This is a genomic window from Hyphomicrobium sp. CS1GBMeth3 (genome assembly GCF_900117455.1).
In the GTDB taxonomy this organism is placed as follows: Bacteria; Pseudomonadota; Alphaproteobacteria; order Rhizobiales; family Hyphomicrobiaceae; genus Hyphomicrobium_C.
Genome location: NZ_FPHO01000002.1, coordinates 897,925 through 1,008,292, shown reverse-complemented (window position 1 = coordinate 1,008,292; position 110,368 = coordinate 897,925). Strand labels below are relative to the sequence as shown.

Annotated in this window: 110 protein-coding genes and 1 pseudogene (2 of these 111 running past the window's edge); 66 read left to right on the top strand and 45 right to left on the bottom strand. The window is 64.7% G+C overall.

What is annotated here, in order from left to right:
* A protein-coding gene (locus CS1GBM3_RS04885) for a VWA domain-containing protein (RefSeq protein WP_072392154.1) crosses the window boundary here: on the bottom strand, positions 1-1,292 show its 5' portion. It extends 667 nt beyond the left edge of the window; the window shows 1,292 of its 1,959 coding nt (coding positions 1-1,292); it begins with the start codon at positions 1,290-1,292; the stop codon falls past the left edge of the window.
* A gap of 159 nt (positions 1,293-1,451) precedes the next feature.
* Between CS1GBM3_RS04885 and CS1GBM3_RS04880 the strand changes: the two genes are divergently transcribed.
* Positions 1,452-2,024: a nitroreductase family protein gene (locus tag CS1GBM3_RS04880; protein WP_072393689.1), complete on the top strand. Its 573-nt coding sequence runs from the start codon at positions 1,452-1,454 to the stop codon at positions 2,022-2,024.
* A 113-nt stretch (positions 2,025-2,137) separates the two neighbouring features.
* Here the strand turns inward: CS1GBM3_RS04880 and CS1GBM3_RS04875 are convergent, their stop codons facing one another.
* Together CS1GBM3_RS04875 and CS1GBM3_RS04870 are read right to left on the bottom strand one after the other, a co-directional pair.
* The gene (locus tag CS1GBM3_RS04875; protein ID WP_083567069.1) at positions 2,138-3,493 is read right to left on the bottom strand and encodes a metal-dependent hydrolase family protein; all 1,356 of its coding nucleotides are present in this window, start codon (positions 3,491-3,493) and stop codon (positions 2,138-2,140) included.
* 120 nt (positions 3,494-3,613) lie between these two features.
* Positions 3,614-4,396 (bottom strand): NAD kinase, encoded by a 783-nt coding sequence (locus CS1GBM3_RS04870; protein ID WP_072392151.1) that lies wholly within the window; start codon positions 4,394-4,396, stop codon positions 3,614-3,616.
* A gap of 133 nt (positions 4,397-4,529) precedes the next feature.
* Here CS1GBM3_RS04870 and cutA point away from each other — a divergent pair, with 133 nt between their 5' ends.
* Complete coding sequence (cutA, locus tag CS1GBM3_RS04865; RefSeq protein WP_072392148.1) at positions 4,530-4,880, top strand: divalent-cation tolerance protein CutA; 351 nt, start codon at positions 4,530-4,532, stop codon at positions 4,878-4,880.
* A gap of 45 nt (positions 4,881-4,925) precedes the next feature.
* Here cutA and CS1GBM3_RS04860 read toward each other — a convergent pair whose 3' ends face one another.
* Positions 4,926-5,984: a peptidoglycan-binding domain-containing protein gene (locus CS1GBM3_RS04860; RefSeq protein ID WP_072392145.1), complete on the bottom strand. Its 1,059-nt coding sequence runs from the start codon at positions 5,982-5,984 to the stop codon at positions 4,926-4,928.
* 758 nt (positions 5,985-6,742) lie between these two features.
* Here CS1GBM3_RS04860 and CS1GBM3_RS04855 point away from each other — a divergent pair.
* From CS1GBM3_RS04855 to CS1GBM3_RS04840, 4 genes are all read left to right on the top strand, one after another.
* Entirely contained in the window at positions 6,743-7,954 is a 1,212-nt protein-coding gene (locus tag CS1GBM3_RS04855) for a primase-like DNA-binding domain-containing protein (RefSeq protein ID WP_244534553.1), read from the top strand.
* A gap of 192 nt (positions 7,955-8,146) precedes the next feature.
* Positions 8,147-9,130, top strand: coding sequence for a catalase family peroxidase (locus tag CS1GBM3_RS04850; RefSeq protein WP_072392143.1), 984 nt, complete (start codon positions 8,147-8,149; stop codon positions 9,128-9,130).
* A gap of 249 nt (positions 9,131-9,379) precedes the next feature.
* Positions 9,380-9,889 (top strand): hypothetical protein, encoded by a 510-nt coding sequence (locus tag CS1GBM3_RS04845; RefSeq protein WP_139247792.1) that lies wholly within the window; start codon positions 9,380-9,382, stop codon positions 9,887-9,889.
* Positions 9,890-10,013: 124 nt separating this feature from the next.
* Positions 10,014-10,715 carry an NAD-dependent deacylase gene (locus tag CS1GBM3_RS04840; protein WP_072392137.1) on the top strand — a complete coding sequence of 234 codons (702 nt, stop codon included), beginning with the start codon at positions 10,014-10,016 and terminating at the stop codon, positions 10,713-10,715.
* 4 nt (positions 10,716-10,719) lie between these two features.
* Here CS1GBM3_RS04840 and CS1GBM3_RS04835 read toward each other — a convergent pair whose 3' ends face one another.
* The 3 genes from CS1GBM3_RS04835 to CS1GBM3_RS04825 all read right to left on the bottom strand — a co-directional run bounded on the left by CS1GBM3_RS04835 (position 10,720) and on the right by CS1GBM3_RS04825 (position 12,441).
* Positions 10,720-11,334 carry a DUF6456 domain-containing protein gene (locus tag CS1GBM3_RS04835; protein WP_072392134.1) on the bottom strand — a complete coding sequence of 205 codons (615 nt, stop codon included), beginning with the start codon at positions 11,332-11,334 and terminating at the stop codon, positions 10,720-10,722.
* 17 nt (positions 11,335-11,351) lie between these two features.
* Positions 11,352-11,810, bottom strand: a complete 459-nt coding sequence (locus CS1GBM3_RS04830) for a helix-turn-helix domain-containing protein (protein WP_083567067.1) — start codon at positions 11,808-11,810, stop codon at positions 11,352-11,354.
* A gap of 223 nt (positions 11,811-12,033) precedes the next feature.
* Positions 12,034-12,441, bottom strand: coding sequence for a Ros/MucR family transcriptional regulator (locus CS1GBM3_RS04825; RefSeq protein WP_072392131.1), 408 nt, complete (start codon positions 12,439-12,441; stop codon positions 12,034-12,036).
* 604 nt (positions 12,442-13,045) lie between these two features.
* On the opposite strand from CS1GBM3_RS04825, the gene CS1GBM3_RS04820 reads away from it, so the two are divergent.
* Complete coding sequence (locus tag CS1GBM3_RS04820; RefSeq protein ID WP_072392128.1) at positions 13,046-15,184, top strand: S9 family peptidase; 2,139 nt, start codon at positions 13,046-13,048, stop codon at positions 15,182-15,184.
* Between the two features lie 114 nt (positions 15,185-15,298).
* On the top strand, positions 15,299-16,582 hold the full coding sequence (locus CS1GBM3_RS04815; protein ID WP_072392125.1) for a pentapeptide repeat-containing protein: 1,284 nt from the start codon (positions 15,299-15,301) through the stop codon (positions 16,580-16,582).
* Positions 16,583-16,602: 20 nt separating this feature from the next.
* On the opposite strand, the gene CS1GBM3_RS04810 is transcribed toward CS1GBM3_RS04815, so the two are convergent.
* Positions 16,603-17,025, bottom strand: coding sequence for a SufE family protein (locus tag CS1GBM3_RS04810; RefSeq protein WP_072392122.1), 423 nt, complete (start codon positions 17,023-17,025; stop codon positions 16,603-16,605).
* 112 nt (positions 17,026-17,137) lie between these two features.
* Positions 17,138-17,494: a hypothetical protein gene (locus CS1GBM3_RS04805; RefSeq protein ID WP_072392119.1), complete on the bottom strand. Its 357-nt coding sequence runs from the start codon at positions 17,492-17,494 to the stop codon at positions 17,138-17,140.
* Positions 17,495-17,737: 243 nt separating this feature from the next.
* Between CS1GBM3_RS04805 and CS1GBM3_RS04800 the strand changes: the two genes are divergently transcribed.
* From CS1GBM3_RS04800 to CS1GBM3_RS04790, 3 genes are all read left to right on the top strand, one after another.
* On the top strand, positions 17,738-18,433 hold the full coding sequence (locus CS1GBM3_RS04800; RefSeq protein WP_072392116.1) for a peptidoglycan-binding domain-containing protein: 696 nt from the start codon (positions 17,738-17,740) through the stop codon (positions 18,431-18,433).
* A gap of 69 nt (positions 18,434-18,502) precedes the next feature.
* Positions 18,503-18,850: a DUF1491 family protein gene (locus CS1GBM3_RS04795; RefSeq protein ID WP_072392113.1), complete on the top strand. Its 348-nt coding sequence runs from the start codon at positions 18,503-18,505 to the stop codon at positions 18,848-18,850.
* A 165-nt stretch (positions 18,851-19,015) separates the two neighbouring features.
* Complete coding sequence (locus CS1GBM3_RS04790; protein ID WP_072392110.1) at positions 19,016-19,210, top strand: hypothetical protein; 195 nt, start codon at positions 19,016-19,018, stop codon at positions 19,208-19,210.
* A 32-nt stretch (positions 19,211-19,242) separates the two neighbouring features.
* On the opposite strand, the gene CS1GBM3_RS04785 is transcribed toward CS1GBM3_RS04790, so the two are convergent.
* The 3 genes from CS1GBM3_RS04785 to CS1GBM3_RS04775 are packed head-to-tail and all read right to left on the bottom strand — an operon-like array spanning position 19,243 to position 22,813.
* Entirely contained in the window at positions 19,243-19,809 is a 567-nt protein-coding gene (locus tag CS1GBM3_RS04785; protein WP_210186197.1) for a hypothetical protein, read from the bottom strand.
* Positions 19,810-19,837: 28 nt separating this feature from the next.
* Positions 19,838-20,506 (bottom strand): DUF1214 domain-containing protein, encoded by a 669-nt coding sequence (locus tag CS1GBM3_RS04780; protein ID WP_072392104.1) that lies wholly within the window; start codon positions 20,504-20,506, stop codon positions 19,838-19,840.
* Between the two features lie 3 nt (positions 20,507-20,509).
* Positions 20,510-22,813, bottom strand: a complete 2,304-nt coding sequence (locus CS1GBM3_RS04775; RefSeq protein WP_171946423.1) for a transglycosylase domain-containing protein — start codon at positions 22,811-22,813, stop codon at positions 20,510-20,512.
* Between the two features lie 449 nt (positions 22,814-23,262).
* Here CS1GBM3_RS04775 and CS1GBM3_RS04770 point away from each other — a divergent pair, with 449 nt between their 5' ends.
* The 9 genes from CS1GBM3_RS04770 (at position 23,263) to CS1GBM3_RS04730 (ending at position 30,721) form a co-directional block, all read left to right on the top strand.
* Positions 23,263-23,814, top strand: a complete 552-nt coding sequence (locus CS1GBM3_RS04770) for a hypothetical protein (protein ID WP_072392101.1) — start codon at positions 23,263-23,265, stop codon at positions 23,812-23,814.
* Positions 23,756-25,072 (top strand): DNA-packaging protein, encoded by a 1,317-nt coding sequence (locus CS1GBM3_RS04765; protein WP_072392098.1) that lies wholly within the window; start codon positions 23,756-23,758, stop codon positions 25,070-25,072. Before CS1GBM3_RS04770 ends, CS1GBM3_RS04765 begins: the two co-directional genes overlap by 59 nt.
* Before the next feature lie 159 nt (positions 25,073-25,231).
* A complete protein-coding gene (locus CS1GBM3_RS04760; protein WP_083567063.1) occupies positions 25,232-26,500 on the top strand; it encodes a phage portal protein in 1,269 nt (422 codons plus the stop codon).
* 49 nt (positions 26,501-26,549) lie between these two features.
* A complete protein-coding gene (locus tag CS1GBM3_RS04755; protein WP_083567061.1) occupies positions 26,550-27,278 on the top strand; it encodes an HK97 family phage prohead protease in 729 nt (242 codons plus the stop codon).
* A gap of 23 nt (positions 27,279-27,301) precedes the next feature.
* Positions 27,302-28,561: a phage major capsid protein gene (locus tag CS1GBM3_RS04750; RefSeq protein ID WP_072392095.1), complete on the top strand. Its 1,260-nt coding sequence runs from the start codon at positions 27,302-27,304 to the stop codon at positions 28,559-28,561.
* Positions 28,562-28,806: 245 nt separating this feature from the next.
* On the top strand, positions 28,807-29,382 hold the full coding sequence (locus tag CS1GBM3_RS04745) for a head-tail connector protein (RefSeq protein WP_072392092.1): 576 nt from the start codon (positions 28,807-28,809) through the stop codon (positions 29,380-29,382).
* Positions 29,379-29,705, top strand: a complete 327-nt coding sequence (locus CS1GBM3_RS04740) for a phage head closure protein (protein ID WP_083567059.1) — start codon at positions 29,379-29,381, stop codon at positions 29,703-29,705. Before CS1GBM3_RS04745 ends, CS1GBM3_RS04740 begins: the two co-directional genes overlap by 4 nt.
* Before the next feature lie 173 nt (positions 29,706-29,878).
* On the top strand, positions 29,879-30,289 hold the full coding sequence (locus CS1GBM3_RS04735; protein WP_072392089.1) for a DUF3168 domain-containing protein: 411 nt from the start codon (positions 29,879-29,881) through the stop codon (positions 30,287-30,289).
* Between the two features lie 18 nt (positions 30,290-30,307).
* Complete coding sequence (locus CS1GBM3_RS04730) at positions 30,308-30,721, top strand: phage major tail protein, TP901-1 family (protein WP_072392086.1); 414 nt, start codon at positions 30,308-30,310, stop codon at positions 30,719-30,721.
* A gap of 5 nt (positions 30,722-30,726) precedes the next feature.
* Here the strand turns inward: CS1GBM3_RS04730 and CS1GBM3_RS04725 are convergent, their stop codons facing one another.
* Positions 30,727-31,059, bottom strand: a complete 333-nt coding sequence (locus CS1GBM3_RS04725) for an AsnC family protein (protein WP_072392083.1) — start codon at positions 31,057-31,059, stop codon at positions 30,727-30,729.
* An 88-nt stretch (positions 31,060-31,147) separates the two neighbouring features.
* Here CS1GBM3_RS04725 and CS1GBM3_RS04720 point away from each other — a divergent pair, with 88 nt between their 5' ends.
* The 16 genes from CS1GBM3_RS04720 (at position 31,148) to CS1GBM3_RS04650 (ending at position 46,874) form a co-directional block, all read left to right on the top strand.
* Positions 31,148-31,522 (top strand): gene transfer agent family protein, encoded by a 375-nt coding sequence (locus CS1GBM3_RS04720; protein ID WP_072392080.1) that lies wholly within the window; start codon positions 31,148-31,150, stop codon positions 31,520-31,522.
* Complete coding sequence (locus tag CS1GBM3_RS04715; protein WP_072392077.1) at positions 31,522-31,689, top strand: phage tail assembly chaperone; 168 nt, start codon at positions 31,522-31,524, stop codon at positions 31,687-31,689. The genes CS1GBM3_RS04720 and CS1GBM3_RS04715 overlap by 1 nt, the downstream gene beginning before the upstream one ends.
* A 12-nt stretch (positions 31,690-31,701) precedes the next feature.
* Positions 31,702-32,292 (top strand): phage tail tape measure protein, encoded by a 591-nt coding sequence (locus CS1GBM3_RS04710; RefSeq protein WP_072392074.1) that lies wholly within the window; start codon positions 31,702-31,704, stop codon positions 32,290-32,292.
* Between the two features lie 30 nt (positions 32,293-32,322).
* A complete protein-coding gene (locus CS1GBM3_RS04705; protein WP_072392071.1) occupies positions 32,323-32,961 on the top strand; it encodes a DUF2460 domain-containing protein in 639 nt (212 codons plus the stop codon).
* A complete protein-coding gene (locus tag CS1GBM3_RS04700; protein ID WP_072392068.1) occupies positions 32,958-33,830 on the top strand; it encodes a DUF2163 domain-containing protein in 873 nt (290 codons plus the stop codon). The genes CS1GBM3_RS04705 and CS1GBM3_RS04700 overlap by 4 nt, the downstream gene beginning before the upstream one ends.
* 11 nt (positions 33,831-33,841) lie before the next feature.
* A complete protein-coding gene (locus CS1GBM3_RS04695; RefSeq protein WP_072392066.1) occupies positions 33,842-34,288 on the top strand; it encodes an NlpC/P60 family protein in 447 nt (148 codons plus the stop codon).
* Positions 34,288-36,444 (top strand): baseplate multidomain protein megatron, encoded by a 2,157-nt coding sequence (locus CS1GBM3_RS20300; RefSeq protein WP_348533600.1) that lies wholly within the window; start codon positions 34,288-34,290, stop codon positions 36,442-36,444. Before CS1GBM3_RS04695 ends, CS1GBM3_RS20300 begins: the two co-directional genes overlap by 1 nt.
* Positions 36,377-38,245, top strand: a complete 1,869-nt coding sequence (locus CS1GBM3_RS20295; RefSeq protein ID WP_348533599.1) for a phage tail protein — start codon at positions 36,377-36,379, stop codon at positions 38,243-38,245. The genes CS1GBM3_RS20300 and CS1GBM3_RS20295 overlap by 68 nt, the downstream gene beginning before the upstream one ends.
* A 72-nt stretch (positions 38,246-38,317) precedes the next feature.
* Positions 38,318-39,622: a TIGR02594 family protein gene (locus CS1GBM3_RS04685; protein ID WP_072392063.1), complete on the top strand. Its 1,305-nt coding sequence runs from the start codon at positions 38,318-38,320 to the stop codon at positions 39,620-39,622.
* Between the two features lie 133 nt (positions 39,623-39,755).
* Positions 39,756-40,427 carry a response regulator transcription factor gene (locus CS1GBM3_RS04680; RefSeq protein WP_072392060.1) on the top strand — a complete coding sequence of 224 codons (672 nt, stop codon included), beginning with the start codon at positions 39,756-39,758 and terminating at the stop codon, positions 40,425-40,427.
* Complete coding sequence (locus tag CS1GBM3_RS04675) at positions 40,417-41,793, top strand: ATP-binding protein (protein WP_072392057.1); 1,377 nt, start codon at positions 40,417-40,419, stop codon at positions 41,791-41,793. The genes CS1GBM3_RS04680 and CS1GBM3_RS04675 overlap by 11 nt, the downstream gene beginning before the upstream one ends.
* A 195-nt stretch (positions 41,794-41,988) precedes the next feature.
* On the top strand, positions 41,989-42,459 hold the full coding sequence (locus CS1GBM3_RS04670; protein WP_072392054.1) for a glycine zipper 2TM domain-containing protein: 471 nt from the start codon (positions 41,989-41,991) through the stop codon (positions 42,457-42,459).
* A 192-nt stretch (positions 42,460-42,651) separates the two neighbouring features.
* Entirely contained in the window at positions 42,652-43,872 is a 1,221-nt protein-coding gene (gene ccmI, locus CS1GBM3_RS04665; protein ID WP_072392051.1) for a c-type cytochrome biogenesis protein CcmI, read from the top strand.
* Complete coding sequence (gene ccmE, locus CS1GBM3_RS04660; RefSeq protein ID WP_072392048.1) at positions 43,869-44,333, top strand: cytochrome c maturation protein CcmE; 465 nt, start codon at positions 43,869-43,871, stop codon at positions 44,331-44,333. Before ccmI ends, ccmE begins: the two co-directional genes overlap by 4 nt.
* A gap of 37 nt (positions 44,334-44,370) precedes the next feature.
* Positions 44,371-46,353 carry a heme lyase CcmF/NrfE family subunit gene (locus tag CS1GBM3_RS04655; RefSeq protein WP_072392045.1) on the top strand — a complete coding sequence of 661 codons (1,983 nt, stop codon included), beginning with the start codon at positions 44,371-44,373 and terminating at the stop codon, positions 46,351-46,353.
* Positions 46,354-46,361: 8 nt separating this feature from the next.
* On the top strand, positions 46,362-46,874 hold the full coding sequence (locus CS1GBM3_RS04650; protein WP_072392042.1) for a cytochrome c-type biogenesis protein: 513 nt from the start codon (positions 46,362-46,364) through the stop codon (positions 46,872-46,874).
* 12 nt (positions 46,875-46,886) lie between these two features.
* Here the strand turns inward: CS1GBM3_RS04650 and CS1GBM3_RS04645 are convergent, their stop codons facing one another.
* A complete protein-coding gene (locus CS1GBM3_RS04645; RefSeq protein ID WP_072392039.1) occupies positions 46,887-48,113 on the bottom strand; it encodes a peptidoglycan-binding protein in 1,227 nt (408 codons plus the stop codon).
* A gap of 151 nt (positions 48,114-48,264) precedes the next feature.
* Between CS1GBM3_RS04645 and CS1GBM3_RS04640 the strand changes: the two genes are divergently transcribed.
* From CS1GBM3_RS04640 to CS1GBM3_RS04610, 7 genes are all read left to right on the top strand, one after another.
* Entirely contained in the window at positions 48,265-49,803 is a 1,539-nt protein-coding gene (locus tag CS1GBM3_RS04640; RefSeq protein WP_083567055.1) for a Do family serine endopeptidase, read from the top strand.
* A gap of 153 nt (positions 49,804-49,956) precedes the next feature.
* The gene (locus tag CS1GBM3_RS04635; RefSeq protein ID WP_072392035.1) at positions 49,957-50,637 is read left to right on the top strand and encodes a response regulator transcription factor; all 681 of its coding nucleotides are present in this window, start codon (positions 49,957-49,959) and stop codon (positions 50,635-50,637) included.
* Positions 50,621-52,042, top strand: a complete 1,422-nt coding sequence (locus tag CS1GBM3_RS04630; RefSeq protein WP_072392033.1) for a sensor histidine kinase — start codon at positions 50,621-50,623, stop codon at positions 52,040-52,042. The genes CS1GBM3_RS04635 and CS1GBM3_RS04630 overlap by 17 nt, the downstream gene beginning before the upstream one ends.
* A 109-nt stretch (positions 52,043-52,151) precedes the next feature.
* Positions 52,152-55,103 (top strand): bifunctional [glutamine synthetase] adenylyltransferase/[glutamine synthetase]-adenylyl-L-tyrosine phosphorylase, encoded by a 2,952-nt coding sequence (locus CS1GBM3_RS04625; RefSeq protein ID WP_072392031.1) that lies wholly within the window; start codon positions 52,152-52,154, stop codon positions 55,101-55,103.
* A gap of 131 nt (positions 55,104-55,234) precedes the next feature.
* Positions 55,235-55,840 (top strand): sigma-70 family RNA polymerase sigma factor, encoded by a 606-nt coding sequence (locus tag CS1GBM3_RS04620; RefSeq protein WP_244534552.1) that lies wholly within the window; start codon positions 55,235-55,237, stop codon positions 55,838-55,840.
* Positions 55,841-55,864: 24 nt separating this feature from the next.
* Positions 55,865-56,389, top strand: coding sequence for a hypothetical protein (locus CS1GBM3_RS04615; RefSeq protein ID WP_072392028.1), 525 nt, complete (start codon positions 55,865-55,867; stop codon positions 56,387-56,389).
* On the top strand, positions 56,386-56,928 hold the full coding sequence (locus CS1GBM3_RS04610) for a periplasmic heavy metal sensor (RefSeq protein ID WP_072392025.1): 543 nt from the start codon (positions 56,386-56,388) through the stop codon (positions 56,926-56,928). Before CS1GBM3_RS04615 ends, CS1GBM3_RS04610 begins: the two co-directional genes overlap by 4 nt.
* A 30-nt stretch (positions 56,929-56,958) precedes the next feature.
* Here CS1GBM3_RS04610 and CS1GBM3_RS20225 read toward each other — a convergent pair whose 3' ends face one another.
* The 4 genes from CS1GBM3_RS20225 to CS1GBM3_RS04590 all read right to left on the bottom strand — a co-directional run bounded on the left by CS1GBM3_RS20225 (position 56,959) and on the right by CS1GBM3_RS04590 (position 62,478).
* Positions 56,959-58,143, bottom strand: a complete 1,185-nt coding sequence (locus CS1GBM3_RS20225; protein WP_072392022.1) for a sensor histidine kinase — start codon at positions 58,141-58,143, stop codon at positions 56,959-56,961.
* A gap of 142 nt (positions 58,144-58,285) precedes the next feature.
* Positions 58,286-60,937 (bottom strand): aminopeptidase N, encoded by a 2,652-nt coding sequence (pepN, locus tag CS1GBM3_RS04600; protein ID WP_072392019.1) that lies wholly within the window; start codon positions 60,935-60,937, stop codon positions 58,286-58,288.
* Between the two features lie 173 nt (positions 60,938-61,110).
* Complete coding sequence (locus tag CS1GBM3_RS04595; protein ID WP_072392016.1) at positions 61,111-61,713, bottom strand: ABC transporter substrate-binding protein; 603 nt, start codon at positions 61,711-61,713, stop codon at positions 61,111-61,113.
* 120 nt (positions 61,714-61,833) lie between these two features.
* The gene (locus CS1GBM3_RS04590; RefSeq protein WP_072392013.1) at positions 61,834-62,478 is read right to left on the bottom strand and encodes a hypothetical protein; all 645 of its coding nucleotides are present in this window, start codon (positions 62,476-62,478) and stop codon (positions 61,834-61,836) included.
* A gap of 623 nt (positions 62,479-63,101) precedes the next feature.
* On the opposite strand from CS1GBM3_RS04590, the gene dcd reads away from it, so the two are divergent.
* Positions 63,102-63,671 carry a dCTP deaminase gene (dcd, locus tag CS1GBM3_RS04585; RefSeq protein WP_072392011.1) on the top strand — a complete coding sequence of 190 codons (570 nt, stop codon included), beginning with the start codon at positions 63,102-63,104 and terminating at the stop codon, positions 63,669-63,671.
* On the opposite strand, the gene dinD is transcribed toward dcd, so the two are convergent.
* Positions 63,668-64,654, bottom strand: a complete 987-nt coding sequence (gene dinD / locus CS1GBM3_RS04580) for a DNA damage-inducible protein D (protein WP_083567054.1) — start codon at positions 64,652-64,654, stop codon at positions 63,668-63,670. The two genes, dcd and dinD, sit on opposite strands and share 4 nt — an antisense overlap.
* Positions 64,605-65,561 (bottom strand): IS1595 family transposase, encoded by a 957-nt coding sequence (locus CS1GBM3_RS04575; RefSeq protein WP_072392008.1) that lies wholly within the window; start codon positions 65,559-65,561, stop codon positions 64,605-64,607. Before CS1GBM3_RS04575 ends, dinD begins: the two co-directional genes overlap by 50 nt.
* Positions 65,562-65,697: 136 nt before the next feature.
* Here CS1GBM3_RS04575 and CS1GBM3_RS04570 point away from each other — a divergent pair, with 136 nt between their 5' ends.
* The 5 genes and pseudogenes from CS1GBM3_RS04570 (at position 65,698) to CS1GBM3_RS04550 (ending at position 72,436) form a co-directional block, all read left to right on the top strand.
* Positions 65,698-66,711 carry an ArsR/SmtB family transcription factor gene (locus CS1GBM3_RS04570; RefSeq protein WP_244534551.1) on the top strand — a complete coding sequence of 338 codons (1,014 nt, stop codon included), beginning with the start codon at positions 65,698-65,700 and terminating at the stop codon, positions 66,709-66,711.
* The gene (gene metF / locus CS1GBM3_RS04565; RefSeq protein ID WP_072392003.1) at positions 66,708-67,637 is read left to right on the top strand and encodes a methylenetetrahydrofolate reductase [NAD(P)H]; all 930 of its coding nucleotides are present in this window, start codon (positions 66,708-66,710) and stop codon (positions 67,635-67,637) included. The genes CS1GBM3_RS04570 and metF overlap by 4 nt, the downstream gene beginning before the upstream one ends.
* Before the next feature lie 74 nt (positions 67,638-67,711).
* Positions 67,712-71,519: pseudogene (gene metH, locus CS1GBM3_RS04560) on the top strand (methionine synthase).
* Between the two features lie 47 nt (positions 71,520-71,566).
* Positions 71,567-71,926 (top strand): hypothetical protein, encoded by a 360-nt coding sequence (locus CS1GBM3_RS04555; protein ID WP_072392000.1) that lies wholly within the window; start codon positions 71,567-71,569, stop codon positions 71,924-71,926.
* 162 nt (positions 71,927-72,088) lie between these two features.
* Positions 72,089-72,436 carry a hypothetical protein gene (locus CS1GBM3_RS04550; RefSeq protein ID WP_072391997.1) on the top strand — a complete coding sequence of 116 codons (348 nt, stop codon included), beginning with the start codon at positions 72,089-72,091 and terminating at the stop codon, positions 72,434-72,436.
* Positions 72,437-72,957: 521 nt separating this feature from the next.
* Here the strand turns inward: CS1GBM3_RS04550 and CS1GBM3_RS04545 are convergent.
* Positions 72,958-73,761 (bottom strand): enoyl-CoA hydratase, encoded by an 804-nt coding sequence (locus CS1GBM3_RS04545; protein WP_072391994.1) that lies wholly within the window; start codon positions 73,759-73,761, stop codon positions 72,958-72,960.
* A 277-nt stretch (positions 73,762-74,038) separates the two neighbouring features.
* Here CS1GBM3_RS04545 and cysE point away from each other — a divergent pair, with 277 nt between their 5' ends.
* The 3 genes from cysE to CS1GBM3_RS04530 all read left to right on the top strand — a co-directional run bounded on the left by cysE (position 74,039) and on the right by CS1GBM3_RS04530 (position 75,735).
* Positions 74,039-74,908: a serine O-acetyltransferase gene (gene cysE / locus CS1GBM3_RS04540; RefSeq protein ID WP_072391991.1), complete on the top strand. Its 870-nt coding sequence runs from the start codon at positions 74,039-74,041 to the stop codon at positions 74,906-74,908.
* Between the two features lie 66 nt (positions 74,909-74,974).
* On the top strand, positions 74,975-75,190 hold the full coding sequence (locus CS1GBM3_RS04535) for a DUF3126 family protein (RefSeq protein WP_072391988.1): 216 nt from the start codon (positions 74,975-74,977) through the stop codon (positions 75,188-75,190).
* 14 nt (positions 75,191-75,204) lie between these two features.
* Positions 75,205-75,735: a gamma carbonic anhydrase family protein gene (locus tag CS1GBM3_RS04530; protein ID WP_072391986.1), complete on the top strand. Its 531-nt coding sequence runs from the start codon at positions 75,205-75,207 to the stop codon at positions 75,733-75,735.
* Between the two features lie 161 nt (positions 75,736-75,896).
* Here the strand turns inward: CS1GBM3_RS04530 and CS1GBM3_RS04525 are convergent, their stop codons facing one another.
* The 3 genes from CS1GBM3_RS04525 to CS1GBM3_RS04515 all read right to left on the bottom strand — a co-directional run bounded on the left by CS1GBM3_RS04525 (position 75,897) and on the right by CS1GBM3_RS04515 (position 78,200).
* The gene (locus CS1GBM3_RS04525; RefSeq protein WP_083567261.1) at positions 75,897-76,481 is read right to left on the bottom strand and encodes a transglutaminase-like cysteine peptidase; all 585 of its coding nucleotides are present in this window, start codon (positions 76,479-76,481) and stop codon (positions 75,897-75,899) included.
* Between the two features lie 201 nt (positions 76,482-76,682).
* Complete coding sequence (locus CS1GBM3_RS04520) at positions 76,683-77,315, bottom strand: PilZ domain-containing protein (protein ID WP_083567048.1); 633 nt, start codon at positions 77,313-77,315, stop codon at positions 76,683-76,685.
* Positions 77,316-77,549: 234 nt separating this feature from the next.
* Positions 77,550-78,200, bottom strand: a complete 651-nt coding sequence (locus CS1GBM3_RS04515) for a PAS domain-containing protein (RefSeq protein WP_072391984.1) — start codon at positions 78,198-78,200, stop codon at positions 77,550-77,552.
* Between the two features lie 276 nt (positions 78,201-78,476).
* Here CS1GBM3_RS04515 and CS1GBM3_RS04510 point away from each other — a divergent pair, with 276 nt between their 5' ends.
* Positions 78,477-79,166 carry a rhomboid family intramembrane serine protease gene (locus CS1GBM3_RS04510; RefSeq protein WP_244534550.1) on the top strand — a complete coding sequence of 230 codons (690 nt, stop codon included), beginning with the start codon at positions 78,477-78,479 and terminating at the stop codon, positions 79,164-79,166.
* Positions 79,167-79,357: 191 nt separating this feature from the next.
* The gene (locus CS1GBM3_RS04505; RefSeq protein ID WP_072391979.1) at positions 79,358-79,789 is read left to right on the top strand and encodes a CBS domain-containing protein; all 432 of its coding nucleotides are present in this window, start codon (positions 79,358-79,360) and stop codon (positions 79,787-79,789) included.
* A gap of 94 nt (positions 79,790-79,883) precedes the next feature.
* On the opposite strand, the gene CS1GBM3_RS04500 is transcribed toward CS1GBM3_RS04505, so the two are convergent.
* Together CS1GBM3_RS04500 and hisI are read right to left on the bottom strand one after the other, a co-directional pair.
* Positions 79,884-80,855 carry a patatin-like phospholipase family protein gene (locus tag CS1GBM3_RS04500; protein WP_072391977.1) on the bottom strand — a complete coding sequence of 324 codons (972 nt, stop codon included), beginning with the start codon at positions 80,853-80,855 and terminating at the stop codon, positions 79,884-79,886.
* A 255-nt stretch (positions 80,856-81,110) separates the two neighbouring features.
* Positions 81,111-81,536 (bottom strand): phosphoribosyl-AMP cyclohydrolase, encoded by a 426-nt coding sequence (gene hisI, locus CS1GBM3_RS04495; protein ID WP_072391975.1) that lies wholly within the window; start codon positions 81,534-81,536, stop codon positions 81,111-81,113.
* Positions 81,537-81,652: 116 nt separating this feature from the next.
* On the opposite strand from hisI, the gene CS1GBM3_RS04490 reads away from it, so the two are divergent.
* From CS1GBM3_RS04490 to CS1GBM3_RS04480, 3 genes are all read left to right on the top strand, one after another.
* Complete coding sequence (locus CS1GBM3_RS04490; RefSeq protein ID WP_072391973.1) at positions 81,653-82,114, top strand: iron-sulfur cluster assembly scaffold protein; 462 nt, start codon at positions 81,653-81,655, stop codon at positions 82,112-82,114.
* Positions 82,023-82,445, top strand: a complete 423-nt coding sequence (gene yidD / locus CS1GBM3_RS04485; RefSeq protein WP_348533598.1) for a membrane protein insertion efficiency factor YidD — start codon at positions 82,023-82,025, stop codon at positions 82,443-82,445. Before CS1GBM3_RS04490 ends, yidD begins: the two co-directional genes overlap by 92 nt.
* A 134-nt stretch (positions 82,446-82,579) precedes the next feature.
* The gene (locus tag CS1GBM3_RS04480) at positions 82,580-82,858 is read left to right on the top strand and encodes a hypothetical protein (protein ID WP_072391968.1); all 279 of its coding nucleotides are present in this window, start codon (positions 82,580-82,582) and stop codon (positions 82,856-82,858) included.
* A gap of 8 nt (positions 82,859-82,866) precedes the next feature.
* Here the strand turns inward: CS1GBM3_RS04480 and CS1GBM3_RS04475 are convergent, their stop codons facing one another.
* Positions 82,867-83,721: an Lpg1974 family pore-forming outer membrane protein gene (locus CS1GBM3_RS04475; RefSeq protein ID WP_139247791.1), complete on the bottom strand. Its 855-nt coding sequence runs from the start codon at positions 83,719-83,721 to the stop codon at positions 82,867-82,869.
* Between the two features lie 320 nt (positions 83,722-84,041).
* Here CS1GBM3_RS04475 and thrS point away from each other — a divergent pair, with 320 nt between their 5' ends.
* From thrS to CS1GBM3_RS04455, 4 genes are all read left to right on the top strand, one after another.
* Positions 84,042-85,997 carry a threonine--tRNA ligase gene (gene thrS, locus CS1GBM3_RS04470; RefSeq protein WP_072391962.1) on the top strand — a complete coding sequence of 652 codons (1,956 nt, stop codon included), beginning with the start codon at positions 84,042-84,044 and terminating at the stop codon, positions 85,995-85,997.
* A gap of 15 nt (positions 85,998-86,012) precedes the next feature.
* Complete coding sequence (locus CS1GBM3_RS04465; RefSeq protein WP_072391959.1) at positions 86,013-86,726, top strand: DUF8168 domain-containing protein; 714 nt, start codon at positions 86,013-86,015, stop codon at positions 86,724-86,726.
* 307 nt (positions 86,727-87,033) lie between these two features.
* Positions 87,034-87,285: a GcrA family cell cycle regulator gene (locus CS1GBM3_RS04460; protein ID WP_072391956.1), complete on the top strand. Its 252-nt coding sequence runs from the start codon at positions 87,034-87,036 to the stop codon at positions 87,283-87,285.
* Between the two features lie 108 nt (positions 87,286-87,393).
* A complete protein-coding gene (locus CS1GBM3_RS04455) occupies positions 87,394-87,738 on the top strand; it encodes a DUF6481 family protein (protein WP_072391953.1) in 345 nt (114 codons plus the stop codon).
* Positions 87,739-87,833: 95 nt separating this feature from the next.
* Here the strand turns inward: CS1GBM3_RS04455 and CS1GBM3_RS04450 are convergent, their stop codons facing one another.
* The 4 genes from CS1GBM3_RS04450 to mtnB form a co-directional block, all read right to left on the bottom strand.
* On the bottom strand, positions 87,834-88,256 hold the full coding sequence (locus CS1GBM3_RS04450; RefSeq protein WP_072391950.1) for a DUF3597 domain-containing protein: 423 nt from the start codon (positions 88,254-88,256) through the stop codon (positions 87,834-87,836).
* Between the two features lie 258 nt (positions 88,257-88,514).
* Positions 88,515-89,243: an acireductone synthase gene (gene mtnC, locus CS1GBM3_RS04445; RefSeq protein WP_083567044.1), complete on the bottom strand. Its 729-nt coding sequence runs from the start codon at positions 89,241-89,243 to the stop codon at positions 88,515-88,517.
* The gene (locus CS1GBM3_RS04440; RefSeq protein WP_072391948.1) at positions 89,243-89,791 is read right to left on the bottom strand and encodes a 1,2-dihydroxy-3-keto-5-methylthiopentene dioxygenase; all 549 of its coding nucleotides are present in this window, start codon (positions 89,789-89,791) and stop codon (positions 89,243-89,245) included. Before CS1GBM3_RS04440 ends, mtnC begins: the two co-directional genes overlap by 1 nt.
* Positions 89,788-90,438 (bottom strand): methylthioribulose 1-phosphate dehydratase, encoded by a 651-nt coding sequence (mtnB, locus tag CS1GBM3_RS04435; RefSeq protein WP_083567259.1) that lies wholly within the window; start codon positions 90,436-90,438, stop codon positions 89,788-89,790. The genes CS1GBM3_RS04440 and mtnB overlap by 4 nt, the downstream gene beginning before the upstream one ends.
* A gap of 118 nt (positions 90,439-90,556) precedes the next feature.
* Here mtnB and CS1GBM3_RS04430 point away from each other — a divergent pair, with 118 nt between their 5' ends.
* Entirely contained in the window at positions 90,557-92,179 is a 1,623-nt protein-coding gene (locus CS1GBM3_RS04430) for an ABC-F family ATP-binding cassette domain-containing protein (protein ID WP_072391945.1), read from the top strand.
* Between the two features lie 47 nt (positions 92,180-92,226).
* Here the strand turns inward: CS1GBM3_RS04430 and CS1GBM3_RS20220 are convergent, their stop codons facing one another.
* Positions 92,227-92,622 (bottom strand): HIG1 domain-containing protein, encoded by a 396-nt coding sequence (locus CS1GBM3_RS20220; protein ID WP_072391942.1) that lies wholly within the window; start codon positions 92,620-92,622, stop codon positions 92,227-92,229.
* A 189-nt stretch (positions 92,623-92,811) separates the two neighbouring features.
* Positions 92,812-93,267: a hypothetical protein gene (locus tag CS1GBM3_RS04420; protein WP_072391939.1), complete on the bottom strand. Its 456-nt coding sequence runs from the start codon at positions 93,265-93,267 to the stop codon at positions 92,812-92,814.
* A gap of 262 nt (positions 93,268-93,529) precedes the next feature.
* On the opposite strand from CS1GBM3_RS04420, the gene CS1GBM3_RS04415 reads away from it, so the two are divergent.
* Together CS1GBM3_RS04415 and CS1GBM3_RS04410 are read left to right on the top strand one after the other, a co-directional pair.
* Entirely contained in the window at positions 93,530-93,829 is a 300-nt protein-coding gene (locus CS1GBM3_RS04415) for a hypothetical protein (protein ID WP_139247790.1), read from the top strand.
* Positions 93,830-94,025: 196 nt separating this feature from the next.
* Positions 94,026-94,283, top strand: coding sequence for a hypothetical protein (locus tag CS1GBM3_RS04410; RefSeq protein ID WP_072391933.1), 258 nt, complete (start codon positions 94,026-94,028; stop codon positions 94,281-94,283).
* Between the two features lie 81 nt (positions 94,284-94,364).
* On the opposite strand, the gene CS1GBM3_RS04405 is transcribed toward CS1GBM3_RS04410, so the two are convergent.
* Entirely contained in the window at positions 94,365-94,622 is a 258-nt protein-coding gene (locus CS1GBM3_RS04405; protein WP_139247789.1) for a hypothetical protein, read from the bottom strand.
* Positions 94,623-94,809: 187 nt separating this feature from the next.
* On the opposite strand from CS1GBM3_RS04405, the gene CS1GBM3_RS04400 reads away from it, so the two are divergent.
* Positions 94,810-96,063 (top strand): BaiN/RdsA family NAD(P)/FAD-dependent oxidoreductase, encoded by a 1,254-nt coding sequence (locus CS1GBM3_RS04400; protein ID WP_139247788.1) that lies wholly within the window; start codon positions 94,810-94,812, stop codon positions 96,061-96,063.
* Between the two features lie 18 nt (positions 96,064-96,081).
* Here the strand turns inward: CS1GBM3_RS04400 and CS1GBM3_RS04395 are convergent, their stop codons facing one another.
* From CS1GBM3_RS04395 to CS1GBM3_RS04385, 3 genes are all read right to left on the bottom strand, one after another.
* Entirely contained in the window at positions 96,082-97,899 is a 1,818-nt protein-coding gene (locus tag CS1GBM3_RS04395) for an ABC-F family ATP-binding cassette domain-containing protein (protein WP_072391924.1), read from the bottom strand.
* 90 nt (positions 97,900-97,989) lie between these two features.
* Positions 97,990-99,444, bottom strand: a complete 1,455-nt coding sequence (locus CS1GBM3_RS04390; protein ID WP_072391922.1) for a PDZ domain-containing protein — start codon at positions 99,442-99,444, stop codon at positions 97,990-97,992.
* 96 nt (positions 99,445-99,540) lie between these two features.
* On the bottom strand, positions 99,541-100,287 hold the full coding sequence (locus CS1GBM3_RS04385) for a hypothetical protein (protein ID WP_072391919.1): 747 nt from the start codon (positions 100,285-100,287) through the stop codon (positions 99,541-99,543).
* Positions 100,288-100,593: 306 nt separating this feature from the next.
* Between CS1GBM3_RS04385 and CS1GBM3_RS04380 the strand changes: the two genes are divergently transcribed.
* Complete coding sequence (locus tag CS1GBM3_RS04380) at positions 100,594-102,204, top strand: FHA domain-containing protein (RefSeq protein ID WP_072391916.1); 1,611 nt, start codon at positions 100,594-100,596, stop codon at positions 102,202-102,204.
* A gap of 14 nt (positions 102,205-102,218) precedes the next feature.
* Here the strand turns inward: CS1GBM3_RS04380 and CS1GBM3_RS04375 are convergent, their stop codons facing one another.
* The 8 genes from CS1GBM3_RS04375 to CS1GBM3_RS04340 form a co-directional block, all read right to left on the bottom strand.
* Positions 102,219-103,442: a GNAT family N-acetyltransferase gene (locus tag CS1GBM3_RS04375; RefSeq protein WP_072391913.1), complete on the bottom strand. Its 1,224-nt coding sequence runs from the start codon at positions 103,440-103,442 to the stop codon at positions 102,219-102,221.
* A gap of 154 nt (positions 103,443-103,596) precedes the next feature.
* On the bottom strand, positions 103,597-103,959 hold the full coding sequence (locus CS1GBM3_RS04370; protein WP_072391910.1) for a hypothetical protein: 363 nt from the start codon (positions 103,957-103,959) through the stop codon (positions 103,597-103,599).
* Positions 103,960-104,035: 76 nt separating this feature from the next.
* Positions 104,036-104,554 carry a hypothetical protein gene (locus tag CS1GBM3_RS04365; RefSeq protein ID WP_139247787.1) on the bottom strand — a complete coding sequence of 173 codons (519 nt, stop codon included), beginning with the start codon at positions 104,552-104,554 and terminating at the stop codon, positions 104,036-104,038.
* Between the two features lie 221 nt (positions 104,555-104,775).
* Positions 104,776-105,951 carry a vWA domain-containing protein gene (locus tag CS1GBM3_RS04360; RefSeq protein WP_072391904.1) on the bottom strand — a complete coding sequence of 392 codons (1,176 nt, stop codon included), beginning with the start codon at positions 105,949-105,951 and terminating at the stop codon, positions 104,776-104,778.
* Positions 105,952-106,055: 104 nt separating this feature from the next.
* Positions 106,056-107,288: a porin gene (locus tag CS1GBM3_RS04355; protein WP_072391902.1), complete on the bottom strand. Its 1,233-nt coding sequence runs from the start codon at positions 107,286-107,288 to the stop codon at positions 106,056-106,058.
* A 533-nt stretch (positions 107,289-107,821) separates the two neighbouring features.
* Positions 107,822-109,042 (bottom strand): porin, encoded by a 1,221-nt coding sequence (locus tag CS1GBM3_RS04350; RefSeq protein ID WP_072391899.1) that lies wholly within the window; start codon positions 109,040-109,042, stop codon positions 107,822-107,824.
* A gap of 528 nt (positions 109,043-109,570) precedes the next feature.
* Positions 109,571-110,275 carry a phosphoribosylformylglycinamidine synthase subunit PurQ gene (gene purQ / locus CS1GBM3_RS04345; RefSeq protein ID WP_072391896.1) on the bottom strand — a complete coding sequence of 235 codons (705 nt, stop codon included), beginning with the start codon at positions 110,273-110,275 and terminating at the stop codon, positions 109,571-109,573.
* Between the two features lie 29 nt (positions 110,276-110,304).
* Positions 110,305-110,368: the end of a hypothetical protein gene (locus CS1GBM3_RS04340; RefSeq protein WP_072391893.1), read on the bottom strand. The gene runs 386 nt beyond the window's last position; the window shows 64 of its 450 coding nt (coding positions 387-450); the start codon falls outside the window, past its right edge; the stop codon is at positions 110,305-110,307.

Here is a 110,368-nt window from a genome sequence, read left to right as displayed (position 1 = left end):
TCCTCGATCGCGTAGGTGACGTCCTGCAGGGGCGCGCCTCCCGCGGAAGAGACCGCCGACAGCGCGAGCGTGCCCGCGCCGAGCACGGGGCTAACGTCGACGCCGGAGCCGGCCGCGAGCGTGATCTCCGACGTTTCCGCCGCCAGGCCATCGACGACGCGCACGGTGTAGGCTCCGGCAGGAAGCACGACCTGCGTCGTCGCCTCGCGGCCGATCCAGACCGGGCGGCCTGCGCCCGGCGCGGCGCTGTCCTTGGCCGAGATGGTGATGAGCGGGTGCGCCAGCGCAGTCCCCTGCTGATCGGCGCGGGCCTTGAGATTGATGAGGCCGGCATCGAGAGACACCTTGACCGAGGTCGGGCCCTTTTCCGCGACGTCGACCGTCTGCTTGCGCGTGACCTCGCCGAGACGCGCTTCGACCACGTAGGAACCGGGCTCGAGATCGAGGTCGAGGTTGCGTGCTTTCGCGCTCTTCAGCGGCGCATCCGGCGTATCAGCCTTCGCCACGCTCCAGGCCACGGCGGCCGCGAGCGGCTTGCCATCATCCGTGAGCGAAGCCGTGAGGCGCAGACCCGGCGGACCGGCGGGCTCCGGCGGGGTCGCGGCCTGGGGTGCCGGCACGGCGACACCCGTGTTCGGGTCCACACGCTCGAGATTTGCGAGTGTCAGCGCCTCGGAGATCGCTCCAGCAAGCTCGGTCGAGCTTTGCGTGTCGAACACCTTGCCGCCGGTCGCGACGGCGACACACGCATGACGCTCGCTTTGCACCGGCTCGAGACCAAAGCCGATCAGGAAGATGCGCAGTTTCGGATTGGCAGCGGCGATGTCGGCCGCCGCGGCGCAGGGATCCTGCGAGCAGTTGTCCGGTCCGTCGTGAATGGCGATGATCGAGCCGGCGTCGCCCGCCGGCACCTGCTTGGCCGCCTCGCGCAGCGTCAGCGACAGGGGGCCTTTTCCGGTGGGGCTTAGCTCGTCGACGATCGAGAGGATGCGGTCCGGCGGCCCGGCCTCGGGCTGTGCCAGCAACTCGACATCGCTGCAATCGCCGCGGCGGCGCTGGCCGAAGGTCATGAGCCCCAACCGGACCTTGGGTGACAGCGTGGTGAGAGCCTGGCGGAGTGCGCCCCGCGCCAGCTCGAACTTGGCCGGCTTCTCAGTTCCGATGGTGCCCCACATGGAGCCCGACCCGTCCAGCACGATCACCGCAGGACCGTGCGTGCCCGGATCGGCCGCCTGCGTGGGTGCGGCGAGCAGGAGGAGCGGAAGCAAAGCGAGATAACCGCGGTGCGACATCGGGCGCAGGATCCGTTTGGCATGGCGACGACGGGGAGATTGTATCCCGCAGTCACATACGTTAGCGAGGCCGGCAGCATCCCCGCCGGCGAGGCCGGCGACATCAACGCTGGCGAAGCCGACAAGATCACAAGATCACATGTCATGGAAAGTTGCGCAATGAATGACGCCCTGCTGCAAGCCCTCGAGACCCGCCGCTCCGTAAAGGCGGACCGCCTTCAGGAGCCGGCCCCATCGGGAGCCGAGCTGGACCGCATTCTGGCCATTGCCGCCCGCGTCCCCGACCACAAGAAGCTCGTACCCTGGCGCTTTATCGTGTTCGAAGGCGAGGCGCGGGCCAAGGCGGGCGAGCTGTTCGCGGCCGCCTGCCAGGCCGAGGAGAAAGAGCCGTCGCACGTGCGCCTCGAGACCGAGCGCGCCCGCTTCCTGCGCGCTCCGCTCGTCGTCGCCGTGGTCTCTCGCGTCGCAAAGCGCCCCGGCGCGCCCGAGTGGGAGCAGATCCTCTCAGCGGGTGCCGCCACCTTCAACCTGTGCCTCGCCGCCAACGCCATGGGCTATGGCACCTCGTGGCTGACCGAGTGGGTGGCCTACAGCCCGACCGTTCGCGAAGGCCTCGCCCTCGCGGAGAACGAGCGCATCGTCGGCTTTGTGTACATCGGCACGCCGATGGAGAAGCCCGAGGATCGCGACCGCCCGAAGCTCGCCGACATCGTCAGCCGCTGGGCGCCGTAAGCCCCGCGATCCGCAGCGGGATCATGGGCCCGCAATCTCCGCTTTGCGGGCGCCCTGAAGCCCACTTCGATCGCCGTCCACGCAACGGCGAACGTTGCGTCCAGCAACAGGCCCTACAACCCGTTTTTGTAAATTCTTCCATCCTTCATGATCACCACGAAGTTCCTGTCCGGATCCGCGATGAGATCGATAGTCTCCAACGGGTTTCCATCGACCAGCAACAAGTCTGCAAGCGCGCCCTGCTCCACGACCCCAAGCTTTCCGGGATAAGGATTGCGCTTGCCGGACATCGCCAACAGCTCGGCGTTGGTCCCGGTCGCCATGGCAAGAGCCTCGGCGGGCGTGTACCAGCGGACGAGCGAGGCCAGGATTGCCCCTTGGCGCTTGGCCAGCGCGCGCGAGAACAGGACGTCGGTGCCCCACGCCGTCTTGATCTTGTGTTTCTTCACCAACTCGTAGGCACTGCTGATGCCGGGCCAGACCTGATCGGCCTTGATCCGCTGGATGGAGCCGACCGGAAAGCCCTGGCGCAATTCCTCTGGAAGCGGCTGCAAGCTCAACCAAATGCCTTTCTCCGCGATCAGTTTGGCCGTTGCCTCGTCCATCAGGAACCCGTGCTCGATGCACGTCACGCCGACAGCAATGGCCCGCTGGATCGCTGCCGGTGTGAAAGCGTGCGCGGTGACATAGGTGCCCCAGTTCTCCGCGGCTTCGACGGCCGCGCGAAGCTCAGCCTCCGTAAACGTCGACACGTCGATCGGGCTAAAGGGCGATGACACGCCGCCGCCGGCCGTCAGCTTGATCTGAGAGGCGCCCTGCATGAGTTGCTCGCGGACGCGCAAGCGAACCTCGTCCGGGCCGTCGGCAAGCATGCTGCCGCCGATCTGCTCCATGCGGCTAAGAGGGCCGCCGACCGTCCGCGGCAGATCGGACAGTTGGCGGAAATCTCCATGTCCGCTAGTGACGGTAATGACTGCGCCGGAAGGAAAGATGCGCGGACCGTTGACGACACCCTCGTCGATGGCGCGCTTGAGACCGAACACCGCTCCGCCTACGTCGCGGACAGTCGTGAAACCGCGCATGAGCGTGTCGTTTGCTTCCGCTCCAGCGACGAGTGCGTTGTATCCCACGTCGCCGGTAATTGCCTGAGCGGGGTCCGGCCGTATCAGCATCGCATGCCAATGCGCATCGATGAGGCCGGGCATAAGCGTGCGTCCACCGCCGGCTATGATCGTTGTCGAGGCGCTGCGATCGACCGCGATAGGCTCCGCCGAGATCTTGTCGATGACGTTGCCGCGAACGAGCACGTTCATGGTGGCGCTGAGCGTATCGCTCTTGCCGTCGAAGATGCGGACGTTCTCGAACAGTGTGAGAGGAACGGGCGGCTCAGCGGCAGCGTGCTGTTGCGCAAAGGCGGCCGTGTGGACGAGGCCCGCGAGGAAGAGCGCATAAAACGTGCGAGACAGCATTTTGAAACCTCCTTTGGCGCCCCTCCCAATTGCGCCCGAGAATACCTGGCCCCCGCCGTCACAGGTGCGAGTTGAATGCCTTGCTTAATTCAAAGTGACGAAGCAGCATGCTGCTCCGGCTCAATACCGGAACTGCTCGGCGAGAATACGCTCGTCGAGATTATGGCCGGGATCGAACATCATAAAGAGGTCGATCGAGCGCGCCTGCTCGATCTCGACGCGTTCCACGTGGCGCATCTCGACCGCGTCCGCCACCGCGCTGACCGGCCGCTTGTCGATCTCAAGCGCGGAGATGCTGATGCGCGCCTTGTTCGGCAGCAGCGCCCCGCGCCAGCGACGCGGACGGAACGGGCTGATCGGCGTAAGCGCCAGCAGCGGCGCGTTGATCGGCAGGATCGGCCCGTGCGCCGATAGATTGTAGGCCGTGGAGCCGGCGGGTGTCGCCACCAGCACGCCGTCGCAGACCAATTCCTCCATGCGCACCTTGCCGTCGATGGAGATCCTGAGCTTCGCCGCCTGGAAGCTTTCGCGGAACAACGACACCTCGTTGATGGCCAGCGCCTTGCTGGCCTTGCCGTGAATGTCGTAGGCGACCATCGAAAGAGGATGCACGCGGCTGATCTCGGCTTCGCTGAGCCGCTCGATCAAGCCGTCCTCGCGATATTCGTTCATCAGGAAGCCCACCGACCCGCGGTTCATGCCGTAGATCGGGATGCGGTCGTTCATGTAGCGGTGCAGCGTCTGCAGCATGAGCCCGTCGCCGCCGAGCGCCACGATGGCGTCCGCTTCGCGCACCTCGACCGAGCCATAGCGCCCGCTGAGACGCGCCAGAGCTTGACGCGCCTCCGGCACCTCGCTGGCCACGAACGCGATCTTCTCGAATGTCTGTTTGGGTTTGGCCATTGGCGACGGTTGCTGTGAGGCTGGCGACGGGCGGCGGTTGGGGATCTGCCGGGGTGGGGCTATTGTGCCCGGATTGTCTGAACGGGACCTTCCAATCCCGTTCTTAGGATACGGAAACCGGAGGCTCGCCTACTTGCAGGAAAACGACAAGGCCGTTCTCGTTTATGCAACCTTTCCGGATGTTGCCGCCGCCGAGACGGAGGGCGCGGCGCTGGTCGAGGCGGGCTTGGCCGCCTGCGTTAACATTCTCCCTGGCATGATTTCGATCTACACCTGGAACGGCGAGCGCCATCGCGACGCCGAGGCGGTGATGATCATCAAGACCCGCCGTGGGCTCGCCGAGCGGGTGATCGCCGAGGTCAAGAGCCGCCACGCCTACGACAACCCGGCGCTCGTCATCCTGCCCGTGGACGGCGGATCGGAGCAATTCCTGGGCTGGATCCGCGCGCAGACCGCGAACCCCACCGCGCCGCACGCTGGTTGAGGCGAGCCGCAGTGCCGCGCAACCCACGGCAGCGGAGCGGATCGCTTACATCCGCCCCAGCGGGTGCGTGAAGAGGTGCTGCACGTGCCGGGATGGGCTTGAGCGCTTCGCCGGCCGCACCTTGGCCTTCGCCGCGGATGGCTTGCTGCGCCGCGTCTCGATTGGTGCGTCGGTGTCGAACGACGAAGAGGCGGCGTCGACGACCGGCAAGTCGGGAGGCGTCACGGTACCATCGGAATAGCCGGCATCGAGGGCAGCGGTGCGCGCGGGCGGATCAGGCTGACGCGCTGCTGCACCGGTAAGGCTGGTCGTGCCCGACGCAACATCTCGCGCGTCGTCCGGGCGTGGCCCGCCGATGCCCATGCGTCCATAAGGCAGCGGCGGCCGATCAGGTACGGCGCGCGCCATCGTCGGCTCGAAACGGCTGCCGCTGTCGCCGGTCGCCGGCGCGTAGCCGCCATCAGCTACGATCGTCTCCGAGGTGGTGCCGCACACGGCCGACGACTGCCCGCGGATAAGCGACAGCATGAACACGTCGGGCTCCTGCGTCGGCAACGTCGCGTTGACGCTCTCCATGAACGACAGGACCGCGCGGCGCGATCCGCCGCCCCAGACGCCGTCGATCTTGCCGAAATAGCAACCGAGGCGCTGCAGTTCGATCTGGATGTCGCGGGCGAGCGCGGCGCGTGTCACGGCGGTCTGTTGGGGAGCGGTCGCGGGCGTGACAGTCAGCTCCTGATCGCGGACGATCGCGCTCTTCCACTCGGCGACCGTGACCGGCGCAGTCGGCGCGACCACGTCATCGGGCTCGCTGCGGCTCGGCAGGAGCGCATCGGCGAGATAGCCGAGCACGGAGGGCGAAGGCTGGCTCGGCAGCTCGGCGTCGAGCAGAACCGCGCCAGGTGAGAACCGGGCGATGCGCGCCGTTGGCTCATCCATGATCTCGGACGCCGCGATGACGACGGGCCCCGGCTCGATGTCGGGAGCAGCGTCGCGTCGCACTTCGATCGTGGGAGGAGAGACCGCAGGTGCGCTCGGAAAGAACGTATCTGCCGCGAATATGAGGCCCGCACCAAGGACGGGATAGCTGATGTACCACCGCATGACAGCACACTCCGAAACACATGCGCGTGCTCATCTCGTCCGCAGACGCACCGAGATCGAACGCGGTGTGATGCGGCGGAGCCCCCAGCGGAAAGACCATAGCAAACCGGGCGCCGCAGGGCCATTCGGAATGAAGTCTAATAAACTCCTAACCCTCAGATTTCTGGAGCAATGCAGGAGGTGGGCGGAGCACTGGCGCGGGCGCGTCATGCACCCTCGCAAACCCGGGGCGGCGGTTGTGGATTTTGCCGTGATGGCTGCGGACAACCGGTGCACAAATTGCCGATTGCGTGTGGATGACTTTGCTTTGCAGCAACGCCACAGATGATGCAGTTTTGCCAGACTCTGCGCGTCAATTTTCTTAGCAAACTGATTCTCTTAACAAAAGGTGGCGACCCGCGAACAGAATCACATAGCCTCCCCCGCTGAGGGATGTGTCTCGCGTGAATTCGCTCATGTACGCCTCGGTTTTGCACACAGGGATCAAGCGGCGATACCGCCTGTGCACAAGTCGAGACGGGGGCATGAGCAAGGTCCAGCTCAGCGTGTCCGCCGGGGGGCGGCGCCGAAGCGTCCGATGGGATTTGCCTTGGGGGGCGGATTCCTAGCTCAACGGACGGGGGTGCGCAGTTTTCCTCAAGACACAAGTCCGTGGTCGGAGCTGGCCCGGTCTGATCCTCCCTTGCAGACCCAATCGACACGAGGTCCGTCACGGCCGCCATCCGGGCTGCCCGCGCGGACCCGCAATGGAGAGGGCAATGAAGATACGACATGCTCTAGGCGTGTTCGGTATCATGGCTGCAGGCGTGCTACTCGCCGTCTCGGCAGCTATGAACTGGCGTTTCGGGTACAGTTTGGGACGAACCGAGTTCGACGGCATGATCTACGGATCGGCCAGCGTCGCCGCGGACTGTCTCAAGGCGCTAGTCCCGTTTTTCCTTTTCGCCGCAATTCGAAACAGGATGTGGTCGCAGGCCGCCGCCGCCGCAGTCGTCGGCGTCGTGGTCACGGTCTACTCGCTGACCTCCGCTCTCGGCCACGCAGCGCTGAACCGGTTCGATAGCACCGGTCACCGTGCGGTTGAGGCGCAGGCCTATCAGGACCTGCGTGCTGACTTGAAGCGTGCGCAGGATCAGCTGTCGTGGATTCCGCAGCATCGCCCCGCCGCAGCAGTGCAGGGTGAGATCGAGGCTCTGAAGAGCCAGCGCGCCTGGACCACGACCAAGGGCTGCACCGACGCAACCCGCCCGCAGAGCCGTGCCTACTGTCAGCAGTTCCACGGACTCAACGCGGAGATGGCCTCGGGCCAGCAGGCCGAGGCGCTTGAAGCGCGCATCGCCGAGATTCAAGAGAAGCTCGGCAAGACGAACGCCAGCACGGTGATGGCCGAGGCCGATCCGCAGGCAGCTGTTCTTTCCAAGCTGTCCGGCGTTAGCGTCGACCAGGTGCAGATGGCGATGACGATCTTTATCGCGCTGCTCCTCGAGGTGGGTTCTGGTTTCGGCATGTACATTGCCTTCAGCCAGTGGCGCCTCTACGACCGTGAAGCCCCTGCCGCGCCGAAGATGGCGACGGTACAGAGCACCGCTGCGGCAGCGGTGGCGGCCCCTCAAGAGGCGGCCGTGGCGATCAAGAAGCCGCGTTTGGGTGCCAACGACAATCGGTCGTTGCCGCCGGCAAAGCTGTTGGTTCCCGAGACGGACGTGCAGCGCTTCTACAAGGAGAGCGTCGAAAGCCAGGATGGCCATACGGTCTCCGCAACATCACTTTACGAAGCGTACTGTGTGTGGTGTGAGGAACGACAGAAGGAGCCTCTAGCACTACCGACCTTTGGTCGAGAGATTGCCGAGTTCGGAATTCAGAAAGTCAAGAAAAAGGACGGTGTGAGATACGTAGGAATCGCACTCAAATCTGATCTCGAACTCGAGGAGGATAAGAAGCTGCCGGCCTTACGCGCCGAGGCTGCCTAGAGATAGGCAACAGAAACAGGAGGGCTCCCGAACGGGAGCCCTTTCTTTTTTGGGGCTGCTCCAAACCGGGGCGGCCCCTTTGTCGTAAGAGGGCCTGGGGCAGGATCTTAGAAAGGCCATCCTGGGCCCGCCCTTTTCTTGCACCCGGAATTTGTCGTACCACAGACTAAATCCTCGGAAGGGAGTTCTTGTATGTCTTTAGGTCGTCGCGCGGCGCTCGCCGCGGTTCCTCTCGTGCTCGCGCTGATTTCGCCGCTGACGCCGGCTCATGCCGACGACACGGACCCCGAGGCGCTCGTCAACGCGCTCAATGCCATCTTCGGCGCCAACCCCGGCAAGCGTGCCGCCCACACCCACGGTTTCTGCGTCAAAGGCTCGTTCGTGCCGACGGATGAGGCAGCGAAATTCTCGAAGGCCCCGCACCTCACGGGCAGAGGGCCATGGCCGGTCGTCGGCCGCTTTTCCATGGGCGGCGGCAACCCGCTGGCACCCAACGGCCAGAAGGACAACGTGCGTGCCCTCGCGATCCATATCGATCTCGGCGACGGCAACCAGACCGACATGGTGCTGATCTCGGCCCCGATCTTCGCAGCCAAGACGCCCGCCAAGTTCCTCGAGCTGCTCCAGACGGTCGCGACCAAGGACAAGGATAAGATCGGTGACTTCTTCGCCGCCAACCCGGAATCGACACGCCAGAAGGCATGGCTTGAGGCGCGACCCGTCCCTGCGAGCTATGCCACGGTGAGCTACCATGGCGTTCACACGTTCACCCTCACCAACGCCGAAGGCCAAAACCAGATCATCAAATGGAAGCTCGTGCCGAAGGCGGGCGAGATCGGTATCTCGGACGAAGAGGCGAAGGGAAAGGATCCCGATTTCTACAAGCCCGAGCTGACCGAGCGGCTCGCCAAGGGGCCGGTGGAGTTCGAGATGACGGCCATCCTGGGCGAGCCGGGCGACGCTCTTGACGACCCCACCGTGCTCTGGCCCGAGGAGCGCAAGTCCGCCGCCATCGGCACGCTCACCATTGGCGCGCTCGAGGACGACAAGGTCTGCGACACTAACATGTTCGATCCAACGAATGTTGTGGACGGCATTGCCGGCCCGGAGAACGATGGCATCTTCCTGATCCGCTCGCCGGCCTACGCGGTCTCCTTCTCACGCCGAAACCAATGAATGGCTTCAGTAATATGATTATTGCGTCTGCTTCCGCTCGCTGAGGGTCGATGGAACGTCCCGGCCGCGTCCTGTCACAGTTGAGCAACGGCAGTCTACGGATAAGCAGCGGCGGGTATCTACCCCCGCTGCGATACGGAGGGCATCGCTGCTAGAATCCCCCTCGCAAGCCGGAGGTCTGCGGAAATGCAGAAGCCGCGCGCACTGGCCCGGCTGTTCGGCTGTCTTTGCCAAGGGGAGTACAAACGCATGTTGAGAGATTATTTTAAGCCGATGTCCGGCTCGGTTCTGGCCGCCGGTGTAGCAATTTGCACGTTCACGAGTGGCTTGGCGCTGGCCACGACGGGCGCCGCCGCAGAAGAGATCACAATCACCGTCACGAAGTTCCAGGCTCTCGACAAGGCCGACGAGTTATCAAACGGCGATTTCTTTGCCCGCATGAGGGTCGCTGGCAAGGCCGCGTTTTCTCCGGTCTTGAGCGGCCAGCAGGAGTTTACGCCTAACTGGAAGCTCACGCTTCCCATCGCGCCCGGCAAGCAGACGGTCAATCTCGCGCTCATCGACAAGGATGTCAGCGTCGATGACCCGATCGATATCAATCGGCTGCCCGGCAAGCGCGATCTCGACTTCACGGTCGATACCAAGACGGGTCGGATCGAAGGCTTCGCCGAAAGCTACAAGGTCGGCCAGACCATCACTCGCGCCGGCGCGGAGAACAAGAAGGCCAGCATCTCCTTCAAGGTCGACGTAAAGAAGTAAAGCAGAGCGGAAAGCTCAGCGGAGTGCTACGGCAAGCGGTCGCCTTCGCGGGCGGCCGCTTGCAGGTTTATGGTGCCGGCGCTTAAGACCGGCGCATACCAAGCGGCACCACGACGAGAGGACAATGGCCGAGCGGATCGTGATCCTGACCGGAGCCGGGCTTTCGGCCGAATCCGGTGTGCCGACGTTCCGCGACAAGGACGGCGTCTGGGCGAAATACGATTATCGCGACGTCGCAACGCCCGAAGGCTTCGCCCGCGATCCGGCCCTCGTGCACGCCTTCTACAATATGCGCCGCCGCGCCCACGCTGGCATTCAGCCGAACGCAGCCCACGCGGCGCTGGCGCGTCTCGAGCGCGCCTATCCGGGCGAGGTGTGGGTGGTGACGCAGAACGTCGATGCACTGCACGAGGCGGCCGGAACGAAAAATCTGATCCACATGCATGGTGAGCTGTTCGGCGCACTCTGCACGCACTGCGGCGCGCGCTTTCCCTGGAGCGGGGACATGTCGCTCGAGACGCGCTGCCCGGGATGCGGAAAGGCGGGTGGCATGCGCCCCGACGTCGTCTGGTTCGGGGAGATGCCATATCAGATGGAGCGCATTGGAGAGCTGCTTGCGGCGGCCGATCTATTCATCTCGATCGGAACCAGCGGCAACGTCTATCCCGCGGCGGGTTTCGTCGCCGAGGCGCGCGCCGCGGGCGCCCACACCGTCGAGCTCAACCTCGAGCCCTCCGAAGGACGCCTGATGTTCGCGGAGGCGATGCACGGCGCCGCAACCGTCATCGTGCCGGCCTACGTCAATCGCTTGCTGCAGTGGGTTTGACCGCTCACGCATCGTCACGCCTCTCGTCGTCATCGCCGTCGAGCGACGGGCGGTAGCCGTCGGAACCCCAATGCCGCACACGCGCGACGCGCGGCTCCGAAGCGGCCCGCGACGTAAATCCATAGTGGCGCGCCAGCGCCGAGAGCGCCACGCCAAGCACGATCTTGCCCGAGCGTTGCGGCCATCCGGCGCGCCGCTCCGCATCCTCGAGCCCCCGCAAGTGACAGCAGACGTCGATCAGGATGCCGGCCAGCTCCGGCCCGACCGCCGAGAGCGCACGGCGCACACGCTCGGCAGCCGCGATCACGTTGTCGGCAATCTCGACTCCCGCGCCGGGCGCGCTGCGGCGCCCCGAACCGGTCGTTGCGGCGAGCCCCCAGGCTTGCGTTACATTGGGCGACATCTGCGCGAACCAGAAATCAGCCCGCAGCTTCTCACCGGCATTGAACTGCGCCTCGCTGATCAGCGGATTGCCCGCGCTGTCGCGACGATGAAACAGCCACGCGATCGGGCTTTCCGCAGGGTTGCGCCCGGGCCGCGCGCGTCCGCTTTCTTCGCGGACCGCTTTGCGCGGGCGTGCGGGATCGTGCGGCGTGCGGGCGCGCGCGGGACGTCTCATCGAAGGCTCCGGAAGATTCAGCAGTCGCGGTGAGGGTGGTGAGCGTTGCGGCCGATCAGCGTCGGCACGATCCACTCCATGAGTTCGAGCGCCCGGTCGAAGACGGGATCGTCGCGGCGATCCTCGATCACCGCGCAGGCGTGCGCGACCGTCGTGCGATCGCGGGCGAAAATGCGGCCCACGTCGGTGAGATTGAGGCCGCAGCTGACGTGCGCGAGGTACATCGCGGCCTGTCGTGCCAGCGCCACCGGCGCCTTGCCGCGGGATTGCTTGCAGAGATCGGCGTGCGCCACGCCGAACACTTCGCCGATGGTGGTTTCGATCAGGCGCCGCAGATGCTCGGCATTATCGTCGCGCGCCGAGGCGAGGGGCGGAGCACATGCCGAGGCATCCGGCTGCGGCTGGTCGAGGAACCACGCGATGAGCTGTCCCTGTTCGGGGGGAGTGTCACACGCAACAGCGGATCTCACGCTCATCTGGCGAGGCCTCCCGTCTTGGTCCGTCAGCGACACGGCAGATCCTACACGCCGCGCTGGTGTCGCCCAGATCGAAACTACGGGAGCGGTGAACGGCGAGGATAAATGGAAGGCCTCGCGCCTTCTCAGCGCGGCATGGCAAAGCCGAACGCAGAAACGGCAAAATAAAAGGGCACCGCCCGTCGCCGAGCCGCGCCCTCAAAGCTGGTACTGAAACCGCTCGTTATTTCTCGCGCCGCGTGCCGAGGCCCATCTTCTTGGCGAGATCCGAGCGTGCCCGCGCATAGTTGGGCGCGACCATCGGATAGTCATGGGGGAGACCCCACTTCTCGCGGTACTCCTCGGGCGAGAGATTGTAGTGCGTGCGCAGGTGGCGCTTGAGCGACTTGAACTTTTTTCCGTCCTCGAGACAGACGATGTACTCTGGCATCACGGACTTCTTGACCGGAACTTTGGGGCGAAGCTCCTCGCGTTCAGGCAAGGCAACGGTCCCGGTGGCGCGACTCAATGCAGCATGAGTTTCGTTAATGAGTTGCGGCAAGTTCTCCGCGCCGATCGTATTATTGCTCACAAATGCCGAAACGATCCGCGCTGTCAGCTCGACCAGCTCGGGTTGGGACTCATCGGCCATCGCATCACCCCTTCCAAGCGGGCCCGCAGCGCACCTGCGGACGCCGAAATCTGCACTTCTGAAGTCTAGCCCAAGGCTTCTACAGTCTTTAACCGCTGACCTCAAGCTGACCGCAAAATGATCACGCCTTCGACTATTGCGTGTGCTGGCGTGCGGCCTGTCTATGCCATTCAGGTCTTTGGACATCAATCCCTGATTGATGTCAACGCCACGCCTGGTAAATCCCGGCCAAATCCCTAATTGGGCCAAGACAAGGGCGTATCCTTTGTAAGATCACGATTTCTCATATTTAGATTTACTGGAGCGGTATCTGCAAGGTTTCTCTAACGGAAGCCCGAGCCCAATCAAATAAATCCGCATCGGGCGCCCCTTGCTGATCCGCCGAGTCCTTCGTTAAGATTGACCTCTCTGCAACTCACTTTCGCCGTTGCCTTGCGGTTTGCAGAGTGCATCTTGGGCGACGGCGTGCGGATGCCGCGCAGCCCAGCGGAGGCCTCCGATGGAGGCCATGGAACGGCGCCCGCTTCTCTCGTTGCTCACCCGACCGGACACGCGTTACCCGCTGAGAGGCGGACCGCTCAGCTCTTCACGGAAAGTGTTTGTCATGCATCGCCCTGTCTCACGCCCGCCGCTTCCCGTCCCGCCGATCGCCGCGCGCCGGCCCATAACCGCGACCCACCATGGCGTGACGCTGGTCGACGACTACGCCTGGCTGCGCGCCGAGAACTGGCAGGACGTGATGCGCGAGCCGGAGCTGCTCGACGCCGGGATCCGCGCCCACCTCGAGGCCGAGAACGCCTACACGGACGCCGCGTTGGCCTCGACCGCCGCCCTGCAGGAGACGCTCTATGCTGAGATGAAGGGGCGCCTGAAGCCGGACGAGTACTCGGTGCCGGCACCGGATGGCCCTTTCGACTACTATATGAACTACGTCGCGAGCGGCCAGTACCCGCGCTGCTGTCGCCGCCCGCGCGGCGGCGGAGACGAGGAGGTCCTGCTCGATGGCAATGCCGAGGCCGCGGGCAAACCGTACTGGGACCTCGGCGGCAAGGAGCATAGCCCCGATCATCGTCTGCTCGCCTACGCGATCGACGACAAGGGATCGGAGATGTACACGATCCGCTTTCGCGACCTCGCAACCGGCGAGGATCTGCCCGACGTCATTCCCGACACGCGCGGCGACATGCAGTGGGCGAACGACAGCCAGACGATCTACTACATCCGCCTCGACGACAATCACCGCCCGCTTTTCGTCTATCGGCATCGCCTCGGAACACCCGTCTCCGAAGACGTGCTGGTCTACGAGGAGAAGGACACGGGCTTCTACGTCGCGCTCGATAAGACGCTGTCGGGCCAATATCTGATGGTCGATGCCCACGACCACGAGACCAACGAGGTCTATCTGATCGACGCCGATGCGCCGGCCGGCGCGCTACGTCTCGTGGCGCCGCGCGAGCGCGGCCATGAGTACCACGTCGATCATCACAAGACGCACTTGCTCATCATGACCAACTCCGGAGGCGCGGAGGATTTCCGCGTCGTCGCCGCGCCTGCCGATCACCCGGAGCGCGCCAACTGGCGTGAGATCGTGCCGCACAAGGCCGGCCGTCTCATCATCGACATGCAGACCTTCGCCGGCCATCTCGTGCGGCTCGAGCGCGAGGACAGCCTGCCGCGCCTTGTCGTGACACCGATCAGCGGTGCAGAAAGCGACGCCGGCATTCTCGATGTCGCCGGCGAGCATCAGATCGCCTTCGACGAGGAGGCCTATGGCCTCGGCATGTCGTCGGGCTACGAGTTCGATACCACGACGCTGCGCTTCACCTACTCGTCGATGACGACGCCCGCCGAGACCTACGACTACGAAATGGCCGCGCGCACCCGCGTGCTGATGAAGCGCCAAGAGATCCCGTCCGGCCATAACCCCGCCGATTACGTGACGCGCCGCCTGTTCGCACCCGCGCCCGACGGCGAGACGGTGCCGGTGTCGCTGCTCTACCGCAAAGGCACGCCGCTCGACGGCTCGGCGCCCTTGTTCCTTTACGGCTATGGCGCCTACGGCATCTCGATTCCGGCCTCGTTCTCGACCTCGCGTCTCTCGCTCGTTGACCGCGGCTTCATCTTCGCCATCGCCCACATCCGCGGCGGCAAGGACAAGGGCTACCACTGGTACAAGGACGGCAAGCATAAGACGAAGCGCAACACGTTCACGGACTTCATCGCCGCCGGCGAGTATCTCGTCGCCGAGGGGCTGACGCAGCACGGCCGTATTGTTGCCAATGGCGGCTCGGCGGGCGGCATGCTGATGGGCGCTGTCGCCAACATGGCACCGGATCTCTTCCTTGGCATCATCGCCGACGTGCCTTTCGTGGACGTCCTGAACACGATGCTCGACAAGGATCTGCCGCTGACGCCGCCCGAGTGGCCCGAGTGGGGCAATCCCATCGAGAGCGCAGAGGACTTCGCGATCATCCGCTCCTACAGCCCTTACGATAACGTCGAAGCAAAGCCCTATCCGCATATCTTCGCCTACGGTGGCCTGACCGATCCGCGCGTCACCTATTGGGAGCCCGCGAAGTGGATCGCGCGGCTGCGCCAGCTCAACACCAGCGACAACCTCGTGCTCTTGAAGACCAACATGGAGGCCGGCCACGGCGGCGCCTCGGGGCGCTACGAGCGCCTGCGTGAGACGGCGCTCGACTATGCCTTCGCGCTGAAGGTCGCGGGCATCGCCGAGGGTTAACCAAGCGCCATTTCCGCGCCCGCTTGAGGTGGCACGTCCTTTCGGGCAAGAACGCCTATGTGCGGGCCGGCAGATAGCGCTGAGCCCGCCAGCGGGGAATTGGGACAGTCGCGTATGTTCGGAAGCAAGCAATTGGTGCCGCCCCCCACTGCGTCGCCTGGCGGCGAGGTGGAGCTGCTGCTTCAGGAGGCCAATGCCGCCAGCGCCTCGGTGCGCGGTGCGTGGATTCTGCTGATCGCCATCGAAGCGTACTTCTTCATCGCACTCTCAGGCATCAGCCATCGCGATCTTCTGCTCAATACGCCGGTCGCCCAACCGATCCTTCAAGTCTCGATCCCGCTGCGCTCGTTCATTCTGTTCGGCCCGCTGGTCTTGATCGTGATGCACGCGGGTGTGCTGCAGCAGCACATCATCCTCGCCCGCAAGCTGAAGGCACTCGATACGGAGCTGCGTCGCCAGGAGGCGATCCCGCTGACGCACCCGGCGCGCCTGCGGGTGCACAGCTATTATCTCGCCCAGATCGAAGCCGGCCCGGAGACCAGCGCCATTCTGCGCACCGCCTTCCGTGCCATGGACTGGCTGTTTCTTCGGCTCCTGCCGATCGGGCTCCTGCTCGCGTTTCAGATCACGTATCTGCCCGTGCATGATGCCGGCGTCACGTGGTGGCATCGCACCTACGTGCTGATCGACCTCCTGCTGATTGCGCTCGCGGCGCGCTTCATCACTCGGTTGGACAAGATCTATCCCGGCACCGAAACACTCGCGACCGATCGCGTGCTGCGCCGCTTTGCGGCCGGCACCATCGGTGCGCTCGTGCTCGCGTTCTCCGTCGCCGTTGCGAGCATCCCCGGCGAATGGATCGACAGGGCGCTGGGCTCGGTCGAGGCTGTTGCCGCACCGGTGCCCTATCAGGGACTCGGCAACGTGACGCGCAACCTGCCGCCCGGCGCCCGCGGCCGTACCGCGTTCTGGCCGACGGCGGTGCTGTTCGAGGGCGAGGTCGACGATTGGACGCGTCGCGCGACGAGCATCTACTCGCGCAACCTGATTGTCATGGACGAGGACCTGGTGCCGGATCGTGACGGGAGCCATGAGACGAGCTTCTCGCTGCGCGGCCGCGATCTCAACTACGCGACCTTCGATCGCTCGGATATGCACCGCGTCGATCTCACCGATACGTCGATGAAGGGCGCGAGCCTGATCGAGACGAACCTCGAGGGCGCGCGCCTGGTGCGCGTGCGCATGCAGGGCGCAGACCTCTCGCTCGCGCGTCTTGCGGGTGTCATTGCGCACGCGGTCTTGCTTGATGGCGCCCGCCTCTGCGAGAGCGAGACGCCGCTCGACCTTTCGACGAGCACGAATGTCGAGCGCGTCCGCTGCGTCCGAGCGGGGCAGTAGTCGAAATGCAAGCGGGTTAGCTAAGCGAGTGCCGCGCGGGCATCCGCGCGAATGCGCTCGACCATCGACGCGAGGCCGTTGGAGCGCTGCGGCGTCAGATGCTCCCGGAGGCCGAGCGCGGCGAACGCCGTTTCCGGCTCGATCTCGAGGATCTCCCGCGCCGGCTTGTCCTGGTAAAGCGTAAACAGGATCGCGATGAGCCCGCGCACGATATGCGCGTCGCTCTCGCCTTCGAAATGCAACGCAGGACCCGCGCCGTTATCGGCGGGGCGCGCTTCGCTCCACAGCCACACCTGGCTCGCGCAGCCGCGCACCTTCGTCGCCTCGGTCTTGAGCGCATCCGGCATCGGAGCCAGGGTGCGCCCCAGCTCGATGATATAGCGGTAGCGATCCTCCCAGTCGTCCAGGAGCTCGAAATCCGATTTGAGGGTCGCGATCGTCATCAATCCAAGACCTTCCGCCAGCCGCCAACGCGGCCGGCCACGGCATCATGTAGTGATTGATGACATATAGTGTTTCCGGCGCGGCAGGGAACCGCTTTCCGGCAGGGCGAGCCTAGATGTCGCCCTGCTGAACGGGTTCCGCGCGCCAGTCCGGGCGCAGATCCTCGGCCTTTAGCGTGCCCCGGTCGGTGGCGAGCACCGGGCCCGTCGGCGCGACGGTCTCGGCAGTATCCGCCGAAGTGCGGATCGCGACGTCATAGGCAAGCTTGCCTGCGAACTGGGCCTTGCGCAGGAACGCGTGCCAAAGGTCGCCCGCGAGCTCGCACTGCTGACCGTTGCGGTCGCAGTAGGTCACGGTCCAATGGGCAGCGGTCGCGGCGCGCGTATAGAGCGCTTCCTGCTGCTCCTCGTCAGAGGGCATCACGGCGATGCCGAGAGAGAGAATGACGGCAATCCTGAACAACGACATGGCGGCTGCGGCTCCGGTCGCAGAATGCGGAATGGAATGGGGGCGGGATGCCCGACACCTCCAGACGCTACGGGAAAAATTTTTAGGAAGACCGGACGTTTGAGAGAAAATTTAAGACGTCATTTAAGCAAATTGTCTGAGAATTTGACTCAAATTTTATCGATCGTGTGCAGGTTAACGGGATCTTAACGGACCCCGCGATAGGACTCTGCACACCATGAGAAGACCGGCCTGAGGCCCCAAATGACGCCGTCCACCGTGAGGTTTGCGTTCGTTGCCTTTGTGCTTCTCACGGGCGCAATGGTTACCAACATTTTCGTGTTTCAGCCGCCGGCCCGGCAGTTCGCACGGGTCGCGCCAGACACGCACACCTCGACCGATGCGGCGGGCTGGAGCGCGCGCCAGGCCGCGCCCGCAAGCGGAGCCCCCGCCGGCTCGATGGTTGCGCCCATCGAAACCGGCGCCGTGAAGCCGATGCCCGTGACCACCGATCGCTCGGATCTCGTGCGCGCCGTCCAGCGCGAGCTCAAGGCAAAGGGCTACGAGACGGGCGCCGTTGACGGCGTGGCCGGGCTCGTCACGCGCGGCGCCATTATGGCTTACGAGAGCGACCAGGATCTGCCCCTCACCGCCGAGCCGCAGCAGGGGCTTTTGCAGCATCTCGTGCTCGGCTCGGCCGATTTCGAGGCTGCGGATGCGCGTGCCCGCGCCGTCCCCGGTCCGGAAGCCGAGAGCGTGATCCGAGCCGTGCAACGGGCTTTCCGCCAGCTCGGCTACATGACCACGCTGCCCGACGGACGCTTGAACGAACAGACAAGACGTGCGATCCGGAAGTTTGAGCGGGACCGAAAGCTCAAGGAAACAGGGCGCATCTCCGGCGAGCTGCTGGCGCGGCTGGCGACGGTTGCCGGCGACGCGCTGCAGGACGCTCGCTCGTAGCGTCTCGCCGCGGCACGCCGGTGGTGGGCGCCCGCGCACCACCACAATTCTCCGCGCAAGGCTGACGTGATGCGGCTCAAATCCGAAATCTGGGTCAAGGCCTACGTGCGCCGGTCGACAAACGACGGGCGGCAGGCCTACGTCGTCCGCCACGGCGACGACGACGCAGGCGCCATCTACATCCGCATCAATCGCCTTGATGGAACGTCGCTTCTGTATGGGCCGGCGCCCGCAAGTCTTTCGGGTCTCGAGACCGACCGCCGGTGGATCGCGTTCTTCAAAGGTGCGCCGCGTCCGGATGTGGAAGTCGACGGGGTGCTCGAGCGCGAAGCGCGAACCGATCCCGATCTCTGGATCGTCGAGATAGAATCCCGCGACGGAGCGCATGGCCTCGACGGCTGGCTCGCCGACCTCTGAAGCATTTCCGCCACGACGCGGTCTCGCCCGTGTCACAGCCGGGAATCTGTTAACCTTTTGTTAACCAAAGCAGCAGCCAGATCGCGGAGTACGGGTCAGGGAGGCACGTCGTCCGAATAAGGACTGGGCACCAGCGAGGTATGCACGGCAGGGGGAGCATACGGGATGGCCAGCATTCTGGAGTTCAGGCAGCCGGCGGTTGGAGTCCGGCGTGCCACCGTATCGAGTACGCCGGCGAGCACGGCGGACATCGTACTGTTTCCAGGCGTTCGTTACGAGCGTTGGGCTGAGGCGCCATCGGGTGTCGAAAAATCACGGCGCAGAGCACGCAGCCGCGATCACCTCGATCTCGACGACTGAAGCACTTTCGAACGCGATGCGAACAGTGATGGCTAGGATGCGCGGCTGCGCGGCCGGCAGGTCGCGCGTTTGAGTTCGGCCATATCGCGCTGCCGGTAGGCTTCGCCGCGGTCTGGCGCCCGGATGAGCGCCAGCCCCTCGTTGGCAGGAATGGTCAGCACCGAATCCTGCGTGACCGCTACGTTCAGAGATGACGATGCTCCGAGACGCCACGCCTCGTCTCCCGCCGCAACGAGCAGGATCGAAACCTCCGGCCGCCGGTTCGGCGAGCCGACGGAGGTGAAGAAGTTGTCGCCGTCCGGCGAGAACAGCGCCAGCACCCAGCCGGGCTCCGGGAGCACCGCAGTGAGGCTGATCGGCCCGTTGCGCGTATCGAAACGACAGACGGCATAGCGGCCGTCGGGTGCGAAGAACGGCAGCGGCTGCGCGTCGGGCATCACGTCCGGCAGAACCTGCATCCTGTTTTCGGCCAGATCACCCGCCAGCCGGCCGTAGCCGGATGTCGGGATCAAGTGCGGCGTCGCGAGGGTCGCCAGGATATGGAGGATCGCGGCGGCGAAGATCGCGGCCGCGGCCAGCGGAATGTTGATCGAGGTCATGCGAGTCCAGAGGCGCCCCAGCATCCGATTAGCACCCCTTGCGCGTGATCGTGGGAACCAGACGCTCGATATCGCCCTCTTGCGCGACAGCGCGCGTGCCGAGATCGAGCACCGTGAAGGCGAGCGCGAGCCGCCCCGCGCCACCCGTCGGAAGCCAGTTGCCGGCGTGCGCATCGCGCGACAGCATCGCGAGATAGCTGCCGTCCGGATTGATGGCCATGGTGTCGCTGGTGAAAACGGAGCGGTCGAGCACGTTCGGGATCAGCCGGCCGTTGGCATCGAAAACGGTGATGCTCCACCAGAAGTCAGCCGTCTCGCGTCCCTCGATCGTGTAGTCGCAGGAGGAATGCAGCGTGCGCCCCTCGCTGTCCGTGCGGGCGAGGAAGGTCTGCGAGACCTCTGTCGAGAGCGGCAGGATGCCGAGCCGCGCCGCGTGCGCCCGCGTATAGGGATCGGCGTCCGGTCGTCCAAGCGCCGTCCACGACACCCAAGGCCCCGCCGTTACCGTGGTCAGCCCCGAGCCGCGCTCGATCATGTACCAGCTCGAGCCCAGGCCGAGGATCAGCACGATGCCGATGAAGAGCGCCCAGTCGGTGGTGGTGGCGATCAGCGCCGCAATGCGCTTCTTCAGCCGATGCAGCGTGAAGCTCATGAAGTTGAGCGAGGTGAGGGAGCGGAAGGCGCTGGCTGCTGACATGGGTTATGGCAGGTAAGGTTCGGACGGCGTGGCGCGAGCGCGGGTTTGTGCGGCGAACGTGGTGCCAGGGCCGCCGGCGTCGGCGCGGTTGCCGCGCGGCGTGAGACCCGGCTCTGGAGCGCGCCCGTCGATCGGCGTCGGAGATGGCGTGGATCCCGGCGCCGTGGCCGGTTTAGGCTCCGCAACACCCGCAGCTTTGCGCAACGCCGACGTAATGCGTTTCAAGGCTTCGCGCGCGGAATCGGACATCGTCGGCGACACCGGTTTGGAGCTGTCGAGTTCGGCCGCCGCTGCTGCCGGATTGGTACGTCTCAGCTCGGCGATGCGCTGCTGCTCGGCGATCTGCACTGGATGCGGCGCGAGCCCGGGCAGCGTCGAAATGTTCATGTCGCGATGGGCAACCGACATGAACGACTGCCAGAGCGGCGCCGCGAGCTGGCCGCCTGTGTTCCCACCCGCCATGGGCCGGTTGTCATCGTTGCCGAGCCACACGACACCGACGTACTTGCCCGTAGCGCCAATGAACCAGACATCCTTCGGTCCGGAGCTGGTGCCGGTCTTGCCGATCACGTTCGTGAAGTCGAGCGCGGCCCGCTGCGCCGTTCCGTCCGTCACGACCTTCTGCATCATCTGGTTCATGCCTTCGGCAACCTTGCGCGAGACGATCTGGACGGCCTCCGGCTCATCCTTCTCACGGCTATACACGAGCTCGCCGCGCGAATTGACCATGTCGAGAATGGCGTAGGGCCTGGCGCTATTGCCGCCGTTGGCGAACGTGGCGAGGCCGCCCGCGTGCTCAAGCGGCGTGATACCGTAGTCGCCGAGAGCCATCGAGCAGGATTTGCGGATGCCGGTGATGCCGAGGCGTTGCGTGAGCTCAATCACCTTTTCGCGCCCGACCGCGAACGACAGCTCGGCCGCCACCGTATTGAGCGACTTGGCAAGCGCCAGCCAGAGCGGCATGCGCGCGCCGCTGCCGTGGCTGCCGCCATAGTTTTGCGGATGCCACCGCCCGCACGAGCGCGAGGCGTCGCGCACGGTCGTCGTCGGCGTGTAGCCGTTCTCGAGCGCGGCCGCGTAGACGTAGATCTTGAACGAGGAGCCCGGTTGGCGGCGCGCGTGCGTGGCGCGGTTGAACTGGCTCTCGCCGTAGTCCGGCCCGCCGACCATGGCGCGCACGGCGCCATCGGTCTCCATGCCCACGATGGCGCCCGAGTTCATGCGCAGGCCGCGCCCGCGCTGCTTGAGGAACGTGACCAGCGCTTCGTCCGCCTGCTTCTGCATGGAGAGGTCGATGGTCGTCCGCGCCGTCAGCACGAACTGACCCTTGCCCTCGGCCAGCCGCTGGATTTCCTCGAACGCGTAATCGAGGAACCAGTCGGGGCTGGTCGTCGAACGCGTCTCGACGATCTGCGCCGGATGCAGCCGCGCCTCATGGACTTGTGCCGGCGTGTAGAAGCCGGATTCGACGAGGTTCTGCAGCACGACGTTCGTGCGCGCGCGCGACGCGGGCAGGTTGACGTGCGGCGCGTACGTGGTCGGCGCCTTGTAAAGGCCGGCGAGCAGCGCCGCCTCCGCGAGGTTCACCTCACGCACCGATTTTCCGAAGTAGAACTGTGACGCCGCCTCGACGCCGAACGCGCCGCCGCCGAGGTAAGCGCGGTCGAGATAGAGCTTCAGGATCTCGCGCTTCGTGAAGCGCGTCTCGAGCAGCAGCGCCAGGAACGCTTCCTTGACCTTGCGGTCGAGCGAGCGTTCCGACGACAGGAAGAGGTTCTTGGCCAACTGCTGCGAGAGCGACGAGCCGCCCTGGACGACATCGTTGGCACGCAGGTTCTCGACCAGCGCGCGCGCCGTGCCGAGCACGTCGATGCCGAAGTGCTCGAAGAAGCGCCGGTCCTCCGTCGCGAGCGTCGCCTTGATCACCGCGTCGGGAATTTCTTCGAGCGGCACCGCGTCGTTGTGCAAAATACCGCGCTGGCCGATCTCGTTGCCCGCCGCATCGAGGAACTTGACGCTGTATTTGCCGGTGAGGAAGCGGCCCTCGTCGAAATCGAGAAAGGCGGGGAGGGCCAGTGCGTAGAGTACGAACAGGCCGCCGAGCGCGAGCGTGAAGGTCTCCGAGCCCGCCTCGTTGAGGATGCGCTTCCACCCCCTGAGCTTGAAGCGGCCGAAGAAGCTCGATCCGGCGTTCCAGAGATCCTTGCAGCGCGACCAGAGCTCCGACACAGCGGAGTCGAGACGTGAGTCGAGGCTCATCCAGTCGATGCCCTCACGTCGGCCTCGCTTGAAGAACCAGTCGCTCACCTGCAATCCCGTTTTCTTGATGCGCGGGCAGAAGCGTGCAGGCGCGACGCCGCGCGCCCCGCCCAGGCCCTGTGTATGCGGACTCAAATCACCACGGCATTATGGTTATTTATGCGTCGGCGAGAAGGTGCGGCGAGGACCTGTGGAGCGCGCGGGCCCAGCTTTTTATGTGCCGGCCAACGCGCGGCAGTCAAAGATATCCCCGCCGGCCGCGCTGCGGATACTTTGGTATGTTTGATGTATGAAAGTATAGTTTCTAACGATGAAGCATAGGCGGGCGCCATCGAAAGAAAGTCGTTAGAATGTCGTTGACAGCGTAACGGTAGATCTGTAGTATTTCAGTATGGCTCGCAAAGTGTCGATGAGAAGCGACGCGCGGTCCTTTCCAACACATCGCCAAACGCACTCCTGACAGGCTCCAAGCCTGCCGGGCAACGACGGCTTTCCGCATGCAGGTCGACGAAAAGACGTGGGCCGCAGTGCGGCGTGCCTACGCCGACGCGTCCGTTCCGCTGAGCGACATCGGCAAGCGGTATGGGCTGACGCCCCTTGCCATCGGCGCCCGGGCAAAGCGCGAGGACTGGTCGGGGCGCGAGGAGCGCGCGCGCCTCAAGTCCGAAGCTACGTCAGCGAAGCATGCGCCCGCAAAGAAAGCATCGCGCGCGGGACTGCCCACGCGTGAAACGCAAGCAGCTCTCATCGGGCGCCTCTACCGCGCCATCAGTCTGAAGCTCGAGCACATGGAGAAGAGAATGGCGAGCGGTGAAGCCCGTTCGGCCCAGGACGAGGAGCGCGAGAGCCGCGCCCTCGCCACGCTGATCAACAACTTCGAGAAGGTCACGGAGGCCGTCACTGAGCTCGACAGGAACAGGGACGCCACCCGTGCCGCCGGTACGGTCGGCGCCGACGCGGAGCGCATGCGCCGCGAGATTGCGGAGCGCCTTGAACGCCTCGGCGGCGGCGGGGCGCCTAAGCCAGGATCTCGCAAACCTCGATACTGAGACGCTCGCCTTTGTCCTCGCCGATTGGCAGGTCTGGGCGCGTGACGATCAGCTTCCGCCGCAAACGACGGCGCACGGCGGCGACTGGCGCGTTTGGCTGATCCTAGGCGGTCGCGGTGCGGGCAAGACGCGGGCCGGTGCCGAATGGGTGCGCGCCAAGGCGCTCGGCATTCCCGCACTCGGCGTCGAGCCGGCACGGCGCATCGCACTCGTCGGCGAGACGCTGTCGGATGTGCGCCGCGTCATGATCGAAGGCGTCTCGGGCCTGCTCGCGATCCACCGCGACGACGAGCGGCCGGATTTCGAAAGCTCGAAATCGCAGCTCGTCTGGCCGAACGGTGCCGTCGCGCAGATGTTCTCAGCCGAGGATCCGGACAGCCTGCGCGGGCCCCAGTTCGATGCCGCCTGGTGCGACGAGCTCGCCAAGTGGCGCCGCCCGGAGGAGACCTGGGACATGCTGCAGTTCGGCATGCGGCTCGGTACGTCGCCCGCGATCGCGGTCACGACGACGCCGCGCCCGCTGCCGCTATTGAAGACCATCATGAACGATCCGGCCACCGTCATCACGCGCGCCGCGACGTCGGCCAACGCCGCGCATCTCGCGCCGACCTTCATAGCGGAGATGGAACGGCGTTACGCCGGCACGGCGCTGGGCCGCCAGGAGCTGCTCGGCGAGATTGTCGACGAGCGGTCCGGCAGCCTGTGGCGCCGCGACTGGATCGAGAGCAACCGCGTTGGGCAGTGCCCGGAGCTGACCAGCATCGTTGTCGCCGTCGATCCGCCGGTGACGGCGACCGCGCGCTCGGATGCGTGCGGGATCATCGTCGCGGGGCTCGGCGCCGACGGGCGCGCCTACATCGCGGCCGACCGCTCGCTGCAGGGCCGCGAGCCGCAGGTGTGGGCGCGCGCTGCGGTGCGCGCCTATCAGGAGTTTCTTGCCGACCGTGTCGTCGCCGAGGTGAACCAGGGCGGCGATCTCGTGACCGCCGTGCTGCGTCAGATCGACGAGACGGTGCCGGTGCGCGCCGTGCGCGCGACGCGCGGCAAGTGGTTGCGTGCGGAGCCGGTGGCCGCGCTCTACGCCGAGGGCCGCGTTGCGCACGCAGGCCGGTTCGAAACGCTCGAACAGCAGATGCTGACCTTCGGCGCAGACGGCCTTTCGCATGGCCGCAGCCCGGATCGCGTCGATGCGCTGGTGTGGGCGCTGACCGATTTGATGATCGACCGCGCCGCCGCTCCCGCGATCCGCCAGCTTTGATGGAGACTGTCTCCGCACCACGGCCCCTTCCCCCTCGTGGGGAGGGTTAGGGGTGGGGGGAACCACGACAGCAGCCGGTCTGGAATCCCTCCTCCTAGCCTCCACCACAAAGGGGGAGGGGAGGACGGCTCGATCGCGTCGAACGAACAAGGACCTTGCATGCCGCGCATCCTGGAGACGCTGGCGGGCCTCTGGCCGCGCAAGCAATGGCCCACTGTCGCCACATCCGCGCACGCGGACGACGTGAAGGCCAGCGCCACCGGTCCGCTGATCGTGCTCGAAACGCTGGGCCGACCGGTCTGGACGCCGCGCGACTATGAAGCCTTCGCCCGCGAAGGCTTCATGCAGAACGCCATCGTCTATCGTGCCGTGCGCATGATCGCCGAGGCGGCGGCGTCCGTGCCGCTTCTGCTCTACGAGAACGAGGAGGAGCGCGACGATCACCCATTGCTCGACCTGCTCGCCCGGCCGAGCCTGGACCAGACCGGCACCGATTTTCTGGAAGCCTGGTACGGTTATCTGCTCGTCGCCGGCAACGCCTACATCGAGGCGGTCGCGCTTGAAGGTCGCCTGCGCGAGCTGCACGCGCTGCGCCCAGACCGCATGAAGGTGGTGCCGGGCACCGAGGGTTGGCCCGAAGCGTATGAATACACCTGCGCCGGCCGCACCGTGCGTTTCGAGGGAGAGGCGGTGCAGGGCATACGCCCCATCCTGCACGTGCGCCTGTTTCATCCCGCGAACGATCACTACGGCATGAGCCCCATCGAGGCCGCGGCGCGGGCCATCGACATCCACAACACGGCAGGCCGCTGGAACAAGGCGCTGCTCGACAACTCGGCGCGGCCATCGGGTGCGCTGGTCTACGGCGGCGCCGACGGCCGCATGACGCCGGAGCAGTTCGAGCGGCTGAAGAGCGAGCTGGAGGAGGGCTTCCAAGGCCCGCGCCGCGCCGGACGGCCCTTGCTGCTCGAAGGCGGTCTCGACTGGAAGCCCTTGAGCCTCTCGCCGAAGGACATGGATTTCATCGAGGCGAAGAACGGCGCGGCGCGCGAGATTGCGCTGGCGTTCGGCATCCCGCCCATGCTGCTCGGCATCCCGGGCGACAACACGTACTCCAATTACCAGGAGGCACAGCGCGCGTTCTGGCGTTCGACCGTGCTGCCGCTCGTGACGCGCACGGCGAAGGCGCTATCAGCGTGGCTTGCACCGGCTTGGGAGATCAGCGCAAGCGCAGTGTCTCAAGCCAACGGTGGCCGCTTGGAGCTGAAGCCGGACCTCGATCAGGTCGAGGCGCTGTCGGGCGAGCGCGAGGCCCTGTGGGCACGCATCGAGCGCGCGAGTTTCCTGACCCAGAACGAGAAGCGCCAGGCCGTCGGCTACGCCCCGCTCGATACGGCCGCACCGTCGCCGTCCGCGCCGACACAATAGGCGTCGGGTCACACGCCCGAACAACGAGATCAACGTGGAGCAGCAGCTCATGGCTTTCAGCGCATGGGAACGGACGGGATTTGCGCCGCCGCCAACGCAGATCCTGCCCGTGCCCGAGGTGAAATTCATCTCGCTCGACTTCAAGGAGGCAGAGGGCGACGGTGCGTTCGAGGGCTATGCCAGCCTCTTCAATCGCGAGGACCTGGGTCGCGACATCGTGCTGCCGGGCGCGTTCCGCGAAAGTCTCGACCGGCGCGGCGCGAACGGCATCAAGCTCCTGTTCCAGCACGACGCCCACCAGCCGATCGGCGTCTGGACGACGCTGGAGGAGGACAGCCGCGGGCTCTATGCGCGCGGCCGGCTCATGCGCGAGGTCACCCGCGCACGCGAGTTGATGGCGCTGATGCGGGCGGGCGCGCTCGATGGCTTGTCCATCGGCTTTCGCACCGTGAAGGCGCGCCGCGATCGCGCAACGGGCGTGCGGCGCCTGGAAAAGATCGATCTCTGGGAAATATCCGTCGTGACCTTTCCGCTGCTGCCCGAAGCGCGGATCACGGCGACCAAGACGAAACCGTTCGCGTCGGCGCACCCGACCGAGCGCGAGTTCGAGCGCTGGCTCACGCGGGATGCTGGGCTGACGCGAAGCGAGGCGCGGGCGCTGATGCGCTCGGGCCTCGCCGGCCTCAAGGCCCTGCGGGACGCGGGTGAAGGCCAGAGCGAGGAGCAGCGGCTGGCGGCGCTGATGCGCCGGGCGGCGCGTGGGCTTCTCAAGACCTGACCCACTGCAAAGGACATCGAACGATGACGGACAACACCGACCTTGAGACCCAACGTCTCGAAACGAAGGCCGGCGGCAACGTCGGCGCGGCCTTCGAGGAGTTCATGCGGGCTTTCGAAGCCTACAAGGACACCAACGACGAGCGGCTCGCCGACCTGGAGCGCCGCTCCGCCGCAGACCCGCTGATCGACGACAAGCTCGCGCGTCTCGACCGCGCGCTCGACGAGACGAAGCGCGTCGCGGATCGCCTAGCGATCAAGGCGCAGCGCCCGCAGCTCGGCACGGGCGGCGCGCTTGAAACGGCGGCAGTGGAGGAGCATCGCCGCGCGTTCGAAGACTACGTGCGCAAGGGCGAGACGACCAACCTGTCGCGCCTCGAAGCCAAGGCGCTCGCGGTCTCGACCAACAGCGGCGCCGACGGCGGCTATCTCGTTCCGCCCGAGACCGAGCGCGCCGTGATCTCGGCCTTGAAGGACATCTCGCCGATCCGCGCCATCGCCTCGGTGCGGCAGGTGTCGGGCTCGGTCTACAAGAAGCCGTTTGCCACGACGGGCTTTGCGACCGGCTGGGTTGCCGAGACGGCGACGCGCTCGCAGACCACTACGCCGACGCTGGCCGAGCTCTCGTTCCCGACCATGGAGCTTTATGCCATGCCGGCGGCGACCGCGACGCTGCTCGACGACAGCGCCGTCAACATCGACGAGTGGATCGCCGAAGAGGTGCGCGACACCTTCGCCCAGCAGGAAGGCACGGCCTTCGTCTCGGGTGACGGCTCGAACAAGCCGAAGGGTTTCCTCGATTACACCAAGGTTGCCGACGGCTCGTGGAGCTGGGGCAATATCGGCTTCATCAAGACCGGCGTCGACGGGGCCTTCCCGGCCGCCGGTCCGGATAAGCTGATTGATCTCGTCTACACGCTGAAGGCGGGCTATCGCGCGGGCGGCACGTTCGTCTTCAACCGCGGCACGCAGGCAGCGATCCGCAAGATGAAGGACGAAGACGGGCATTACATCTGGCAGCCGGCCTCCGCGGCGGGCGAGCCGTCGTTGCTGCTCGGTTATCCGGTGGTCGAGTCCGAGGATATGCCGACAATTGCCGTCGACAGCTTCTCGGTGGCCTTTGGTGATTTCCGCCGCGGCTACCTGATCGTGGATCGCGTCGGCATCCGTGTGCTGCGCGATCCCTATTCGTCGAAGCCCTACGTGCTCTTCTACACGACGAAGCGCGTGGGCGGCGGCGTGCAGGACTTCAACGCCATCAAGCTCCTGAAGTTCGAAGAGTAGCAGCAAATAGCTCTTCGGCCCGTAGGGCCGGGGAGCGTCTTGGTGGAGCCAAGCTTCGCTTGGACGCGACCCGGCGCAAGTGCGCCGCCCCAGCGGAGCGCCAGCGCGCCGCAAGGCGTGCGAACGGGCGCGTGAGCGAAACAAGTTCCCGGCGGGTTTCCTCCCTGCCCGCCGGTCGAGAGCGAAGCCGCTGGTTCCCCCGCCGGCGGCTTCGCTCGTTGGACACATCATCACAAGAGATCGACATGGCGCTTACGCTGACCAGCGGGCCCGCCGAGGAGCCGGTAACGGTGGCCGAGGCGAAGGCTCATCTGCGCATCGACGGTGCTGCAGAGGACATCCTGATCGCGAGCCTGATCGTGACCTCGCGGCTCCACGTCGAAGCGGCGCTGGGGTTCGCGTTGATCACGCAGGGCTGGCGGTTGACGCTCGACACATGGCCGGAGGGCGGTGAGGTGCTTTTCCCGCTGCGTCCGATCCGAAGCGTCACGTCCGTGACGATACGCGACGAGAGCGGCTCATCCGTTACGGTTTCAAGCAGCAGCTATCTGCTCGATGGGCAGGCGCTAAGGCCGCGGCTCGTATCGCGTGACGGCACGTGGCCGAAGCCCGGACAGCGCGCGAACGGCATTGAGATCGCATTCGAAGCGGGAATCGGCGACGAGGCCGAGGACATTCCGCAGCCGATCCGCCACGCCATTCTGCTGCTCGTCGCACATTGGTACGAGCACCGTGATCCGCTCGAGATCGGATCGGCCGGGGCCGCGATCCCCGCAGCGGCCTCCGATTTGCTGAAGCCTTACCGCGAGGTGCGGCTGTGAGCGTGTCGATCGGAGAGATGCGTCATCGCCTGGCGCTGCAGCAGCCGCATGCGGAAGCCGACGGCGGTGGCGGCACGACGCGAACATGGGCGCTGGTAGCAGAAGTTTGGGGCGCCATCAGGCCACTCTCGGGCAACGAGGTGGTCGAGGCCGACGGCGTTCATGGCCAGGTGAGCCACGAGATCTGGATCCGCCATCGCACAGGCGTCGTCCCTGAGATGCGCTTCGCACTCGGCGCGCGCGTGTTCGAAATCCGCGCCGTCATCGATGTCAACGAGCAGCGCCGCTTTCTGCGTTGCCTCGCCGAGGAGCGCGTGCCGTGAAAGTGGGCGTGCGAGTCGTTGGAGGAGGTTTTGCGCGTGCCGAGGCGCTCGTGAGCGACATCCGCCACCGGGCGCTCAAACGTCTTCAGGCTCGGATCACCGAGGAGCGAGAAGCCGAGCGCCGCTACGTTTCCGCCGTGCGCTCCCAGACAAACCCAACGGAGAGGTAAGCAATGTCGAGCCCCGCTTGGGAGCTGCAGAAGGCGGTCTACGGCGCGCTGGTCGCCGAGGAAGATCTCGTCGCGTTGCTCGGCGGCGAGCGCATCTACGACGAGGTGCCGCGCAGCGCCGCGTTTCCATACGTGAGCTTCGGCCCGAGCACGGTACGCGACTGGAGCACCAGTACCGAGACGGCGAGCGAGCACCTGTTCACGCTGCGCGCCTGGTCGAAGGCGGGCGGCGAGCGTGAGACGCATGTGCTGCTGGAGGCCATCCGCGCCGCGCTTCACGAGGAGGCGCTGTCGCTCACCGGCTATCGCCTGGTGAGCATTCGCCACGAGACGAGTGATGTGACGCGAGCCGCCGACGGCGAGACCTATCAGGGCATCGCCCGCTTCCGCGCCGTGATCGAGCCGCAACCCTAGTGCGAGAGGACGAGCAAAATGGCCGCGCAAAAAGGCAAGGACCTTCTCCTGAAGGTCGACAGCAATGGTGAAGGCAGCTTCACGACGGTGGCGGGCCTGCGCGCCCGCGCCATCGCCTTCAACGCCGAGACGGTGGACGTGACGCATCAGGAAAGCGCCGGCCAGTGGCGCGAACTGTTGGCGGGAGCTGGCGTGAAAAGCGCGCGTCTGTCGGGCTCGGGCATCTTCAAGGATGCAGCCTCCGACGAGCTGATCCGCAGCTACGTCTTCGCGGGCACCATTCGCGACTGGCAGGTGATGGTGCCGGACTTCGGCACCGTCGAAGGCCCATTCCAGATCACGTCGTTCGAATTGACGGGCCGGCACGACGGCGAGGTCGCCTTCGAGCTCGCGCTCGACTCGGCGGGCGAGCTGACGTTCACGGCAGCATAGCAAACTTAGGTGAAACGCTCCCACGCGGCTTGGCGCGAAACACCAAGTTCACCACCAATTGTCGCCCAACTAATCCCGCGTTTGCGCAGGGCATCGACTTGCGCCTGTAAGACTCCGCGCGTGCCATCGACAACCGCCGCGGTTGGTTTGAGAGCATCGAGCAGTTGTCTGTCATCCATCGCATCCCAGGTGGTCTTGAATTCACCGGGAACGACATCGAGTAGCTTAACGCAAACGCCGACACAGGCGTCGCAGATATGGACTTTAGGGCCGGCGATTAGGCGGGCAACTTCACCTGCATGCTTGCCACAGAATGAGCATTTGAGGACGCGCGCCATGTTGTGCCTCCGCAATGATTTCCAAGCCAAAATCTAGATTGGTCTGCGAAAGAGAAATGTCAAGGCGTACTTGACAGAGGGAGCTCCAATGGCCAACCGCCACCGCGGCGAGATCGACGCCGATCTCGACGGCAAGCCGTATACGCTGTGCCTGACGCTCGGCGCGTTGGCTGGCCTCGAGACCGCATTCGGCGACGAGGACATGCTGGCGCTTGCCACGCGCTTCGAGGCGGGCCGCATCTCGGCCCGCGATTGCCAGCGCATCATCGGCGCGGGATTGCGTGGCGCCGGTTTCGACGTCAGTGACCAGGCGGTTGCGGCCATGCGCGTCGAAGGCGGCGCGGCGGGCTACGTCGATATCGTGGCGCGCCTCCTGCAGGCAACATTCGGCGCCAAGCCCGGCGAAGGCGAGCAAGCGAGCGGGGAGGGCGACTCCACTGGCCCTTTCCCTGGGACGAGGTAATGGCCATCGGCTTCGGGGTTCTTGGCCTCGAGCCGCGCGCTTTCTGGAGCCTGACATTGCCTGAGCTCGACGCGGCGGTTCGTGGCCGCTTCGGCGGAGTGCACGCCGAGCGCCCGCCCTCGCGCAGAGAGCTCGATGCGCTGAGAGCGCGCTTTCCGGATACTTGAGGAGACGACGACATGGCCGAGCCCAACGCGCCCATCGAAACGTGGACCGTCGCCGTCAATGCCGATACGAGTGCGCTATCGACAGAGCTGCGCCGCGCCGCAGGCCTTGGCCGACAGTTCTCGAATGCGCTCGTCGGGGCGTTCGACGGCATCGCCATCAAGGGCCGCAACGTGAGCGACGTGCTGCGCACCCTCGCGCTCCGTCTTTCCGACATTGTGTTGAAAGCCGCGTTGCGGCCACTGGAGCAGGGCGTCGGCAATCTCGTGACGGGACTCCTGTCCGGCGGGCTCGGTTTCGCGAAGGGCGGTGTCGTTCAGCAGGGACTGCCGGTGCCGTTTGCATCCGGTGGCGTGATCCAAAGCCCGATCGCATTTCCGCTTGCCGGCGGACGCACCGGCATCGCGGGCGAGCGCGGACCGGAAGCCATCATGCCGCTGTCGCGCGGGCCGGACGGACGCCTCGGCATCGCGGCGCGCGGTGGAGCCGGCATCTCGGTGACGTTCAACGTCGCGACACCGGATGCCGAAAGCTTCCGCCGCTCCGAGACGCAGATCGCGGCCATGCTGGCGCGCGCCGTCTCGCTCGGCCAGCGCAATCTTTAAGCCGCATCGCGGAACCACAGGAGTTGCATCGTGAGCTTCCACGAGGTTCGCTTTCCGACGGCTATCTCGCGAGGTGCGCAAGGCGGGCCCGAACGGCGCACGGATGTCGTCGTGCTCGGCTCCGGATACGAGGAGCGCAACAGCCGTTGGGCCGCGTCCCGCAGGGGCTACAACGCAGGCTATGGCGTAACCTCGCTCAACGCACTCCACGAGGTGATCGCCTTTTTCGAGGAACGGCGGGGGCGGTTTCACGGCTTCCGCTGGCGCGATCATGTGGATTGGAAATCCTGCGCACCGGGAGCCGCGACGAGCGCGCTCGATCAGGAGATCGGGACGGGCAACGGAGCGAACCGCACCTTTCAGCTCAGGAAGACGTACGGTTCGGCGCACGCGCCGTTCACGCGCGAGATCAGGAAGCCGGTCGCTGGAACCGTGAAGGTCGCCGTCAACGGTGTCTCGAAGGTTGAGAGCACGCATTTCACCGTCGACGCGACAACCGGCGTGGTCCTGTTCGAGGACGGCGAGGCGCCAGCCGGCGGTGCCACGGTGTCGGCCGGCTTCGAGTTCGACGTGCCGGTGCGTTTCGACACCGACAAGCTCGACATCAATCTCTCGGGCTTCGCGAGCGGGGCCATCCCGAACATTCCGATCATCGAGATCCGGCTATGAAGCAGCTCTCCGAAGGGCTCGCGGAACACGTCGCCTCCGGCGCGACGACGCTCTGCTGGTGCTGGCGCCTGACACGCCGTGATGGCGTGCGCCACGGCTTCACCGATCACGACCACGATATCGTGTTTGCCGACACAGTGTTTGAGGCCGCCGCCGGTATGGAGGCGAGCGAGATCCGCGACTCCGTGGGGCTTAGCGTCGACAACTTGGAAGTGACAAGCGCCGTGACGTCGGAGCGCCTGGCCGAAGCCGACCTCGCAGCCGGCCTTTACGACAATGCCGGGATCGAGATCTTTCGCGTCAATTGGGCAGCACCCGAGCAGCGCGTTCTGATGCGCAGCGGCAACCTGGGCGAGGTGAAGCGGGCTGGGCGCGCCTTCGCCGCGGAGGTGCGCGGCTTGGCGCACACGCTGCAGGAAACACGCGGGCGCTTGTTTCAATACACATGCGATGCCGATTTTGGCGACGCGCGCTGTGCGGTGAACCGCGACGACGCCGCGTTCAAGGGCACGGGCGCGTTGATCGCCGTCGCGAGCCCGCGTCGCTTCACCGTAAGCGGATTGGAAGCGTTCGCGAACGGCTGGTTCACGCACGGGCTGTTGACCTTCACGTCCGGCGCCGCGAGCGGCCAGGCGCTCGAGGTGAAGCAGCATGCTGGGGCCGGAAGCAGCGCCACCATCGAGTTGTGGAGCCGGGCGCGCTTGCCGTTGGAGCCAGGGCAGACGTTTACCGTCACGGCAGGCTGCGACAAGCGCATCGCGACGTGCAAGGCGAAGTTTTCGAACGTCGCCAACTTCCGCGGCTTTCCGCACATGCCGGGTAACGATTTTCTCACGGTGGTGAGCCGCCCCGGCTCCAAAACACGCTGAGGCGTACCGCGATGATCGGAAAACCACCAACGCGCGACGCAGTCATTGCAGCCGCGCGCGGCTGGATCGGCACGCCGTATCATCATCAGGCGAGCGTCAAAGGCATCGGCGCCGATTGCCTGGGCCTGATCCGCGGCGTCTGGCGCGACCTCTACGGCGCGGAAGCGGAGAGGCCGCCTGCCTATTCACGCGACTGGGGCGAGGTCAGCGGCATCGAAACGCTCGTCGCCGCCGCCACGCGCCACCTGATCGCACGCGATAAGGCGAACCCAGCTCCTGGCGACGTGCTGATCTTCCGCATGCGCGACGGCGCCATTGCCAAGCACGCGGCGATCCTGGCGACGCCGACGACCATGATTCACGCGTCCGAGCACCACCGCGCCGCTGAGATCGCATTCGGCATCTGGTGGCGCCGCCGCCTCGCGGCTGTCTTTTCGTTTCCTGGGATCGAACGCTGATGGCCACGCTCGCTCTCGCCGCCGCCGGTGCCGCCGCGGGCGGCGCGCTGCTGCCGTCCGGCGTCTCGATGCTCGGCCTGACGTTGTCCGGCGCTGCGATCGGCGGGCAGATCGGCGCCTTCGCTGGCAATTATATCGACAACGCGCTGTTTGGCGCGTCTGGGCAGCGCCGAACGTCGGAGGGTCCGCGCCTCAACGACCTGCGCATCACGTCCTCGACCGAGGGTGCGCCGATCCCGCGCCTTTACGGACGCACGCGCGTTGGCGGACAGGTGATCTGGGCCGCCGATATCCGCGAGCGCGTCGTGACGCGCCGCTCGGGCGGTGGCAGCGCCAAGGGCGGCACGGCGAGCACCCCCGCGACCGAGACGACGGAATATCGCTATTATGCGAGCTTCGCCGTCGCGCTTTCCGAGGGTGTCATCAGCGGCATCGGCCGCGTATGGGCGGACGGCGCCGAGATCGACCTCTCGCGCCTGACGCATCGCCTGTCTCACGGCACCGAAGACCAGCTCCCCGACAGCGCCATTGTCGCCGTGGAAGGCGCGGGCGCCGCCCCGGCCTATCGCGGCATCGCATACATCGTCTTTGAGGACATGCCGCTCGCGCCCTATGGCAACCGCATCCCGCAGCTCTCGTTCGAGGTGCACCGCGCGGTCGAGGCCTTTGGAGAAGAGATCAAAGGCGTCGTCATGATCCCGGGATCGGGCGAGTTCGTCTATGCAACGACCCCCGTGAGCAATCAGCGCCGCATCGGAGTGAGCGAGTCCGAGAACGTGCACACGCTGCAAGGCGGCACGGATTGGGCGGTCTCGCTCGATCAACTGCAGGCGACGTTGCCGAACGCGACGTCGGTCTCGCTCGTTGTGAGCTGGTTCGGCACCGATCTGCGCGCTGGCCATTGCGAGCTGAAGCCGGGTGTGGAGCTTGCAACGAAAACCACATCGCCGCAGACGTGGAGCGTCGCCGGCGTCGACCGTGCCGGCGCCTACCTCGTGAGCACGAAGGATGGACGCCCGGCCTACGGCGGCACGCCGTCCGACGCCTCGGTGGTGCAGGCGATCCAGGACCTGAAGGAGCGCGGCCTGAGCGTCGTGCTGACGCCGTTCATTCTGATGGATGTAGCGGCTGACAACGAACTACCGGATCCCTACGGCGGAGAAGCGCAGCCGCCCTATCCCTGGCGCGGACGCATCACCTGCCACCCCGCGCCCGGCGAACCCGAAAGCCCGGACAAGACAAGCACAGCCGCGAGCCAGATCGCGGAGTTCGTCGGCACGGCAGCCGCGGACGACTTTGCGCTGTCAGGCACGAACGTCGTCTACACGGGGCCGAGCGAATGGTCGTTCCGGCGGATGGTGCTGCACAACGCGTGGCTCGCAAAGGCTGCTGGCGGCGTCAATGCGTTCGTCATCGGCACCGAGCTGCGCGGCCTCACATGGGTGCGCAGTGGCGCATCCGATTATCCGTTCGTTGACGCGCTCGTGGCGCTTGCCGAGGACGTCAAAGACATCCTCGGCCCCGACGCCCTGGTGACATACGCGGCCGACTGGTCGGAGTACTTCGGCCACCAGCCCGCGGACGGATCGGGCGATGTCCACTTCCATCTCGATCCGCTCTGGTCGTCGGACGCGATCGACGCCGTCGGCATCGATCTCTATTGGCCGCTTTCCGATTGGCGAGACGGCGCGGCACATCTCGACTATCTCGCCGGTACGCGCGCGATCTACGACGAGGTCTATCTGCGCGCCAACGTGCAGGGCGGAGAGGGCTACGATTGGTACTACGCGAGCAACGCCAACCGCGAGGCGCAGGAGCGCACGCTGATCACGGACGGCCACGGCGCGCCGTGGGTGTTCCGCTACAAGGACATCAAGTCGTGGTGGCTGAACGAGCACGTCGACCGCCCGGGCGGTGTGCCGGGTGACACGCCGACCGCATGGGTGCCGCAATCGAAGCCGTTCTGGTTCATGGAGATCGGCTGCCCCGCCGTCGACAAGGGCGCCAATCAGCCAAACGTTTTCGTCGACCCGAAAGAGCGTCGAGTCCGCGCTGCCCTATTTCTCGCGCGGCATCCGCGACGACCTCATGCAGCGCCGCTATCTGAAAGCGCTGATCGACGCGTTCGATCCCGCGAGCGAGAGCTACGTCGCTGAAGCCAATCCCGTGTCGTCGCTCACGGGCGCCCGCATGGTCGATCTCTCCCGCGTCCACGTCTACTGCTGGGACGCGCGCCCCTATCCGGCATTCCCCTACAACACAGAGGTGTGGAGTGATGGCGAGAACTGGCGCCTCGGCCACTGGTTGAACGGACGCTTTTCAGCCGCGCCGTTAGCCTCGTTGGTTGAGGCCATTCTGGCGGATTACGGGATCGTCGGTCACGACACCGCGCACCTCGCGGGCCTCGTCAACGGCTACGTGATCGACCGCCTGATGTCACCGCGCGACGCGTTGGGGCCGCTCGAGCTCGCGTACTTTTTCGACAGCGTCGAGAGCGAGGGCCAGATCGCGTTTCGCCATCGCGGCATCGATCCTCCGGTGCTCACACTCGCCCAGGACGATCTGGTCGAGGAGCGGGCCGGGGATGCGCTTCTGACGTTGACGCGGGCGCAGGAGACCGACCTTCCGGCCTCCGCCAAGCTGAGCCATATCGCGGCGACAGGAGACTACCGCCAGGCTGTCGCGGAGGCGCGCCGGCTGACGGTTGCGAGCGAGCGCGTCGCACGTGCGGAGCTGCCCCTCGTGCTGGACCCTGAAGCGGCAGCTCAGATCGCGGATGCGTGGCTGTTCGAAACCTGGGCGTCGCGGGAGCGCGCCGCATTCAAGCTGCCACCGAGCGCGTTGGCCGTCGAGCCGGGCGATGTCGTGACCCTTGAGAAAGACGGCACTGAGTTCCTTGTGCGCGTCACCGAGATCGGCGAGCGTGGCCTGCGCGAGATCGAAGGCTTGAGCGTCGATCCGGAGGTCTACAGCGCGGTGTCGGCTGCGCCGCGCGAGACGCCCGGCGGCGAGACCGTCTATGACGGCACGCCGCATGTTGAGTTTCTCGATCTTCCTCTGCTGCGCGGCGACGAGCCGCCGGAAGCTGGATACGTCGCCGCGTTCCAAATCCCATGGCCGGGCGCGGTGGCCGTCTACGGTTCGCCCGAGGATGCAGGATACGCACTGCGTGCCACGGCTACGGCTCCAGCCATCATCGGATTGACGACGGGGCCGTTGCCTTTGGGTCCGCTTGGCATCGTCGACCGCGCGTCGCGGCTGCGCGTCGAGCTTGGCGGCGGCGAGCTATCTTCAGTAACGCGCATGCAACTCTTGGCCGGCGCCAACGCCGCCGCCATCCGCAACGCGGACGGCGGCTGGGAGGTGTTGCAGTTCGAAACAGCGACGCTGGTCGGCGAAAGCACCTATGAGCTCACCGATCTCTTGCGCGGGCAGGCCGGAACGGAGCGTGAAATGCGCGCGCCGCTCGCCGCGGGCGCGCCGTTCGTGCTGCTCGGCGGCGAGGTGACACGGGTGAACATTGCGCCGGCGGAGGTCGGGCTGCCGCTGTTGTGGCGATACGGGCCCGCAGGTCGCGACATTGCCGATCGCTCCTATAGCGCGGCGGCGCATACGTTCGTCGGGCGCGGGCTGAAGCCGCTCTCGCCTGTGCACATACGGACGACGCGTTCGGATGAGGGCGACGTCGCGGTGAGTTGGCTGCGTCGCGCTCGGCTTGGTGGCGACAGTTGGGAGGTGGCGGAGGTGCCGCTCACCGAAGACAGCGAGCGCTACGAGATCGACATTCTCGATGGCGCAACGGTTGTTCGTACGATCACGGCGGCGGCGCCGTCCTGCGTTTACGAGGCAGCCGATCAAGTCGCCGATTTCGGCGGACCACAAAGCGCGATCTCCATCGCCGTGCATCAGATGAGCGCTGCCTACGGTCGCGGCACGCCGCGGCTCGCTGTCGTTTGAAGTCCGCCTAAAGCTGTCCCTCCCAAAAAAGGGAGAGCTGGCCGACGTCTCATTCCTTCACTGAGGTCCCTCATGGACGACGCACGCTGGCTCAAGGCGGCCTGGCGCGAGTTCGGCCAAGCCGAGCGCGCGGGCACGAGCCACAATCCGCGTATCGTCGCCTTCTATCGCGACGTCGGCCACCCGCAGGTCGTTGCGGATGAGGTGGCCTGGTGCGCGGCGTTCTGCGGTGCGTGTCTGGAGCGCTCCGGCATTCGCTCGACGCGGTCCCTGCTGGCGCGCTCGTATCTGAAATGGGGCGTCACTCTCAGCGAGCCGTGCGTGGGCTGCATCGCGGTCTTCTCGCGCGGCAGCGATCCCGGCAAAGGACACGTCGCGTTCTGGCTCGGCGAGACGGACGACGCGGTCGTCGTGCTCGGCGGCAATCAGTCGAACGCCGTGTCGGTGGCGCGGTATCCGAAGGCGCGTCTGCTCGGCCTGCGCTGGCCCCATGCGAACCAGACGGCGAACGCAGAAACGGCGTCAGGTGGAAGCGGCGCCGAGATCTTTGAACGCGCGCTCGTGCACGTGCTCGAGATGGAGGGCGGCTACACCGACGATCCGCACGATCCCGGCGGCCCGACCAATCGCGGCATCACGCTCGGCGTCTTCGCCGCTTGGCGCAAGGTCGCGGTGACGGAGAGCAATCGCCTGAGACTGATCCGTGCGCTCAAGGCCATCGACGATGAGACCGTGCGCGAGATCTACCGCACCCGCTACTGGGAGCGCGCGCATTGCGCAGAGCTCGCGCCGCCGCTGGCGCTGATGCACTTCGACGCCGCCGTCAACCACGGCTTCGGCACGGCGATCCGTTTCCTGCAGGATGCGGTAGGCGCCGGCGTCGATGGAGAGATCGGCCCCGAGACGCGCGCCAAGCTCGCGGCGGCGGCACTCTCCGACACCCTCGACACCTACGCCGCCATCCGCAGGCGGCGCTACCGCGCGCTTCCCCACTTCTGGCGCTTCGGCCGCGGCTGGCTCGCCCGCGTCGACAAGATCCTCGCGCGGGCAAAGTTGCTCGCGGCCGAGATGACGTCCTCCCCCTCTCAACCTGAAGGAGCACACGACATGACGACGACCGATCCCAACGCCGGCAAATGGTGGGGCCACTCGATCACCATATGGGGCACCCTCGTGACCATCCTATCGACCGTGGTCCCCGCCTTGGCGCCCGTGACGGGCGTCGACGTGAGTGGCGACCTCGTCCAGGACGCGGGCGAGCAGGTGGTCGACGCGGTACAGACGGTCGGCGCCCTGATCGGCACGCTGATGACCATTTACGGCCGCATGCGCGCCACGACGCCCCTTCAGAAGGCCTTGTTCAAGCCGAAAGGCTGAGGGCGTGGGCGGCGGCCGACGGAGATAGCGCCGCCGCCCGTTAGTCCTCACGAGTGAAGGTCCGGCCCCTAGGCTCGGCCAGTTTGGCCGACTATAGTCCGGATCTTCCGAGGCAAGGCGAGAGAGAGGGCCCGTGCGCATACTGGTCGTAGAGGACGACAAGGATCTGAACCGACAGCTCAATTCCGCGCTGACCGGCGCCGGCTACGCTGTCGATACGGCTTTTGACGGCGAGGAAGGCTATTTCCTTGGCGATACGGAGCCGTACGACGTCGTCATCCTCGACATCGGCCTGCCGAAGATGGACGGCATCTCGATCCTGGAGCAGTGGCGGCGCGCCAACCGCAACATGCCGGTGATCATCCTCACCGCCCGCGATCGCTGGAGCGACAAGGTCTCCGGCATGGACGCTGGCGCCGACGACTATCTCGCCAAGCCCTTCCACATGGAGGAGCTGCTCGCACGCGTGCGCGCACAAGTGCGCCGCGCCTCCGGCCACGCCAAGAGCGAGATCGAGTGCGGCCCCGTCCGCCTCGACACCAAGTCGTCGCGTGTGACCTGCGACGGCCAGCAGGTAAAGCTCACGTCCCACGAGTATCGCCTGCTCGCCTATTTGATGCATCACAGCGGCCGCGTCGTCTCGCGCACGGAGCTGGTCGAACATCTTTATGACCAGGACTTCGACCGCGACAGCAACACCATCGAGGTGTTCATCGGCCGCCTGCGCAAGAAGATCCCGGCCGACGTCATCGAGACCGTGCGCGGTCTGGGCTATCGCATGAGCCGCGGCCCCGATGACGTTTAACTCGCTGGCATTCCGGCTGTTTGCAACCTCGGCGGCGTGGGTGCTGCTGGTGCTGCCGATCGCCGGCATTTTTATCTACCACTTGAACCGCGACGACCTGCAGACGGCCTTCGACGCGCGCCTAGCGAAGCTCGTGCGTTCCATCGCCGTCGACAGCATGACTGGCGAGGGTGGTCAGCCGATCGCGCCCAAGAACCGCTACGAGCCTCTTTTCGAGGATCCGCGCTCGGGCTGGTACTGGCAGGTCAAGCCTCTCGATAACAAAGAGGCGCCGACGCTGCGCTCCGTCTCGCTCGGCGACACGACGATCGACCCGCCGATCGAGCGCGACGTCAAACCCGATCCCGACGGCGCTCGCTGGATGAACGCCACTGGTCCCGCGGGGGAGGGCATCCGCATGATCGAGCTGGTCGACAACCCCGGCATGCCGGGGCAGGGGCCGCGCTATTCGATCATCGTCGCCGGCCCGATCGATTGGCTCAACACGCGCCTCGCCAATTTCCTCACCCGCCTTTCCATCGCCCTGGTGCTGACGGGCGTCGGCCTCGTCGCCGTAACGCTGTTCCAGGTGCGCTTCGGCCTCTTGCCACTGCGCCGTATCGAGCAGGGCCTGTCGAGCATCCGATCCGGAGAAGCCGAGCGGCTCGAGGGCGAGCTGCCGACCGAGATCCAGCCGCTGCAGGAGGAGCTCAACGAGCTGCTCTCTTCCAACCAGGAGATCATCGATCGCGCACGCACGCAGGGCGGCAATCTCGCCCACGCTCTGAAGACGCCGCTCGCCGTGATCATCAATGAGGCGCGCGAGGATAAGGGCGGGCTCGGCCGCAAGATCGTCGAGCAGTCCGAGATCATGCGCGATCAGATTGATCATTACCTCGACCGAGCTCGTGTTGCCGCAGGCGTCGGAGTGATCGGGCGCGCAACGCCCGTGCAGGAAGTGCTCGAGCCATTGAAGCGGGCGCTCGAGCGTATCCACCGCGACCGCGATATTGCGATCACGATCGACTGCGCCTCCGACGTCCGCTTCGCGGGTGAGCGCCAGGACCTCGAGGAAATCCTCGGTAACCTCTGCGACAACGCCTGCAAGTGGGCAAAGGGGAGGGTGGCGGTCGAGGTCGCCGCCTCGACGAGCCGCCGCCCGCCGGGCCGCCTCACGATCCACATTGAGGACGACGGTCCGGGCCTTTCGGACGAGGAGCGCCAGCGCATCGGCAAACGCGGCGTGCGTCTTGACGAGACCAAGCCGGGCACCGGGCTCGGCCTCTCCATCGTGACGGATCTGGTTCAGTCCTACCGGGGCAGCGTTCGGCTCTCGCAGTCGTCAATGGGCGGGCTGCGTGTCGATCTTGTGCTCCCTTCTGCGTAACTGCGGATTTTCCAGTGGCTAACGTCGAACTTTCGCCTGAATCGCGGTGGAAACGGGACCTTGGATGTGCTTGAAGACGAGTCACATTCTGGGCATTCTTTTGACGGGACGCGGGCTTACGGGCCGAGACAAAGCGACGTCCTGGTGAGCGGTCCGCTTCGGCGGGCCTGCCCGAGGGGAAAAACGGGGATCTTCATGCGCACGATTGGCGCTTCCGCACTCCTGATGCTGTCGATTGGGCTTGCCGGCTGCGGGCCCGAGGGGCCGAGCAAGGCCGATACCGGTATGGTAGTCGGCGCCGTTGCGGGCGGCATCCTCGGCAATCAGGTCGGCAAGGGCAGCGGCAATATTGCCGCGACGGCGCTCGGCGCGGTTGTCGGCGGCATCGTCGGCAGCGAGATCGGCCGCTCCATGGACGAGCAGGATCGTCGTTTGGCCCAGGAGGCCGAGTTCGACGCACTGGAGCGCGGCCAGTCAGGCGTTTCCCGTCAGTGGCGCAACCCCGACAACGGTCGCTACGGTGAGGTTGTGCCGAGCCGGCCTTACAAGCGCGGTGCCGTTGATTGCCGTGATTACACGCACAAGGTTTACATCGACGGCCGCCCCCAATCGATGCGCGGCACCGCCTGCCGCAATCCGGACGGCACGTGGAGCAACGTCGGTTAAACCCAGTATTTCGAGCTGATCAAGCATTGCACGCTGAACACTGTGGACGCTCCCGCAGTGCAGCATGATCTCGTGCGGCTTGAGCCGGATCAGTGTCTGCGACGTCAAAGCGAGCCATTTAAGCCCGGCGCCTCTTGTCAGCCTGAATCCTCGCCCCTATTGAACCGGGGTCGTTAGGCTAGAAGGCTTCTAATGCTGCTTTGGCTCTGCTTCGCGTTTTTGACTGCGGCGATCGTCGCGCTCTTGCTGCGGCCGCTACGCGAGGCGCCTGGGCAAGTGATAGAGCCTGCCTCGGCCGATCTCGCCGTTTACCGTGATCAGCTGCGCGAGCTTGAGGCGGAGCGCGAGCGCGGGCTTTTCGTCGACAGCGAAATCGAGAGCGCGCGTGCGGAAATCGCCCGTCGCCTGTTGAAGCGCGCCGGCGCCAATACGGCTGCGATTCCGGGAAAAGACGACGCCGCAAGCCGCACACGCGCGCGGCGCGCCTACACTGCGGTCACGGCGTTGCTGCCGGTCGTCGGCATCGGCCTCTACGTCCTCGAGGGATCCCCCCATCTTCCCGACCGGCCGTTCGCAGAGCGCCAGGCCGCAGCGCAGGCGGAAGGCGACGCGAGCATTGCCGATCTCATCGGCCGCGTGGAGCAGCGCCTGCGCGAGCACCCCGAGGATGGCAAGGGTTGGGATGTGATCGCGCCGGTCTATCTGCGGCTTCAGCGCTATGCCGATGCTGCACATGCCTTCGCCGAAGCCAATAGGCTTGAAGGGGAATCGGTGCGCCGGCTCCTGGGGTTCGCTGAAGCGACGCTCCTTGCCGAGAACGGCGTCGTGACCGAGCCTGTACGCCGTGCCGCCTTGCGCGTGTTGGAGCTCGATCCAGAGCGCTTCCAGGTCGGCGTCTGGCTGGCGCTCGCCAAGGAGCAGGATGGCGACCTCGAGGGTGCCGCCGCGCAATATCGCGAGATCTACGACAAAGCTCCCGAGAACGTCCCGTGGCGTAAGGTGGTCGCGGAACGGCTCGCGATGGTCGAGAAGAAGATCAAGGGCGAGCCCGTCGAAGAAGAGCCAAGCGCTCCGCAAGCCTCAAAGCCTGAGGTGTCTCCGTCCGCGCCGGCACCGACCGCTCCCGCGGCTGACGCGCCAGACGTCTCATCCATGTCGCCAGCCGAGCGCGAAGCCTTCATCAACAGCATGGTCGAGCGATTGGCTGCGCGCCTCCAGGAGAACGGTAAGGATCTCGACGGATGGATCAGGCTGGCGCGGGCCTATAAGGTTCTCGGACGCGAGGACGAAGCGCGCAAGGCGATCGCAAGCGCGCGCGAGAACTTTGCCGGCGACGCGGCACCGCTCGCCGAGATCGAGAAATCCGCAGAGACCCTTGGACTGAAAGCAGAGGAGCCCCGGAACCCGCAATGACACGCAAACAGCGGCGAGGTCTGCTGATCGGATTGGGCGTCGGCGTGCTGTCGATCGCCGCCATTCTGATGTTGTTCGCGTTCCGCCAGTCGATCGTGTTCTTTCACACGCCGAGCGAGGTGGCAGAGCAGAAGATCGCACCGGGCGTACGCTTCCGCCTCGGTGGGCTGGTGGCCGACGGTTCCGTCGTACGTGGCACGGGAACGAGCGTCTTCTTCAAGGTGACGGACACGCTGGGCACGGTGCCGGTGAGCTACGAAGGCATTCTGCCGGATCTGTTCCGCGAGGGGCAGGGCGTTGTCGCCGAAGGCACGTTGGATGCCGACGGCAAGTTCGTCGCCGACACGGTGCTCGCAAAGCACGACGAGAACTATATGCCGCCTGAGGTCGCGAAAGCGCTCGAGGAGAAAGGCGTCAAGCTCGGCGAGGGCGCGCGCCATCCGGAAGGGGTGACGCAATAATGTATTGGCGCAGGACGAGAACGAGAGGTGAGATCGCGTGATCATCGAGATCGGACATTTCGCGCTGATCCTGGCGTTGTTGGTCGCCGTGGCGCAGACCGTCGTGCCGGCCTGGGGCGCGCACGTGCGCGATGCGCGGCTGATGGCCTTCGGCGAGTCCGCCGCGATCGCCCAGGTTGCTTTGATCCTGGTCTCGTTCCTGGCACTGACGCACGCTTACGTCACGTCCGACTTCTCGGTCGCCAACGTCGCGGCCAACTCGCACTCGACGAAGCCGCTGATCTATCGGATCTCCGGCGTCTGGGGGAACCACGAGGGCTCGATGCTCCTGTGGGTGCTGATCCTCGCCGTGTTCGGCGCCTTCGTGGCGCTCTTTGGCAACAACCTGCCGGCGACGCTGAAAGCCAACGTGCTCTCGGTACAGAGCTCGATCGCGCTCGCGTTCCTGCTTTTCATTCTGCTGACCTCAAACCCCTTCGAGCGCCTCGACCCGGCGCCGTTCGACGGCAACGGCTTGAACCCGATCCTGCAGGACCCCGCTCTCGCCTTCCATCCGCCGTTCCTCTACATGGGCTACGTCGGCTTCTCGATGGCGTTTTCGTTTGCCATCGCGGCATTGATAGAGGGCCGCACCGATGCCGCCTGGGCACGCTGGGTGCGCCCGTGGACCCTCCTCGCCTGGATGTGCCTGACCATCGGCATCGCCATGGGGTCCTGGTGGGCCTATTACGAACTTGGTTGGGGCGGCTGGTGGTTCTGGGACCCGGTCGAGAACGCCTCCTTCATGCCATGGCTGGCCGGCACCGCGCTGTTGCACTCCGCGATCGTGATGGAGAAGCGCGAGGCGCTGAAGGTCTGGACCATCCTGCTCGCGATCCTGACCTTCTCTCTGTCGCTGATGGGCACCTTCCTGGTGCGCTCGGGTGTGTTGTCATCGGTGCACTCGTTTGCGGTGGATCCGGAACGCGGCGTGTTTGTGCTGGCGATCATGCTTCTGTTCACCGGAGGCGGTCTGGCGCTGTTCGCCTACCGCGCCCGCGAGCTGCAGCAAGGCGGCATCTTCTCGCCGATCTCCCGCGAGGGCGCGCTGGTGCTCAACAACGTGCTCCTGACCATCGCCTGCGTGACGGTGCTGGTCGGTACGCTCTACCCGCTGGCGCTCGAGGCGATCAACGGCGCCAAGATTTCGGTCGGCCCGCCGTATTTCAACATGACGTTCGTCCCGCTGATGATCCCGCTGCTGCTGGCGTTGCCGCTCGGGCCGCTGCTGGCATGGAAGCGTGCCGATATCGCGGCCGCCATGGAGCGGCTGATCGCGGCAGTTTTGATTGCGGCAGTGGTGTTGGTGGTCTCGTTCGCGATCGCTTGGCGTGGGCCGTGGCTGGCGCCATTCTGTATTGCGATCGGTGCCTGGGTCATGTTCGGCGCCCTGTCGGAGACGGCCTTCCGCATCAAGCTCGGCAAGGTGCCGCTGTCGGAGTCGATGCGCCGCCTCGTCAACCTTCCGCGCGCTTCGATCGGAACCATGCTGGCTCACTTCGGCGTCGGCATGATGGTCATCGGCATTGTCGGCACCAGCGCCTACAAGAGCGAGGAAATCCTCTTGATGCGCCCCGGGGAAAGCAAGGAGATCGCCGGCTACACACTGACATTCCGCGGCGGCGCTCCATCGAACGGCCCCAACTACACCGAGACGATCGGCGTCTTCGACGTGACGCGCGATGGTGCGCCAGTGACGCGGCTCGAGCCTTCGAAGCGGCTTTACAATGCGCCGCCGCAGCCGACGTCGGAAGCCGGCATCTACGCGGCATGGTCCGGTGATCTTTACGCCGTCCTCGGCGACCAGCAGCCAGACGGCGCCTTCGCCGTGCGCCTCTACTTCCATCCCATGGTTCGCTGGATCTGGTTCGGCGCGCTGGTGATGTTCTTCGGCGGCGCGGTTTCCTTGTCTGACCGTCGCCTGCGCGTCGGGGCACCGCAGCGCGCGCCTCGCGGGCCGGTCAGCGTTCCGGCCGAGTGAGGCTAATGATGAGGTTCTCTGCCACCCGGTCTGCTGCCGCTCTTCTCACTGCGCTCGTCGCGCTGACCGCCATCGACGCGCGTTGGGCCCAAGCGGTGACTCCGCAGGAGGTTCTCGAAGACGCGGCGCTCGAGAAGCGGGCGCGCGAGCTCTCGGCCGAGCTGCGCTGCCTCGTTTGCCAGAACCAATCCATCGACGATTCCGACGCGCCACTGGCCCACGATCTGCGCGTGCTCGTGCGCGAGCGCCTGACGGCCGGGGACACCAACGACGAGGTGCGCGAGTTCGTCGTCGCACGTTACGGCGAGTTCGTGTTGCTGCGGCCGCCGTTCTCGCTGCAGACGTTGCTGTTGTGGTTGATGCCGCTCCTAGCGCTGGCGGCGGCCGTGCTCATTCTCTGGCGCTCGTTCGGCCAGCGCCGGGCGGCGCCCGCTCCGGCCCCGTCTACCGGCAAGCTCTCGCCTGAGGAGCAAGCCGCGCTCGACGCGCTTCTGAAGAACGAGCGCAAAGACCAGTCCTGAGCGAAGGTCCCCTTAACGCGGCAGCCGTGCCTTGTCGCGCGAGTGTGTGTGCGAGCCGACACTGCCGGTCTCGATCTCAACGGGCCGTGTAGCGCTCGGAGCGCCGCGCCGCTGGGCGTCCCGCGCTGCAAGCCGCTTCATCAGAGCAGACGTGGCAAGCCCCGTCTCGCTGCGCCCCTCCGCGCGCTCGAACGCGCGCACCGCCATACTGAGCTGCGGACCGTAGATGCCATCCTCTGCGCCGACATAAAGCCCTTCCGCCTTGAGCAGCCGCTGCAGCGTCGTGAGCTCGCCGCGCGTCGCCAGGATCGTCGCCCGTGTCAGCGCCTCGAGCGCCGGCAGGAAAGCCCCAGCCCCGACCGCCGTGTTGGCAACCGTCTCGGACTTGTAGCGATGCACGACCTCGCCCTTCTGCGTCAGCACGCGCGCCTGCAGGTAGGTGCCGACGTTGATGCCGACCACCTCCGGGCCGTTCGGTCCGTCGATCAGCATCGGCGAGCCGGACGATGCGCCGCCGGTATCGCAGGTGTGCAGGATGACGTGCCCCGCGTCAGCGAAGTCCTTGGCGATGGCGCGCCAGTCGGCGCCGTTGAATGACCGGCGCACCGGGCACGGCGCTCCGAGCGCCAGGTCCCAAGAGCCGAAGTCGCGGTGATAGCTGACCTGATAGACGCGCTGCGCCGCCGAGAGTTTGACAAGCGCTTGCGCAGGCTGGCGGCTGAGCGGCAGCGCGCGGCCCTTGCAGATCGGAGACTCGAGGCGGATCAGCGCCCAGTCCTGCGCGGCGTCGATCGGCGGGCGAACGCGGAGCTTAAGCGACCCGGCCGCGACGTGCTGGGCCTGTCCGTTGCGGTCCGAGCCGGCGATGGGCGAGCTGGCGACAGGGCCGCCGGGTGGTTGCAGGCGGAACTGTACGCCCCTGAGACGCAGCGGCGTCTCGCCCTCCGTTCGGAACAGACAGTGCCCGGCCGTCGCGATGACGTCGTCCCCGACGCAGAAGGCCGTGCAGACCGACTGCGACCGGTCCTCGTAAAGGAGTCCGATGGAGCGGCCGAGCCTGGCCATCCGGGGGGGCAGGCGAACGCGGTCGTCGCTGCCGAAAATGGCGATTTTCTGCACCGTTGTGAGACCCGCCTGTGCCGAAACGGGATGCAGGACGTCGGTGCCGAGCGGCCCGCCCCGGACGGCAGCGCTGCCAGCGCCGGCCGCCAAAGCCGCCAGGATGGCCACGTGCCACATGCGCCGTCTCGGAACGGCCTCGAAAGGGGCAGGGAGGGGGCGATCTTGCCTCATTACCAACTCTTAACGTGACCGAAAGGCAGCCGTAAGGCCGGAGCGACTAACTCTGCCGATGACATGTGATTTCAGCGCTTCTGAGCGGAGGATTTGAATGCTTACTCGCGATGACAGGACGTCCGGAGCAAAGTCCGGGCCAACGTCGCAAGGGACTTCGGGACGCCGGGTGGCGCGCGCAACCATTGTTGCCGTAGCCTCGGCGGCCGTTCTTGCGGGCGGGGTCGCGATCACGCCGACTCTGGCCCAGCTCGCCCCGGACAAGCCCGGGGTCGAGACGCCGTTCGGCCGCGCGCCGCTTTCGTTCGCGGACGTCATCGAGAAGGTGAAGCCGTCCGTCGTGTCCATCTCGGTGGTAGCCGGCAGCAAGGGGCGCACCGGCCCGAGCGGCCTGCCGGAAGGGTTCCCGGAGATTCCGGAAGACAGCCCGTTCTACGAGTTCTTCAAAAACCTGCCGAAAGAGTTCCGCAATATGCCCCAGCAGCGGCCGACCCAGGCCCAGGGCTCGGGCTTCGTGATTTCTGCCGACGGCTATGTCGTGACGAACAACCACGTCATCGAGGGCGCGACCAAGATACAGGTCAGCTTCGACGACCAGGAGAAGCTCGAGGCGGACCTCGTCGGCAGCGACCCGCGCACCGACATCGCGCTTCTGAAGCTGAAGTCGTCGAAGACCTTCCCGTTCGTGAAGTTCTCCGACAAGCCGGTTCGCGTCGGCGACTGGGCGCTTGCGGTCGGCAACCCGTTCGGTCTCGGTGGCACGGTGACCGCGGGCATCGTCTCGGCTCTTGGCCGCGACATCGGCTCGGGCCCGTACGACTTCCTGCAGATCGACGCGGCTGTGAACAAGGGCAACTCCGGCGGCCCCACCTTCAACCTCGAAGGCGAGGCCATCGGTGTCAATACGGCGATCTTCAGCCCGTCGGGCGGCAACGTCGGCATTGCGTTCGCAGTTCCTGCGCGCACCGCCATCGAAGTCATCGAGCAGTTGAAGAAGACCGGCTCTGTGAGCCGGGGCTGGCTTGGCGTCAAGATACAGAACGTCGACGAGGACACGGCTGCAGCGATCGGCCTTACCAACGCCAAGGGCGCGTTGGTGAGCGAGATCACGCCGAACGGCCCTGCGTCGTCTTCGGGCCTCAAGGTTCAGGATGCGATCGTCCAGGTCAACGGCGACAAGATCAACGATAGCCGCGACCTCGCCCGCAAGATCGCCGAGTACGCACCCGACACCACTGTCGATGTCAAGGTGTGGCGCGGCAACAAGGAAGAGACCGTCAAGGTGAAGCTCGGCAAGTTCCCCGGCTCGACCGATGAGCTCGCCAAGCTCGAGCAGGGCAAGTCGGTCGATCCGGCCAGCACCGCGCTCGAGCAGCTGGGCCTGACGCTAGCGCCTGCGAAAGCGGGCGGCGAGGGCGTGTCCGTGACCGAGGTTGACCCCAGCTCCGATGCTGCCGAGAAGGGCATCAAGGCCGGCGACGTCATCCTCGAAATCGGCGGCGATGTGGTCTCGGGTCCGTCCGACGTAGCGGAAGGGATCAAGAAAGCGAAGGATCTCGGCCGCCGCGCGGTGATGCTCTCGATCAAGTCGTCCAACCAGACGCGCTACGTGCCGGTGCAGCTCAAGCAGGGCTGATGCCGGCGGCCGAAGGGATCTGAGTAAAAGGGGCGGCGCGGCTCTTGAGGAGCCGGGCCGCCTCGATGTATCTCAGCGGACGAACCCGTGTGAAACGCAGGCTTCCCCTCTGTCCAGGTGGTAGGGGAAGGAAAGCCCGGAGGTAGACTGCGGATGCGCGTGCTGGTGATCGAGGACGACCGCGAAACGGCGCAATTCCTCCATAAATCCCTGAAGGAGAGCGGTCACGCGCCGGATCTCGCGGGCGACGGCGAGACCGGGCTCGCCATGGCGCAGGAAAATGCCTACGACGTATTGATCGTTGACCGCATGCTGCCGAAGCTCGATGGCCTGACGGTCGTGCGCACGCTACGCGCAGAGGGCGACCGCACGCCGGTCCTGATCCTCTCGGCGCTGGGCGACGTCGATGATCGCGTGAAGGGCCTGCGCGCCGGCGGCGATGACTATCTGACCAAGCCGTATGCCTACACCGAGCTTTTGGCGCGCATCGAGGCTCTGGGCCGCCGCGCCATCCCGGAGGAGCAGGAGACGCGCTACGCCGTGGGCGACCTCGTGCTCGACCGCCTGTCGCACCGCGTGACGCGCGCCGGCGAGCCGATCCAGCTCCAGCCGCGCGAATACCGCCTGCTTGAATACCTGATGAAGCACGCGGGCCAGGTGGTGACGCGTACCATGCTGCTCGAGAACGTCTGGGATTATCACTTCGACCCGCAGACCAACGTCATCGACGTGCACGTCTCGCGCCTGCGCTCGAAGATCGACAAGGGTTTTGATAGGCCGCTGCTCCACACGGTGCGCGGCGCCGGATACATGGTCCGTGACGGCGCTGTCTGACCTTGCAGTTCGCATCATGGCGACGCACGCGTTCCGCCTCGCGGCCGCGAGCGCGGCGGCGTTCCTGATCGCGTCGGCGCTGATCGTCGGCATTCTTTTCTGGCAGACCAACACGCTGCTGACCGACCATGTAGTCGAGGAGCTGCGGAGCGAGGCCGCGGAGCTCGCCCACGAGGCGGCGACGTCGCCGCCGGACGCGTTCGCCGAGCGCATACGCGTCAGAAGCCGCGTTGCCGGAACAAGCCTCTATTTCCTCACCGATGCTTCCGGAAAGAAGCTCGCGGGCAACCTCCGCGATCTGCCGCGCGAGGTCGTAGAAAGCCCGACCGGTAGTGTCTTCCGCTATGCCCGCAAGGACGATGCCTCCGGGGATGAGCGCCTCGGTGTCGCCGTGCCGGTGGCCGTCGGAGGTGGTTTCCGCCTCTTCGTCGGGCGCGATGTCGAGGAGCAGCTCGCACTGGCCGCACGCATCAAACGCACGTTCCTGTGGGGCTTCGGCGCGCTGGCCCTTGCCGCGGTGCTCGCAGGCATCGCCGTAGGCCGATCCGTGCTGCGCCGCATCGAGACGATCAATACGACGACGCGCTCGATCATGGCGGGTGATCTCACGCGCCGCGTGCCGCTGTCGGGCTCGCGCGATGAGCTCGACGAATTGTCGGAAAGCCTCAACGGGATGCTCGACCGCATCGAGCAGCTCATGGACGGGCTGCGCGAGGTCTCCGACAACATCGCCCACGATCTCAAAACGCCGCTGAACCGCCTGCGCAACAGCGCCGAGGCGGCGTTGCGCGATGCACGTGGCGCCGACGCCTATCGCGAAGGCCTCGAAGCGACGATCGAGAAGGCCGACGACCTGATCAAGACCTTCAACGCGCTGCTCCTCATTGCCCGCCTCGAGGCCGGCGTGGTGGAGGAGAGCGCCGAGGCGTTCGATCTCGGCCACCTCGTGCAGGACGTGGCCGAGCTTTACGAGCCTGTCGCCGAGGAGGCGGGACTTTCGCTCACCATCGAAGCCGGAGACGGCATCGAGGTGCGCGCCAACCGTCAGCTCATCGGGCAGGCCGTTGCCAACCTCGTCGACAATGCTATCAAGTATTCGGCCGCGATGGCTCGCGAGCGCCCTGGCGCAGCAGCGGCGAATGTTGCGGTGCGCGTGACGCGTGACGCCGACACGGCCGAGATCTCCGTCGCCGACCGTGGCCCCGGTATCGAGGCGAAGGATCGCGACCGTGCGCTACGCCGCTTCGTGCGTCTCGAGAAAAGCCGTACTCAGCCCGGCACGGGGCTGGGGTTGAGCCTCGTCGCCGCCGTCGCCAGGCTCCACAACGGATCGGTGTGTCTTGAAGATAATGATCCGGGCCTGCGGGTTGTGGTAACGCTGCCTTTGGTATCAAACAGCGCTTAGAGTGCTCCCGGAAAAGTGGGTACCGGTTTTCCGAAAAGGAGCACGCTTAACAAGCGACGCCAGCACCACTCCCCGACGCAAGAGGGAGGGCAAACCAAGGGGAGACGGCATGGCGGGAGAGAACCCACCGCGCGGCACGCTGCTCGAGCGGATCGATACGACGAAGCGCCTGCCGCAGGATCCCGCGGACGGCGCGAGCCTCGATCCCATTCTCGGTGATTGGCGGCGAGACACATCGCTTAGTGGTCTCATCTGCCTTGTCGAGACGGAGCCGGTCCGCACGCTGATCTCGGGCATTATCGCCGGGTCGAGCTACCTCAAGACCGAGATCGTGCGCGAGCCAAGGCGCTTCGAGCGTCTCTTGCGCAGCGCGCCGGAGACGCGCCTCGCGGAGCTGAACCAAGCCATTGCACGCCAGTTGGAAGAGGCAGCAGCGCTGCCCGACGCCATGACGGCGCTTCGCACCGCTAAGTCCGAGGCCGCGCTGCTGATCGCGCTCGCCGATCTTGCGGGCGTCTGGAGCGTCGATGAGGTGACGCGCGCCCTGTCCGCGGTGGCCGATGCTGCGCTGAAGGCTGCGGTGCGGTTCCTGTTTCGCCAAGCCATCGCGAAGGGCGATTGGCTCGCCGAGCCCGGCGACACCGAGCCCGAGCAGTCATCCGGTTATATGGTGTTCGCCGTGGGCAAGTACGGCGCCCACGAGCTCAACTATTCGAGCGACATCGACCTTATCGTTTTTTATGAGCCGGCCCGCACGCGGCTGAAGCCGAGCGTCGAGGCGCCGACCTTCTTCGTGCGCATGACGCGCGATCTCGTGCGCCTGATGGATGAGCGCACGGCGGGCGGCTACGTTTTCCGCACCGACCTGCGTCTGCGGCCCGACGCCGGTGCCACGCAGATCGCGCTCTCCACCGAGGCAGCCGCCCTCTACTACGAAAGCTTCGGCCAGAACTGGGAGCGCGCGGCCCTGATCAAGGCCCGCGCCGTGGGGGGCGATATCGAGACCGGCGAAGCCTTCCTCGCAGAGCTCGCGCCCTTCATCTGGCGCCGCAATCTCGATTTCGCGGCCATCGCCGACATCCACGCGATGAAGCGACAGATCCACGCCTTTCGCGGTTTCGGATCGATCGCCGTTGCGGGCCACAACATCAAGGTCGGCGCGGGCGGCATCCGCGAGATCGAGTTTTTCGTGCAGACACAGCAGCTGATCGCGGGCGGGCGCCAGCGCAACCTGCGGGTTCGCCGCACGCTTGAAGGCCTTCGCGTGCTCGTCGCTCATGGTTGGCTTCAGGAGAGCACCGCCGATGAGCTGACCGACGCCTATCTCTATCTGCGTTGGGTCGAGCACCGCCTGCAGATGGTCGCCGACGAGCAGACGCAGGAGCTGCCCAAGGATGCGGCTCGCCTCGAAAGTTTTGCCCGCTTCGCCGGCTATGACAGCGCCGCGGCGTTCTCCACGGACATCGTTTCCGTGCTCGAGCGCGTGCATGGGCACTATGCGCACTTGTTCGAGGATGCCCCCGAGTTGACGGCCGAAGGCCAGAACCTCGTCTTCGCCGGCGAGAAAGACGATCCCGGCACAGTGACGGCGCTGTCACGCATGGGCTACGCGCGCCCGAGCGACGTGCTGGCCGCCGTGCGCGGCTGGCATCATGGGCGCTACCCGGCCGTACGCTCGGCGCGCGCCCGCGAGCTTTTGACGGAAGTGCAGCCGGTGCTGATCAAGGCGTTCGCCGACACTGCCGATCCGGATCGCGCCGTCGCCACCTTCGACCGCTTCCTCGCCGAGCTGCCGGCGGGCGTGCAGCTCTTCTCGCTGCTCAAAGCCAATCCGGCGCTGATGCGGCTGATCGCCGACATCATGGGCACGGCGCCACGCCTTGCGCGCATCCTGTCGCGTCGCCGTCGTCTGCTCGACGCCGTCATCGATCCGCGTACCTTCGCCTCGCTGCCGTCGGCGAAAGAGCTGGAGGAGATGATCGCCGCCGAGCTGAGCCTCGCGACCGACTCGCAGGACGTTCTCGACCGCGCGCGCGTTGTCGGCAGCGAGCAGGCGTTCTTGATAGGCGTGAAAGTGCTGTCCGGCGCCATCAACGCCAGCGAGGCGGGCGAGGCGTACGCGCTCTTGGCCGAGAAGCTGATCGCCGCGTTGACCAAGGACGTCGAGCGCGAACTCGAGCGCGCCCATGGCCGCATCCCGGGCGGCAGCGCCGTCGTCGTCGCCATGGGCAAGCTCGGCGGCCGAGAGATGACGGCCTCCTCAGACCTCGACCTCATCGTCATCTACGACTTCGACCCCACAGCCGTCCAATCGGACGGGCCGAAGCCGCTGTCGCCGAGCCAGTACTACGCCCGTTACACGCAGCGCCTGATCTCGCACCTCGCGGCGCCGACCGCGGAAGGCACGCTCTACGAGGTCGACATGCGGCTGCGCCCGTCGGGTCAGAAGGGGCCGGTGGCCGCACAGTTCTCGACCTTCCGCGAGTACCAGGCCACCGAGGCCTGGACCTGGGAGCACATGGCCCTGACACGCGCCCGCGTGATCGCCGGGCCGCCCGAGCTTAGCCGCAGGGTGGAGGAGGCAATCCGCGACACCCTCGTGCGCCCGCGCGATGGCGCGGCCATAGCCCGCGACGTGCATGAGATGCGCGCGCGGATCGCGAGCGAGAAGGGGACCGATAACATCTGGCATCTGAAACAGGTGCGCGGCGGGCTCGTCGACCTCGAGTTCATAGCCCAGCATCTGCAACTCGTGCACGTCGCCGGGCATCCCGAGGTCCTCGACCAGACCACGCTCGCGGCCTTTCGGAAGCTTGCGGAGGCTGGCCTTCTTCTGCCCGCCGATGCCGACGCCCTGCGCCACGCCACGCGCCTCATACACAACCTGACACAGGTCCTAAGGCTTTGTCTTGAAGGGGAATTTGACCCGGCAACGGCGCCGAGCGGCCTCAAGGCGCTGCTGGCGCGGGCCGGCGACTCGCCGGATTTTGCGACCCTCGAGGGTCATTTGCGCGAGACGCTGGCGAGCGTTGCAGTACAGTTCGGGCGACTGATCGGTTAAATTGCGACGGATTCATATGGGCAAGGCCGTTTTCCCCGCTAAAGGCATCTGCAGAGCGGGATCCGGTGACACTGCCCAGCGGACGATTGCGACGTGGCGGAGTGATGGTGGGGTCGGGGCCAGGCGGACCGATGGGTAAGGCACCGGGTACCAACGTGCGGACAGGGCCATGGCCCGACGCGCCGGAGGACCGCGTGCTGCTGGCGCGCGTCGCCCGCCAGGACGCCCAGGCGTTTCGCATCCTGGTCGACCGCCACCTGACGCCGATCGTGACCCTCGCACGGAGGATGCTGAAGGACGAGGCCGAGGCCGAGGACATCGCGCAGGAGGCCATGCTGCGGTTGTGGCGCGCCGGCGAAACGCTGGACCTCGGTCCGCACGGTGTCCGTCCGTGGCTGCGCAAGGTGACGTCGAACCTCTGCCTCGACCGTATCCGCGCCGGCCGGCGCACCGTGGTGACCGACGAGGTGCCCGAGATGGCCGAAGCGCCGACGCAGGCTGTAGGGCTCGAGGAGCAGGATCTGGCGCGTCGGGTCGGCGAGGCGATGGCGGCGCTTCCCGAGCGTCAGCGCCAGGCGCTGACGCTGTTCCACCACGAAGGCATGAGCCAGGCGGAGGTGGGTGAAGTTCTGGGTGTGTCGGACGAGGCGGTCGAAAGCCTCTTGGCCCGCGCCCGCCGCGCACTGCGCGCGGCACTGGAGAAGGATTGGAAGAGCTTGCTGCAAAGCGAGAGCTGATTTTGGAAGGCCCGAGAGACGGCAATGACTGAGAAAAGCACATTTGACGGGGCTGGCCTCGACTCCCTCGAGCAGGCCCTCGAACGGTTCGGCAGCGACCGCACGCGCTGGCCGGCGCCCGTGCGCCGCAACCTGGCCGGCCTGTTGTCGGAGAACGCCGAGGCGAAGGCGCGCGTCCGCGAGGCGGAAGCGCTTGATCGACTGCTCGACCTCGCTCCGCCTCCCGCGACCGACACGCAGGCCTTGGCAGACCGGATCATGGCTACCGCGCTCTCCGAAGCTCCGGCCGCGGTAGCGGCGCCGAAGGCACGCGTCGCCTGGGCGTCGTTCGGGCGGCGCCGGCAGTCGACGGCTGGCGAGGCCCAATGGCCGGCCGCGGCTCTGCTCGCCGCCTCGCTCGTGCTGGGCACGGTGTTCGGTCTGACCGGTACGCTCGATCAGGCGGTCGCGCCGCTGGTGGCCGAGACGACGTACGACACGGAGCTCGATTCCGCTCAGATCGCCTTCGACGCGGACGCCTTCAGCATGTTTGAGGAGGAACTGCTTTGAGCGACGCATCCCTGCCGCAGACGGAACCGCGGCCCGGCGGATCGCGGCGCCTGAAATACGCACTGATCGCCTCCCTGGCGCTCAATCTGCTGATCGTCGGTGCTGTGGCCGGCACCATGATCGGCTTTGGCAAGCACCATCCGCCGCGCGGCCATCATCCGCGGGGCGAGGACTTCGGTCTGATGGGGCTGACGCGCACGCTGCCTGAGGCACGCCGCAAGGAAATCCGCAAGCAGCTGCGCGCCGAGCGCGGCAAGCTACGCCCGCTATTCGAGGACATCCGCACGGCGCGCCGGGAGGCGGCCGACAAGCTTGCGGCCGAGCCGTTCGACCGCGCTGCCCTCGAGGCCGCGATCAACACCGCAGGCGAGCGCGAGCGGGCTATGCGGCAGCAGGCGGTCGACATCTTCCTGGGACAGGCGGAGCGTTTGACGCCAGATGAGCGGCGCACGCTCGCGGAGTGGTGGCGCAAGAAGAGCCAGCCACTGCCCGAGCGCAAGTTCAGGAAGAAAAACAAGGATAAGGAAACGGCGGAGTAGCGAGGGCTGTCCGCCGCCAAGCCGTGTGGCCTAGGCGCAGGCGGCTTCGAGCGAGCGCAAGTCGGCTTGGCGCAACGTGGCTGCGTCGGAGAACTCCGGAAACAGGTCCTCGTTCGAGGTGCATTTGAGCGCCGTCACCGCCCGCCACGTCGAGTGGGGCTCGTCGACCTCGATCAGCGACGCGCCAGCAAGCTCGAGAAGCGCGCGGGCGAGGCAGATCGGCAGCGAGGCCTGCCCAACCCGCGGTGCCCCGGGCTGACCGCGCAGATACACCTCGATCTGCGCCAGCTCCCCGTCGCGGGTCGCCACGATGCCGACCGTGCCACGGGCATCGGCCCGGCGGACGGCCTCGGAGAAAAGATTGACGAGGATCTGCCGCAGCGGCCGCTTGTCGATGCGCACCTCAAGTCCTTCGGGGATGTGCGCCTCGAGCGAAAGTCCATGCGTGCTGCCGGGAGCGCTGTGGAAGGCCCAGGCCTCCTCGACCACGGCTGCGAGATCGACGCCGGTGGTCGCTTCGATGCGCGGATCGTGGTCGAGCAGGCAGGTGATGGCCAGCGTATCCTCGGCCGATTTCAAGAGGTCGCGGCCGCACTCGCCGATGTGGCGTGCATACTCGCGGTAACGCGGGTGGCCGACAGGCCCCAGCAACTCGGACTGCATCACATCCGAGAACCCGATCACGGCGTTGAGCGGCGTGCGCAACTCGTGGCTGACGCGGGCCATCAGTTCACCCCATGGATGGGCGTTGGCGGCGGGCAGGCTGTTGAGCCGGGCCGCGGCACCGGCCAGCACCGAGAGGTCGGCTGAGCGCCGGTCAAGCACGATCTTCTCTCCTATGAAGGGCAGCGGGGAGGGCGAGACCCCGCTGCCCTGCCCTTCCTGGGAGAGATCGTGAATGGGTGCCGACGGATCGGGACGGCGCGGCGTATGTGCCGGCACAACCCGGGGCGATGCGAAGAGATGCGGCGCGCCAAGTACGAGGAGCGTGACAGCAAGACCGCTGACAAGAACGATGAGGGACGGCGCGGAAACCTGATGGAAGAGCGCGTATCCGAGGGCCGAGACGTGCAGCACAACGGCGCCCTGGAAGAGGCGCGTGAGGCCCGCGGGCCCGCCGGGAAGGCGGCGGGCGCCGGTCGCGCGAGGCTCGGCTGCACCGGCTTCGCCGAAGGCAGACTCCTCCCGTGGACAGGCCGATAGGGTCCCAGCCATCCTGCATCTCCAGTTCGAATTTTTGAGTGTTGCGCGTGACGAGAATCCACCGGTACGCCGGCGAATCGCATCTCTACTTCACCGATTCGAGTCGCGCGTGTCGAGGGAGATTAAATAGCGAAAATCAGAGTTTGCGAGGGTGTTACCTGTCGAGCATGCGCGATACGATTTCGAACACGTCGCGCGACAAATCGGGGGTCTTGGCGACGCCCTGCAACACGCGCTTGGCGGCCCCCCGCCGGCCCGGCTCAAGCGCATGCCAGATGCGGAAAGCCCCCAACATTCGGGCCGCAATGGAGGGGTTGAAGCGGTCGATGGCCAGCACCTGCTTGGCGACGAACTCGTAGCCCGCCCCGTCCGGCCGGTGGAATTGGACTGGGTTCTGCAACGCAAAGACGCCGATCAGGGCCCGCACCTTGTTCGGAGCTTCGAGGCTGAACAGGGGATGGCGGGTGAGCGCCTTGATCTGCCCGAGCGCGGATCTCTGCGGCGACTGCGCCTGGGCGGCAAACCACTTGTCAATCACCAAATGATCGCCCTGCCAGCGGTCGAAGAAGTGCGCGAGCGCCTTTTCCCGCACGTCGCCAGAACCCGCTGCGATCAGCACGAGGCCATGCGCCTCGTCGGTCATGTTGTCGGCCTTGAAGAAGTGGTCCGCAAGCCGCGTGTCGTCGAGAGCGGTGCCGCGCGCCGTGAGCAGCGTCAGCGCCGCATTACGCAGCGCCCGTCGCCCCGCGCTCTGCGCGTCCGGTGAAAAGGCGCCTTGAGCCCGCATCTCCCCGCAAATGTTCTCGAGCGCAGCGCCAAGCGCCGTGCCCGTGAGCTTCAACAGCTGACGGTGCGCGCGGAAGATGAGGCCCGGGTCGACGTTGCGTCCGATCGTGCGCGCAATGTCGGACTGGCTCGGCAGCTTGAGCAACTCCGCGCGGTAGGCAGGCTCGAGCGCTTCGTCGGCGATCGACGCGCCGAGCGCCTTGACGAAGCCTGCTGCGCGCGCGGTCGCCCGTTCGCCCTTGCGCAGGCTCTTGACCATGTCGACGAGCACGCGCGTGGCGTAGGTGTTGGCCGCCTGCCAGCGATTGAAGAGATCCTGATCGTGCGCCATCAGGAACTCGAGGTCGCGGTCGGAGAGGTTGAGCGTCAGGTTCACCGGCGCCGAGAAGCCGCGCAGAATGGACGGCACGGGCGGCGAGGGCACGTCGAGGAAGCGGAACGTCTGCGTGCGCTTCGTCACGTGCAGCACGCCGTCGTCGATGCTCTCGCCGGTGTCGCGCTTGAGCATGATCTCCTGTCCATTGCCACCGATGAGCCCGAGGCGCACCGGGATGTGCAGCGGCTTCTTGCGGGTCTCGCCCGGCGTGGGCGGCAGCACCTGCTCGATCTTGAGCTCGGCCTGCTTCTTGGCCCTGTCGTAGCGCAGCGCGCAGACGAGCTCCGGCGTACCGGCTTGCGAGTACCAGAGCTTGAAGTGCGAGAGGTCCTGCTTGGACGCATCCTCGAAGCACGTGAGAAAATCTTCGATCGTTGCGGCCTGCCCGTCGTGGCGCTCGAAGTAAAGATCCATGCCGCGCCGGAAGTCCTCGCGCCCGAGAATTGTCTCGATCATGCGCACGAGCTCGGCACCCTTTTCGTACACGGTCGCCGTGTAGAAGTTGTTGATCTCGATGTAGCTCTCGGGGCGCACCGGATGCGCGAGCGGCCCCGCGTCCTCGGTGAATTGCATGGCGCGGAGCTGGCGCACGTCGATGATGCGCTGCACGGTCGCCGAGCGCTCGTCGGCCGAGAACTCCTGATCGCGATAGACCGTGAGCCCTTCCTTGAGGCAGAGCTGAAACCAGTCGCGGCAGGTGATGCGGTTGCCGGTCCAGTTATGGAAATATTCGTGCGCGACGACGCTCTCGATGGATTCGAAGTTGGCGTCAGTCGCTGTCTCGGCTGATGCGAGGATCAGGCGGTCGTTGAAGATGTTGAGGCCTTTGTTCTCCATCGCGCCCATGTTGAAGTCGGACACGGCGACGATGTTGAACACGTCGAGATCGTACTCGCGGCCGAAGCGCTTCTCGTCCCACCGCATGGAGCGCTTCAACGCATCCATGGCCCACGCCGCGCGCGCCTCCTTGCCGTGCTCGACGTAGATCTTGAGATCCACCTTGCGCCCAGACGCGGTCTTGAACGTCGAGGCGATGTGGCCGAGGTCGCCGCCGACCAGCGCGAAGAGGTAGCTGGGCTTGGGGTGAGGGTCGTGCCAGACGGCGAAGTGCCGGCCCTTGCCGAGCTTGCCGCGCGAGACGGGGTTGCCGTTGGCGAGCAGCACGGGCGCCAGTGCAACGTCCGCTTCGAGGCGGCACGTGTAGGTGGCGAGCACGTCCGGCCGGTCGGGGAAGAACGTGATACGGCGGAAGCCTTCCGCCTCGCACTGCGTGCAGAACACACCGCGCGAGCGGTAAAGGCCCTGTAAGGCCTTGTTGGCCTCGGGATTGATGACGGTCGTGAGCTCGAGCGTGAAGGCGCGCGCCGACACCTTGGCGATGCTGAGCGAGGTGGCATCGACGGTGTAATCGTTCGCCGTGAGCGGCTTGCCATCGATCGCGATGCGCTGCAGTTCGAGCTGCTCACCGTCCAGCACGAGCGCCTGGCGCGCTTTTCCGGCCGCCGGATTGCGACGCACCTTGAGCTTCGCCTCTACGATCGTGCGCTCCGGATCGAGCGCGAAGTCGAGATCCACATGATCGACGAGGTAGTCCGGCGGCCTATAGTCTTTGAGGCGGCGCGGACGGGGCGTGTCGGTCTTCATGGTCTCTCCGGGCTAGGCGGAAGGCGCGGGCGTGGACCCGTGCGGCGGCGTCGGAAGGCGCCGAGATGAGGCTTGCTGCGTGCGGCAGACGTTGGCGCTCGGCGCGCGCGAGGTCAAGGCTCGCGCACCGAGGCCGAGCGCGCCGCAGCCGATGCTGGCTGCCTCGGGCGGGCTCAGCGGTTCAGCGCGATGATGAGCGTGCGCGGATTGCCGCCGTTCTCGGCGATATAGTTCTGGAACAGCGTGTTGAGGAACGAGGTCATCTCGAAGCCGATGATCTCCGCCTCGCGCACCTTGTAGACACCGCCGCGGCGCACGAGCCGCCAGCGCACGTCATAGGATTCGCCGCTCCTGAGCGTAATGCGGCTGTCGACATAAACGCCGCTCGCAGTTTCCTTGGTCACGCCGGTCATGACCGCGCGTGCGACCGGATACTTCGGGCCTTCCTTGGCGGCGTAGCGGGCGATGAAATTGATCATGCCGGCGTAGTAGGCCGGCCTGTCCGACTTGGCGAGCATCTGGGCGTAAGAGCCGAGCGCTGTGATGGCGATGGACGGAACATCAGCGTGGCTGCGCAGCACCGTTGCGTAGTCGTTCTCCCCGCCTTCCTTCTGTGCGGCGATGAGCTGATTCGCGACGCGCTGCATGAAGCGCGCCGGAGTTTCGGATTGCGCCTCCGCGGTGGGAGGATCGGCGAGAAGGAGCAGCGAAAGCGCCGCCGCTGCGAGCATGAAGATCGACCCCCCCTGGGCCAGGCGCTGCCAAACCGTCGTCATCAATGTGAGCTCCGCAGTGTTACAGGCCGTCCCGACAGCGTGTCGGGAAAGTCCGGCCGTGCTCCCTCATTCAGCATGGGCGGATATCTCTAGTCAAAGCCAAAGCCTTGAGCCTCCGAGCTAAGCGGCCAGTGGCGGCTGACGCTCCGCAGCCAGAGAATACCCATGCGGAACCGGGACGCTAGCGGGCTCTCGGGACGGAATTTCGGCAACAGCGAAAAGACGCGTCAGTGTCGCGATCGCCTCTTCAGGGATGTGGCGAACGGGGCCGAGAACCAGCGAGTGGGAGCGGTCCCGGTGCACCAGAACCAGCTCCTCGCGCACGTCCGAAAGTGTCGTCCGTGGCCAGCGCTCGAGCCCGCGATAGGCGTTGAGCGGGGTCGTCCGCAATCGCCGACCGAGCAATCCGACGGCGCTTGAGCGCACGAGGCTATCTTCGATCGTCACGCAGCGACCCGCGAAAGCCTCTTGGACCAGACGCGCGAGCGGCCACCCAAAAATCAGCGTGAGCATAAGGAGGCCGGCCAGGATCAGGCAGCCGGACAGAGGGCGCTCGGCGGCCACGGCGCGTGTCGCAGGATCCACGAGGAGCCGGCCGCAAAGCAGCCAGAACGGCGCCATGAGGGCCGAAAACGCAGGCAGCAGGGCTACGATGAGCACAAAATGCCCATTCCCTTCAGGATCTTGCTGGAAAACCAACGGCGAGGTCGATGGTGTCGGAGTGAAATCGAACGCCGACTGACGAGCCGCACGCGTGCTGCGCATTTATCCCGCCCCCCAGGATTATGCCCCTAACCCCGGAGTATGGGCCCGTTATGCTTTATTGAGTCTTACTGCGGCGCGCTGGGAGAAGCGCACGCCGCAAGTGCGAGCCTACTGGCGATCATACACGAGTGTGACCCACGGCCGGTGTGGCGAACTAAACTCTTGAGAATCGGTTCTCCACGTCCACGACACCGCACGCGAAAGCCGCCATAGACTCTGGGTAACGCTGATGTGTATTCGAAACAGTGTGACTCGAATGAATCACTCGACGACACGATTGATCGACGCGCGTTTGAATCGAACGACACAGAACCGCCAATGATGTATGTTCTGCTTTCGTTCTTTTGGGAGAACAGGCGATGCGCATTCAGTGCTACATAATCGGCCCAGGTCCAGGTCCGTCAGAAAAAATCGTCGAGATCGCTACCTCTAGTGGCAAGGAGGAAGTTGTCGTTGACGATGGTTTCGTGAATGATGGCCAACTGACGATTCGACGGGTGGTTGAGCGTCATAATGACGAGGCGCTCGTAGAGCTACCCCAAGAATCAAGCACCGGGCGTTGGCGCCTTTGGGTCAAAGAATCTGCTTTAGCGGGTTGCTGATCGCGGCCCCATGGGGGCCGAATGATCCTAACAGACAAAGAGATTGGTGCGGCGCTGGATGCTGGTCAGCTTGTTATCCAGCCACGGCCTCCTAGCGCCGCATTTTCATCTACATCTATAGATCTCACGCTTGCGAACGTATTTGCCGAGTGGCCGAAAGCGGAGGGGTTGATAATTCAGCCCGGAAAGAAGGGCTACAAATATAGCGCAGTAGCCAATCTTCAAAACACCATTGAAGCTTCGACCTATACCCTTGACCCTCATCAGTTCGTATTAGGATGGACGGCTGAGAAGGTAAGTCTTCTGCCAAGTTCGCAATTAGCGGCGCGTGTCGAGGGTAAGAGTTCGTTGGCCCGTCTCGGACTTTGCGTGCACATGACCGCGCCAACGGTGCATGCTGGCTTCGGTAAAGACAACCCCCTCACAATCCAGCTTGAGATGGTCAACTTCGGACCAAACACACTCATCCTCGATGCTGGGATGACCATTTGTCAGCTTATCTTTGAGCGCACTGGCGGCGAACCCGATAAACCTTACGAAGGGCAATTCTCGGACCAGAAGGCCGAAGCCAGTCCAAAAAGGAAGCGCTAGCCCTTCTTATCGAGCTTCTTTGTCTCGCCTGCTTTGATGCGCTTTCGCGCCTCCTTCACATGGTCGACGGCTGGGTAATCCTCCGGCATCGTGCCACCAATGCTCTTTATCGTCTCGCGGACCTTCGCCCCAATTGCGTGGTGGGTCCTATTGGCGAGGTCCTTCCCGGTCTTCCCCTGTTCGCGAAGCTTGTTGAGCTGTTCCTCAGTTTGCGTTGCGCGGAAGAGGTTGGCGGCAAGCTCCGCGCTCGGCATGTGATCCAGAATGTCCTGCTTCTCGCTTAGCTTTTTCCTGCGCTGGATTCCCCGGCGATCGAGGCCGGCGTAGAGGCCCTTGTAGCCATGGTTCTGGAAAACCGCGTACTCGACCGGCGTCTTCACGCCAACCGACTTGGCAGCCCCTGCAAGCGACTTGTTGTGCGCTTTGAGTTCGTCCCGTGCGAGGACGCGACGCTCGTCTTCAGAGAGTGACAGCGGCTCATCGGCAGCTTGGTCCGCCTGCTCCTGCCGCTGCGTTTGAACGGCGAAGTAGGTCTGCGCGGCCGCTATCTCAGGACGCCGAGTTGGGTCACCGTTCTGCGCAATCAGATAGCAAGCAAACCGCGTTAGCTCTAAATCAGGCTGTGTTCGCTGCGCTCCAGATCCAATGGGCACCATTTCATCCACATGGATGAAATGGTTTTCAGTAGACTCGCCAACGCCATCGCAAGCTTTCTTCGCCTTGTCGATGACTGGTTCGAACTTCTGCCAACTCTTGTACCCCAACAAGGGATAGAGTTCGCGAGCCAACCAGTACTCCCCTTGATCATCATGGTGAGCCGCTTTTTCGAAGGAAGTGAGCAGGTCCTTGATCAGATCAGGGGCCGTCCGACTCGTCACAACTTCGCGGTCGAGCTCCGATTTCTCCGTTTGGGCAAAGCGCTCTAGCGCTTCATCAAACGGGAGGTCCACCCCGAGTGGCTTCTCGTACTTTTTCCGGGTCATAGATCAGCGCCTTATAGGTCAGCCTGCCTTCGACATGGGCGAGCAGATCGTTCATGCGCTCGCCTTCGCCCATGTCGCGTCGGCTACACCGATAGCACATTTCGCCAAGGTAGTTGTCGAGGTGCTTGGCCGAAACATGGTGATGAATGCCATAGACCTGCCGCTTGAACAGGCTCCAGACGCCTTCAATCCCGTTGGTGTGCACGATCCCGTCGCGGACATACTGGCCTTTGCTGTGAACGACAGATTGGAGCATGTAGTTCGTGATGAGCCGCCGGTACCCAGACCATTCGTCCGTCATGAGCACCGTGCCTGAAGCCACGTTATCCCGGACGCGCCCCTCGATCATGCGGCCGGAAAGATTGCTGATCTTGCCCGCACGCACGGTGCCGCCGCGCTCTAGAATGCCGAAGACGATGGGCTTCGGCTTCTCGCCCGACTTTTTCGCCTTGGCGTGGCGGTTCGACTCCTTGCCGCCAAAATAAGACTCGTCGATTTCGACGATCCCGGACATCTTTGGCTCGCGGTTGAATGACTTGGTGCGAGCGGCGTGCCGAAGCCGATGCAGAACGAACCACGCCGTTTTCTGCGTGATGCGGAGATCTTTCGCGAGCTGCGTGCTGGCGATGCCCTTCTTGTGGCTCGTAATCAGCCAGACCGCCGCGAACCACTTGCGCAGGGGCAGCTTGGTGTCCTCGAAAATCGTCCCGACCTTGATCGAGAACCGCTGGCGGCAGTCGTGGCACTTATGGGTCTTCTTGTCCGAGAAGTGCATGACGCGCTTGGACTTGCAGTAGGGGCAGAACGCGCCGTCCTTCCAGCGGATGGCCCGCAGGTGGTCTATGGCCGCCTGCTCGTCCGGGAAGGCTTCGAAAAACTGGTAGAGACTGGTGATCTCGCGCTTCATGGTTCCCTCCGCCTAACGTCAATGAATATAAGTGAACTAGACGGATGGGTCAAGCACGTATATAATTCCCAGCCTACTTTGCCACTTGACACATAAACATATCTTTATATCTTGCACGGACAGGATGGATGCAGCCATGTCCGGAACTCTCGACAGCGATAACCTCGTGCTGGCCCTCAAGGCCGCGGCCGAGTCGACGCGCCTCAGGATCCTGCTGTTGCTGGCGGCGGGCGAACACAACGTTAAGGATCTGACGCAGATTCTGGGCCAGAGCCAGCCGCGCATCAGCCGTCACCTGAAGCTCTTGGCGGAAGCCGGCCTGATCGAGCGGTTCCGCGAGGGCAGCTGGGTCTACTTCCACGTCTCGGACCGCTCCGACGGCGGGCGGCTCGTGCGCCGCATCCTGGAAGCCGTCGACACGCGCGACCCGCTGCTCCGCCGTGACAGCGCGCGCGCCGAGGCGCTGAAACACGAGCGCGAAGCCGCCGCTCAGGCCTACTTTCGCAAGCATGCCGCCGACTGGGACCGTATTCGCACGCTCTACGTTTCGGAAAGCGCCGTCGAGTCCGCCATCGTGGCGCGGCTCGACGGGCGCCCGCTCAAGCTGCTCGTCGACCTCGGGACCGGCACGGGCCGCATGCTCGAGGTGCTAGCCGACCGCTACGAGCGTGGGCTCGGCCTCGACGTCAACCAGCCGATGCTCGCCTACGCCGCGAGCCGCCTCAAGACCGCTGGCCTCGGCCGAGCCGAGGTGCGCCACGGCGACATCTACAACGTGGCCCTGCCGGACGGCGCCGCGGACGGGGTCGTCATCCATCAGGTCCTGCATTATCTATCGGAGCCGGCCCATGCCGTGCGCGAGGCGGCTCGTATCCTCGCTCCCGGTGGCCGCCTGCTGATCGTTGATTTCGCGCCCCACGGCCTCGAGGAGTTGCGCGAGCGTCACGCCCACGAGCGCCTCGGTTTCGAGGCGGACCAGGTGACAGCCTGGCTTGAGGAGGCCGGGCTCTCGGGCGTCGAGGTGGAGACCTTCTCGCCGGAGAAAGATGACGACCGCCAGCAGCTCACCGTGACGCTCTGGCTCGCGAAAAAGCCCGAGCGCGCGGACGCATCCGCAAAGCCTCAGAAACTCGAACGGATCGGATCATGACACCGCCAGGCAACGAAAGAAAAAGCCGGCTCCTCGGCGCGGGCGAGATCGACGTCTCGTTCGAGTTCTTCCCGCCGAAGAGCGAGAAGATGGAGGTGGCGCTGTGGTCGGCGATCGAGCGCCTAGCGCCGCTGTGTCCCGAGTTCGTCTCCGTGACCTATGGCGCAGGCGGCTCGACGCGCGAGCGCACCCACACGACGGTCACCCGCATCGTAAACGAGACGGCGTTGCGTCCCGCGGCGCATCTCACCTGCGTGGACGCAACGCGCGAGGAAGTGGACGCGGTCGCCCGCGCCTACTGGGATGCAGGCGTGCGCCATATCGTGGCACTGCGCGGCGACCCGGCAGGTGGCGTCGGCCATCACTACGTGCCGACGCCCGGCGGCTACGCCAACGCCGCGGAGCTGGTCGCTGGTCTGAAGCGCATCGCCAACTTCGAGATCTCCGTCGCGGGCTACCCGGAGAAACACCCTGAGAGCCCGTCCTTGGTTGCCGACCTTCAAAATCTGAAAGCCAAGGTCGACGCTGGTGCCGATCGCATCATCACGCAGTTCGGGTTCGACAATACCTATTACCTGCGCTTCCTGGAACGGGCGCGCGCGGCGGGCATCTGGGTGCCGATCACGCCGGGTGTGGTTCCGATCCATAATTTCCGCCAGGTGGCCGGGTTCGCGATCAAGGCCGGCGCCAGCGTGCCGGCTTGGCTTGCACGCCGCTTCGAGGGGCTGGACGATGATCCCGCGACGACCCATCTGGTGGCAGCCGCCGTAGCCACCGAGCAGGTCATGGATCTCGTCGACCAGGGCGTGAAGACGTTTCACTTCTACACCCTGAACCGCGCCGACCTCGTCTACGCGATCTGCCACTTGTTGGGCCTGCGCCCGCTGAAAGCCGCGCCGCTCGAGAGCCGCAAGGCCGCGAGCTAGAGTGCTTTCCGAAAAGAAGCACGGCAAAAATCAGGGGTCATGCCGTTTGGCGGAATGACCCCTAGGAGCTGAGAATGAGCAACAAGAAAGACATCCGCGCCATCCTTGAGAAGGCTGCCTCCAAGCGCATCCTGATCATCGACGGCGCCATGGGCACCATGATCCAGCGTCACAAGTTGGACGAGGCCGGCTATCGCGGTGAGCGCTTCAAGGATTGGCCGCGCGACATCAAGGGCAACAACGATCTCCTGGTGCTGACCCAGCCGAAGATCATCCAGGACATCCACGAGCAGTATCTCGCGGCTGGCGCCGACATCATAGAGACCAACACGTTCAACGCGCAGCGCATCTCCATGGCGGACTACGGCATGGAGGATCTCTCGTACGAGATCAACGTCGCGGCTGCGAATCTCGCGCGGGCGGCATGCGACAAATATACGAAGCTGACGCCCGACAAGCCCCGCTTTGTCGCTGGCGCCGTCGGCCCCACCAACCGCACCGCGTCGATCTCGCCCGATGTCAACAACCCAGGCTACCGCAACGTCTCGTTCGACGAGTTGCGCGAAGCCTACAAGGAGCAGGTCAAAGGCCTAATCGAGGGCGGCTCGGACATCATCCTGATCGAGACCATCTTCGACACGTTGAACGCCAAGGCCGCCGGCCTCGCCACGCTCGAGGCTTTCGACGAGGTTGGCGCCGAGTTGCCGATCATGATCTCGGGCACCATCACCGACCGCTCGGGCCGCACGCTCTCTGGCCAGACGCCGGAGGCATTCTGGTACTCGATGCGGCACCTGAAGCCGTTCTCGATCGGGCTCAACTGCGCGCTGGGTGCTGACCTGATGCGGCCGTTCCTCGCCGAGCTGGCTCATATCGCCGACGTGCGCATCTCCGCTTATCCCAACGCCGGCTTGCCGAATGCCATGGGCGGTTATGACGAGACGCCGGATGATATGGCTTGCGCCACCGAGCCGTGGGCGGCGGACGGCTTGATCAACGTCATCGGCGGCTGCTGTGGCTCGACGCCGGATCACATCCAGCACATCGCCGAGCATGTGTCGAAATACCCGCCGCGCGAGGTGCCGGACATCGCACCCAAGATGCGCCTATCCGGCCTCGAGCCCTTCGTGCATGGGTGACGCAACAGCACCGCGCCAACGACTACAGAAAGAGTTGATCAGAAGCATGACCACGGCAAGCGCAGCGCAGTCTTTCATCAACGTCGGCGAGCGGACCAACGTCACGGGCTCCGCGAAGTTTCGCAAGCTCATCGAGGCGAACGATTACGCGGCAGCCCTGGCTGTCGCGCGCCAGCAGGTCGAAGCCGGCGCTATGATCCTCGACGTCAACATGGACGAGGGCCTGCTCGACTCCGAGAAGGCGATGGCGACGTTCCTGAACCTCATCGCCTCCGAGCCCGACATCGCCCGCGTGCCGATCATGATCGACAGCTCCAAGTGGAGCGTCATCGAGGCGGGCTTAAAGTGCGTGCAAGGCAAGGCGATCGTCAACTCGATCTCCATGAAGGAGGGCGAGGAAGCGTTCCTTGATCATGCACGCAAGGTGCAACGCTATGGCGCCGCCGTCGTCGTCATGGCCTTCGACGAGGAAGGGCAGGCCGATACCATCGAGCGCAAAGTCTCGATTTGCGAGCGCGCCTACAAGATCCTGACCGAGAAGGTCGGTTTCGCGCCCGAGGACATTATTTTCGATCCCAACATCTTCGCCGTTGCAACTGGCATCGAGGAGCACAACGGCTACGGCATCGCCTTCATCGAGGCCGCGCGCCAGATCAAGGAGAAGATGCCGCTGGTGCACATCTCGGGCGGCGTCTCGAACCTCTCGTTCGCCTTCCGCGGCAACGAGCCGGTGCGCGAAGCCATGCACTCCGTGTTCCTCTATCACGCCATTCAGGCCGGCATGGACATGGGCATCGTCAATGCCGGCCAGCTCGCGCTTTACGACGATATCCCGGCCGAACTGCGCGAGCTGTGCGAGGACGTGATCCTCAACCGCCGACCCGACGCGACCGACCGCCTGCTCGAAGCCGCGCCGCGCTTCAAGGGCGACGGCAGCAGCGCCAAGGCCAAGGAAAAGGACCTCACCTGGCGCGAGGGTACCGTCGAGGAACGGCTCACGCATTCGCTCGTGCACGGCATCACCGATTTCATTGAGCAGGACACGGAGGAGGCGCGGCAGAAGCTCCCGAAGCCGTTGCAGGTCATCGAGGGCCCGCTGATGGCCGGTATGAGCGTCGTCGGCGACTTGTTCGGCGCCGGCAAGATGTTCCTGCCGCAGGTCGTAAAGAGCGCCCGCGTCATGAAGCAGGCCGTCGCCTACCTGCAACCCTTCCTCGAGGAGGAGAAGCGCAAGTCCGGCCTCGACGCCCTGCCGGCGGCGGGCAAGATCGTCATGGCGACCGTGAAGGGCGACGTGCACGACATCGGCAAGAACATCGTCGGCGTCGTGCTTCAGTGCAACAACTACGAGGTGATCGACCTCGGCGTCATGGTGCCGGCGGCGAAGATCCTGGAGACGGCGAAGCGCGAGAAGGCGGACATCATCGGCCTTTCGGGCCTGATTACACCGTCGCTGGATGAAATGTGCTTCGTCGCCGCCGAGATGGAGCGCGAAGGGTTCAGCGTGCCGCTACTGATCGGAGGCGCAACGACGAGCCGCGTGCACACGGCCGTCAAGATCAGCCCCAACTACCATCGCGGCCAGGCCATCTATGTGCTCGACGCGAGCCGCGCCGTGGGCGTCGTGTCGAACCTGCTCTCGGAGACGGAAAGCAAGAAGTACGTCGACGGCATCAAAGCCGAGTACGTGAAGGTGCGCGAAACGCATCTCGCCAACGAGGCGAAGAAGCAGCGCATCACCGTCGCGGCCGCCCGCGCCAACAAGTTCGCCATCGACTGGGCGAGCTACACGCCGCCGAAGCCGTCTTTCCTCGGCGCGCGGACCTTCAAGGAATACGATCTCGCGGCGCTCGTGCCCTATATCGACTGGACCCCGTTCTTCCAGACCTGGGAGCTGAGCGGCCGCTACCCCGCGATCCTCGACGACAACAAGGTGGGCAGCGAGGCGCGCAAGCTCTTTGCCGACGCGCGCGCGCTTCTCGATCGCATCGTCGCCGGCAAGTGGCTGACTGCCAACGCCACCGTCGGCTTCTGGCCGGCTAACAGTGTCGGCGACGACATCGCGCTCTTCACCGACGACGCGCGCAAGACCGAGCGGGCGACGCTGTTCACGCTGCGCCAGCAGATCGCCCGCGATCCCTCACGCAACCGCGCCCACACAGCGCTCGCCGACTTCGTGGCGCCGAAGGAGACCGGCCTTGCCGACTACGTCGGTGCCTTCGCGGTGACGACCGGCATCGGCGAGGAGGAGGCCATCAAGGCGCACATCAAGGAGACGGACGACTACAGCCGCATCCTGTTCAAGGCGCTGGCTGACCGCCTCGCGGAGGCGTTCGCGGAATCCATGCATGCGAAGGTGCGCCGCGAGCTGTGGGGCTACGCCAGGGACGAGAAGCTCTCGAACGAAGACCTGGTCCTCGAGAAGTATCGCGGCATCCGCCCCGCGCCTGGCTATCCGGCTCAGCCGGATCACACCGAGAAGCGCACGCTCTGGGATTTGATGAACGTCGAGGCGGAGGCCGGTATCGAGCTCACCGAGAGCTGCGCCATGTGGCCGGGCGCCGCCGTTTCGGGCCTCTATTTTGCCCACCCGGAGAGTCATTACTTCGGCGTCGGAAAGGTCGAGCGCGACCAGGTCGAGGACTATGCGCGCCGCAAGGGTTGGACGGTGGCGGAGGCCGAGCGCTGGCTCGCGCCGGTGCTCAACTACGACGCTGTGGCGGAGCGCCGAAACGTGGCATGATCGCGGCCTATCGATATGGCCCGTGAAAGAGGGGCGAGGAGGGGGACATGCCGTTTGTGAATCTGGCCGTGGCGCAGGCGACGGCAGCTTGGGTTGCGGCACCGAATCTCGTCAGCATGGTGATGGGCTATGGCCCCACCTACTATTACGCGGTGGCGGCTGTCGGAGCCGTCATTGTGCTGATTGGCGCCTTCATCGGCTCACGCATCACCGACACCATCGCCCGGCCGACCTTGCTGTCACTTGTCGCGGCCCTGTCGTTCGCGATCCTCGCGGCAGCTGTGGCGCTTATCCTCCTCGGGCCGCAGGTCGGAGTATCGGAATTCGCGACGCACGGCTTCACGTTCGCGCCTGTCGCGGCCGCGATCGCCGGCTATTTCTACACGACCCGCCGCACAAGCGCCTGAGCCAGCGCACCCAAACCATTGTTTCGCATAGAGGAGCCTCGTGCTAGACGAGGTTTGACGCTGGTTGTTGTCAACTTGGCGTGTGAATCGTGCTCTAAACATTGGGGTATCCGCCGTTCCGGAGGGGAAGCGTGCGGCGGCAACCTGGGGGAGATCCTGCACATGCTTGGACGTCTCGTACTCCTGCTGCTCCAGATCGTCATCGGCTGGTTCGGCAGCACCGCCCTCATGGGCTTCATCAAAATTGGCGATTTTCGTCTTTTCATCTTCGCCGTCGTCGCCGCCATCGTCGTGTTCTTGATCGGCATCATCGCGGCGCAGATCCTGAAGGACGTCGGCACGCCGTCGAGCCACACGTTGTCGTGGTCGCTCGTGTTCGCGCTGATCGCGGCCGCGCTCTGGACCTGGGGATCGCAGATCCCGCTGCTCTCCGAGATTCCGTGGGGACGCGTGCGGGCCGAGTATGCTGTTCTCGCTGCGGCGATCCTCGGCTACCATCTAAAGAAATAGCGCGCATCCAGCGCTGCACGAAAAAGGCGCGGGACCTTTGGGGTCTCGCGCCTTTCCCTTGCGTGCCCGCATCAGGAGGAGCGGATGAGCTGAACCGTCGTGGTCGCCATGGAAAGCGACAGGGGGGAAGCTCAGACCATGCCAACCACGATGGCAGCGATGAATCCGAAAGACATGAGCGCAGCAAATACGTTCAGTCGCATCGTGAGGTCCATCGTTGCCTCCTGCCGGTGAAGCCGGCTTCTTGGGGGGCTGCTCGTTTCGTCACGCACGTCGTAGACAGGGTGTGGTCGTCCCCGTTAGGGGAGGGCGTGACAGGGAAGGGGCCCGTCAAGCACAAAGAAGTATTGAGCAAAATCGTTCCGTGCCAAACGAAAAACGATCGTGCACCGCACCATAAATGGCGGCGATCTGTAGCGCGTGAAGAAAGAATTTTCCGGGAGTTGGCGGCGCTTGCGTCGTGCTGCGTTGCGTGTATGTGAACACGCAATTTTTTTGAATCCGCTGAAACGGTTGGCCGATCAGCGGCCCTGGAAGGCTGGCTTGCGCTTTTCGAGGAACGCACGCCGCCCCTCGGCGTAGTCCGCGCTGTCGAAGCAGGCTTGCACGGCAGCATCGAGCGCGGTCGTGTCCGGGTGCTCGGGGTGGCGCAAGAGCTCGTTGATCGTAAGCTTCGCGGCGCGCACAGAGAGCGGTGCGTTGGCGGCGATATCGCTCGCGAGCGTCCGCACCGCGATCTCCAGCATGTCCGTGTCAACGAGCGTGTTGACGAGGCCGATGCTGAGCGCTTCGGTTGCCGTGAAGCGACGCCCGGTGAACAGCATCTCCTTGACGAACGCAGCCGGCGCCAGCGCCAATAGCGGCGGCACCCACCGCGGATTGTAGCCGAGCCCGAGCTTGGCGGCCGGGATGGCGAACGTTGCTTTGTCGTCGGCAAGACGGAGATCGGCACAGGCAGCGATGCCTAGCCCGCCGCCGAGGCAGAAACCATGGATCATGGCGATCACCGGCTTGGTGGCGGCAAGCAACGCCGAGAACGCGGCGTGGTTCAGCTTGTCGTAGTCGGCGGCGGCCGCGCCGGACCGCTGGGTCTCGAACTCTGAGATGTCGGCGCCGGCCGAGAAGGCGCGCGTCCCGCTCCCGCGCAGGATGATGACGCGGACGGCCGGGTCCGCTTCCGCGGCCGCAACGTGCTCGGGAATCTTGGCCCACATGCCGGCCGTGAAGGCGTTCATCCGCTCAGGGTTGCTTGCGACGATCCAGGCCAGCGGCCCCTCGATCTCGAGCTGGAGATCCGCGGCGGCACTCTGAGGCGTATCGGTCATGGTTTCATCCCTTTATCAAGCGAATCCAGCTTGTGGCGGGAAACGGTTGTGCGCAACGCGGCGCCAAGCCTCAAGAGGGCCGAAATGCGCGTGCGTGCGGCCGGTTAACGATTGACGGGGCGGGCGCACACCGGTACCCCCTAGAGCGAGAAAGCCGAGCTATCTTCCATCTGATGGCAAAGCCGTAACCGGCTTATAATGCTGCCGAGCCCGGCTCGGAGAGCCGGGCAGTGAGGAGGCCGTTTTGGGGCCTCCCGCGGCGCGAAGGAGCAACGACATGAACAGCGCCAAACACAAGGCGCCTAGCGAGGCCCGCCATGGGGCTAACCGCGCTGACGAGGATGGGGTCTGGCGCTCGCTTCTGAGCGAGGCTGAGGCGGCGATGGCGGCCGAGCCGGCGCTGACCGGGTTCATCTACGCCACCATAGCCAGCCATGCCGTGCTGGAGGAAGCGATCTGCCACCGCATCGCGCAGCGCCTCGGCCACGCCGATGTGGATGCCGGCCTCATCGTGCACACCTTCCGCGACGTTCTCGGTTCGCAGCCGGACCTCGGTCGCGCTTTCCGTGCCGACCTTGCCGCCGTGCTCGAGCGGGATCCGGCGTGCACCCGCTATCTCGAGCCGTTTCTTTACTTCAAGGGCTTCCACGCGCTCGTGACGCACCGCTTCGCGCACGAGCTATGGCGTCAGGGCCGTCGCGATTTCGCGCTCTACCTGCAGAGCCAGGCCTCGCGCATGTTCGCGGTCGACATTCATCCGGCGGCTCGCCTCGGCAAAGGGCTGATGCTCGACCACGCGACCGGCGTGGTGATCGGCGAGACGGCGACCCTCGGCGACAACTGCTCGCTCTTGCACGGGGTGACGCTGGGCGGCAGCGGCAAGGTCATCGGCGATCGGCATCCGAAGGTGGGTTCCGGCGTGCTGATCGGCGCCGGCGCCAAGGTGCTGGGCAATATCCACGTCGGCAACTGCTCGCGCATCGCCTCTGGCAGCGTCGTCCTGCAGGACGTGCCGCCGCACGTCACCGTTGCCGGCATCCCCGCACGCATCGTTGGTCCTGCTGGAACGGCCGAACCGGCGCGCAGCATGGACCAGACGTTTATCTCGGAGACGTCCACCATCCCCGACGACTATGCGATGCTTTAGGCCGCGAACGCTTCTGGTCGTGTCGGCCGAAGCGGTTCTCGGTCTCCCAAAGACAAGGAGCGACAGGTGAAGAAGGAAGAGCTGGCCAAGCTGCAGGCGTATCTGAGAAAGACATTCGGCGCCCCGAAGCTGGAGGTGCGCGCGCAGCCCAAGAAGCAGGACATGGCCGAGGTCTTCATCGGCGGCGAGTTCGTCGCCACCCTCTATCGCGAGGAGGAGGAGGGAGAAATCTCCTATCAGTTCCAGATGGCCATTCTCGAGATGGATCTCGAGGAGGCTTGAGGGACGGGACGATCATGGCGCTCTACGATCTCGACGGCGTGGCCGTCGCGACACCGGCGGACGGCAGCTATTGGGTTGCACCGAATGCGGTGGTTCTGGGCAAGGTCGCTATCGAGACCGACGCCAGTATTTGGTTCGGCTCAGTGCTGCGCGGCGACAACGAGCTGATCCGCGTCGGGGCTCGGTCCAATGTGCAGGATGGCTGCGTGCTGCACACCGATCCAGGTTTTCCGCTCGACATCGGCGAGGATTGCACCATAGGCCACATGGTGATGCTGCACGGCTGCACGATCGGCCGCGGCAGTTTGATCGGCATCGGCTCGATCATTCTGAATGGCGCGCGTATCGGTGAGGAATGCCTGATCGGCGCCAACACGCTGATTGCCGAGAACAAGGTCATCCCGCCGCGGTCCATGGTGCTGGGCTCGCCGGGCAAGATCGTGCGCGAGTTGACGGACGAGGACGTGCAGCACTTCGGCGGCGCGGCCGGACGCTACGTCAAGAACTGGAAACGCTACAAGGCTGGCCTCAAACCGACGGCCTGATCAGCATCGCCGTGCCGCCCGCTTCGCATCGACCTCATCAAAAAATTTGAGCCGGACGCGAGGGGGAATCACGTCCGGCTCGAGGGTGAGCCCGGTTGGGCAGGGCAGGGAGCCCGGGCTCGGTACTAATTAGCGGGCGGCTGAGGCCGCCGACCAAGATCTTACTGACCGGCACCAACGCCGGCGATCGCGTCAGGCGCCGAGCGGTCGTTGGTATCGAGCGACACCCACACGCGCGGGTCGAGGTAAGACTGGCGCATGATGAAGTAGTAGCCCGAGGTATTCCACAACCGCACGTCATCAATCTTGTTGTCGAGCACGAAGTCGCCCTGCGCCGTGCGTACGGTCAGCACGGCATGGCCTTCGCCCTTCTCGTCACGTACGACGGTGAGCAGAAGCGAGCTCTTCGGCCACCCGCGCGCAAGCAGCATCTTCTGCTTCAAAAGCGCATAATCCTCGCAGTCGCCGCGATCCACCGGATAGGTCCAGTGCTCGCTGACGCCGTAAATCTCCTGGTCGGTTGCCGGCTGGACGGCATGGTTGGCCCAGCGGTTCACCTCGTCGAGTTCGCTCAAGCGCTCGGGCGTCGGTTGGAAACGCACGTCCTCGATACGCTGCGGGCTGCAATCCTCCGGGTGACGCTCGCAGAAGCGCACAAAGCCGTAAGGCGGCTGAGCCGGGCCGTAGACCCGCATGAATGGCGACATGCTGAAGGCGACTGTCTTAGGAACCGCCTGCTCCGCCATGGCATTGGTCGATCCGGCTGCTGCCGCCAGCAAACCGGCCACGCACACTACGAAACGCATCATACTCACTACCCCAACGAACCCTCTCACACGGCCTACATTACTCCAGAATTGTCGTGGCCGTCTGAAGTACGCAGCCAGAAATCGAGCAAAATTTGAGCCAAATTTATATTCCCCACGGGACATGTTTATCGCGCCCCGTCAGCCGAAATATCGCCGTAAAGCTTCCGGGTCGGGGATGTCGAGAAACTGCACGCCGATGCCGCGGTCGTGGTAGCGCATGACCTTGCAGCGCAGCTTCCCGAACATGACCTCCTCCCCGATTGGCGGACGCGCGTCGGTGCCGATCGAGGCGCCGGAGAGCGAGACGTCGAGCACGCGGCAGTCGACGGTCGTGCCGTCGGCGAGCCTCAGCGTTGACGTCTTGTTAGGAACCGAGATGCGGTGATGGCGACGTCCAAACGAGTTGCCGAGCTCATCCTTGTTGACGAGCCATGTGATTTGGGCCGCGAGCTTCTCGCGCTTGTGCTGGCTGACGCGGAGCGACATGGCAAAGCCGCCGTCGAACACCCGCACCACGACGCCCTCAATGCCGCCTAGTTCGTCCAGATAAGCCACGATGCGTTCGTCGATGTCGACTTCGACCGGGGCCATCAGCGAAACGCCGCCAACCGAGATATCGTTGAGGCGGCAAGGGAACTCTTGCTTGTTGGCGCGCATGAAGCGGCCGAGGAGGGCGAGCGGGTAGCGCTTATGGCGGCGCCGATCGGGGACGATGCGCGTGTCAAGCCGCAGCGACGGCTTCAGGGTGCTGGCTGCTGAGGTGGACGACATTGCTTTAATCCGCACATACTGAAGCAGACACCTTCGCGACCTCGAGAAGCGCCATTACAGCGGCTCTCGAGCCTTGCAGTCCCATAATGAAACAGCAGACTTAATGAACGACTAACCGCTGACCCGTCCTCGCACGCTTTCCAGCGGTCGAAACAAGACGTTGCATGGCATCTTATGCCGGAAAACGCGCAAAGGGGCGGCCTGGGTTTCGCGCCGGGCGACAGGTATCGGTTGCTATTCGCCCTGGGCCGCTCCGAGGCCCCCGTCGTAGACCCGGAACTGGCGGTGGCCCTGCCGTACGATACGCGCCGTGCGCACATGCGGGCCGAGCGGAGCCTGACGCTCAGCGAGGGCGTCGAGATCGGAGACGCCACTCTCCGGCCAGACCGTCTCAGCCGCCAGGAGCCGCAGGCGCGCAATGGTCGTCCCGGCGAGAAGGCGATGAGGCTCCAATACAACCAAATGACAGAGCAGGCGGTCGATCGCCTGTCCGGTGTGGATGAGCGGCAGCACGATCAACTCGAAGGGCGCCGGCGCCGCCGGAAACGCAGGGTTTGGCACGCTGAGCTCGGCCTCCCCGGTGAAGAGGCCAACCCGTCCGAGATCAGCGATCCCTTCCAAGTGATGGCCGAGAAGCGCTCGGTCGCCGCCACCCCAGAAGGTTAGAAAGTCTCGGGCCCGCAGCTGCAGGCCCAGGCTGTTGGAAAGGCGGGTGCCTGCCAGCCTGAAGCGGAAGTCTGCCGGGCCACTCCGTTCAAGGATGAAGGTGTCGAGCAGAAAATCGCTGATCCGGGCGGGCTCGATCTCAAGACGGCGAGGCGCGCGCCGCGAGCCTCTCACCTCGTTCCAGTACGCATAAACGGCTTGGGTCGACGGATGTCTCATCTCGGGTCGCTCGGCACACGCAACCCCTCCGGCGCCACAGACCTGCGGCGTCGTGTCCAGGAGCGGTCGCTCACTAAAATTCCGGCTCTAATCGTTTCAGAATGAGCCTTACCGTCGACAAGAGCAGCTTCCGTGCCATATGCACGAAAGCAACCATTCGCCGAGCGCCGCCGCGACCGTCACTAACGTGGGGCTGGCTTCGCCCCTGCATATGAGGAGACGAGCGTGTATCCGACGGCGCCCCCCCGAGAGCCCATCTTCAACGTACCGAGGCCGGTGCTCGTCCTGCTTGCCGTACTGGTGCTGGTGCATGTCGTGCGCAACGTCCTGCCTACGGACGACGATTTGTGGCTTGTGCTCGCGGGTGCATTCATCCCCGGCCGCTATGGCCCCTTGGGAAACGAGCTCCCGGGAGGCGAGCCCGCACTTTATACGTCTCCCTTTACCCACATGCTTTTGCACGGCGACTGGCTGCACTTGGGGCTTAACGCGGCTTGGCTGCTCGCCTTCGGCGGTGCGATAGCCGAGCGCATGGGAGCCGTGCGCTTCTTCCTTTTCTTTACTGTCTGCGGGCTGGCTGGAGCGGGCGCGTTCTACATCGCGAACGTCGGCTTGTTGCAGCCGATGATTGGTGCCTCCGGCGCCATCTTCGGTCTCATGGGCGGCGTGCTCAGGATTCTATTTCCGGCCGTGGATTCAGGCGGTTTTCGTCGTTTGCGCGAGGCGCCCCGCAGCGTGCGCGTGATGTCGCTTCGGGAAGCTTTGACGGATCGGCGGATCCTTGTCGCGAGTGCGATTCTCGTCCTCATAAATGTACTCGCCATGATAGGTTTTGGCGTTGCACAAAATTCGGGGGGAATTGCGTGGGAAGCCCATCTGGGCGGTTACGTGATGGGATTAATTACTTACGGTCTTTTCGACAAAGCCGCGCCCGCCGAGGGATATACGCAACCAAACGTAGATTGAAACTCTTGCGCCGCTTACGTGTTTGCATCACTCTTGTTCCAAAGTGCAAACTAGGTATGCGGAAGTTGCATGCTGGCGTTTGTGCGGCAACACGACTGGTGAGGCAAAAAACATAACAAATGTCTGCCCGCTCGGAGCGCTTGGAGTTACGCCGGGATGCATTCGAGCAAAGGCGGGCGGGAGGATACTTCATGAACGTCGGATCGATATTGAAATCGAAAGGACGCGCAGTTTCGACCGTAAGGCCGAATGCCACTCTTCTCGATGTCGTAAAGAAACTCGCTCCCAAGAAAATTGGTGCAGTTGTCGTTGTAGGCGAAAACGGCCACGTTGCCGGCATCATTTCGGAGCGGGACATTATTCGCGCCACGTCCGAGCACGGCGCTCAGGCCCTGAGCATGATGGTGTCCGAGGTCATGACGCGCGGCGTCATCTCCTGCCAGGAGACCAGTGAGCTCGACGAGCTGATGGAGACGATGACCAAGGGTCGTTTCCGTCATCTTCCCGTCATCGAGGACGATGCCCTGGTCGGCATCATCTCGATCGGTGACGTCGTCAAGTATCACCTTGCCGAGGTCCAGATGGAGGTTTCGGCCATGCGCAACTACCTCGCCACTGGCTGAGGGTTGGCAGCAAAGAAAAATGCAAACGGCGTGCCTTCAGGCGCGCCGTTATTTTTTCACTCGAGACTTTGGTCTTTACCGCCGTGCTGAGGACTTAGGGCGCCATCGTCTGGCTGCGGCTCTCGATATGATAGCGCCCGTCGAGCTCGCGCATGAGATCCTCGATTTCGCGCCTCGCCGCTGCTTCGCCACGTGCGATCAACTCGTCCGCGCGATGGAAATCGAACAAGCCGATGCCGTGCAGCCGCGGGCTGATCATGGAGTCCGGCGGATCGCCCGCAAGCCGCGAGCGCGCGATTCGATCCTGCACGATGTTGAACGCGTCAACCATCACCGTGGAGATGCCCGGCACGTCCTCGCCGCGCCCGAGTATCTGCCGCTGCAGGAGCCGGCGCACGGCGATGCCGTTCTTGCCAGTGACCGGCGGCGTCTCGTCCATGTCGTGGTCGGTGCTCGGCATCGGGCTGATGTTGGAAATCGTGCCCCGGTTCGAGATGTCGATGTTGAGGTTGACAGCGATCACGTAGCGCGCGCCGAGCGCCCTGCACACCGAGACCGGGATCGGATTGACGAGCGCACCGTCGAACAGCCAGCGACCATCGACCTTGATTGGCCGAAACACGCCCGGCAGGGCATAGGAGGCACGCACCGCATCGACGAGGTTGCCGCGCGACAGCCACACCTCGTGGCCGGTGCCGATCTCGGTCGCCACCGCCGTGAAGCGCCGCGACAAATCCTCGATGCGAGTATCACCAAGCTGCTTCGTCAGGCGATCGCCGAGGCGGCGCCCGGTGATGAGCCCGGTGCCGGACAAATTGAAATCGAGATAGCCAAGAACGCGCCGCCGGGTGAGGTCGCGTGCGAAACCTTCAAGGTCATCGAGCTGGCCTGCCACCTCGCATGCGCCGACCACGGCGCCGATGGACGTGCCCGCGATGATGTCGGGATAGATGCCGGCCGCATTAAGCGCCCTAACCACGCCGATGTGAGCCCACCCTCTGGCGGCGCCGCCGCCGAGCGCCAGTCCGATCTTGATCTTGCCTGTTCCGGAATTTGTCGTGGCCATGACAGACTCCACTTTCCGGTCCTCCCGACCGGGAGGATGAGCCGGTGCGATCCTGCGTGGAACCCGTCGCAACCCGAGCATCGGGATCCCCTCAACCCTTAACTGGAGACTAGCAGATTCCGATTAAAGCCCCCCTACCAAGGACGTGATCAAATTGAAAAATCGTTGCTGCACTGCAGCTTGTGAAGCAACGCTCCGATAGCCGAATTGGTTGCAGCCGCGCACCTAAGAGGGAGCTGGCTGCGTGTCGTCCGTCTAGGGATCGACTCGTTCGAGCGTGTGCGGCAGCTCGGTGCCAACCGTGATCGTCCGGTAGAAGCAGCTTTTCGCGCCGGTGTGGCAGGTAACGCCCGCTCCGCCGACCGACACCTTGAGCCAGATAGCGTCCTGGTCGCAGTCGACCCGCGCCTCTTTGATGGAGAGCGTGTTGCCGCTTTCCTCGCCCTTGCGCCAAAGCCGGCCGCGCGACCTGCTCCAAAAGTGTGCCACGCCCGTATCAATCGAAAGCTGCAGCGCCTCGGCGTTCATCCACGCGAACATCAGCACCGCGCCGCTGTCGGCATCGGTGACGATGGCCGCGATCAGGCCGTCGGCATCGAACTTGGGTTGAAGGGCCAGCCCCTGCTCGATCTCCGCTGCGGAGCCGCGGGGCGAAAAGGCTGAGGAAAAGCTGTCGGTCATGGCGGCCCCGCGGCGTTGAGGGACAATGCGTCCGGCAAATGCAACTCGAATGGTTGGTTCGGACGCCCTATATAGAGACCAACAGGGACGGCCGGAAGGAGAGGGCAAGCGCGCTCATGACGGATCTCGACGACATCTATAACCAGAGAATATTCGAGTTGGCGGCGGCGATCCCGCATTCCGACCGTCTCGAGCGCCCTGACGGCTCGGCCCGGGCCCATTCGAAGCTCTGTGGCTCCACCGTTGAGGTTGATATCAAACTCGACGGCGACCGTATCGCGGACTTCGGCCAGGCGGTGAAGGCATGTCTTCTGGGGCAGGCTTCGGCGGCCATCGTCGGTCGCGAGATCGTGGGCACGCCCGAGGGGGAGTTCCGTGCCGTCGCGGCCACCATGCGGCGCATGTTGAAGGAGAAGGGCCCGCCGCCCGAAGGGCGCTGGGTCGATCTCGGCCTGCTTGAGCCGGTTCGGGATTATCCGCACCGCCATGCCTCGACGCTGTTGGTCTTCGACGCGGTCGAGCGGGCTCTCGATGCCGCCAAGGCCGCTGAGGCCCCGCATGCGGCCGCCGGCGCCTGAGCGCAGGGAGAGAGAGGCGCCAATGGGCTGGATTGCAGCCATAGTCAAAGCGCCCATCCACGCATACCGCTGGACGTTAAAGCCGCTCATGGGCCTCGAGTGCAGGCACCTGCCGACCTGTTCGGAATACGCCCTCGAAGCCATAGACCGGAACGGCCCCTGGCGCGGCCTGTGGCTGACGCTGTCGCGGCTGTCACGATGCCATCCGTGGGGCAGTGCGGGCTATGATCCGCCGCCCGACATCCGCCACGAGCATCACCCCTTGGCTCCTTGGCGCTATGGCCGCTGGCGTCACGTCTGCCAAAGCTCAACTCCTAAATCTTCGCTCTGATGTGCACGCACCCGCGCGGATCAGCGAGAAGCGGGCGGGCATCAACCGACTTCCATCTGTTCCGCGCGGCACATCGCGCCGTCTCGGCGACGTCCAAGCTATAAGGACCGGGACAGCTCTCGAGGAGCGAAGCAATGACGACACCTTCCGATACGAACGACAGATCGCCGCTGATGCGTTTTCTCCGCCGGACAGTCGGCGCCGCGCTTCTGGGCATCGTGTTCTTTATCGCTCTTTGGATGGCGGTATTCGACGCCGTCAATTCGGCGTTGATCAGTTCGGGCACGGCCGTAGTGCTCGTGGCCGGCAGCAGCGTCTCCGAGACGTTTCAGACGATCTTCGAGGCCATCACCGAGGTCATCCTCGGCATCTTCGGCGCCATCGCGGACTTTTTCTCGTCGCTCTTCAACTGATCGAAACGTCAGTTGGCAACGGCTGCCAGTGGAATGGCGAACCGGGCGAACGGTCCGTGCGCGACGAAATCGGTGTCCTTGTCGCCGATCTGCGGGAACCCAAACTCGCTAAACACGTCCGAGACGCGCTGATCGGTGTCGAGGGCATCGAGCATCGCATCGATGCGATAGCCGATCGTAAGCGCGCCTGGCCCGACGGCGAATGCCAACCCGGCTTCGCCGTTGATCGCGGCCACGGCACGGTCGTCTTCCGCTTTGAAGTACGACGGCACAAACGGATCGTTGATGTGGCTTGCGAACTTCGCGGAGCCAAACAGAAGCGCAACCGAGGTGCCGCCGACGAGGTTCACGCCGCCACTCAACGGAACGCTGCCGCGCACGCCGATCTTGGGGCCAAGGCCATGGAAGTCATTGGCCATCAGGAGCGCCAGGGGCGGACAGCCGCAGCCAGGTTCGATAAGGGCAATGTCCCGTTCAATCGATGCGTACGTGAGCCCGCCGAACAGGTGAAGCTGGCCGCCGGCGAAAGTGACGTCCTTGCCCACCTCGAAGTCGACAAAGGTCGTTTCGGAATCGACTTTCGTATGCACGTCCGCAAAGGGGAAAGGGACACCGCTCGGGACGTCTGGAGCGAGGGGCACGCCCGGTAAGAAAGCGATGAGACCCGGCGAGATGGGGCCGCCGCTATCGTCCGCGTCGAAACGCCGATAGCGCACGGCGGCCTTCCAGCCGTTCTGCCACGTGTAGCCTAACGTGAACGCGCCGCCCCAGCCGTCGCCGTCGTCGAGATCAACCGGGGACCCCACGCCGGGATCGAATTCCGAAGGCCGATAGCCGACTTCGAAATCGGACGCGCCAAACACGGCCTGCGCTTCCAACTCGACATAAACGCCGGCTGGCGAGCCGGGCTGGGCCCACGCCGAAGCAGGCAGACAAACTGCGGCGACTGCCGCCAGCCGGCCAAAAGCGCGCCGCACGTTTCGGACAGGAAATAAGTTGGGGTTGTGCTTAGGGTGCATAAATCCTCCGCAATCAGAAGGTTGCCGAGTCGGAAACCAAGTCAAGGCGTTAGCAACGTGCGGCGCTGCGTTTCCCGCGTTTCGCTTGACTTTGCGCCGAAGTCCCCCGATTTAAGCGCCTGTCTTACGCGGATTGGTATGCCGCGAGTGAGAGGAGAGACGCTATGTCGGACGCAGGTTCCGAAGTCACGATCACGTTCCCGGACGGCAAGAGCCGCAAGGTCGCCGCGGGAACGACGGGTCTCGAGATCGCCAAGTCGATCTCCCCGTCACTCGCCAAGCGCACGGTGGCCATGAGCCTCGACGGCGCGCTGGCCGACCTTTCCGACGCCATCACGAAAGACGCTTCGATCAAGTTCGTGTCGCGCACGGACCCGGAGGCGCTCGAGCTGATCCGCCACGACGCCGCGCACGTCATGGCCGAAGCCGTGCAGGAGCTGTGGCCCGGCACGCAGGTCACGATCGGCCCGGTGATCGAGAACGGCTTCTTCTACGACTTCGCCAAGCAGCAGCCGTTCGAGCCGGAAGACATTCCGAAGATCGAAAAGAAGATGTCGGAGATCATCGCCCGCAACGCACCCTTCACGAAAGAGGTGTGGAGCCGCGACGAGGCGAAGACGTTTTTCCGCGACAAGGGCGAGCTGTTCAAGGTCGAGCTGGTCGACGCGATCCCCGGGGATCAAGAGATCAAGATCTACAAGCAGGGCACGTGGCTCGATCTCTGCCGCGGCCCGCACATGACGTCCGTCGGCCAGATCGGCAAGGCCTTCAAGCTGATGAAGTTCGCGGGCGCCTACTGGCGCGGCGACGCCAACAATCCGCAGCTTCAGCGCATCTATGGCACGGCCTTCGCGACGGAGGACGAGCTCAAGGACTACCTGCATCGACTGGAGGAAGCCGAGAAGCGCGACCACCGTAAGCTCGGTCGCGAGATGGACCTGTTCCATTTCCAGGAGGAGGCACCGGGCTCCGTCTTCTGGCACCCAAAAGGATGGACGCTCTTCCAGACGCTGATCGCCTACATGCGCCGCGCGCAACAGCGCGCCGGCTACGAGGAGGTCAACTCTCCCGACATGATGGAAAAGCATTTCTGGGAGCTCTCCGGCCACTGGGAGAACTACGGAGAGAACATGTTTACGACGACGCTCCCCGATGAGCGCGTGTTCTGCTGCAAGCCCATGAACTGCCCCGGCCACGTGCAGATCTTCAAGCACGGCCTCAAGAGCTACCGCGATCTGCCGCTCAAGATCGCCGAGTTCGGCAAAGTGCACCGCTACGAGCCGTCGGGTGCGCTGCACGGCATGCTGCGCGTGCGCCACTTCACGCAGGACGACGCGCACATCTTCATCACCGAAGATCAGATCATGGAGGAATGCCTCAAGATCAACGATCTGATGCTCGAGATCTACAAGGACTTCGGTTTCGAGGACATCTTCATCAAGCTCTCGACGCGCCCCGAAAAGCGCGTCGGCGCGGACGAGCTGTGGGACAAGGCCGAGAAGGCGCTCTCCGACGTGCTCGACGAGGTGACGAAGCGCTCGAACGGCCGCATCAAGACGGCGCTGCAGCCGGGCGAAGGCGCCTTCTACGGCCCCAAGCTCGAGTACGTGCTGAAGGACGCCATCGGCCGCGAATGGCAGTGCGGCACGACGCAGGTAGACTTCAACCTCGCGGGTCGCCTCGGCGCGTTCTACATCGACGAGCATTCGCAGAAGAAGACGCCGGTGATGATCCACCGTGCCATGTTTGGCTCGTTGGAGCGCTTCACGGGCATCCTGATCGAGAACTACGCCGGCCACTTCCCGCTGTGGCTTGCGCCGCTACAGGTCGTCGTCGCGCCGATCGTCTCGGATGCCAACGATTACGCTTTGGAAGTGGTGGAGAAGGCGAAGGCGGCGGGCCTGCGTATCGAGAGCGATCTCAGGAACGAGAAGATCAACCTCAAGGTCCGCGAGCACTCACTCGCCAAGGTCCCGGTCATCCTCGTCGTCGGCAAGCGCGAGGCGGAGGAGCGCAAAGTCTCCATCCGCCGCCTCGGCTCGCAGGAGCAGACGGTGACGTCGCTGGACGAAGCGCTCGCATCTCTCAAGTCCGAAGCCACTCCGCCCGATTTGCGGTGAATTCCGGGTGGTCCAATGCGACGCTTCATAGCTACCGGAAGAGTGCATCCAGAGCGGGCAGACGTTAGTTTCACCACCATTCGGTTGGGGCTCGCACCTCTTGGAAAGGCACAGGTCCACTGTGATTCTTCGCAGATCACTGTAGTAATCGAAGGTGATTTTGATGGATTTTTGAGTGCGCACATTACTGCGCACGAACTCGCATCGATGGTAACAGACGCGCTGGGTATGTTCCTCGGCACTGGTTACAGCGTTGAAATGATCCAGATCATCGAAGACAACGGCGACCCCCACGTTTTCGGAGTGCGTCCACTGGATGCCGATGACAAGACGCTGGGCTTCGCACAAGAAGAACAATTATTTGAGCAAGTTCTTAAGATGTCGGCGGCTGATGTATTTTTTCGCTTTGCAACCTCCGACTACGTCCGTGCGATTACAAATACGCAAGACTGCGCGACCTACTGCTATCGATCAATTGAGAGCATCAAGTCTGCACTCGCTCTTAAGACAGGTGTCGATTCCTGGAAACCACTGCATGAAGCGGTGGGTACGACACGTGAAACCATCGAGCAAAGCGTAAAGCGATTTGCTGATCCAGTGAGGCACGGAAACTGGATAGAGTTGCCTACAACGACGGCCGCTCAGCGATACGAGATGCTCAAGCTTACACGCGACATACTCCTCTCCTACTTGAAGCACGTAGGGGCAGAAGGCCGTTCCAAAGCCTAAATCGTAAGGTCATTGCCGCGTAGCAGGCTAACTACCCCAGTTTGAGTCCTTCGACGGCGCGCCCGCCGCTACTGTCATCCTCGGCTTTATGCCGAGAATTCAACTCACAGCGTGGGTGCGTTGTGTTGGCTGGAGAGCGTGCCCCGGTGGTGCGACGGATCCTAGGGACAAGCCCTAGGATGACAGTGGGGTGAGGGCTGCTACGCCACCGCCTGCTTTTCTGCCGTTGCCGCATGCTCGATAGCCTAAACAACAGCGTGCACAAGCGTCGCACGACAAAATGCCGACGTCTGTGCTATAAGGCGAAATGCAAACAAATCAGAGCATTTCTGCGCCCGTGCGCGTCGAACCCGTGTCGAACATTCCCAAAGCTCAGCGAAAGACCGTCGAAACGCTCCAGGCGGACGACTGTCGCTGGCCGTTCGGCGACCCGATGTCGGCGGATTTCCACTTTTGCGGCCACCGCAAAAAGGACGGCAGCCCGTATTGCGAAGTGCATATGCGGCTGGCGTTTCAGGCCGCCAAGCCGCGCGCGGTCTATCGGCCACACGCCGCCTAACCATCATCAGCAATACGCAACGCAGCGCGGCAACAAGCATGGCCGCGCCCGCGTTCGCGCGCTTTGCAGTGCATTCCAAATCCTCAAATCTTCAAGCAACGGATCGACATGAAGCATTTCAACGACAAGCACTTCGGCGATCGCCTCCAGGCTGCTGCGCAGGCCCGTCAGGCCATGCTGAAGCGCGCCGAGAAGCCCGCTGCAGATGACCCGAAGGTTCTTCAGCGCAAAGCCGAGCGTGAGGCCATTGCTGCCGCGCGCGTCGCGCGTGAAGAAGCGAAGGCGCAGGCGGCAATCGAGCAGCGCGCCCGAGAAGAAGCAGAAGCAACCGAGCGAGCAGCGATCGCCGCGCGCAAGGCACGCGAAGAAGCAGATCTCGCGGTCGCAGCGCTGGCGGAACAGAAAGCTCTTCGCGATGCCCGGTATGCCGCGCGAAAGAAGCGCAAGGCTTAGCTAGAGCTTCGGGGGTCTCGTCTGGGACGGTTCCCATGCCAAGGCATAAGAAGGCGAGTCAGCGGCGAAAACTCGAACCCAATGGTAGGCGCCGCTTACGAGAGCAGATCGGCGGGCAGCTTGCCGCCGTTGGCGACCAGCCTGGCCATCACCTGCTGGTGCAGCCAGATGTTCATTGAAGCCGAGTTCTTGGTGTTGCCCGTGTAGTTCAACTCCTTCGCGAGCTGCTTGCGGGCCTTGAGGCCGCTGTCCAGCTTCAGGATCTTCATCAGATCGACGATCGACCTGCGCCAGTCGAGATCCTTGTCCTCGGACTTCTTCGCAAGATCGTCGAGAGTAGCCGCAACGTCCACGCTTCCTGCGGGAGCAGGCTTCGCGGCCTCGGCAATCTGCGGCCGGGTCGCGGTCGCAAGGTCCCCGGGTTCCGAGTGAACGGGAGCTGCTGGAGCGGACGGGGCCTCCTCAGCTTTGGCGGGGCCGCCGAAGATGCCGGAGATGATATTGCCGAGAATGCTCATACGCTGATCCTCTCTGGTTGCGGGACGACACCGCCCGACGATCATGCGGCGCAAACGCGTTCGGCGCTTATGCGGCCGCTCGAGACCTCAAGCCTAGCCGCCTCCTTTTGAAGGGGGTCCACAATTCACGATTGTGGTTGCTCCTCTTCGCTCAAATTCGCGCCCACCGTGAAAGGCGCCTTTAAGCAAGGAGGCGCCGCTTAGCCCGGCGAACGCGGCACTGCGTGCAAGGACGAATGCTGCCGGTCTCATCGGACGCTAGCCCGCGCGGCGAGCGATATCGATGTCCGCGAAATCCGAGACACTGGGGAATGCCGGCGTGGGCTGCGTCTCGTCCTTGACCACGTGCACGACTGCGAGCCCGGCAATTCGCGCCGCCTCGAGCTCCTTCGCGTTGTCCGAGAAGAAGACGATCCTGCGCGGGAGAACGTCGATGTGCCCGGCAATCTGCGCATAGGACGCCGCCTCTGTTTTCGCGCCGATGTCCGTATCGAAGTATCCCGAGAACAAATCTCGAAGATCTCCCTCGGCGCTGTGAGCAAAGAACAGGAGCTGCGCTTTCGTCGAGCCCGACGAGTAAATGTAGAGCGGCAAACCCTCCGCGCTCCAACGCGTCAAGGCGGCGATGGCATCGGGGAAGATCGGACTCTGAAAGGCGCCGCTGCGATAGCCGTCTTCCCAGATCATGCCCTGCAGTTTCTTGAGTGGCGGGATTTTCTCATCGCGATCCTGCCATCGTTGCAAGGCGGCGATGGGATCGTCTCCGCCATCGATGCGTGAAGCCTGAGCGAGGATGTCGCCGATAGCGGAATCCTCCCGATGGCTGTCGACGAATGCCAGAAGCCGCTCGCGCGAATAGGCGAACAGAACGTCGCGAACGAAGCTGATCGGGCTTAGCGTCCCCTCGATGTCGAGCAGCACGGCATCGGCTTCAAGCCGCAATGGCCTTTGCGTCGAAGGTTCGAGCCTTGCTGCGGCGTCTGTCATCAGGCCGCTTCGTAGTTGGGAACGCCGTCCGCGATGGTGTCGCCGGTATAGTGCGCAATCCAACCCTTCGGATCGTTGAAGAGGCGGATCACCGTGAAGTTGCCTTCGCTGCCGCCATCGAACCAATGCTTGGTCCCCTGCGGAACGGACAGCAGATCGTCTGCGGTTCCCACCACCTGATAGACCTTGTCGCCGACGTGAAGATAGAACGCGCCGCTTCCCTCGACGAAGAAGCGCACCTCATCCTCGTCGTGCGTATGCTCGCTCAGGAACTTTTGGCGGAGCGTCGGCCAATTCGGATTGCCGGGACGGACGTGAATGACGTCGGCGTTGACGTAACCGCGCTCTGACTTCAACCGGTCGAGTTGCGGCTTATAGGCGTCGAGGATGTCCTCGGACGTCGCCTCCGCCGCGAGCGGTGTCGCCGCCTTCCAGCGCTCGAGAGTGGCTCCGGCCGGTGCGATCTCGCGGACGATGGTGTCAAAATCGGTCGTGTCGAGCAGAACCGTGGCCGGGTCCGCCGCGGAATAGACGATGAGCTGGGTCATGACTGGTAGCTCCTGAGGGCGAGGATCTGGCTGAAAAGAACCTCCAAGGCTTCGAGGTGTCGGGCCGCTTCGGCCGCGCTTCGGCCCCAGGCGTAGAGACCGTGGCCGGCCAGCAGATAGCCCGGGGCGCGGCAGCATCCGTTGGGCACCGGCCGAGCGAGGCGCTTCGCCACGCGTTTGGAGAGGGCTTCGATGTTCTGGTCGTTGGCGAATATTGGGACATCCACCGTCGTGTCGTGCGTCGTCACTCCGGCAAGCGCCTTCTGAAGCTCCCAGCCATGAATGCGGACCGATTTGTCGGATGCATGCGCGCGGCCGATGACCGTGGATGCGGGGCCATGGGTATGGAGGATGGCGTTGATGTCAGGATCGTCTCGATAGAGGCGCACGTGCAGGGCCGCTTCGGCTGACGAGCCGGGACGCAGGGGAGCCTCGAGCTCCTGCACGAGGACGTCGCTGGCCGTCAGGGCACCCTTATCGACGCCGCTCCGCGTGATCGCGATCCGCGACGCATCGATCCGAACCGAGAAGTTGCCCGAAGTTGCGGGAACCCAATGGCGTTGCGCCGCCGCCCGGAACCCTTGCGAACGAAAAAAAATGCATCGCGGCTGAAATTCGGAAGAAGATAGCGGAATTCCACACGTCAAAGCCGACAAAGCGAGATCGGCCCTGACGTCCCGCTCGGGCCCTCAAAGGGGGCACCGAACCCGTTCCTGCGCCCGTTAGCCCCTTGCCGACCACCCCCGCGGGCCCGTAAATGCGCGCATGATTCACCTCGACAACATCTCCAAGCAGAACGGTCACCAGATCCTTTTTATCGAGGCGTCGGCGGCGCTGCTCAGGGGCGAGAAGATCGGCCTCGTCGGGCCTAACGGCGCCGGCAAGACCACGCTGTTCCGCCTGATTACGGGCCAGGAACAGCCGGACGAAGGGCAAGTGTCCGTCGATCGCGGAACCACCATCGGCTACTTCAGTCAGGACGTGGGGGAGATGGAAGGCCGCAGCGCCGTCGCCGAGGTCATGGATGGCGCAGGCCCTGTGAGTTCGATCGCAGCCGAGCTGGCTGAGCTCGAGGCGGCCCTCGCCGACCCGGACCGTGCCGACGAGATGGAAGGCTTGATCGAGCGTTACGGCGAGGTCCAGGCTCGCTTCGAGGAGCTCGGCGGCTATGCGCTCGAAGGGCGCGCGCGCGAGGTCCTGGCAGGCCTGTCGTTCAGTCAGGAGATGATGGACGGGGACGTCGGCAACCTGTCGGGTGGCTGGAAGATGCGCGTCGCGCTGGCTCGCATTCTGCTCATGCGCCCCGATGTGATGCTGCTTGACGAGCCGAGCAACCATCTCGACATCGAAAGCCTGATCTGGCTCGAGGAATTCCTCAAGGGCTACGAGGGCGCGCTGATGATGACCTCGCACGACCGCGAGTTCATGAACCGAATCGTGGCCAAGATCGTCGAGATCGACGGCGGCACGTTGACCTCCTATTCCGGAAACTATGAATTCTACGAGCAGCAGAGGGCGATCAAGGAGAAGCAGCAGCAGGCTCAGTTCGATCGCCAGCAGGCGATGCTGGCCAAGGAGATCCGCTTCATCGAGCGGTTCAAGGCGCGCGCCTCTCACGCTGCCCAGGTGCAGAGCCGCGTCAAGCAGATCGAGAAGATCGAGCGCGTGGAGCCGCCGCGCCGCCGCAAGACTATCGTCTTCGAGTTTCCGCAGGCGCCACGCTCGGGAGAGGATGTCGCAACCCTCAAGGGCGTGCACAAAAGCTTCGGTTCGCGCAGCATCTACGAAGGGCTCGACTTCCAGGTGCGCCGCAAGGAGCGGTGGTGCGTGATGGGAATCAACGGCGCTGGCAAGTCCACGCTGTTGAAGCTCGTGGCGGGGGCTACCGAGCCGGACACGGGCCAGGTTGCGCTCGGTGCCAGTGTCAGGATGGGCTACTTCGCCCAGCACGCCATGGACCTTCTGGACGGCGAGCGCACCGTATTTCAGTCGCTGGAGGATGCTTTTCCGCAGGCGGGACAGGGCTCATTGCGCGCGTTAGCCGGCTGCTTCGGTTTCTCGGGCGATGACGTGGAGAAGAAGTGCCGCGTGCTATCGGGCGGGGAGAAAGCGCGGCTCGTCATGGCGCACATGCTGTTCGATCCGCCAAACTTCCTCGTGCTCGACGAGCCAACAAACCATCTCGACCTGATGACCAAGGAGATGTTGATCGAGGCGCTCGCGGCTTACGACGGCGCGATGCTGTTCGTCTCGCATGATCGCCACTTCCTGGCAGCACTCTCAAATCGCGTGCTTGAGCTCACACCGGACGGCATCCACCAGTATTCCGGCGGCTACACCGAGTACGTCGAGCGCACAGGTCAAGAGGCGCCCGGTCTCAGGAGCTGAGCCTCGCGAGCTGAGCGAGCGTGACGAGGCGCGATGCCGTGCGCCGATCAGCCGGCCACGCGGGCGAAGATCGCCATGATGACGCAGATCAGCACGAACTGCGTCACGACGCGGATGCGCATCAGTCTCTGGCTGCTGTCCTCGCCGTGCCCTGAGACCATGTTCCAGAGCCCAAGCAGCAACCCGGTACCGATCGCAGCAAAGAGCGCGATCGCTGCGTAAGGCGCAAACGCTCGTAGTATCTCGGACGGACTGTACGCGAACGCCGCCGAAGCTCGTGCGTGCAGAGCGTCGAAACCGAAATAAATCGCGATCGCGGCAAATGCAGCGATGACGCCTGTCATGCCGAACGCGAGGACATAGCGAACGTTGTGTCCGGTGACGCCGCCACGGGCCTCGTCGCCGGAGAGGACGAGATGGTGTGCTTCATCGTAGGTGGCCATGACATGAGCTCCTTCTCTACGACCCAATGATCAGGCGCGGATCGGTCCGAGATCGTACAAGGCCGATCCGGTCGAGCCAGGGTGCTTCCCTGACAGCATGATTTTAGCACTTCGAGGCCCCGCAGAACGGCATTTCGTATCAATGCGTTCGCGATTGGTTACCGAGCGCTTGCGCGAACTTGGCGCTGCTTAGCGTGCGTCGCGCCAGCTCTTGTAGGGCGAGGCGCGCAGCAGCGCGAACGCCAGCGCGAGCACCGCGCAATAGGCGCCAACGACGATCGCCGTGTTGACCAGTTCGACCCACGCATGGCCGACGGAAAGGGCGTGCAGCGAGGCGTCGGAGGTCGCATAGACGATCTCGATCTCCTGGCCGGGGCTGTAGCGTGCGGCGTCGTCATCGGAAAGGTGCACCGCGCCATCGATCACCGCGGGGCCTGGCAGATCCAGCGCATAGGCGACGACAGCTCCGCCTTCCGGTCGCGAGAGGAAGGACGCCGGTTCGATGCTTCGCACGATGGCGGTCGCGGACTGCCCGAAGTCGCGAACCTCGCGGTAGCGCGCAAGGTCCAGCCCGAGCTCCGCCAGCGTTGCCAGTAAGACGAAGGGTGCGGTCAGCAAGAAAAACGAAAGCTTGAGGTCACTCACGGCCGCCTCCCCAAAGTTCAGCCTGACCTACAACCAATATAAATCCGGGCGCTGTTCTCTGGGAGACAGGCCTGCCGGACTATCCACATCTCGCGGGGTCAAACTGGGGCGAAAGGGTCTTTTCTGCTCAAGTCGCGGATTTCGCTCAAATTGTCGGCACCCCGTAGTGGAGCGCTTAAGCGGGCGGCGCCACATATGGGACAGAGGCCAGCTCAGCTGCGTCTCGAACTGTAATCACGAAGCTCATTCGGGAGACGTCAGCATGTCGTTCCTTAAGTCCACTCTTGCGGCAACGGCCGCTATAGCAATGGTGCTTGCGTCGCTCGGCGCGCCAACGGTCGCATATGCCAAGAAGGGCAAGCACGGTCACCATCACCACGGCCATCATCACCATCACCACAAACACAAGCGCGGAAAGTACTATCGCTACGGAGCCGGTGCTGCAGCAGCCGCGGCCATCATCGGAACCGCCGCCTACTACGACTGCAAGAAGTGGAAAGACCGCTACAAGCGCACGGGCAATCGCTACTTCCTCGATCGCTACTATGCCTGCCGCTACTAGGACGGTCTGCTGACCAAGTCTCGCACGATCGCACAACGCCTCATGAGCGCGGTGCGATCGTGCCTTGGCGCCCGTCTCTTGTCCCTGTTCCGAAAGAGACAGCCAACTGCATTTGTATCGGCCAGTGTCTCCTCATCACGCCACCCGCGAGCTGGCTGAGACCAGCACGGGTTGTCAGTAACAGGAGACGAAGAGAATGACGTTTATGAAGTCGGCCGCAGTCGCGGCGATTGTTGCGACGGCCGCCCTCGGGACCACGATGAGCGCGGCGGAAGCCGGAAAGAAGCACTTGCACGGCGTCCACAAGCACCACCATCACAAGTTCCACCACCACTTCTACGGCCCGAAGATCGTGATCGGCAGCTCGGATTACGGCTGCAAGCACTGGCTGTACCGCTACAAGAAAACCGGCAAGAAGTACTTCCTCAACCGCTATTACGCCTGCATTTACTAATCGCAACAGCGAACCCACCACAACGAAAAGGGCCCGGCTTCTTTGCGAAGCCGGGCCCTCATCGTTCAGAGGCAGCTTAGACTAGCGCCGCTTCTTGTGATGGCGATGATGGTGGTGATGCCGCGGCGGCGTGCAGCGCTGACGGCCCCAGATATAAGAGCGATGCCAGCCGCGACGATCACGTTGGCACGACACATGAAGGCCATGCACCTGGATCACGTCAGATGTGACGCCACTGGACGAGGCTTGGCCCGCCGCACTGAGCGGAGCGGCATGTGCACTGGATGCAAGGAACGCGAACGAGATCGCGCCGGCGAGCCCAGCAAGTGTTTTCTTCATGGTCGTCACCTCCAAGGAAATGGCCGTCTGGCAGGTCGCGTGAATTTTTCCCGCCTTCTGGCCGATTGTGGAACAGTGCGCCGCACGCCGACATCACTCCCCGAGCACGCCGTGCGACGAAGAATTGTTTGCATAACCCGACATTAATCGGAGATGAACGCAGGTTCATGAACCTCTAGGTGTGCTCGTGCAACATACGGATTGTCATACTGCTGTCATTGGTGGTGGCCCCGCTGGCCTGATGGCGGCGGAGACGCTTGCCACGTCCGGAGCGAAGGTGACGCTGTACGAGCGTATGCCGCGCATCGCGCGCAAGTTCTTGCTTGCGGGGCGCGGTGGGTTGAATCTCACGCACAGCGAGCCGCTCGACGTCTTTCTCACCCGCTACCGCAGAGCAGCACCAAGCCTACGCGCTGCAATAGAGAAATTTCCACCGGCGGCCTTGCGCGCCTGGTCCGAGGAGCTGGGACAGGAAACATTTGTGGGTTCGAGCGGTCGCGTGTTTCCGCGCGCCATGAAGACGTCGCCGTTCCTGCGGGCTTGGCTGAAACGCCTTGAGAATCTCGGCGTCGAGTTGCGTCTCGGTCATCGCTGGAAGGGCTGGGACGAAGACGGCGGATTGATTTTCGAGACGGCTGCGGGAGACGTCGGCGTTGCTGCGTCCTGCACCGTGCTGGCGCTCGGCGGCGCGAGCTGGCCACGTCTCGGCTCGGACGCGAGCTGGATCAACCCGCTCGCGGAGGCGGGAGCACTGATTACGCCTCTGATGCCGTCGAACAGCGGGGTTCGGGTCGCCTGGAGCGAGGTCTTCCGAACGCGATATGCGGGCACGCCTCTTAAACGCATCGCGATGACGTGCGGTGGCGAAACCGCACGTGGCGAAGCAATGATCACCGCCGAGGGTATCGAGGGCGGTGCGATCTACGCGTTGTCTGCGCCGATCCGCGAGGCGCTTTCAGAACACGGCGCGGCGGAGATCATGCTCGATCTGCGCCCAGACGAGCAGAAGAACGAGTTGCTCGAGCGTCTCGCCAAGCCGCGCGGCAAGCAGTCCCTCGCAACCTGGCTGCGCAAATCGCTTCGACTTGAGGGCGCCGCTGCTGGCCTGCTGCACGAGGCTGTGCTTTCTTCTGGCACCTCTCTCGGTAGCATGACCGCGGAAGCGCTCGCCGAGCTCATCAAGGCCGTGCCGATCCGCACGACGGGGTTAGCGTCGATCGATCGCGCCATCTCCACGGCCGGCGGCCTCTCCTTCGACGAGCTCGATGAGACTTTCATGCTGCGCGCCCGTCCCGGTACTTTCGTTGCCGGCGAAATGCTCGATTGGGACGCGCCAACAGGTGGCTACCTTCTGCAGGCGTGCTTCGCCACCGGACGCGCCGCCGCCGAAGGCGCACGCGCCTATCTGGCGCGCGAACTGGCGAGCAATCCGTCTGCGTGATGCGCGCTCGCCGTGCGGTCAGCTCTCGATCTCGCTTCGCAAAAGCTCGAGCTCGAGCCAACGCTCCTCGGCCGCGGCGAGCTTGCTCTGCACGTCCGCGAGTGCATCCGAAAGCTCGGTGAAGGCCTTGCGATCGCGCGCGTAGAGGTCCGGCGCTTCGAGACGGCGCGAAAGCTCGGCCTGCTTGGCCTCGAGCGCCGCGATCTCGGCCGGCAGCGTCTCAAGGGCGTGCTTGTCCTTGAACGACAGCCTGCGCTTAGCCTGCGGCGGCGCTGATTCGGAAATGTCTGCCTTGCTCCTTTCGAGCGGAGCCGCAGGCTTCGCGCGCGCCTCCCGGCGCTTCAAGTCCTCTCCGCGCTGGGCCAGCATGTCCTGGTAGCCGCCCGCATACTCGGTCCATCGCCCGTCTCCCTCAGGCACAATGACGCTGGTCACCACGCGATCCAGGAAATCGCGGTCGTGGCTGATCAGCATAACCGTGCCCTTGTAGTCCGCCAGCACGTCCTCGAGCACATCGAGCGTTTCGAGATCGAGATCGTTTGTCGGCTCGTCGAGCACGAGCAGGTTCGAAGGTGTCGCCAGTGCGCGCGCCAGCATCAGCCGTCCGCGCTCGCCGCCCGAGAGCGCACCGATCGGCGTCAGACGCTGCTCCGGCGCAAACAGGAAGTCCTTCATGTAAGCGACCACGTGTTTCTTCTCGCCGCCGATCGAAACCGTGTCGCCGCGCCCGCGCGTGAGCGCCTCCGAAAGGGTCCACGCCGGATCGAGGCTATCGCGCCCCTGGTCGAGCGCGGCCATCTCGACATTGGCGCCGAGGCGAACCTCGCCCCCGTCCGGTGCCAGCGTGCCCGTCAGAAGAGAGACGAGCGTCGTCTTACCCGAGCCGTTGGGGCCGACGATACCGAGGCGATCGCCGCGCATGAGCCGCAGCGAGAGATCGCGCACAATCGAACGCCCTTCGAACGACTTCGAGATGCCTTTCGCCTCGATAACGAGCGCACTCGAAGTCTCAGCCTCTGCGACCGACAGCGTCGCCTTGCCCTGCACCGCGCGGTGCTCTCGCCGCTCCTGACGCAAGGTGCGCAGCTCCGCCATGCGCCGCACGTTTCGTTTGCGCCGCGCGGTCACGCCGCCGTGCACCCAGTGCTCTTCGGCGACGATCTTGCGGTCGATCTTGTGCAGACGCGTCTCTTCCTCGGCGAGCTGCTGGTCGCGCCAATCCTCGAATCCCTTGAACGAAAGCTCGACGCGCCGCGCGCGTCCGCGGTCGAGCCATACCGTCGTGCGCGAGAGCTTTTCGAGTAAGCGGCGGTCGTGGCTGATGATCACCATCGCGGCCCGCGATTGCGCGAGTCGGCCCTCGAGCCACTCGATGGTCGGCAGGTCGAGATGGTTTGTCGGCTCGTCGAGCAGCAGGATCTCCGGATCGGCGGCAAGCACGTGGGCGAGCGCCGCGCGGCGCGCTTCACCACCGGAGAGGTGCATTGGATCTTCCGTCTCATCGAGCCCAAGCTCCGAGAGCAGATAGCGGGCCTGATGCACATCGTCGCTCGCAGAGAGGCCTGCCTCCACGTAGGCGAGCGTGGTCTCATACTGTGAAAGGTCCGGCTCCTGCGGCAGGTAGCGCACGAGGGCACCGGGCTGCACGAAGCGACGGCCACGGTCAGGCTCGATGGCCCCGGCCGCGATGCGCAGAAGCGTCGATTTACCGGAGCCGTTGCGCCCGACGAGACAGATCCGCTCGCCCGCGCCGACGGCCATGTCGACGCCATCGAGCAGGCTTGTGCCGCCGAACGTCAGCGCGATGTCGGTGAGCTGGAGAAGGGGAGGGGCCATGAGCGAGCGTGGATGCCGTTAGGGAGGTGAAGACGCAGCGCGTCTATACAAGGTCCGGGGGGCCGAAGGCCAGCGCCGCGGACAACGGCGCTATTGGGCCTGCATCAGCGCGTCGAGGGCATCGAAGGTAGTGCGGCCGAAGCTCCCATCCACGCCGCCGGTGTAGTAGCCACCCGCGGCAAGCTTCTGCTGCAGCGCGCGGCGGAACTCCCGGCTCCAGGCGCGGCTATTCTGCATCATCTGCTGATAGGTGAACGCGTACCGCCGCTCGAGCGCGCCATAGATATAGTTCGCCGCGAGCTGCGGGTTGCGCTGAACGCCGATGCCCTTGTCGTAGTGGTAGGCGAGGTTGTGGATGGCGAGCAGCTGGCCCCGCTCGGCTGCCTTGATGTACCAGGCCGCCGCAGCCTTGGGATCCTTCTCGACACCGCGCCCCGTCGAATACATGGTACCGAGCGCCGCCATGCCTTCCGCGTCACCGGCGTCGGCCGCCCGCTTGTACCACTGCACGGCCTGCAGATGATCGGCCGCGACGCCGCCTCCACCTTCGAACATCAGGCCCACGGCCACCATCGCCGGCGTGTAGTCGGCCTCCGCCGCCTGCTTGAACAGCTTGACTGCCTCGAGCGGATCGCGCGTCACGCCCTCGCCGTCGCGATACATGCGGCCGAGGCGAAACACGGCGGCTACGTTGCCGGCATCAGATGCCTTGCGGATCCAGCGCTCGGCTTCGGCCATGTCCTGCGCCGCGCCGCGCCCCGCGGCGAGCGCATCGCCATAGAGCAGCATGCCGTTGGTGCTGCCAGCCGCCGCCGCCTTCTTGTACCACGCGACGGCCTCGGCATGATCGCGCCCGACGCCGGTACCGTTCGTGTAAAGCCGTGCGAGGAACATCATGGCCGGCGTGCTGCCGCGGTCGGCGACATCGCGCAGCGCCTTAAGGTAGCCCTCCGCGTCATCGCCGACGCGCCAGACCGTGAGTGTTCCCTGCGAGCCCGGCGTCCGCGTTTTGATCGCCTCGACCAGCGTATCAGTGTCGCTGACAGGAGCGGTGTCGAACGCGGTCACGACATCCCCGAAGCGCAGGCCCGCCTTTGCTGCTGGCCCGCCGGCTGTCGTCGAGACCACGAGAACGCCGCTGCCGTTGTCGAGACCGAGCGCTCCCGCAAGCGCGGGATCGTTGATGCCATCGAGCTGAATACCGATGTAGGACGACGTCTCCTGCCCAGGCATCGGATCGAACGTCACCGGCACCTCGACGGCCCGCCCGACAAGACGAAGCGTCTGCTCTGGCGCGGTCTCGGAGCCGCCTGGCAGAAAGGGCAGCTCCGGCGTCGGGGGAGTGTCCGGTTCGTCCGACGCGCGGCCCGGCGGCAAGAGGCGGATGATATCGCGCGGGTCCGGCTCCTCGTCTGCGACACGCACGACGACGGACGGCACGGCTTCTTGCCCTGCCGCAATGGGCAACGGTGAAGCGGCGGACGCGGCAGATAGCGAAGACAGCGACCAGGCAAGCACGGCCGCCAGAAGGGAACGACCCGTCATAGTTCAGCTCGGACTGATTGCGTTCGCGCGAATGCTACCCTCACGCTCCCATCGGGGCAAACCCGATGACGTCGCGGCCGCAAGAAGCCTACGCAACTAGGCCGAGGCCGGCTTCCATTTGCCGGGCGCAGTCTGGCAGAAGATCGCCGTGTTCGTGCTCTTCTCGTCGGCGTCCTTCTGGTCCTTCTTCTTGCGCAGCTCGAGCTCGGTCGTGACGCGGCGGCATTGCGTGTCTGGCGGCAGCCCACCGATTCGCACAACCTCCTCGTCGGACACGGGCTTCGCGGCGGTGGCGGCTGGCTTCGACGCCGCGGAAGGCGCGGTCGGCGGCGCATCGGTCGCCGTCGCAGGATTGGAGGCGCTCGCAAACCCGCTCGGAGTTGACTTGCCATCGGCATTTGGCGCCACAACCGTATCTGCGGCGACAAGGATCGCAGGATCGTTCTTGAGGTCAACAGCCGACTGCGTGGGCTCGGCCACGATCGTCACCTGCTTGCGGCCGTCATTCGAGGTGAAGCTGTCGATGACGCGTTCGTTGGGATCCTTGCCCACCGCGTCGTTGGCGCGCCGCGCCACCTCGCGGCGTTCCTGGCGCGACAGATGCTCGAAGATCGCGGCCCCGATGGCAACCGCAGCCACCACGCCGAACGCCTTGCGGAACGGCCCGCCGACGATGATCGCGCCTCCGACAACTGGCGCGGCGACCTTTGGCAACACGCGAGCCGGAGCCCGAACGACCTTTTTGAATGTGCGGCGCACGCCGAATTGGGCGTCAGCCGGCGGTGGCAGGCTGGCGAGCGCGAGCGCGCCCGCGAGAAAAACGCAGAAAATGCGGGTCAGCATGACGCGACTCCCAGGAAGATTCCCAGAAAGCCCCACGCTTGGCGCCCGAGGAGTTCTGGTCCGGCGAACTGGATCCGGCCCGAGATTAGCAAACCAAAGAGGGCGGTGGAGTGGCATTTACCGAGAATATCAGCAAGATAGATCCGATTTTCTACTCCACTGTAGACGTTAACTACTATCTGGATGCGCCCTGCGGGGTGCGCTAGGAATTGCGCGTGGGGGCATCGCGGGTCTGGAATGCCGGTTCAAAGAAGAGGGACGTCCCGCCGCCGGACTGGGCGCTTCGTTGCCCGCCTGGTTGGCAGCGTGGCAGCTTATGGTCTCGCGGCGACGGCATCGGAAGCCTTCGACGCCAGCCGCGTCGAGCCCAGTGTTTACAAGATTTACAGCTTCGTCCCCGGCCAGAATGACCAGTACACGGTCTCTTCCGGCACCGGCTTTCTCGTTTCGGGTCGCCGCTATCTCGTAACCAACTTCCACGTCGTCGAAGGTGGGCAGCATTTCTACATCGGCTTCCGCAAAGGCGAAGAAGCCAAGCTGGTCGAAGCCCGCCGCGTCGACGGACGCCCAAACGTGGATCTGGCCCTTCTCGAGGCGCAGGAGGATCTGCCAGGCGAAGCCTTGAGGATTGGCGAGTACGAGCCCGATAAGCTGACAGACGTGGTGGCGATCGGCTTCCCCGGTGCCGCCAACCTGAACCGCGCGCCGGTGCCAAGCCCGGAGGCGCAAGGCGTACCGTTAACGGATCTCGAGTCGACGGTCACGACGGGCGTCGTCTCGCGCATGACCTTCACCAATTTGACGGTGAGCCCGAGCCAAACGCTGAGCGTGCGCACCGTGCAGCACAGCTCCGCCATCAACCCCGGTAACAGCGGCGGCCCGCTTCTCGATGCCTGCGGCCTGGTTGTCGGTGTCAACACGCTGCAAGGTCTGAACTCGCAGGGACTGTTCTTCTCCGTGCATGCCGGCGAGGTTGCTCGCTTCTTGCGTGACGCCGGAATCCCGTTCGCAGCCACCACGCGCCCGTGCACGGCGGGGTTCAGCTCGAGCTTCGTGCCGCTCGCCGTGGCGCTGACGGTGGCCCTCGTGCTCGGCGCCGCGGCCGTGATGCTGCGCGCGAACCGTATCCCGGCCTGGCGCGAAGCGCTTGCGCAAACCGCAGCGCGTTTTGCGGGGCAGGGCAGGCGAAAAGGGAAGCGGCTTGCTTCGCCCTCAACCTCAGCAGGATCCCCGCCCGGCGCCCTTTACCTGCGCCCTGTGTCCGGCGGCATACCGATCCCGCTCGATGAATCCGGTAAGGCGCTAACCATCGGGCGCGGCCCCGGCGTCGACATCGTCGTTCCCGACGACGCGATCTCCAAGGCCCACGCGCGCCTCGTCTGCGATCGCGCGAACGATAGCCTCCGCATCACCGACCTCGCTTCGTCGAACGGCACCTTTGTCGACGGTGCACGCATTGCGGAGGAGGAGGCATCCCCTGGTGCGCTTTTGCGTTTCGGTACGGTGGAATTCAAGCTCGTGCGCGAGCCACGCGCGCGCTCATCCGTCGAGAAGCACGAATTGGAGGGCGGTGCCTGGATGCTGTCGGGCTTCGATCCGTCCGGCCGGGCCATGCAGTTCGAACTGCGCCCGGCAAAGGAGCTAGCTTCGGGTGAGCCAACCGCCGCCGCATCGTGGACAATCGGTCGCGACCCGGCCCGTGTCGATTTCGTCATCGAGGACAAGAGCGTGTCGGCGCAGCATGCCGAGATCCTCTACAACCCAGGTCAGTCCCTGAGATTGCGCGACTTGGGTTCGATGAACGGCACGCGCCTCGATGGCGTGAGCATCGGCAATGGCACGGCGACCTTGTCTCGCACCGGGCACGAGATCGCGTTCGGCCTGGCGGTGTTGCGTCTCTCGCGCCTCTCAGCCTGAGGAAAGCTGAAGCGCTACGCCTCACGTCCGCGCGTGAGAAGTTGAGCGAGCTTGCGACGCGCGCCTATGGGCAAGGCTTCGACGCCCCGCTTCAGCGTCGGCCGTGCACCGTTGAGATAGAGATGCAGGTAGAGCCGGCCGGAGAGGGTTGGCGCGACAGCCCAATCGCGCACGACGACCGCATCGTCGGCCCAATCGAGCTTGTAGCCGTCGCCCGGCGCCAGAAGGTCGAACACCGCGAGACCGTCATCGGAGGCGCGGCGAATGCTGTCCTCCATCAGCAGCGCGCCCGCAGCCATTTTTTCGAACTCGAGATCGTACGCGATGATGTGAATGGCCGTGCGCCCCTTGGCACGCACCCCGATCTCGAGCGCGACCGGACGTCCGGCGCAGATGAGCCCGATGACATGGCAGCCGGCCGGATGGGAAACTGAGCGCACCGCGTCGGTAAAGAAACGCTCGGTCCGCGGATCGGACAGCGCCGGCGAGACGAGTCCGCGGTGCTGCATCCACTGGCGCTTGAGCTGGAAAGCTTCAGACGTAAGTGCTGCGGCTTTCGCGCCCTCCGTGTGCCACACGAGTTCGAGCGCACCGCGTTCGGCAAGCCTGCGTCGCTGTCGTTTGCGGTTGCGGCGTGCGTTGCTCGAATAGCGCGTTTCGTACACGGCGAACGAAGGCGCGCTCGCGAGGTCAAGGAACGGTGCCTTGAGCTCGGCCGTCACCGAAGCCCCGATCGACTCCAGGAGCGGCGCAACCACGGAATCGCCGCGCACCCGCCGGAGGTTCACGACGCTGGCGCCGGTTCGCTGCGTAACGAGGTCAAAGGCCGCGCGTAAAAGCGCTTCTGCGTCTGGCCGAGCCTCCATCAGTACGTCACCGTACTGGCTGACGGGCTCGCCCATCCACTCAAGCACCGTGAGCGGACCGACGCGCTCGACAACGAGCGGCCAGACCATGATGAGGCGGCCCTCAGCGTGCGCCGTCACCACGGCAAGCCCAGGCCCCCGCTCGCCCGCCTTGGGCAGGAAATGATTGGCCCAATGCCAAAGCCAATTGAAGGTCTGGAACAGATGCGTGTTGCGGCCGGCGCGCGCGAACAATGCGTTCCATGCGGGCTCGAGCGCATCGAACTCCGCACGCGTTGTGACGACACGCAGGAGAGGGCGCTCCGCTGACGCGGAGGTCACCCGCTGCACAACGTCGGATGGACGCTCGACGACGGACGCGAGGAGGGACATGGAAAATCTCTAACGCATGGCGAAGCACCGTCCCGAAACAGCGCTTCGGAGCGGCCAGGAACGATCGTGTCACAAAAAGGATAACGATTTACCTGAGGGCAATCCGCTTACGGAGAGAGAACGTTCCGCACACACGCGTACCGCGAGGATGGCCCTACGCGTGCGCAATCTCGAACAGGACCAGGACAAGAAGCGCAACGACGAGCGCCCATTGCACGAGCGCACCGCGCCGCGTCTGCGCGCCGCCGCCCAAAAGCGCAGCGAGGGCAAGCGCCGCGGCGCCCAGGATATTGATGACGATGAGCCCGGCGATGCCGAGCCCGCGCGAACCTTCCCAGGCGCCTTCAATGTAGGTCGCGGCGCTGATGCCGATCAGCGCGGCACCCAGCAGGCGCGGCCAGAAGCCCGTCGTGGACGGTGGCAATCCGAGCAGCTTGATGGTTGTCATCGGCGCGAGAACGAGGAACGCGCCGCCTGCGAGCTTCAGAAGCGTTTCGAGCCAAAGAAGTTGCTGCACGGGGCGTCACACAATAGCGGGGCGGTCTACGCTTGAGATGCCGGGTGACGTTTTTTAGGGACCAGCTGAAAGACGGCTAACCGCCGCCTTTTTCCTTCTGCTTCTCCCACCAGTCGCCCGACCCGAACTTCGGCCCCGTGTCTTCGGTCTCGTTTGAGAACCAACCGCCGAACAGGCCGCCGTCATCTTTCTTTTCCGCGACCACCGATTTGCGCGGAGGCTCGAAGTCGCCTGCGAGCAAGCGATTGAGATCGGTCTTGATCTGAGCCGTCTTGCGTTCGGAGCAGAAGTTGGCCTCGTCAGCCGCGGCCTTCATAACGCCGTTATAAGAGACGCCGTGGATCTTCTCGACGTTCGCGATCTCTTCGTTGGAGGCGCCACGGCCCACCTCATGCGCGAGATATGAGGCCTTGAGCTTGGCGGCATCAAAATTATAGCCGCACTTCTGTGCGCGCGCCGACACGGCGCCGACTTGGAAGGCGCGATCGGTCGCGGACGATTGCGGGACCGGTGTCGGCAGGGCGGCACCGTCAGCGGGCGTCGCCGCGCCGGCCGGAGGAGTCGGCGCTGAGCCAAGGATCGACGCCGTCGACACGCCATTGCCTCCCGACGAGCAGCCCGCAAGGGCAGTCGAGACCAGCAGGGCGATTATGGCGCGGCGATGCATAGGGACCCCTCAAGCTGCCCAAAATCATCGCAGATTTGCGCCCTTTTTGAGGAGAGGTCAATGTGCGGGGGAGCCAGGACTGTGTGCGAATCGATACACTCCTGACGCTACAACTCATCCGGCAGTCAAGACCTGACACCAGAGGTGCGTCAGCGCATCAGTTCGCGGATGGCCTCGTCGAGACCGGCGAGCGTCATCGGATACATGCGCCCGGCCATCAGGCGGCGGATCAGCCCGATCGACGGCGTATAGCTCCAGTGGGCCTCAGGCACGGGGTTGAGCCACACCGCGTGCGGGTAGATGTCCGTCACGCGCGTGAGCCACGCGGCGCCGGCTTCGTCGTTCATGTGCTCGACCGCGCCCCCGACGTGCGTGACTTCGTAGGGGCTCATCGAGGCATCGCCCACAAAGATCACTTTGTAGTCAGCGGGATAGGTGTTGAGCACCTGCCACGTCGGCGTGGTCTCGCTCCAGCGCCGGGCGTTGTCGCGCCATACCCCTTCATAGAGGCAGTTGTGGAAGTAATAGTACTCGAGGTGCTTGAACTCGCTGCGCGCCGCCGAGAACAGCTCTTCGGCCGTACGCACATGCCAGTCCATGGAGCCGCCGACGTCGAAGAACATCAGCACCTTGACCGTGTTGCGCCGCGCGGGGCGCAGCGCGAGATCGAGGTAACCCTTGCGCGCGGTGCCGCGCACGGTCTGATCGAGGTCCAGCTCTTCCGCAGCGCCTTCACGCGCGAAACGACGTAGCCGCCGAAGCGCCAGCTTGATATTGCGCACGCCGAGCTCGACATCGCTCGCGAGATCCTTGAACTCGCGTTTGTCCCAAACCTTGATGGCGCGGCGGTGCCGGCTCTCCTTCTGACCGATGCGTACGCCCGCGGGGTTGTAGCCGTAAGCGCCGAAGGGCGAGGTGCCCCCCGTGCCGATCCACTTGTTGCCGCCCTGATGGCGCTCCTTCTGCTCGGCGAGCCGACGCCGCAGCGTCTCCATGATTTCGTCCCAGCCACCGAGCTCCTCGATGCGGGCTTTTTCTTCGTCGGTCAGATAGAGGTGCGAGACGGCCCGCAGCCAGTCTTCCGGGATCTCGGCTGTCGCGGCTTCGCTCATGAGATCGAGGCCCTTGAACACGTGCCCGAAGACGGCGTCGAAGCGGTCGAGGTGCCGCTCGTCCTTCACCAGCGCGCTGCGCGACAGATAGTAAAAGTCCTCGACGCGCGCACCGGCAACGCCCGCATCGAGCGCCTCGAGCAGCGTCAGGTATTCCTTGAGCGTGACCGGGACCTTGGCGTCTCGCAGCTCTTTGAAGAAGGTCGCAAACATGCGGCGAGCTTAGCGCCTCGGACAACGCGGCGCGAGTGCGGCAAAAAACAAAGAAGCCGCCCCGAAGGGCGGCTTCCTGTTCCGTCTGGCAGTCTCAGCTTCGATTAGAAGTTGATGAGAGCGCCAAAGGTGACCTCGTTCATGTCCTCGCAACCACCGTTGGCGGCGCAGAAGTTGTTGTCGTCGTATTCGTAGTTGCGATACTTGAGCCAGAGCGACATGGCGGCGGCGTCAACTTCCTGCACAACGCCGAGGCCCCACCAGTCAAGCTCACGGTCATCCACATCACCGTCGCTGGTCAGATACTCACCGTAGAGCACCGTGGCGCCGAGATGGTTCCAGTTACGGCGGATACCTGCCTTGAAATACCAAGTCTCACCGTCGCCGCCGAAGTCGGTGCCAGAGGCCGATGTATCCTCGATGTCGCCGTAGTTGATCAATCCGAAGAGGCCTGTTCCGACATGCTGGACGTAGAGGCCAGCCTGCCAGTAGTCACGCTCGCCGAAGGCGCTGCTAACAGCACCGGTGCTTTCGGCGTAAACGACCGTTGCGGCCACCTTGAAGCCGTGATGCTCACCAGCATACCGAAGGCCGATATCCCAGACATCGTCATCGCCCCAAGAGGCCGATGCCGAGAAGCCAGCGAATGTCGGCGTATCGTAGCGCACCGAGTTCACAGGAACACCGAAGCAGTCGCCCGGAAGACAGGCGCCGCCCGTCAACCAGACTGGACCACCCGTCGCGCCGTTAGCACCGCGGATGCTAAAGGAGGCCACGTCGAATGCCACCCAGTTCGCCGGAATGAGCGAGCCCGAGCCGTCGACTAGGATCGCGGCATTGTCAGCCACCATCGACTGCAGACCGACGCCGACCTTGCCCCAATGGTCGCTCTTGATGAACCAATAGGACTGCAGCGTCTGGACGTAGTTGGCGGTTTCAGCGAACAGGCCAGGGCCTGCAGGCGTATCCTGGTTCGTCGTCAGCGAGTCGGAGCCATCCGCCTCGAGATGCAGCACGTAACCAGCCGTCCAGCCGGGGACGATCGTGGCTTGACCGGTGAACTTGACGTTCGTGCCAAGCGTCGTGCCGAGGCCGGTGACGTAGACGTTGTCCTCGAACCCGTCGTCCCACCAAGTAACTTGCTCGGCGACCCAGCCGGAGATCGTCAGCGAAACCTTGCGGTTGCCCTTGCGGGCCGTCGTCGCTTCGAGCTCGGCGATACGCTCCTCGAGGTCAGCGCAGCAATTACCCCCAAGGTCGGCTGCATTCGCGCTCGTAGCGAGGCTGCCTGCGAGCAGGCCGGCCGCCGCCAGGGCGCCTAAGCTATATTTATTCATAGACCTTCTCCCAATCTGCGTTGGTAATCGAGATGGCGGACGCCCTTACTCGGTAGTGTGATACGCAAACTAGGCCGCGCTCTACGATAATGACGGCGCGAAGAATTCCCTCGGAACCGCCGCTGGCCCGGAGAGTCTGCGATTCTCCCCTGCGCAACAATCGAGCAATGTCGTTTTTGGCCTGACGATCCTGCAACTGTGGCGCAGGTGCCACGAACACCTCGCGGGGGCCCTGTTTCTTGGGCTTTTCGCCGGGCTGGTTCTTACGCCTTGCCTTGTGGGAGCCAGGGGACAGGGTGGGGATAACGAATGAGCGCATCGCCTAGGATCACGGCAGATGCGCCGCGGCGCCAGCGAGAGAGACTCGATTCGTATGTCGCCCATATGGCTGGAGCGGGGATAAGCCGGTAGTGATCAGCCGCTCGGGGGGTGGTCAAACCGGCCAGTCGCTGCTTTTGCCCTGGGGCGACCGCAAAACAAAGAAGCCGCCCCGAAGGGCGGCTTCCTGTTCTGTCTGGCAGTCTCAGCTTCGATTAGAAGTTGATGAGAGCGCCGAAGGTGACTTCCTGGAAGTCCTCGCAACCCAGAGCGCAAGCCCCAGCGTTGCCGTCCAGGCTGTATTCGCGGTACTTGAGGAACATCGACATGGCAGCGTTGTCGATCTCCTGCACGCCACCCAGGCCCCACCACTCGAAGTCGCCGTTGCTGATGTAGGAGTCGCTGGTCATGTACTCGCCGTAGAGCACGGTGTGGCCAAGCGGTGTCCAGCGCTGACGGATACCAGCCTTGAAGTACCAGATTTCGGCTTCATCAAAGGCGTCGCTTTCGATATTGCCGTAGTTGACCAAGCCGAAGAGGCCCGTGCCGATGTGCTGGAGATAGGCGCCAGCCTGGAAGTACTCGCTATCGCCCCAGTTGGCGTCAAAGACGCTGTTGGACGTGGCCTCGGCGTAGACAGCCGTGGCTGCGAGCTTGAAGCCGGCGAACTCACCCGCGTAGCGGATGCCGGCATCCCAAACGTCGTCGTCACCCCAAGAAGCCGACACCGAGAAACCGGCGAAGGTCGGCGAGTCGTAACGAACGGAGTTGGTCGGCACGCCGTAGCAGTCGCCAGGGATACAGCCGCCAGCGCCGCCCCAGGTTGCGCCCGTGTTGCCACCGGCGTTATCGCGAATGTTGAAGCTCAGCGCATTGAACGCCACCCAGTTGGCGGGGATCAGAGAGCCCGAGCCGTCGACCAGGATCGCAGCGTTGTCCGAGACCATCGACTGCAGGCCGACGCTGACCTTACCGAGGCTCTCGCTCTTGATGAACCAGTAGGACTGGAGCGTCTGAACGTAGTTGCTGGTGTCAGCGAAGAGGCCGGGGCCCGAAGGCGTGTTCTGGTCCTGCGTCAGCGAGTCGGAGCCATCCGCCTCGAGATGCAGCACGTAGCCCGCCGTCCAGCCCGGGACGATCGTGGCCTGACCGGTGAACTTGACGTTGGTGCCGATCGTGGTGCCGAGGCCGCCCACATAGACGTTGTCCTCGTGGCCGTCGTCCCACCAGGTGACCTGCTCGGCAACCCAGCCCGAGATCGTCAGCGAAACCTTGCGGTTACCCTTGCGGGCCGTCGTCGCTTCGAGCTCGGCGATGCGCTCTTCGAGGTCGGCGCAGCAGTTCCCCCCAAGGTCAGCTGCGGACGCACTGGTAACGGATAGGCCACCTGCAAGGAGGCCGGCCGCCGCCAGGGCGCTTAGAGTATGCTTTTTCATTTACCTTCTCCCGTCTACTAACTTCGAAACGGGCGCTTGACGCATTTAGCAACGCCACGCGCACATATAAAGCTAAGCTCGAATTGCAGCGGCAGCACGCAGACCCGAATCACCGCTTTCGGCAAGGATAGTACGCAGATCTCTCTCGGACAGGGAATGGAGAAGATGCGTAATCCAGTGGATTCCGCCCCCTCTGTGGCGACATTGCAACGAGTCGTGTGGCGGCGCTAACATGCTGAAGTAAATAACAAATTTACAACGTTACGCGGGCGGACGAAAGAATGCGTCCGTGTGCTGTGGAACAATCATGTCGAGAAAGCAACTTTGCCTCCTATTGGATATAAAGGGAAATTCTCCCGAGGCGTTCGTTGAGCAGGGAGCGCCCGCAAAGCGAGCAGCCTGCCAAGGCGGTGAGCGCCTTTTTCGTAGACGACTGATCAGGATACAGGCTGACCGGGAAGCACGCGCGGCTTATTAGGCCATGGCGGGGAGGTGATCCCCGCTTTTGCGCATCACCGCCCATCTGCCTTATCCCATGGCCGCAACGGCGTTCACCAACGCGCTTTCGAACACGCGCCTGCCGTCTGTCCCGCCAAGCATCTGCTCATAGAGACGCTCGGGATGGGGCATCATGCCGAGGATGCGTCCCGTCTGGTCCGTGATGCCGGCGATATTGCGCTGCGCACCGTTCGGGCTCGTCTCCGGCGAAACGTTGCCCTCCGCGTCTGAATAGCGGAACGCCACCCGACCCTCACCCTCGAGCCGGTCGAGCGTCTCTTCGTCTGCGAAATAGTTCCCCTCCGCGTGGGCGATGGGCACGCGGATGGCCTCGCCCTTGCGGTAGCAGTTGGTGAAGAACGTGGCGTCGTTCTCGACCTTGATATGCACGTCGCGGCAGATGAAGCGCAGCGACGCATTGCGCATCAGCACGCCCGGGAGCAGCCCGGATTCGCACAAGATCTGAAAGCCATTGCAAATGCCGAGAACCGGCGTCCCGGCTTTCGCCTTGGCCACGACGTCGCGCATGATCGGCGAATGCGCCGCCATGGCACCGCAGCGCAGGTAATCGCCGTAGGAGAAGCCGCCGGGCAGCACGATCAGATCCGACGCCGGCACCGTGGCATCTCCGTGCCAGACCATTTTCACCGGAAAGCCCGTGATCCGCTCCAGCGCCGTCTTGACGTCGCGATCGCAGTTGGAGCCGGGAAAGACGATGACGGAAGCGCGCAGCATGTCTGGTCAAACTCTTCTGTTCGGTGCGGTTACGGTGTGGGCGCGAGTATCGACTGGCCCTTTTTCGCGCGCTCGATCTCGGCGCGTGACGCG

Excerpts from the sequence above, each read along its gene's own strand:
- CS1GBM3_RS04880 (WP_072393689.1), top strand. The coding sequence starts at position 1,452 with ATGAATGACGCCCTGCTGCAAGCCCTCGAGACCCGCCGCTCCGTAAAG.
- CS1GBM3_RS04875 (WP_083567069.1), bottom strand. The coding sequence starts at position 3,493 with ATGCTGTCTCGCACGTTTTATGCGCTCTTCCTCGCGGGCCTCGTCCAC.
- CS1GBM3_RS04870 (WP_072392151.1), bottom strand. The coding sequence starts at position 4,396 with ATGGCCAAACCCAAACAGACATTCGAGAAGATCGCGTTCGTGGCCAGC.
- CS1GBM3_RS04860 (WP_072392145.1), bottom strand. The coding sequence starts at position 5,984 with ATGCGGTGGTACATCAGCTATCCCGTCCTTGGTGCGGGCCTCATATTC.
- CS1GBM3_RS04855 (WP_244534553.1), top strand. The coding sequence starts at position 6,743 with ATGAAGATACGACATGCTCTAGGCGTGTTCGGTATCATGGCTGCAGGC.
- CS1GBM3_RS04850 (WP_072392143.1), top strand. The coding sequence starts at position 8,147 with ATGTCTTTAGGTCGTCGCGCGGCGCTCGCCGCGGTTCCTCTCGTGCTC.
- CS1GBM3_RS04845 (WP_139247792.1), top strand. The coding sequence starts at position 9,380 with ATGTTGAGAGATTATTTTAAGCCGATGTCCGGCTCGGTTCTGGCCGCC.
- CS1GBM3_RS04840 (WP_072392137.1), top strand. The coding sequence starts at position 10,014 with ATGGCCGAGCGGATCGTGATCCTGACCGGAGCCGGGCTTTCGGCCGAA.
- CS1GBM3_RS04835 (WP_072392134.1), bottom strand. The coding sequence starts at position 11,334 with ATGAGACGTCCCGCGCGCGCCCGCACGCCGCACGATCCCGCACGCCCG.
- CS1GBM3_RS04830 (WP_083567067.1), bottom strand. The coding sequence starts at position 11,810 with ATGAGCGTGAGATCCGCTGTTGCGTGTGACACTCCCCCCGAACAGGGA.
- CS1GBM3_RS04825 (WP_072392131.1), bottom strand. The coding sequence starts at position 12,441 with ATGGCCGATGAGTCCCAACCCGAGCTGGTCGAGCTGACAGCGCGGATC.
- CS1GBM3_RS04820 (WP_072392128.1), top strand. The coding sequence starts at position 13,046 with ATGCATCGCCCTGTCTCACGCCCGCCGCTTCCCGTCCCGCCGATCGCC.
- CS1GBM3_RS04815 (WP_072392125.1), top strand. The coding sequence starts at position 15,299 with ATGTTCGGAAGCAAGCAATTGGTGCCGCCCCCCACTGCGTCGCCTGGC.
- CS1GBM3_RS04810 (WP_072392122.1), bottom strand. The coding sequence starts at position 17,025 with ATGACGATCGCGACCCTCAAATCGGATTTCGAGCTCCTGGACGACTGG.
- CS1GBM3_RS04805 (WP_072392119.1), bottom strand. The coding sequence starts at position 17,494 with ATGTCGTTGTTCAGGATTGCCGTCATTCTCTCTCTCGGCATCGCCGTG.
- CS1GBM3_RS04800 (WP_072392116.1), top strand. The coding sequence starts at position 17,738 with ATGACGCCGTCCACCGTGAGGTTTGCGTTCGTTGCCTTTGTGCTTCTC.
- CS1GBM3_RS04795 (WP_072392113.1), top strand. The coding sequence starts at position 18,503 with ATGCGGCTCAAATCCGAAATCTGGGTCAAGGCCTACGTGCGCCGGTCG.
- CS1GBM3_RS04790 (WP_072392110.1), top strand. The coding sequence starts at position 19,016 with ATGGCCAGCATTCTGGAGTTCAGGCAGCCGGCGGTTGGAGTCCGGCGT.
- CS1GBM3_RS04785 (WP_210186197.1), bottom strand. The coding sequence starts at position 19,809 with ATGACCTCGATCAACATTCCGCTGGCCGCGGCCGCGATCTTCGCCGCC.
- CS1GBM3_RS04780 (WP_072392104.1), bottom strand. The coding sequence starts at position 20,506 with ATGTCAGCAGCCAGCGCCTTCCGCTCCCTCACCTCGCTCAACTTCATG.
- CS1GBM3_RS04770 (WP_072392101.1), top strand. The coding sequence starts at position 23,263 with ATGCAGGTCGACGAAAAGACGTGGGCCGCAGTGCGGCGTGCCTACGCC.
- CS1GBM3_RS04760 (WP_083567063.1), top strand. The coding sequence starts at position 25,232 with ATGCCGCGCATCCTGGAGACGCTGGCGGGCCTCTGGCCGCGCAAGCAA.
- CS1GBM3_RS04755 (WP_083567061.1), top strand. The coding sequence starts at position 26,550 with ATGGCTTTCAGCGCATGGGAACGGACGGGATTTGCGCCGCCGCCAACG.
- CS1GBM3_RS04750 (WP_072392095.1), top strand. The coding sequence starts at position 27,302 with ATGACGGACAACACCGACCTTGAGACCCAACGTCTCGAAACGAAGGCC.
- CS1GBM3_RS04745 (WP_072392092.1), top strand. The coding sequence starts at position 28,807 with ATGGCGCTTACGCTGACCAGCGGGCCCGCCGAGGAGCCGGTAACGGTG.
- CS1GBM3_RS04735 (WP_072392089.1), top strand. The coding sequence starts at position 29,879 with ATGTCGAGCCCCGCTTGGGAGCTGCAGAAGGCGGTCTACGGCGCGCTG.
- CS1GBM3_RS04730 (WP_072392086.1), top strand. The coding sequence starts at position 30,308 with ATGGCCGCGCAAAAAGGCAAGGACCTTCTCCTGAAGGTCGACAGCAAT.
- CS1GBM3_RS04725 (WP_072392083.1), bottom strand. The coding sequence starts at position 31,059 with ATGGCGCGCGTCCTCAAATGCTCATTCTGTGGCAAGCATGCAGGTGAA.
- CS1GBM3_RS04720 (WP_072392080.1), top strand. The coding sequence starts at position 31,148 with ATGGCCAACCGCCACCGCGGCGAGATCGACGCCGATCTCGACGGCAAG.
- CS1GBM3_RS04715 (WP_072392077.1), top strand. The coding sequence starts at position 31,522 with ATGGCCATCGGCTTCGGGGTTCTTGGCCTCGAGCCGCGCGCTTTCTGG.
- CS1GBM3_RS04710 (WP_072392074.1), top strand. The coding sequence starts at position 31,702 with ATGGCCGAGCCCAACGCGCCCATCGAAACGTGGACCGTCGCCGTCAAT.
- CS1GBM3_RS04700 (WP_072392068.1), top strand. The coding sequence starts at position 32,958 with ATGAAGCAGCTCTCCGAAGGGCTCGCGGAACACGTCGCCTCCGGCGCG.
- CS1GBM3_RS04695 (WP_072392066.1), top strand. The coding sequence starts at position 33,842 with ATGATCGGAAAACCACCAACGCGCGACGCAGTCATTGCAGCCGCGCGC.
- CS1GBM3_RS20300 (WP_348533600.1), top strand. The coding sequence starts at position 34,288 with ATGGCCACGCTCGCTCTCGCCGCCGCCGGTGCCGCCGCGGGCGGCGCG.
- CS1GBM3_RS20295 (WP_348533599.1), top strand. The coding sequence starts at position 36,377 with ATGCAGCGCCGCTATCTGAAAGCGCTGATCGACGCGTTCGATCCCGCG.
- CS1GBM3_RS04685 (WP_072392063.1), top strand. The coding sequence starts at position 38,318 with ATGGACGACGCACGCTGGCTCAAGGCGGCCTGGCGCGAGTTCGGCCAA.
- CS1GBM3_RS04675 (WP_072392057.1), top strand. The coding sequence starts at position 40,417 with ATGACGTTTAACTCGCTGGCATTCCGGCTGTTTGCAACCTCGGCGGCG.
- CS1GBM3_RS04670 (WP_072392054.1), top strand. The coding sequence starts at position 41,989 with ATGCGCACGATTGGCGCTTCCGCACTCCTGATGCTGTCGATTGGGCTT.
- ccmI (WP_072392051.1), top strand. The coding sequence starts at position 42,652 with ATGCTGCTTTGGCTCTGCTTCGCGTTTTTGACTGCGGCGATCGTCGCG.
- ccmE (WP_072392048.1), top strand. The coding sequence starts at position 43,869 with ATGACACGCAAACAGCGGCGAGGTCTGCTGATCGGATTGGGCGTCGGC.
- CS1GBM3_RS04650 (WP_072392042.1), top strand. The coding sequence starts at position 46,362 with ATGAGGTTCTCTGCCACCCGGTCTGCTGCCGCTCTTCTCACTGCGCTC.
- CS1GBM3_RS04645 (WP_072392039.1), bottom strand. The coding sequence starts at position 48,113 with ATGTGGCACGTGGCCATCCTGGCGGCTTTGGCGGCCGGCGCTGGCAGC.
- CS1GBM3_RS04640 (WP_083567055.1), top strand. The coding sequence starts at position 48,265 with ATGCTTACTCGCGATGACAGGACGTCCGGAGCAAAGTCCGGGCCAACG.
- CS1GBM3_RS04635 (WP_072392035.1), top strand. The coding sequence starts at position 49,957 with ATGCGCGTGCTGGTGATCGAGGACGACCGCGAAACGGCGCAATTCCTC.
- CS1GBM3_RS04625 (WP_072392031.1), top strand. The coding sequence starts at position 52,152 with ATGGCGGGAGAGAACCCACCGCGCGGCACGCTGCTCGAGCGGATCGAT.
- CS1GBM3_RS04620 (WP_244534552.1), top strand. The coding sequence starts at position 55,235 with ATGGGTAAGGCACCGGGTACCAACGTGCGGACAGGGCCATGGCCCGAC.
- CS1GBM3_RS04615 (WP_072392028.1), top strand. The coding sequence starts at position 55,865 with ATGACTGAGAAAAGCACATTTGACGGGGCTGGCCTCGACTCCCTCGAG.
- CS1GBM3_RS20225 (WP_072392022.1), bottom strand. The coding sequence starts at position 58,143 with ATGGCTGGGACCCTATCGGCCTGTCCACGGGAGGAGTCTGCCTTCGGC.
- pepN (WP_072392019.1), bottom strand. The coding sequence starts at position 60,937 with ATGAAGACCGACACGCCCCGTCCGCGCCGCCTCAAAGACTATAGGCCG.
- CS1GBM3_RS04595 (WP_072392016.1), bottom strand. The coding sequence starts at position 61,713 with ATGACGACGGTTTGGCAGCGCCTGGCCCAGGGGGGGTCGATCTTCATG.
- CS1GBM3_RS04590 (WP_072392013.1), bottom strand. The coding sequence starts at position 62,478 with ATGCGCAGCACGCGTGCGGCTCGTCAGTCGGCGTTCGATTTCACTCCG.
- dcd (WP_072392011.1), top strand. The coding sequence starts at position 63,102 with ATGATCCTAACAGACAAAGAGATTGGTGCGGCGCTGGATGCTGGTCAG.
- dinD (WP_083567054.1), bottom strand. The coding sequence starts at position 64,654 with ATGACCCGGAAAAAGTACGAGAAGCCACTCGGGGTGGACCTCCCGTTT.
- CS1GBM3_RS04575 (WP_072392008.1), bottom strand. The coding sequence starts at position 65,561 with ATGAAGCGCGAGATCACCAGTCTCTACCAGTTTTTCGAAGCCTTCCCG.
- CS1GBM3_RS04570 (WP_244534551.1), top strand. The coding sequence starts at position 65,698 with ATGTCCGGAACTCTCGACAGCGATAACCTCGTGCTGGCCCTCAAGGCC.
- metF (WP_072392003.1), top strand. The coding sequence starts at position 66,708 with ATGACACCGCCAGGCAACGAAAGAAAAAGCCGGCTCCTCGGCGCGGGC.
- CS1GBM3_RS04555 (WP_072392000.1), top strand. The coding sequence starts at position 71,567 with ATGCCGTTTGTGAATCTGGCCGTGGCGCAGGCGACGGCAGCTTGGGTT.
- CS1GBM3_RS04550 (WP_072391997.1), top strand. The coding sequence starts at position 72,089 with ATGCTTGGACGTCTCGTACTCCTGCTGCTCCAGATCGTCATCGGCTGG.
- CS1GBM3_RS04545 (WP_072391994.1), bottom strand. The coding sequence starts at position 73,761 with ATGACCGATACGCCTCAGAGTGCCGCCGCGGATCTCCAGCTCGAGATC.
- cysE (WP_072391991.1), top strand. The coding sequence starts at position 74,039 with ATGAACAGCGCCAAACACAAGGCGCCTAGCGAGGCCCGCCATGGGGCT.
- CS1GBM3_RS04530 (WP_072391986.1), top strand. The coding sequence starts at position 75,205 with ATGGCGCTCTACGATCTCGACGGCGTGGCCGTCGCGACACCGGCGGAC.
- CS1GBM3_RS04525 (WP_083567261.1), bottom strand. The coding sequence starts at position 76,481 with ATGGCGGAGCAGGCGGTTCCTAAGACAGTCGCCTTCAGCATGTCGCCA.
- CS1GBM3_RS04520 (WP_083567048.1), bottom strand. The coding sequence starts at position 77,315 with ATGTCGTCCACCTCAGCAGCCAGCACCCTGAAGCCGTCGCTGCGGCTT.
- CS1GBM3_RS04515 (WP_072391984.1), bottom strand. The coding sequence starts at position 78,200 with ATGAGACATCCGTCGACCCAAGCCGTTTATGCGTACTGGAACGAGGTG.
- CS1GBM3_RS04505 (WP_072391979.1), top strand. The coding sequence starts at position 79,358 with ATGAACGTCGGATCGATATTGAAATCGAAAGGACGCGCAGTTTCGACC.
- CS1GBM3_RS04500 (WP_072391977.1), bottom strand. The coding sequence starts at position 80,855 with ATGGCCACGACAAATTCCGGAACAGGCAAGATCAAGATCGGACTGGCG.
- hisI (WP_072391975.1), bottom strand. The coding sequence starts at position 81,536 with ATGACCGACAGCTTTTCCTCAGCCTTTTCGCCCCGCGGCTCCGCAGCG.
- CS1GBM3_RS04490 (WP_072391973.1), top strand. The coding sequence starts at position 81,653 with ATGACGGATCTCGACGACATCTATAACCAGAGAATATTCGAGTTGGCG.
- yidD (WP_348533598.1), top strand. The coding sequence starts at position 82,023 with ATGCCTCGACGCTGTTGGTCTTCGACGCGGTCGAGCGGGCTCTCGATG.
- CS1GBM3_RS04480 (WP_072391968.1), top strand. The coding sequence starts at position 82,580 with ATGACGACACCTTCCGATACGAACGACAGATCGCCGCTGATGCGTTTT.
- thrS (WP_072391962.1), top strand. The coding sequence starts at position 84,042 with ATGTCGGACGCAGGTTCCGAAGTCACGATCACGTTCCCGGACGGCAAG.
- CS1GBM3_RS04465 (WP_072391959.1), top strand. The coding sequence starts at position 86,013 with ATGCGACGCTTCATAGCTACCGGAAGAGTGCATCCAGAGCGGGCAGAC.
- CS1GBM3_RS04460 (WP_072391956.1), top strand. The coding sequence starts at position 87,034 with ATGCAAACAAATCAGAGCATTTCTGCGCCCGTGCGCGTCGAACCCGTG.
- CS1GBM3_RS04455 (WP_072391953.1), top strand. The coding sequence starts at position 87,394 with ATGAAGCATTTCAACGACAAGCACTTCGGCGATCGCCTCCAGGCTGCT.
- CS1GBM3_RS04450 (WP_072391950.1), bottom strand. The coding sequence starts at position 88,256 with ATGAGCATTCTCGGCAATATCATCTCCGGCATCTTCGGCGGCCCCGCC.
- mtnC (WP_083567044.1), bottom strand. The coding sequence starts at position 89,243 with ATGACAGACGCCGCAGCAAGGCTCGAACCTTCGACGCAAAGGCCATTG.
- CS1GBM3_RS04440 (WP_072391948.1), bottom strand. The coding sequence starts at position 89,791 with ATGACCCAGCTCATCGTCTATTCCGCGGCGGACCCGGCCACGGTTCTG.
- CS1GBM3_RS04430 (WP_072391945.1), top strand. The coding sequence starts at position 90,557 with ATGATTCACCTCGACAACATCTCCAAGCAGAACGGTCACCAGATCCTT.
- CS1GBM3_RS20220 (WP_072391942.1), bottom strand. The coding sequence starts at position 92,622 with ATGGCCACCTACGATGAAGCACACCATCTCGTCCTCTCCGGCGACGAG.
- CS1GBM3_RS04415 (WP_139247790.1), top strand. The coding sequence starts at position 93,530 with ATGTCGTTCCTTAAGTCCACTCTTGCGGCAACGGCCGCTATAGCAATG.
- CS1GBM3_RS04410 (WP_072391933.1), top strand. The coding sequence starts at position 94,026 with ATGACGTTTATGAAGTCGGCCGCAGTCGCGGCGATTGTTGCGACGGCC.
- CS1GBM3_RS04405 (WP_139247789.1), bottom strand. The coding sequence starts at position 94,622 with ATGAAGAAAACACTTGCTGGGCTCGCCGGCGCGATCTCGTTCGCGTTC.
- CS1GBM3_RS04395 (WP_072391924.1), bottom strand. The coding sequence starts at position 97,899 with ATGGCCCCTCCCCTTCTCCAGCTCACCGACATCGCGCTGACGTTCGGC.
- CS1GBM3_RS04390 (WP_072391922.1), bottom strand. The coding sequence starts at position 99,444 with ATGACGGGTCGTTCCCTTCTGGCGGCCGTGCTTGCCTGGTCGCTGTCT.
- CS1GBM3_RS04385 (WP_072391919.1), bottom strand. The coding sequence starts at position 100,287 with ATGCTGACCCGCATTTTCTGCGTTTTTCTCGCGGGCGCGCTCGCGCTC.
- CS1GBM3_RS04375 (WP_072391913.1), bottom strand. The coding sequence starts at position 103,442 with ATGTCCCTCCTCGCGTCCGTCGTCGAGCGTCCATCCGACGTTGTGCAG.
- CS1GBM3_RS04360 (WP_072391904.1), bottom strand. The coding sequence starts at position 105,951 with ATGTTTGCGACCTTCTTCAAAGAGCTGCGAGACGCCAAGGTCCCGGTC.
- CS1GBM3_RS04355 (WP_072391902.1), bottom strand. The coding sequence starts at position 107,288 with ATGAATAAATATAGCTTAGGCGCCCTGGCGGCGGCCGGCCTGCTCGCA.
- CS1GBM3_RS04350 (WP_072391899.1), bottom strand. The coding sequence starts at position 109,042 with ATGAAAAAGCATACTCTAAGCGCCCTGGCGGCGGCCGGCCTCCTTGCA.
- purQ (WP_072391896.1), bottom strand. The coding sequence starts at position 110,275 with ATGCTGCGCGCTTCCGTCATCGTCTTTCCCGGCTCCAACTGCGATCGC.